This window comes from Rhodococcus koreensis (genome assembly GCF_017068375.1).
Taxonomy (GTDB): Bacteria; Actinomycetota; Actinomycetes; order Mycobacteriales; family Mycobacteriaceae; genus Rhodococcus_F; species Rhodococcus_F koreensis.
Genome location: NZ_CP070609.1, coordinates 7,803,183 through 7,916,226, shown reverse-complemented (window position 1 = coordinate 7,916,226; position 113,044 = coordinate 7,803,183). Strand labels below are relative to the sequence as shown.

The window sequence follows — 113,044 nt, the reverse complement described above, 5'->3', positions numbered from 1 at the left end:
CACCGGGTGCGCACCCGAAGAGCGTCGCGGTCCCGGAGGTCGGCCGGACGAGGCCCGTGAGCATGCGCAGTGTGGTGGTCTTGCCTGCGCCGTTCGGTCCGAGGAACCCGTACACCTCGCCCGCCCGCACGGTCAGGCTGACGGCGTCGACCGCCGCGTGTTCGCCGTAGCGTTTGGTCAACCTGTCGGTGACCACGATGTCGGAAGTCATGGCTCCAGCCTCGGCCCCGCGGACGGCGCGCACATCCGCCTGCGCGCGTCTTCTCGCGTACGTGCCGCGGACGATGACAGCGTCGCCGGATCGGGTCTACGTTCGGGTGGTGCACACCGACCGGAGGGACACGTCGATCGCCCCGCGGGACGTCCTGATCGCCCTGGGCGTCGCAATCGTGCAGGTCGTCGGCAGTGTCGGCGCCAACCACAACCAGTCGTGGGCGACGCCGCTGGACGCGGCGGGCTTCGTGTTGCTGGTGTGCGGTCCGCTCGCACTGCTCTTCCGGCGACGGTCGCCGGTCACGGTCCTGCTCGTCGTCCTCGCCGTCACGGTCCTGTACGTCGTCCGGGGTTACGGGTACGGCCCGGTGTTCCTGTCGCTCGTGGTCGCGTTCCTCGGCGCGGCGACGGCCGGGTCGCGCTGGCGCACGTATCCGATCCTCGCGGTCGGTTACGTGATGATCGTCTTCGCCGTGCCCGCCGTCTCGGCCGCCGAGGCTCCGTCGCTCCTCGCCCTCACCGGCATCGCGGCCTGGCTGCTGGTGCTCCTTGCCGCCGCCGAGATCATCCGTCAGCGCCGCGGGACGCTCGACGCCCACAGGCAACGCGCCGAGGCGGCGCAACGCAGCACCCTGGACGAGCAGCGCCGCCGGGCCAGCGAGGAGCGGCTCGCGATCGCCCGCGAGCTGCACGATGTTCTGGCACACAGTCTTTCGCTCATCAACGTGCAGGCGTCGGTCGCACTCGAGCTGTGGGACAGCAGACCCGAACAGTCACAGGAGGCACTGTCCGCGATCAAGGTCGCGAGCCGTGACGCGATCGGCGACGTCCACGCGCTGCTGGCATCGCTGCGCGGCGAAGACAGCCCGCCCACCGCGCCCACCGCCGGGATCGGGGACCTGGACGGTGTGGTCGAGCGTGCCCGCGCCGCGGGTCTTGCGGTGACGACGATCGTCGAGGGCGCACCGCGGCCGTTGCCCGCCGTGGTCGACGTCGCTGCCGCGCGCATCGTGCAGGAGTCGCTGACCAATGTGGCCCGCCACTCCGGCGGCTCGTCGGCCGATGTCACGGTGACGTACTCGCCCACGTCCGTCCGCGTCCGGATCGACGACGACGGACGGGGCCCGGACGGCGCGTCGGCCGGTGGCGGCGGCAACGGCATCCCCGGCATGCGGGAACGCGCCCGCGCCCTCGGCGGTGAACTGACCGCCGGGAGCGGGCCGGGTGGCGGCTTCCGGGTGCAGGCGACGCTCCCCCTCGGGCACGACATGGTTGACCGGGCATGACGATTCGCGTACTCGTCGCCGACGACCAGGCCCTCGTGCGGGCGGGTTTCGCCGCCCTGCTCGACGCCCAGCCGGACATCACCGTGGCCGGTCAAGCCGAGAACGGCGAGCAAGCGGTGAGCCTGACCCGGACGCTGGTTCCCGACGTCGTCCTCATGGACATCCGGATGCCGGTGCTCGACGGACTGGAGGCGACCCGGCGTATCGCCGCCGATCCCGCGCTGTCCGGCGTGCGGGTGGTGGTGCTCACCACGTTCGAACTGGACGAGTACGTCTTCGAGGCGATGCGCGCGGGGGCGACGGGTTTCCTGGTCAAGCACACCGAACCCGCCGAACTGGTGCGGGCGGTCCGCGTGGTGGCCGACGGGGATGCCCTGCTGTCGCCGTCTGTGACGCGGAAACTGGTCGCGGAGTTCGCGACCCACGCCAAACGGCCGCCGCACTCCGGCCGCCTCGACGACCTCACCGATCGTGAACGCGAGGTGATGCTCCTGATCGCCGAGGGCCTCACCAACGCCGAGATCGGCTCGCGACTGTTCCTGAGCCCGGCCACCGCCCGCACGCACGTCAGCCGGATTCTGCTGAAACTCGGCGCCAGGGACCGCACACAACTGGTGGTCATGGCGTACGAGTGGGGCCTGGTCCGGCCGGGCTGGCAGGACTGACGCCCGGTCCGGCCCCATCACATCGACGCCAGGACCGCCTTCGACCGTCCCGGCATGAGGGCGGCGGCGACGACCGCGACCGCCACGGACCCGGCTCCCACGTACAGCGCCGGCGCGAGGGCGTCGATGTACCCGGTCGGTGTGAGGCTGCCGCCCGCACCGAGGAACACCGCGGTCAGCAGCGCGATCCCCAGCGCGACTCCGATCTCCCGGAGCGTCGCGTTGGTCGAACTGGCCGTGCCGTGGTCGGCCTCGGGCATGTCGGCGAGGACGGCGGTCGCGTTGGGGGCGAACGTCAGACCCATTCCCGCGCCGGCCATCACGAACGCCGGAACCATGCTGCCGTAGGTGGCGCCGGGAACGATGAGCGACGCCATCCAGAGCAGTGACAGTCCCTGTAGCACCAGTCCGGTGACGAGGAGCGTCCGGACGCCCAGCCGAGGCGCGAGCAACCCCGCGATCGGCGCCACCACCATGGGTGCCGCCGTCCACGGCAGCGTCCTCAGGCCGGCCTCGAACGGGGAATACCCCATGACGATCTGGAGGTACTGCGACAGGAGGAAGACGGCACCCATCATTCCCAGCGTGAACGTCAGCCCGATCACGTTGGCCAGGGAGAACTGACGGGACCGGAACAACCGCAGCGGCATCACGGGAAACGGTGTGCGCAACTCGCGCACCACGAACGCCGCGAGCAGCACCACCGCTGCGACGAGGGCACCGAGAACAGTGGCACTGGTCCAGCCGTCGTCGTTGCCGTGCACGATGCCCCAGACTCCGAGGAACACCGCGGCCCCGGCCAGTACGACGCCGAGCGGATCCAGCGATTGCCGCTTCCCCTTCGACTCGCCGAGCGCGTAGAGCGCCAACGGGATCGCGACCGCGGCGACGGGAACGTTGATCCAGAACACGGCCTGCCACGACACCCCGTCGACGACGGCGCCGCCGATCACCGGGCCGAGAGCGATTCCGAGCCCCGAGACGCCGCCCCAGATCCCGATGGCGAGGGCTCGCTTGGCGAGCGGCACGGCCCCGGCGAGCAGGGTGAGCGAGAGCGGCATGATCGCGGCCGCGCCGACACCCTGGACGGCCCGCGCCGCGATCAGCATCTCGGAGGTGGTCGACAGCGCCGAGGCGATCGATGCCAGCGCGAAGAGCACTATGCCCCAGAGGAATACACGCCGGCGCCCGAGCCGGTCGCCCAGCGCCGACAGCGTCAGCATCAAGGTCGCGAAGGCCAGCGTGTAGGCGTTCAGGAACCACTGCAACTGCCCCACCGACGCATTCAGGTCGCGTTGGATCACCGGCAGGGCGCTGGTCATCACGAGGTTGTCGAGGGTGGCCATGAACATCGGGATCGAGGCGGCGGCGATCGCCAGCCACACCGGCACCGTCCGGCCGCGGAGATGCCCCGGGGGCGGCGCCGCCGATTCGTGGTCGAGGCGTTCGGAGAGTGTCGTCATGACGGGACCTCACATCCGAGTCGTGGGTAGAGGAAACCAGAAGTTGTAAGCATCAGATGATTACTTATTTCGGAGACTAGTAATCAACTGATAACATGTCAACATGGCCTCGCCCGTGAAACAGACCCGCATGAGCGCGACGGAACGGCGTGAACTCGTACTGGCCGCCGCCTCCCGCGCGTTCGCCAGGGACGGCTATCACGGCACCAGCACCGACGCCGTCGCACGCGAGGCCGGGGTGTCGCAGCCGTACGTGGTGCGCATGTTCGGTTCGAAATCGCGGCTGTTCGCCGATGTCTTCGACCGCGCGATGTCCCGGATTCTCGAGACCTTCGAACCCTGGTTCGACGGTGTCGCCGCCGACCCCGAGAACGACGAATCGTGGCTCCCGATGGGCGTCGCGTACACCGAATTGCTCGAGGACCGCGACCTCCTGCTCGTGATGATGCACGGCTTCACGTCCGGCGCGAACCCGGAGATCGGCGCACTGGCGCGCGACTGGATGTCCCGGCTCTACACACAGATCCGCACACGCACCGGCTGCAGCCCCGAACGGGCCCGCACCTTCATCGCCAACGGAATGCTGCTCAACACCCTGCTCGCCATGCAGGTACCCGAACATGCCGGGCAGGATCCGGCGCTCGAGGAACTCGCCGTGTGCGCATTCGGCAACACCCTGGACGCCGCAAGCTCCGAGAACTGATCCGTGATCGGCGATTTCCGCTCTTGATCTTGCTCATCGGACACACGGCGGGGCACGATGGAAGCGTGCGGAAGGGGTGTAGCCGTGGACCGAGCCGTTGAGTCTCGACTGAGCTATTCCGACAGGGAGGGTCACCACCACACCGTGGACCTCTCCCCCACTTCCGCGCGCGTCACGATCGGACGGTCGCCCGGCTCCGATCTACTCCTCACGGAGGACGACGAGGTCTCGCGACTCCACGCCGTGCTCGAATGCGTCGGCTCGCACTGGACCATCCTCGACGACGGACTCTCCCGTAACGGCACGTTCGTCAACGGCGAGCGACTCGCGGGCAGGCGCCGGCTCCGGCAGGGCGACAGCATCCGCATCGGCGGAACCAAGATCCGGTACCTGGAATTCGGCGGCGCTCTCGACGAGGCCACCCGGATGGGGACCGACATGCCCGACGTCCGGTCCCTGACCGACACCCAGCGGGCGGTCCTCACGGCGCTGTGCCGGCCGTACAAGCACGGCGCCGCGTTCGCGAATCCCGCGTCGAACCAGCAGATCGCGCAGGAGTTGTTCCTCAGCGTCGACGCGATCAAGACACATCTGCGCGCATTGTTCGCGAAGTTCGGCGTCGGCGATCTCCCGCAGAATCAAAAGCGGGTCAGCCTGGCCGAGCGGGCCATGCGCAGCGGCATCATCAACGAGCGCGATCTCTGATCAGCACGCGGCCATCAGCTCGCGGTGCGCGGCCGTCTCACCGTGGGCGATCCGCTCGACGAGGCCGATGATGGCGAGCGCGACGTCGGCCGCACGTTCGAGGATCACCGAGTGACCGGCCCCGTCGACGCTCACGAGCTCCGAAGCGGGGAGCTTCGAGGCCATCGCGACCGAATGCTGGAGCGGGGTGAGCATGTCCACCGAACCGCACAGGATCAGCGACGGGATGTGAGCTAGCGCGGCGAGGGAGTGCCGCTCGTCGAACCCGAGCAGGGATTCGAGGAAGCTCGACATGGTGACGACGGACGTGGTGTTGGCCATCGCCGCGACCAGTGCGGCCAGGCGAGGGTCGACGACCCGGTTGCGGGCGCCTGCCGCGCGGGCGATCGCCGTGCAGACGGTGCGACCCACCCGCTTCGATCCGTGCACGACCCGCGGTACCCGTCGCACCGCGGTGCGGAACAGCGACACTGCCGGGCTGCGCAGGTGCCGACCGAGACCGGCCTCGGCGAGATCGCACGCCGCGGTGGAGATCAGGGCCATGCCCACGACCCGCGAACCGATGGTGTGCGGGTTCTGCCGCGTGTAGGACAGCGCCGTCATCCCGCCCATCGAGTGCCCGACGAGGACGACCGGACCGTGCGGTGCGACGGCGTCGAGGACGGAACCGAGGTCGCGGCCGAGCTGATCGATCGTGTAGGTGGCGGCCGGCGCCTCCCCCGACTCACCGTGCCCCCGGTGATCGTAGAAGACCATGCGAACATCGTTGCGCCAGAAGCGGACCAGCTGTTCGCGCAGTGCCCACCAGGATTCGGTGCGCAGGCAGTGACCGTGGACGAACACCACCGTGGTGGCCGCGTCGGGCGAACCGAACTCGCGAACCGCGAGCGGGACCCCGTCGTCGGTCCTGACCGTGAGGCGACGACCTTCGTGCTCATGTGCAACCGGGGTGTTCGTCATGATGGCCTCCTCGGTTTCTTCGCTCGCGGCTGGTGAAGCGTTACGTTCTTGCTTGTCCCCTACTTTGCCGCGCACCGTCGGCACCAACCAGGACCCCCAGTGGTGGCCACCGCACCCGGAGGTGTCGCGCATTCCACCCCTGGGGTGGGTGGACACGGGCATGCCGGAGATCCCCCTCGGCGAGGGGGCATCCGGCAACGAGTGCCGGCGCGGAAGAACCCCGGACTCTTCCCCTCGTGAGTTCCGATTCCGGGGTCCTCACCGCGACGAAGCAACCGGTCCGGGTCGCTCGCGACTGGAGGGGTGTTCTCTGCTGCCGATTCAGGATGCGGTGTCCGGACGGGCACCACCAGGCACCCCGGGGTGGGGAACCCGTCACCCCCAGGGAAGGCCCGCGCCGCCCTGTCCGCCGAAGTCGTGGCCGCCGACGCTCGTTCCGCCGGGCCCGGCCTTGATCCCGTCCACCGCGATCGGCCCGACATGGGGGCCGCCGATGTCGACGTTGCCGCCCTGCGCGTTCGGTCCGGGAGCAAGGGTGCTCACGGAGGGATCGTCGGAGGGTGCGTCCGGTGCCGCCGACGCGATGCCCGCGCCCGCCGCGAGGACGAAGAACGCGGCCGCGACGGCGGCACCCGTGCGTGTGAGGACAGTGGAGAAGCCGAAGGAAGTCGACATGGGAAGAACCTTTCGCAGTGCGTGGCAGGGGGCGGGAGTAGTCGGTATGGCATGGCGCCGAGGGGCCGGCACCTGGCGGTGTCGACCCCTCGGGTGTTCAGCGAGATCGAGCGATCACGACTCGGTCAGAAGCAGAAGACGAACCCGCAGTTCTGGGTGTTGTCCGTCGTGGTCGTGTCACCGGCGCCCGCGCCTCCGTTCGCGGAGCCACCGTTCGCATCCCCGGCATTGCCTCCATTGGCGTCCCCGGCGTTCCCGCCGTTTCCTCCGTTGCCACCGTTGCCGGCGTTCTGGGGACCGGTCGTGGTACCCGGGCTGCCGATGACCGGACCGCCCAGCACGACGTTTCCACCGGAGCCGTTGCCGCCGTTGCCGCCGGCACCGCCCTGAGAAGTGCCGCCGTTGCCACCCTGCGAGGTGCCGCCCGGTGCCGTGCCGCCGTTACCACCCGGATCGGCGGAGGCGATTCCCGCTCCGGCCGTGAGGGCGAAGCCCGCGATCGCGAGAGCGGAAAGGGTGCGCTTGAAGGTGTGTGCCATGTGTGGATCTTTCTGTGGGGGTGGGGTTTTGCTTGCCACATAAGAATGCGCTGAGAGCGCCCACCCGGACAGATACCCCAGGGGGCGCAAGCGGCACCCCGAGGGATGACGCCGCCCCACCCCGTGGAGCCGTGCCTACGGCCGCATTTCGTACGCCCCGTCGTACCCTTCCACCTGCGCCCACACCCGCGAGAATCGTTCCGCGTCCACGACGGGCCGGCGGATCGCGCCGAGCGCCCACTCCTGCTGAGCCTCGGTGGCGGACGATTTACCGTGCAGCGCAACGGCATAACCGGAGAAGTCGCGAATCTGGAAGTCGAAGATCTGGTCGATCAAGTCGCGGTCGACGCCGGCGATGCCGGCCTGCTCGAGAATCAGGTGCCCGTAGACCACGAGCGAGAACAGGTGCCCGAGGTCGAGCAGGAAGTCGAGGTCCTTCTGCTGGTCGGCGTCGGGCGGGGCGGTGGTGAGCAGTTCCCGCAGCGCCGTCGCCTGCTCGTGGAACCGGGCCACGTTGGGGACGTCCGAATGCGCCTCGTACACCGTCGTCCAGTCGTGGAACTGGATCTTGCCCGCACCTCGGGTCGGGCCTTGGGCCCAGAAGAAGGCGTCGTCGGCGGCGTCGATCCTGGTGCCGATCTCCGGGTACTCCGCGGGATTGAGCAGGTAGTTCGGCATGAACTTCAGGATCAGACCGACGTTGACGTGCACCGTGCCCTCGAGCTTCGGCAGGGTGCCGATCAGCTGGGCGGCCTCCCGGAAGTAGGTGTTCTTCTCGTAGCCCTTCGCCGCGATCACGTCGTGCAGGAGCGCGATCACCTTCTCCCCCTCGGAGGTGACCTTCGCCTTCGTCATCGGGTTGAACAGCAGGTACCGGCGGTCGTCGAGACTGGCGCTGCGGAAGTAGTCGACGGAGCGGGCGCTGAACAACTTCATCGCGACCAGCCTGCTGTACGCGTCGACGAAGTTGCCGCGCACGTGCGGGAAATCGGTGACGGGGTTTCCGTACAGAATCCTGTTGTGCGCGTGGGTGATCGACTCGTACAACGCGTGCTCGGAGATACCGATGGAACCCGTGCACAGGTTGAACTTGCCGACGTTGACCGTGTTCAGCGCGGCCTCGAACGCGGCGACCCCGGTGTGCAGGATGTCCTCTTCCCGCACCGGATAGTCCTCGAGCCGGAACGTGCTGACATACATCTGGCCGTGCACCACGTTGCCCTGCAGGTGGTACGCCGGGTGGCGGCTGTCCGCGACGAAGAAGACGTAGCCGTCGCTGCCCTCGACATCGGTGCGCCTGCCGAACACCGACACCATGCCCGCGACGTTGCCGTTGCCGATGTAGTACTTGTCGCCGCTCGCGGTGAACGCGAGATCCGGGTCACCCTCGGCGGGAGTCAGCAGCATATCCGTCGAGTAGACGTCCGCACCGTGTTCCCGCTCCGACAGACCGAACGCCAGCACCCCGCCATCGTCGAGGAGCCTCGCAGCGCGATCCTTCGCCGCCCGGTTCCCGCTCATCCAGATGGGGCCGAGACCCAGAACCGTCACCTGCCACGCGTACCAGTACGCCAGCCCGTAGAACCCGAAGATCTCACTGAGCGCGGCGTTGCGTGCGGCATCCCAGCGTTTACCCGGATCGCCGCCCGCCGACTCGGCAGGCGTGAGGAACGTGGCGAACAGCTTCTCCCGTTTCACGAACTCCAGGAAGTCCTCGGGCCAGACCGCCTCGAGATCATCCTCGAGGAGCCGCTTCTTGCCCCGCGACTCGAACCACTCGATCAGCGCCCGCAGCAGTCTGCGCGTCTCCGGATCGAAATGCTCGGGATCGTAGGAGTTCGGATCGAACAGCAGGGAGTTCGTCACAGCAGGCCTTTCGTCCGGACGTGTCAGGCCAAGCTAACAGTCCGGACGAAAGGCGTGGGGCGGTTTGATCAGCCCCTGACGGTCTTGACGATCTCGCTCAGCGCGGACTCGGCGGCCACCTCGCGGCTCTCGCCGGTGAAGCGGTCCCGCACCTCCACCTTGCCCTCGCCCCAGCCGCGGCCGACGACCACGACCAGCGGGACACCGAGCAGTTCGGAGTCCTTGAACTTCACGCCCGGCGACGCCTTGCGATCGTCGAGGATGACCTCGAGACCGGCCTTGTCGAGGTCGGCGGCGAGTCCCTCGGCGCCTTCCCGGGCGGTGTCGTCCTTGTTGGCGATCACCACGTGCACGTCGGCGGGCGACACCTCGGCCGGCCAGCGCAGGCCCTTCTCGTCGTGGTGCTGTTCCGCGATCACGGCGACGAGACGGGAGACGCCGACGCCGTAGGACCCCATGGTGGGCCGGACAGGCTTGCCGTTCTCGCCGAGCACGTCCACGGAGAACACGTCGGTGTACTTGCGACCCAGCTGGAAGACGTGACCGATCTCGATGCCCCGCGCCGCGACGAGTTCACCGGCGCCGTCGGGTGACGGGTCGCCTCCGCGGACCTCGGCGGCCTCGATGGTGCCGTCCGGGACGAAATCGCGGCCCGCGACGAGCCCGACCACGTGCTTGCCCTTCTCGTCGGCACCGGTGATCCAGCTGGTGCCGTCGACGATGCGGGGATCGACGAGGTACCGGACACCGTTGGCCTGCAGCGCCTTCGGTCCGACGTACCCCTTCACCAGGAACGGGTTGGCCTCGAAGTCCGCCTCGGTGAGCAGTGCGAACTCCGCGGGCTCGAGCGAGGCGCCGAGACGCTTGTCGTCGACCTCGCGGTCGCCGGGGACACCGATGGCGAGCAGTTCCCACTTCCCGCCGGGCTGCCGGGTCTTGACGAGGAGGTTCTTCAGCGTGTCCGCGGCAGTGACGGTCCGGCCCAGGTCGGCGTCGTTCGCCCACGCGACGAGCGTCGCGATCGTGGGAGTGTCCGGCGTGTCGTACACCTTCGCGGCGGGCAGTCCGTCGAACGGAATCGGCTCGGGAGCGAGCGTCTTGACGGCCTCCACGTTGGCGGCGTAGCCGGACTCCAGGCAGCGGACGTACGTGTCCTCACCGATCTCGCTCTCCGCGAGGAACTCCTCCGACGCGCTGCCGCCCATCGCCCCGGACGTCGCCGACACGATCACGTACTTGACGCCGAGCCGGGCGAAGATCCGCTCGTACGCGTCGCGGTGCGCCTGATACGACTCGGTGAGCCCCTCGTCGGTGAGGTCGAAGGAGTACGAATCCTTCATGACGAACTCGCGGCCGCGCAGAATGCCGGCCCGCGGGCGCTCCTCGTCGCGGTACTTGGTCTGCACCTGGTACAGGGTGACCGGGAAATCCTTGTACGAGTTGTACTCGCCCTTGACGGTGAGCGCGAACAGTTCCTCGTGGGTGGGTCCGAGCAGGTAGTCGCCGCCCTTGCGGTCCTTCAGGCGGAACAGTCCGTCGCCGTACTCGGTCCAGCGGTTGGACGCCTCGTACGGTTCCCGCGGCAGCAGCGCGGGCAGGGAGATCTCCTGCGCACCGATGCCGTTCATCTCTTCCCGCACCACCCGCTCGACCTCGCGCAGCACGCGCAGACCCAGCGGCAGCCACGAGTAGACACCGGGCGCGATTCGACGCACGTAACCGGCGCGGACCAGCAGCTTGTGGCTGGCGACCTCGGCGTCGGCGGGGTCGTCGCGCAGCGTGCGGAGGAACAGGTGGGACAGGCGGGTAATCACGGGATACCAGAATAGTCGGCTGGGACGAGGCCGGGCGCGTCGGTAGGGTTTCGTGCGTGCTGGTGCTACTTCCTCCCTCCGAAACCAAGTCCGACGGCGGCGCCGACGCGCCCCTCGACCTGGCCGAGCTGTCCATGCCGCAGCTCACCGAAACCCGTGAAATGCTGGTCCAGGCGCTGGTGACGCTCGCCGCGGACGGGGAGGCGTCGCAGCTCGCGCTCGGCCTCGGCCCCACGCAGGCCGACGAGATCGAGCGCAACGCCAAACTGTGGGTCTCCCCCACCCGGCCCGCACTCGAGCGCTACACGGGTGTGCTGTTCGACGCGCTCGACGCGAAGTCGTTCACCAGGGCGCAGAAGTCCAAGGCGCTGTCGCGGCTCGCGATGGGGTCCGCACTGTTCGGCGCGGTGCGCGCCGGTGACCTGATCCCCGCCTACCGGCTGTCGGGCGGGTCGAAGCTGCCCGGGCTGAGCACCCTCCGCGCGTTGTGGAAGCCGGAACTGTCCCGGGCGATCACGGCCGAGGCGGACGGTCTCGTCGTCGACCTGCGCTCGGGGACGTACCAGCAGCTCGGACCGATCCCCGAGGCGGTGATCGCCACGGTTCTCACGGAGAAGCCGGACGGCACCCGCACCGTCGTCAGCCATTTCAACAAGCACCACAAGGGTCTGCTGGCCCGTGCGCTCACCGTGTCCCGTGCCGAACCCCAGGACGTTCGCGGGGTGGCGCGGGTGGCGTCGAAGGCCGGACTGCGCGTCGAGGTGGCGTCAGACCGCGAGCTGATCATCCTCACCGACTGACCGCCACCCGTGAGTACTTGTTAACCGCGGGCGGTTAACAAGTACTCACGGGTGCGTCAGCGCTCGGCGGGCTTGACGGCGAGGACCGGTTTGCGGCAGGACAGCAGCAGCCGCTGGGCGGTGCTTCCCATCAGCAGCTTCCCGACGGGGGTGCGGTCGCGGATGCCGATCACGAGCAGTTCCGCGTTCGGCGCCGTCATCGCCTCGAGGATCACGTCGACGGTTTCGTCCCCGACGATCTGCCGGACCTCGTGGTCGATTCCGCTCGCGGCCAGTTTGCCTTCGAGTTCCTGCAGGTGCGCGTTGTCGGCGAACGACTGATCGGCGAGGGAGTCGCCCTTCGACGAGTTGATCACGAGCAGCGACGTTCCGCGCAGCTGCGCCTCCGCGACGCCGTGTTCGAGGGCCGCCCCTCCGAACTGGTCGGGGGTGTATCCGACGACGATCATGCGTGTGCCTTCTCTCTTGTGTCGGTGGAGTCGCCGCCGGCCGGTCCGTCGGGGAAATCGGGGGCCGCGACGGGGTAGTGCGCGCGGACGACCTTGGCGACGAGGGGTGCGATGAGGAGCACGGCGATCACGATGTAGACGATGATCGCGACGGGCTCGGTGAACAGGCTGCCCCAGTCGCCGCCGCCGAGTTGCAGGCTCTGCCGCAGTTGCCGTTCGATGCGCGGCCCGAGGATGACGCCGATGATCAACGGCAGCACCGGCAGCCCGAACCTCCGCATCATCAGACCCAGCAACCCGAACGTCAGCAGCAGCGCCAGGTCGAGCCATTGGAGGTTGACGGCGAACGCGCCCAGGGCGGCGAAAAACAGGATGCCCGCGTACAGGTAGGGGCGCGGGGTGCGAAGCAGCTTCGCCCACAGCGGCGCGAGCGGAAGGTTGAGCACCAGCAGCAGGAAATTGCCGATGAACAGACTGGCGATCAGTGTCCAGATCAGCAGCGGTTCCTTCTCGAACAGGGTCGGGCCCGGCTGGATTCCGTACGACACGAAGGCCGTCAGCATGACCGCGGCCGTGGCGTTGGTCGGCAGACCCAGCGAGAGCATCGGCACGAGCGTGCCTGCCGCCGACGCGTTGTTGGCGGCCTCGGGGCCTGCGACACCCTCGATGGCGCCCTTGCCGAATTCGTCCTTGTGCTTCGACAGCTTCTTCTCGGTGATGTAGGAGAGGAACGTGGGCAGTTCGGCGCCGCCGGCGGGCAGCGCACCGAACGGGAACCCGTAGGCGGTGCCCCGCAGCCACGGCTTCCAGGAACGCTTCCAGTCGCTCTTGCCCATCCAGGGCCTGCCGACGGGGATGACCTCGGCCGGTTTGCGACGGAGGTGCGCGGCGACCCAGAGGGCCTCGCCGAGCGCGAACACGGCGACCGCGACGACGACGATGTCGATCCCGTCCGACAGCTGCGGGATGCCGAACGTGGCACGCGGCTGGCCGGTGAGGAAGTCGATGCCGACCAACCCGATCGCGAGACCGAGGAGCAGGGAGATGCAGCCGCGGAGCTTGGAGGTTCCGAGGACCGCGGTGACGGCGACGAGAGCGAGCAGCATGATCGCGAGGTACGACGGCGCACCGAGGGTGACCGCGAAACTCGAGACGGCAGGCGCGAAGAGCACCAGGAGCATCGTGCCGATGGACCCGGCGACGAACGACCCGATCGCGGCGGTCGCCAGGGCCTGCGCGGCCCTGCCTGCTCTCGCCATCTTGTTGCCCTCGATCGCCGTGATCACCGAGGAGGACTCGCCCGGCGTGTTCAGCAGGATCGACGTCGTCGACCCGCCGTACATGCCGCCGTAGTAGATGCCGGCGAACATGATGAACGCGGCGCTCGGGCTGACGTTGTAGGTGACGGGAAGCAGGAGGGCGACGGTCATGGCCGGTCCGATGCCCGGGAGCACACCGACCGCCGTGCCGAGCAGGACGCCGATGCAGGCGTAGAGCAGGTTCATGGGGGTGGCCGCCTGCTCGAACCCCTGCAGCAGCCAGTTCAGATTGTCCATGTCAGAGAATTCCGTCCAGAATGCCTGCGGGCAGCGGTATTCCGAGCCCGACGTAGAACGCGTAGAAGCTGCCGAATCCGAGTACGGCCCCGATCGCGATGTTGCGCACCCAGTGCCTGCTGCCCAGAATTGTTGCGGCCCCGGCGAACAGGACGGTGCCGATGATCGCCCAGCCCAGGAAGTCGACGAGCGCGATGGTCACCACGAACAACCCGACGAGCAGACCGACTGTCTTCCAGTCGCCCGGAGAGTCCGGATCGACGTCCTCTCCGCTGTCCGCATCCCCGGTGGAGCCACGCAGGATCGCGACGGCGAACACCACCGACAACACCAGCAGTCCCCCACCGATGACGAGCGGGAACAGTCGCGGGCCCACCGGGTCCACCTTCGCGAAGCCCTCGCTGAGCGACAGCGCGTCGACGACGAGGAACACCCCGATCACGGCCAGCACCGCGCACACGACGAACTGCGCGTGGTCCCTCCGCTTCGGCGCCGTGTCCACGGAGACGGCGGACGGTTCTGCGGGCGCGGTCATGCCAGCCCCAATTCGGCCAGCGTGGACGAGACCCGCTCGTCCTGGTCCCGGAGGAACTGCTCGAACTCCGGTCCCGTCATGAAGGCGTCACTCCAACCGTTCTTCACCAGGGCCTCCTTCCATTCCGGTGTGTCGTGCAACTTCTGAAGCGCCTCGACCATGTCGGCCTTGGCGCCGTCGGACAGCCCGGGCGGCGCCAGGACGCCCCGCCAGTTGGTGAAGGTCAGGTCCACTCCGGCCTCGGTGAGCGTCGGCGCGTCGACACCTTCGACCCGCTCGTTTCCCGACACCGCGAGGACCCGGACCTGGCCGGCCTCGATCTGGTCCACGTACTCGCCGAGGCCCGACGTGCCCGCGGTGATCTTCTTACCGAGAAGGGCAGTCAGCAGGTCGCCTCCGCCGTCGTAGGACACGTAGTTCACCGCGTTCGGGTCCACTCCCACCGCGCGTGCCGTCTCCATCGGGAACAGGTGGTCGGGGCCGCCGGGCGAGGAACCGCCGCCGATGGTGATCGACGCCGGGTCCGCACGCCAGGCCGCCACGAAGTCGTCGATGGTCTGCAGTGGCGAATCCGCGGGCACCAGAATGCCCTCCTGCTCCTCGACCATCTTGGCCAGGGCGGTGGCGTCGGAGACGCGTGCGGTGGAGCCGTTGGTGTATCCGGCGCCGACGACGCCGAGGCCCATCATCATCATGAGGTCGTCGTTGCCGGCCTCGTTCATCAGCCGGGCCATCGCCACCGTTCCACCTGCGCCGATCACGTTGAAGACCTCGACGCGGCCGGTGATGTCCTCGTCTTCCATGATCTTCACCGCGGTCCGCGCCGTGAGGTCGTAGCCGCCGCCCGGACTGTTCGGAACCATCATCCGCACCCTGTGCAGGCCCTCGTCCTCGCCGCGGGTGACCCCGCAGCCGGCCACGAGGAGGCCCACGAGCGCGAGCAGGAGCAGCGCGCGTACCCTGCTCCCGCTACCTGTTCTCGACATCGTTCCCCATTTCGCCATGAATGTGATCTTCCGCAATACTGAACCTCCGGCGTGATGCACGTCACCTATGCGAACGAAACGGAACTTAAGTTCATTGTGGTCACCACTTCATCCCCGCGTTCGTAGCCTCGCGGGCCAGGTCCTGCTCCTCCAGCTCGTCGTCGTCGCCGTCGTGCTGCTCGCGGTGGCCGCGGTGTCGGTCCACCAGTCGACCGTGGAGTTCCGCGACCTCCAGGGACAGCGCATGATCGCGGTGGCCGAGAACGTGGCGTCGACGCCGGTGGTGCGCGACCAGCTGTCGGACCGCTCGGTCGAGCGGGTGCTGGCACCGGAGGTCGATCGCGCCGTCAACCTGTCGGGCGCCACGCTCGCCGAGATCGTCGCGCCGAACGGGGCGGTCACCGTGTCGTCGGATCCGACCCGGCTCGGGGTTCCCGCGGAACTCGGGGCCAGCGACGTGATGACCGGACGCGCCTGGTCGGGCGACGTGGACGTCGACGGGCGCCGCGCCATCGTCGGGCACGTCCCGATCCTGTCCGCGACCGGGGACGTCCTGGCGGTCGTCTCCGTCAGCGACGACTACCCGTCCATCTGGGACCTGCTCAGCAGCGCGGGGGCGCGCCTGCTGCTGTATCTCGGAATCGGCGCCGGTCTGGGGCTTCTCGGCTCGTGGCTGCTGTCCCGCCGGATCAAGACCCACACCCGCGGACTCGAAATCGCCGAGATCGCAAGTCTCGCCGACCATCGCGAGGCCCTGCTGCACAGCATCCGCGAGGGGGTGGTCGCGGTGAACCCCGACGGGGTGATCACCGTGCTCAACGACAGCGCCCAGGAACTGCTCGACCTCACCGGCGACGCCGTCGGCAGGCACGTCGACGACATCGCGCTCGACCCGGCCGTCCGGCAGTACCTCCTCACCGGGGAGGACGGCCGCGACGTGGTGCTGTCGACGTCGTCGCGGATGCTCGCCTTGAGCCGCCGCGCCGCGACCAGCCAGGGCCACGAGATCGGCACCGTCACCACGATGCGCGACAGCACCGAACTGGCGTCGATGCAGAGCCAGCTGTCTTCGCACAAGAGTGTCACCGACACCCTGCGGGCGCAGACGCACGAGTTCGCCAACCAGCTGCACACGATCTCGGGGCTGACACAGCTCGGCGACTACGACGCGGTCACCGAGTTCGTCGGCACCCTCACCCGCCGTCGGGCGGAGATCAGTGATGCTGTCACGCAACGCATCTCGGATCCCGCCGTGGCCGCGCTGCTGATCGCGAAGACGTCGCTCGCCGCCGAGACCGGGGTGTCGCTGACGCTGGAACCGGACTCGCACCTGCACGCCCTCGACCCCGAACTCGCCACCGACGTGATCACCGTGCTCGGCAACCTCATCGACAACGCCGTCGACGTCTCCGAGGGCGGCCGGGACGCGCGGATCTCGATCCGGATCACCGACGACGACGGCATTCTCATCGAGGTCGCCGATTCCGGCCCCGGAGTTCCCGAGACGATGCGGGAGGAGATCTTCTCCCGCGGGGTCACCTCGAAGCCCGGCACGCCCGGCGGCCGCGGAATCGGGCTCGCCCTGGTCCGTCTCGTCAGCTCCCAGCACGGCGGGTCCGCGGCCGTCTCGGACGCACCCGGCACCGGTGGTGCCTTGTTCACCGTCCACGTGCCGCGTAGCTAGACTCTCCGATCATGACGGGACGGCGCGGCGATGTATGAGGTCCTGGTCGTCGACGACGACTTCATGGTCGCGGAGATCCACCGCCGATTCGTCGACAAGACACCGGGGTTCACCACCGTCGGGGTGGCGCGGACCGCCGCGGACGCCCTCGAATCGGTGCGCACCGGCAACCCCGACCTCGTGCTCCTGGACGTGTACCTGCCGGACATGTCCGGCCTCGACGTCCTGCAGCGACTGCGCGCCGAGGGCAACGCCGTGGGCGTCATCATGATCACCGCCGCCCGGGAGATCGACACCGTCAGCCGCGCACTGCACGGCGGCGCCTCCGACTATCTGGTCAAGCCGTTCGACTACACGCAGCTGCAGGAGAAACTCGAGAACTTCCGGCGCCGCGCCCGCGCGCTCGAATCACAGTCCGGCGCAGACCAATCCCTGATCGACTCCCTGTTCGGGGGCAAGGGCAAGAATCCGGACCCGAGCCGGCTACCGAAGGGGCTCAGCGCCGAAACCGGCCGCCTGGTGCTCGACATCCTGCGGTCGAAGGGCGAACTGTCGTCGACCGAGTGCGCCGAACTCGCCGGACTGTCCCGGGTCAGTGTCCGCCGCTACCTCGAGCACTACCTGTCCGAGGGACTGCTGGAGGTCCGGCTGGAGTACGGGGGTGCGGGCAGACCCGTGCGCCGGTACCGGCCGGCACCCCGCTGACCTCAGGCTCCGTCAGGATCGGGTGCAGGTACCGGGCAGTGCGAACGGTGTCGAGTCGCCCGCGCCGCGGCTCTCCGCGCGCTGCAACAGGTCGAGTGTGGCGGCGCCGAAGGCCGGCGAGTAGGACACCGAGTCGGTGCACCCGCCGTGGTCGAGGCCCCCGACGAGGGCGACGACCCGCGGACCCGCCACCCACGGGCCACCACTCGTTCCGTCGCCGAGACCGTCGCAGACCACCGTCGGATAGCTGTCCGTCGACGTGGTCGCGGCTGTGCACGACACCGGACTGTCACCCAGCGTCGGGTAGCCGGTAACCGCCACGGTGGTCTCGGCTGCCGGGGCGGGCGCCAGTTCGAAGCCGCCACCGACCACCGATTCGACGGAGGCGGGCACGGTGGTTCCACTCGGCGCCACCCGGAGGACGGCAAAGTCGTGCTGGGGGTCCTGCGACTCCAGCCAGGCGGGGTCGACGTAGATCTGGGACACCGTCCACAGTCCGAACGGGGCCACGCCGCGGTCGTATCCGGGCGCGAACGACAGGGCACCGCCGGACCCTGCGATGCAGTGCGCGGCGGTGAGCACGAGGTCGCCGTCCGTGCTGTCCAGGACCGATCCGGTGCAGACGTGGATCGGCGTCCCGGCCAGGAACAGCGGACCGACGCGTGGGTCCGGTGCGGCGGGCGCGGCGGTGGCCGGAACCCCGGCCACCCAGGCAGCCAGCAGCATGCCTACTGCGACTGCCCCCATGACGGACGTGCGGGTGGGCGTGAGCACAGGACCATCATGCTCCGCCCGACGTGCGCGGGCGGGCGGATTTCTGCCACCCGCCGCCGGAGTCAGCCGCGTTGCGGAAGCTGCTGCAGCGCCCACTGGTTGCCGTCGGGATCGGCGAAATACACGAAGCGCCCCCATGCCAGATCCTGCACCTCGCTGACGGGCACACCGCGGGCGGACAGTTCCGCGTGGGCGGCATCGGCGTCGTCGATGACGATCTGCAACCCGTGCACCGAGCCGGGCGGGGTGTCGACCAGGCCCTCGCCGACGGCGATCGAGCAGGCCGACCCGGGCGGAGTGAGCTGGACGAACCGCACATTCTCATCCACGCGGTGATCGTGGTCGACGACGAAGCCGACCTGGTCGGCGTAGAACGCCTTGGCCCGGTCCACATCGGACACCGGCAGAATGATCAGCTCGATTTTGTAGTCCATGACCGGATGCTAGCGACGGTCTCCGGCCACCGGGCCGAAACGCTCACGCCTGCTGCGCGGCCTTCTCGGCGGCCTGCGCCTGCGCGACCTGTTGCGGGGTGAAGCGGATGAACAGCGCGGCGAATCCCGCGATGAGGGCGCAGCCGGCGCTGCCGACGAGGGCGAAGGTGTAGCCGTTGCCCAGTGCCTCGAGTTGCGCCGGATTCATGTCCGCGACCTTGCCGGAGATGCCGCCGAGCGAGAGGGTGCGCGACGTGGCCATCGCCCCGATGACGGCGAGGGCGAGGGGGCCGCCCAGGGTCTGCGCCACCTGCGCGATGGCGGCGAGCGGCCCGATCTCGGTTTCCGACACCCCGGCGATGGCGCACAGCGGGAGCGGGACCACGGCGAGTCCGACGCCGAACCCGATGCCGATGACCGGTACGAACAGGTTGGCCAGATAGGTGGCGGAACTGTCGAGGGTCGACCCGTAGAGCAGCCCGACCACCATGATCGTGGCGCCGGCGACCACGAGCCACCGCGGCTGGATCCGCACGGCGAGCTTGGACGCCACCGCGGCCGCGCTGCCGAGGCCGAACGCGAACGGGATGAACGCGAGGCCCGCCTCCAGCGGGCTGTAGCCGAGGATGTCCTGGACGAACAACGCCACGAACGCGGCGACCGTGAACATGACGGCACCGGCGAAGAAGATCGCGACGAGCGTCGCCACCCGGTTCTTGTCGTGGAACAGCGAGAACGGCAGCAGCGGGTTGTCGGCGGTCCGTTCGACGTACAGGAACGCGCCGAACAGCAGCAGCCCGGCGACGAGCGCACCGATCACGTACGGACTCCCCCAGCCGAGTTCCGGGCCCTCGGTGAGCGCGAACACCACGCCCGTCGCCGCGACCGTCGCGAGGACCGCGCCGGGAACGTCGAGGGCCAGGCGCTCGCCCGCCGTCTCCTTCAGCGCCACGAACGCGCACCCCACGATGACGACGCCGATGGGCACGTTGATGAGGAAGATCAGGCGCCACGACACCTCGGTGAGCGCGCCGCCGATGATCAGGCCCGCGATCGACCCGATGCCCGTCATGGCCGCGAAGATCGCGATGGCCTGGTTGCGCGCGGGTCCGGCCGCGAACGTCGTCGCGACCAGGGCCAGTGCCGTCGGCGAGGCCACCGCGGCGCCGACGCCCTGCAGGAACCGGGCCGCGATCAGCATGAACTCGCCCACCGCCAGACCGCACAGCAGCGAGGCGATCGTGAACAGGGCGACACCGCCGACGAACATCTTCTTCCGGCCGAACGCGTCACCGAGCCGTCCGCCCAGCAGCATGAGGCCACCGAACGCAAGCGCGTACGACGTCAGCACCCAGTTGCGGCCGCTGTCGCTCAGACCCAGGTCGGCCTGCAGCGGCGCGAGCGCCAGATTCGCGACGGTGCCGTCGAGGACCACCATCATCTGCAGCCCGCTCAGCACGACGATCGCCAGCCCCATCACGCGGGTGGCGGCGGGCGGATTCACCGTGGCTCTCGCCGCAGACTGGTTCGACGCCGGCGCGCCTTCGGGTACTCGGGATTCAGACACGGGGGTTCACGTTACCCAGCGTCCACAGAAAACCCGGCCACGGGCCCGATGACCACGATGGCGGGGGGACGGATCTGCTCTTCCTTGACCCGCGCGGCCACGGTCTGGAGATCGGCCCGCAGGGTGCGCTGCGTCCGCAGCGTGCCCTCCTGGATCACCGTGACCGGGGTGTCCACGGGACGCCCGCCGTCCATCAGGACGGTCGCGAACGCCTCGATGCGTTCGACGGCCATCAGCAACACGATCGTGCCCTTCAACCGGGCCAGCGCCGACCAGTCGACGAGGGAATCCGGGTGGTCGGGGGCGACGTGACCGCTGACGACGACGAACTCGTGGGTGACGCCCCGGTGGGTGACCGGGATGCCGGCGGCCGACGGCACCGAGATGGCGCTGGTGATCCCGGGGACGACCGTGACGGGCACACCCGCCGCGGCGCACGCCTCCAGTTCCTCGTAGCCGCGCCCGAACACGTACGGGTCGCCGCCCTTGAGCCGCACCACGAACTTGCCGGCCTTCGCGCCGTCGATGAGGGCGGCGTTGATCGCCTCCTGCGCCATCGCGCGGCCGTACGGAATCTTCGCGGCGTCGATGACCTCGACGTCCGAGCCCAGTTCGGCGAGCAGTTCGGGCGGGGCGAGGCGGTCGGCGACCACCACGTCGGCCCGGGCCAGCAGTCGACGGCCGCGCACGGTGATGAGGTCGGGGTCGCCCGGACCGCCGCCCACCAGCGCGACACCGGCTGCCGGATGGTCGGCGGTGTCGGCGACCGCACCCGATTGCAGGCCCTCGACGAGGGCAGTGCGCACGGCGGCGGACCGACGGTGGTCGCCGCCGGCCAGCACGCCGATGCTCATCCCGTCGTAGCTCGCGCTCGCCGGAGTGACGGCGGTGCCGTAGCGGGCGTTGTCGGCGCGGACGCAGAAGACACGGTTCCGCTCTGCCTCCGCGACGATCGCCGCGTTGGTGTCCGGTTCGTCCGTGCACGCGATGGCGTACCAGGCGTCGGCGAGGTCGCCGTCCCGGTACTCGCGAAGTTCCACTGTGATCTGTCCCGCAGTGGCCATTCCCTCGACGGCCGGCGTGACCGCGCGGCTGATCAGGTGGACCCGTGCACCCGATGCGATCAGGAGCCCGAGCCTGCGCTGTGCGACTGTTCCGCCACCGACCACGACCACACGACGATCGGCCAAATTGAGTCCGACCAGGTAGTTGGTCTCGTCTCCGGTGGCAGCAGTCACGCGCTCTCCCCGTTTCTCCAGAAAATCCTGCACGTCTTGTCTCGAACCTACGAAACTTTACGGGCTGCCGCGACGACGACGCCATTCGCGGACCACTTGGTCACGATCAGGGGCCCGCCGCCCGCGCCGAGCACGGCCGCCGCTTCCGCGACGCTCGGCGATCCCGTCGCCGAGTGAACCCGGTCCGACGGGTTCGCCACCTCGACGGCGGCGAGTTCCGCCGCCGCGAATCCGCGGACGGGGACACCCAACGCCGCCGCCGCATCCCGGACAGCCGGGTCCACGGACTTACGGTCGAGGGTGCACAGGCAGTCCAGAGTCCCGTCCGAATCCGGGCCCGCGGACGTCAGCACGTGCCGGACGGCGGCGAGGATGTCCGCGCTGCCCGCGGCCGCGCGGAACCCGACGCCGACGCAGAGATCACCCATGCGCGGCGAAGGTGCGGGCCGCGGCCACGAAACGGGTGATCGCCGCCGGGTGGCCCGCGGGGTGGGTGTGCAGGTACGAGGCGTGCACGCCGTCGCGCACGAAACCCTCGCGCGCAGGGTCACCGTCCCAGGGCCGCCAGCCCCAGGCCGGCGCGAAGCCGTCCGCCTCCGCCGCGGTGAGCGACGTGCGATGGAACTCGTGGCCGACCACCCGCTCACCGGCCGCGAAGAGCGTGGAGTCCGTGACCGCCACCGCCTCGCGGTACCCGAGCGTGAGACGAGACCCGAACGAGGCGTCGACCCCGACCACGGAGGCCATCGCGTGCCCGTCGAGGCTGCGGGCGAGGTAGAGCAGACCGGCGCACTCCGCATGGATCGGTGCCCCCGATGTGGCGAGTGCGCGTATCTGAGACAGGAGCGCAGAGTTTTCCGCGAGCGCGACGGCGTGCTCCTCGGGGAAACCACCGGGCAGCACCACGCCGCTCGTGCCGGTCGGCAACGCGTCGTGCAGGGGGTCGAACGTGATCACGTCCGCACCGGCGGCGTCCAGGAGTTCGCGGTGCTCGGCGTACCCGAACGTGAACGCGCGGCCCCCGGCGATCGCCACGGTCGGGCGCGGGCCGGGCGGAATCGGTCCGACCTCGTCGGCGGGGTCCCACGCCGGCCCGTCGACCGCCGAGGACGCGAGTGCGCGGATGGCGGGGAGGTCGAGGTGGCGGGCTGCCAATCGGGTCATGGCGTCGACGGCGTCCACCGCGTCGGCTCCGTGCTCGGCGGCCGGGATCAGCCCGAGATGGCGGGACGGGACCTCCAGTTCGGCCATCCGCGGCACGGCGCCGAGCACGGGGAGCCCGACGCGCTCGCACGCCTGCCGCAGCACCTGTTCGTGCCGCGGGCTGCCCACCCGGTTGAGGATCACCCCGCCGATGCGAACCCCGGAGTCGTACGTCGAGAAGCCGTGCAGGACGGCGGCCAGGCTCTGACTGTGGCCGCGAGCGTCCACCACGAGCACCACGGGGGCGCCGAGCAGCGCTGCCACCTGGGCCGTCGATCCCTCCGCCGACGGCTCGTGGGACGCGGCGTCGATCTTGCCGTCGAACAGGCCCATGACACCCTCGACGACCGCGACGTCGCACCCCGAACTCCCGTGCCGGTACAGCGGGGCGATCCGCTCCGCGCCGACCATGACCGGGTCGAGATTGCGTCCCGGACGTCCGGCCGCGAGCCCGTGGTACCCGGGGTCGATGTAGTCGGGGCCGACTTTGAACGGTGCCACCGCGTAGCCGGACTCACGCAGCGCCCCCACCAAACCGGTTGCGACGGTGGTCTTTCCACTACCCGATGCGGGGGCGGCGATGACCACCGCGGGCACAGCGGCGAGGGTGGTCACCACTCGATTCCCCGCTGGCCCTTCCGGCCCGCGTCCATCGGATGCTTGATCTTGGTCATCTCCGTCACCAGATCCGCGGCGTCGATCAGCGCCTGCGGGGCGTCGCGGCCCGTGATCACCACGTGCTGGTTGCCCGGCCGGTTCCGCAGGACCTCGACCACCTCGTCGACGTCGACCCATCCCCACTTCAGGGGGTATGTGAATTCGTCGAGCACGTAGAAGCGGTGCTCCTCGGCGCCCAGCCGGCGCGCGATCTCAGCCCACCCCTCAGCGGCCGCGGCGGCGTGGTCCTCCTCGCTGCCGTGCTTACGCGTCCACGACCAGCCCTCGCCCATCTTGTGCCACTGCACCGCCCCGCCGACACCGGTGTCGTCGTACAGTTGGCCGAGGGCACGGAAGGCGGCTTCCTCCCCCACCTTCCACTTGGCGCTCTTGACGAACTGGAACACTCCGACGTCGAATCCCTGATTCCAGGCGCGCAGCGCCATGCCGAACGCGGCCGTCGACTTCCCCTTGCCCGGTCCGGTGTGGACCGCGAGCACGGGAGCGTTGCGCCGTTGACGCGTGGTGAGGCCGTCGTTCGGAACGTTCTCGGGAACACCCTTGGGCATGTGCCTTCTCTCTCCCTACCGAATCCGCGTCCGGGTCACGCCGCGGCGCGGACGACGCCCGCAACCTGCTGCGCGGACAATTCGCCGAGCCGGACGTAACCACCCCGCAGCCGGCGGGACAGCTCCGCGGCAAGCCCGAGCCGGACCATCCCGGTCTCGCAGTCGACGACCACCGACGCGACCGCGCTGTCCGCGAGCAGGCCCGCGGCCACCTTCGCCCGGTGCAGTGCGTCCTTGCCGCCGGTCGCCCGTCCGTCGGTCAGCGCGACGACGAGAGCGCGGCGCTGCGGGTCGCGGAGCCGTTCCCGCAGCACGACCTCGCGCGCACGCAGAAATCCTTCTGCCAGTGGCGATTTGCCACCCGTCTTCATTCCCTGCAGACGACGGACGGCGATGTCGACCGACGAGGTGGGCGGCAGGACGAGTTCCGCGGCCCGACCGCGGACCGTGATCACCGCCACCTTGTCGCGGCGCTGGTAGGCGTCGCGGAGCAGCGAGACGACGGCGCCGGTCACGGCCGACAACCGGTCACGGGCCGCCATCGACCCGGATGCGTCGACGACGAACACCACGAGATTGCCCTCGCGGCCTTCGCGGATCGCTCCGCGCAGATCGACGGAATCGAGGATCATCCGTCCGGCGGTCCGGCCGCGGGCAACCTGCTGCCCGGCTGCGGCGAAGAGCGTGCCGACCAGGTGGAGTCCGTGCCCCGACTCGGCGGTGGAGCGCACCGCGCGACCGCGCGACGAACGGGAACGGGAACGCCGCCCCGGCGCGCCCTCCCCGACCCCGGGTACCTCGAGAAGTTTGGTGGTGAACTGGGTGCCGGTCGGTCCGGCCGGGCGCTCCGGCGGCGCCGGTGCGCCGCCTCCGGGCCCGTCGGGATCGTCGGGTCCCTCCGGGTCGGTATCCGTGCCGTCCGCCGCGGGCGGTGCGCCGGGCGAAGATCCGGGTTCCTGCTCCGGCGGTTCCCCGGCACCGGACCGCGCGTCCTCGTCGGCCTGCCGGAGCGCGTCGTCGAGTTGCTGTTCGTCGAGACCGGGTTCGTCGAACGGATCCCGGCGGCGACGGTGCGGCAGGGTCAGTTCAGCGGCCACCCGCACGTCCTCCGCCTCGACGGCCCCGGCGCCCCGCCATGCGGCGTGCGCGGTCGCGGTGCGGGCGAGGACGAGATCGGCGCGCATGCCGTCCACGTCGAACGACGCACAGAGAGAAGCGATTCGGCGCAACTCGACGTCGTCGAGCACGACGGAGTCGAGCCGGTCGCGGGCCTCGAGGATGGCGGCGGCGAGGGCGGCGTCCTGCGCGGCGTAGCGCTCGACGAACCCTGCGGGATCACGCTCGAAGTCCAGCCGCCGCCGGACCACCTCCATGCGCACGTCCACCTCCCGCGACGCCGCGACGTCGACGGCCAGCCCGAACCGGTCGAGAAGCTGCGGCCGGAGCTCGCCCTCCTCCGGATTCATCGTGCCGACCATGACGAACCGGGCGGCGTGCGAATGCGAGATGCCGTCCCGTTCGACGTGGACGCGGCCCATCGCCGCGGCGTCGAGGAGCACGTCGACCAGATGGTCGTGCAGGAGGTTGACCTCGTCGACGTAGAGCACACCCTGATGAGCAGCCGACAGCAGTCCGGGTTGGAACGCGCGCTCACCGTCGCGCAGCACCTTCTCGAGATCGAGGGAACCGACGACGCGGTCTTCCGTGGCTCCGACCGGCAGTTCGATCAGCCGCGCCGGGCGGGTGCCGTTCTCGTCCTGTACCGCAGGCAGCAGGGCGGTGAGAGCGCGAACGACCGTCGACTTGGCCGTACCCTTCTCACCGCGGACGAGGACGCCGCCGATACCGGGATGGACCGCGCAGAGGACGAGGGCCAGCCGCAACCGGTCCTGACCGACCACCGCACTGAACGGAAATCCCCACGAAAAGTCGGGTCGAACCTGATCCACTTCACGATCCGTACGCACGCTGCATCCCTTCACGTCCCGGTTTCCTCGCCGAGAGCTTTGGCCGGTACGAACGCCGCGGCAATCTGGCTGGGAGACCGGATCGGCAACCAGGGTGGTGGCAGCCGGTCAGAGATCCGTCACAGTGGCGGGACCGCGCCTGATTCGAACAGGACTTCCCCGCGGACATTCACCTGACGACCCTAGTCGGCGCTCACTGCCCGGCGCTCGACGGGGCCGCCTCCGCCACCTCCGACGCCGCGGCACCGCCGCCGGCATCATGGGCGGCACCGCCGCCGGCATCATGGGCGGCACCGCCGCCGCGCCGCATGGGGACGTGCGGGATGCCGTCCTCGACGAACTCTTCGCCGTCCGGCCGGAAACCGTGCTTGGCGTACATGTCCACCAGGTACGTCTGCGCGTTGATCCGGCACGGCGCGTCACCGACCTCGGCGAGCGCGGCGCGCAGCAGACGCGTCGTGTGCCCCTGACCGCGCGCCGGCCGCGCCGTGCACAGCCGGCCGATGCGGAACGACTTGTTGCCGTCGGCGTGCTCCTCGAGGAGGCGGAGCGTGCAGACCACCTGACCGTCCTGCTCCAACCAGAAGTGGCGCGTCTCGGCCAGCAGGTCCCGGCCGTCGAGTTCCGGGTACGGGCACGCCTGCTCGACGACGAAGACCTCTACGCGGAGCTGGAGCAACTCGTAGAGCGTCTTGTTGTCGAGATCGAGTGCCCACGAACGCTTGAGTGCTGCAGTTGCCGTCATGACAGGCAACTATCGCACAGCACCCGTGAGTGCGCGCGCCCGTGGACCCGGGCCGAGCGGTCCGTCAGACCGCGACCGACGCGTCCTCGACCTTGCTGGTGTCGAGCTGGAGCACCTTCGACGTCCAGTCCCACACCTGCGAGAACAGGCCGGTGTCGTCGGAGAGCTTGACGCCGAGCGAGGGCACCATTTCCTGGAGCTTCGGCTTCCACGACTCGTACTGCGTCGGGAAGCAGCGCTGCAGCACGTCGAGCATGGCGGGCACCGCGGTGGACGCACCCGGCGACGCGCCGAGGAGGCCTGCGATGCTGCCGTCGCCGGCGTTGACGACGGCGGTGCCGAATTCGAGGACGCCGCCCTTGCCCTTGGCGCGGCGGATGACCTGGACGCGCTGGCCCGCGGTGATCAGCTCCCAGTCCTTGCCGAGCGCCTTCGGGACGAACTCCCGGAGGGTGTCGATGCGGCCGGCCTCGGACATCGCGAGCTCACTGATCAGGTACTTGACGAGACCCAGTTCGCTGACGCCGACGCCGAGCATCGACAGCAGGTTGTTCGGCTTGACCGAGCTGGGCAGGTCGGTGACCCGGCCCTGCTTGAGGAACTTGGGCGACCAGCCGGCGTACGGACCGAACAGCAGTCCGGGCTTGCTGCCGATCACGCGGGTGTCGAGGTGCGGCACCGACATGGGGGGCGCGCCGACAGCGGCCTTGCCGTAGACCTTGGCGCGGTGCTGGTCGATGAGCTCCGGGTTCGTGCAGCGCAGGAACGCGCCGCTGACGGGGAACCCGCCGAATCCCTTGGCCTCCGCGATCCCGGACTTCTGCAGCAGGTGCAGTGCACCGCCGCCGGCGCCGACGAACACGAACTTGGCGCGCACGACCTTCTTGGCACCGTTGCGGCGGTTGGTGACCTTGACCACCCAGCTGCCGTCGGACTGCTTGGTGAGGTCGGTGACCTCGTGCCCGAAGTGGACGACGCCGCCGGACGCGCCGACGTAGCCGAGGAGCTGCTTGGTGAGGGCGCCGAAGTCGACGTCGGTGCCGTCCTGGGTCCAGTTGAGGGCGATCGGATCGCTGAAGTCGCGGCCCTTCGCCATCAACGGCAGCCGGCGGGTGAACTCGTCGGGGGCGTCGATGTACTCCATGCCCGCGAACAGGGGGTGACCGGCGAGGGCGTCGTAGCGGGCCCGCAGGTACTTCGCGTTGGCCTCGCCGTGCACGAAGCTCACGTGCGGGATGGGGTTGATGAACTCCTTGGGCTGCGTCAGCACACCGCTCTCGACGCCGTGCGCCCAGAACTGCCGCGACACCTGGAACTGTTCGTTCACGTTGACGGCCTTCGTGATGTCCACGGTGCCGTCGGCGTTCTGCGGGGTGTAATTGAGCTCACACAGTGCGGAGTGGCCGGTGCCCGCGTTGTTCCACGGGTCGCTGCTCTCGGCGGCTACTGCGTCGAGCCGCTCGAATGTGGTGATCGACCAATCGGGCTGCACCTGACGCAGGATCGCTCCCAGCGTCGCGCTCATGATGCCCGCGCCAACCAGCACTACATCCGTTTTCGTCTCTACCGCATTCTGATCTGACACTGGAGTATCGACTTCCTTGTCCATAGCCGTACGCGCATACGCCTGCCGTGTTCGCCGGATAGGTTACCCGCGCGTATGAGCGAAAATCACCTGCCCCAATTGTGCGCCTCCCCGCACCCCCGAAACGCACATTAGATTGTGATCTGTGACTACTTGGGTTCCCGACGTTCTCGGCGACGGTTATCAACAGCTGACCATCCCTCTCGGCACCGACCCCGACGGCGAGGGCGAGGTGAAGGCGACGCTGATCCGCTACCAGCCCCCGCAGGAGACGAAGAAGACCGGCCGCGCCGTGCTCTACGTCCACGGATTCACCGATTACTTCTTCCAGAAACACCTGGCCGAGCACTTCGCCGAACAGGGTTACGCGTTCTTCGCACTCGATCTGCGCAAGTGCGGGCGCTCGCTCGAACCGGGGCAGACGCCGCACTTCGTCTCCGACCTGAGCCTGTACGACGCCGAACTGGACGAGGCGTTGCGCCAGGTCCGGGAACAGACCGCCGACGGCGAGGTCCTGCTGGTCGCGCATTCGACGGGCGGCCTGGTGCTGCCGCTGTGGCTGCACCGCCTGCAGCGCAGGACGGGCGGCACCGCAGCCCTCGGCATCAGCGGAGTCATCCTCAACAGCCCGTGGTTCGACCTGCAGGGTCCGTCGTACCTGCGGAACGTCGGGACGGTGGCTGTCGACGCGGTCGGGCGGGTCAAGCGCAAGTCGATCATCCCGAAGACCGGGCTCGACACGTACGGCGTGAGCCTGCATGTCGAGGGCAACGGCATCTGGAACTACAACCTCGACTGGAAGCCGCTGAGCGGTTTCCCCGTGACATTCGGGTGGCTGCGCGCGGTGCGCCGCGGGCACGCGCAGTTGCACCGGGGACTCGACATCGGGGTTCCCGCCCTGGTCTTGCGTTCCAAGGCGTCGTACTTCGCGCCGCGGTACGACCCCCGGGTCGACACCGCGGACGCCGTCCTCGACGTCCGGCAGATCGCACGCTGGGCGGGGTGTCTCGGCGACCGCACCACGATCGTGCCGATCGCGGGCGCCCGGCACGACGTGTTCCTGTCCGCCGACCAGCCCCGCGCCGAGGCGTTCGCCGAGGTGGACCTGTGGCTCGAGTGGCTGCACGGCCACAACGCGGCGGAGGCGAACCGGTGACACATTTCGATCTGGCGATCATCGGTTCGGGGTCCGGCAACTCGCTGCCCGACGAACGGTTCGCGGACAGGAAGATCGCGATCCTGGAGGAGGGCACGTACGGCGGGACGTGCCTGAACGTGGGCTGCATCCCGACGAAGATGTTCGTGTACGCCGCGGAGGTGGCCCGCACGGTCACGGGTTCCGCCAAGTACGGCGTCGACGCCCAACTCGAGGGTGTGCGCTGGCCCGACATCGTCAAACGGGTCTTCGGCCGCATCGACCCGATCTCGGCCGGCGGGGAACGCTACCGCGCCGAGGACAGCCCGAACACGACGCTGTTCCGCGGGCACGCGACGTTCACAGGCCCGCGGACCCTCGACACCGGGACCGGGGAGGTGATCACGGCCGACCAGGTGGTCGTCGCCGCGGGATCGCGGCCGATCATTCCCGACGTCGTCCGGGAGTCGGGCGTGCCGTTCTACACGAACAACGACATCATGCGGCTGCCGGAACTGCCCCAGCGGATGGTGATCATCGGCGCGGGATTCATCGCCGCCGAGTTCGCGCACGTGTTCTCCGCGCTGGGCACCCGGGTGTCGCTGATCGCGCGCAGCACACGCTTGCTGCGCCACCTCGACGAGGATGTCTCCCGCCGATTCACGGATCTCGCCGAGCAGAAGTGGGACGTGCACCGCGGGCACGCCGTGACGGCCGTGCGCCGGGACGGTGACGGCGTCGCCGTCGAACTCGCGGACGGCACCGTCGTCTCGGGCGACGTTCTCCTGGTGGCCACCGGACGGCAGTCGAACGGCGACGCCGTCGGGGCCGCCGCCGGTGGCATCGATCTCGACGACGAGGGACGCGTCGTGGTCGACGACTTCCAACGGACCAGTGCCGAAGGTGTTTACGCGCTCGGCGACGTCTCCTCGCCGTACCAGCTCAAGCACGTCGCCAACCACGAGGCCCGGGTCGTTCAGCACAATCTGCTGCAGGACGCGTGGAAGGACACGTCGGGGCTGCGCGCCTCGGACCACCGGTTCGTTCCCGCCGCCGTGTTCACCGACCCGCAGATCGCGCACGTCGGGCTGACCGAGGCCGAGGCCCGGGAGGCCGGCTGGGACGTCACGGTGAAGGTACAGGCGTACGGCGACGTCGCGTACGGGTGGGCGATGGAGGACGACGAGGGTCTCTGCAAGGTCGTCGCGGAACGGGGCACCGGGCGTCTGCTGGGGGCACACGTGATCGGCGCCCAGGCGCCGACGGTGATCCAGCCGCTGATCCAGGCGATGAGCTTCGGGTTGACGGCGCAGCAGATGGCGCGGGGACAGTACTGGATCCACCCGGCGATGCCCGAGGTGGTCGAGAACGCTCTCCTCGGCCTCGACCTGCCGTTCGAGTGACGGTCGCCAAATCCGTCGCGCTGTTCGCCGTCGCGGCGCTGTTCGAGATCGGCGGCGCGTGGCTGGTGTGGCAGGGCGTCCGCGAACACCGGGGCTGGATCTGGATCGGCGCCGGTGTCGCGGCGCTGGGAGCGTACGGGTTCGTCGCGACGATGCAGCCGGACGCCAACTTCGGCCGCATCCTCGCCGCCTACGGCGGGGTGTTCGTCGCGGGCTCGCTGATCTGGGGCATGGTGGCCGACGGTTTCCGCCCGGACCGCTGGGATGTCTCGGGCGCCCTCATCTGCCTGCTGGGCATGGCCGTCATCATGTACGCCCCACGCTGAGCCCGGCCGGGCTCGGCGTGGGGCCGCAGGTCTACCAGGGGCTGGTGCGGAGCACGATCTCGGTGGCCAGCTCCGCGGCCGCGGCCGCGGGGACGTTGCTGACGCCGTCGAGTTGGACGACGCGGAAGTCGGAGTAGACGAAGCGTCCGCTGGCATCCGCCTCGGCGCGCCGGTCGGGGTCCCCGACCATCACGGTCGTGGGGAGTTCGACCGCCGGACAGTCGGATCCGCGCACCGCACCCGCGGCGTCGGGCGCCGCCGGATGCCCCCGGTCGGCGACGACGAGGCTCGCGAAGCGCCCGAACTGGCGCGCCGCCAGCGACCAGGCCAGTTCGGCCCCTTCCCGGCTGCCGACGAGGTTGACCCACCCGACCTTCAGCTCGTCGAGCAGGCCCATGACCGCCGCTTCGTCGAGACCGGTGATGTCCTCGGGCACGATCGTGCGCAGGTCCGAATTGTGCAGGCGCTCGCAGACGCCGTCGTAGACATCCGGCCCGTCGCCGGCCCCCGGTAGCAGCAGAACGGTGTGTTTGCTCTCCGGTCCGTCGATCCGGACCGTGCAATTTCCATTTCCCACCGCCACGTGCGTCAGTTCCATGGGCTAAAAACTACGCGATCGGGGACCTCTTGCGCTCGAACCGCCCTAGTTCTCTGGTTCCTTACCTGAGTAATGAACCGATCAACCGACGAGGCGGGCGTCGATGATCGACTCGGCAGACCGCTGTTCCGGCAGATCGCGGAATTCATCGAGAACTCGATCATCGACGGAACCCTTCCCGAGGAAGGCCAGGTGCCGTCCATCAACGAACTCGCCGCATTCCACCGGATCAACCGGCGACCGCAGCCAGGGCCTGAATCAGCTCGCCGCCGACGGGATCCTCTACAAAAAGCGGGGAATCGGGATGTTCGTCACCTCCGGCGCCCGGAACGCGCTGCGCTTCAGGCGACGCGAGCGGTTCGCGCAACAGTTCATCGATCCGCTCGTCACCGAGGCGGACAAACTCGGCGTCAGCATCGCCGAACTCGAGACCATGCTCGACCAACGGGAGGGAGCACGATGATCGGCACGGTATCCGACACGAAGACCATCGCCTCGGCGCGGGGCCTCGGCAAGCGATCCGGCAACGTCACCGCACTCGACGATATCGATTTCTCGTTGCAGGAGAACAAGATCTACGGCCTCCTCGGCCGCAACGGCGCAGGCAAGACCACGCTCATGCAGATCCTCACCGGCCAGGAGTTCCCGACCTCGGGCGCGGTCGAGGTCTTCGCACAGGCGCCGCACGAGAATGCTCGGGTGCTCACCGACGTCTGCTACGTCAAGGAGAGCCAGAAGTACCCGGACGACTTCAAAGTCCGGCACGTCCTCGCGAGCGCACGGCACCTCTTCTACGACAGGTTGCTCGCCGACTACGCCCAACACCCGCGCACGGTGGTGCTGTCCACGCATCTCATCGACGAGGTCAGCGACCTGATCGAACACGTGATCCTGATCGACAAGGGGCGGATCGTCCTCGACGAGGACGCCGGCGCACTCCGCGAGGGCGCCGTCGTCGTCTCCGGTCTGGCGCCACTGGTGGCCGCCTTCACCTCGAACAAGACCGTGCTGCACCGGGAATCGCTCGGCAGTCACGAACGGGCGACGGTGCAGACCACGCTGTCGGACGCCGAACGGGACCGGGCGGTGGACGAGGGCCTGTGCTCGTCGATCGTTCACGATCGGTGCGGCCATCTTCGCGATGGTCGGCGACACCGGCAGCGACATCAATTTCAGCGGCGGCGTCTTCTCCCTGTTCGGGTTCGCCCTCGCGTTCTACCTGCAGGCCATGACGCAGACGTTCCCGTTCGCACTGGGGACGAGCGTCACCCGGCGCGACTACTTCGCGGCCACCCTGCTGGTCGCCGCCGTCCAGGTTCTCGTGTTCGGGATACTGCTCTACGGCCTGTCGCTGACCGCGGCGTCGGGACTGTTCCTGGGCGCACTGCATCACCGGTGGCGGGTGGTGGGCCTGTTCACGCTCGGCGTCGGCACTCTCCTCGCCGCAGGCGGCGCCGCATTCGTGATCACGTGGCAGAAGTGGTGGCCGGACATCGGCCACTGGTTCGCCGATGCGCCCCGATCGGCGCCGATGGTGTGGCTGCCCGCGCTGGCCGCCGCGGCGGGCATCCTCGCCGCGTGGACGGTCGTCCGCCGCGCGACGGCCTAGCGCAGCAGGGTCGACGCTATAGCAGGCAGCCCGGTCGGGGCGCCCGCCCCGAGCAGCGCCTCGAGGGCGTGCAGATCGAGATTCTGCTCCACGAGGTCCGCCAGCAGATCGAGTTGAGCGGTCCGGATCGAAGCGACGTCCGTGTCCGGGGCGGTGACGAAACCGGTTCTCCCCGCGTGCTCGGCCACGTCGTCCAGCAGAAGCCGGCGGAACCGGTCGGTCTCGAGCAGACCGTGCCAGTGCGTGCCGTACACGGCGCCGCGGATACTGCCCTCCGCGGCGCCGCTGCTCGCGTGGAGCAGCGGCGGATCGCCGTTGCGGCTCACCCGCCCATGATGGATCTCGTACCCGGACACCGGAACTCCGTGGGCGTCGCCGCGGACCTGCGCGAGCACCTTGTCCGGGGCGAACTCCACCTCGAGGTCGAGCAGTCCCAGCCCGGGTACCGCACCCCGGCCGGATTCGACGTCGTCGACGATGACGGACCCGAGCATCTGGTAGCCGCCGCACACGCCGAGAACCGGGCCGCCGCGTTTCGCATGCACGGCGATCGCGTCCGCGATGCCGGTGCGGCGCAACCACTCCAGATCCGACACGGTCGACTTGCTGCCGGGCAGCACGATCAGGTCGGCGTCCTCGAGCCGCGACGGATCGCCGACCCAGCGCACCGACACGCCCGGTTCGCACGCGAGCGCCTCGACGTCCGTCGAATTGGAGATGCGGGGCAGGCGGATCGCGGCCACGCGTAGCCAGTCGTCGCCGACCGGTGGTGCCGGACGTCCGACCGGGGCGTCCCCCACCACACCCAGCGAATCCTCCGCGTCGAGCCACAGGTCCTCGGCGAAGGGAATCACCCCGAGCGTCGGGCGACCCGTCATCGCCGTCAACTGCTCCAGACCCGGCGCCAGCAACGACACGTCGCCGCGGAACTTGTTGATCACGAAACCCGCGATCAACGCCTGGTCCTCCGGCGCGAGGACCGCCACCGTGCCGAACAGGTGAGCCAGCACCCCACCGCGGTCGATGTCGCCGACGACGAGCACCGGGAGGTCCGCCGCGCGGGCGAGCCCCATGTTCGCGAGGTCCGTGGCCCGCAGGTTGATCTCGGCGGGAGACCCCGCGCCCTCACACAGCACGACGTCGTATTCGGCGCGCAGCGATTCCAGTTCCTCGGCCACGACCGCGCGCAGGTGCTGCCGATGCTCGATGTAGTCGCGGGCCCCGACGGACGTGACGGCACGCCCCCGTACCACCAGTTGTGACGTGCGGTCACTGCCCGGTTTCAGCAGAACCGGGTTGAAGCGGACGCTCGGCTCGAGTCCGCAGGCCGCGGCCTGCAGGGCCTGCGCCCGGCCGATCTCGCCGCCGTCCAGCGTGACGACGGAGTTGTTCGACATGTTCTGCGCCTTGAACGGCGCCACCCGGACACCCCGCCGCGCCAGCATCCGGCACAGTCCGGCCACGAGCACACTCTTGCCCGCGTCGGACGTGGTGCCGGCAACGAGCAGGGCGCCCCTCCACCGGCTCTCGATCAAGGCAGGGTGAGGATCTCGTTGCCGGTCTCGGTGACCACGATGGTGTGCTCGAACTGGGCCGTCCACTTGCGATCCTTGGTGACCACGGTCCAGTCGTCGTCCCACATGTCCCAGCCGATGTCACCGAGGTTGATCATCGGTTCGATCGTGAACACCATGCCGGGTTCGATGACCGTGTCCACGGAAGGCTCGTCGTAGTGGAGGATGACGAGGCCGTTGTGGAACGTGGTGCCGATGCCGTGTCCGGTGAAGTCGCGGACCACGCCGTATCCGAAGCGGTGCGCGTACGACTCGATGACACGGCCGACCACGTTGAGCGCCCGGCCCGGCTTGACGGCCTTGATGGCGCGCATCGTCGCCTCGTGGGTCCGCTCCACCAGCAACCGGTTCTCCTCGGCGACGTCGCCCGCGAGGAACGTGGCGTTGGTGTCTCCGTGCACGCCGCCGATGTAGGCGGTGACGTCGATGTTGACGATGTCACCGTCCTGGATCACCGTCGAGTCGGGGATGCCGTGGCAGATCACCTCGTTCAGCGAGGTGCAGCACGACTTGGGGAATCCCTTGTAGCCGAGCGTCGACGGATAGGCGCCGTGATCGATCATGTACTCGTGCGCAATGCGGTCGAGTTCGTCGGTGGTGACGCCCGGCGCCACCGCCTTACCGGCCTCCTGCAGGGCCTGCGCGGCGATCTTGCTCGCCACCCGCATGGCCTCGATGGTCTCCGGGGTCTGGACCCACGGCTCGTTGCCTTCCTTGGCCGTGGGCTTCCACGCGTACTCGGGACGCTCGATCCCCGCCGGTACGGCGAGGACGGGAGACACGGTTCCGGGGCTCAGTGCTGTGCGGACAGACATGGGTACCAGGTTAGACCCGCACCTGGCCGGGGCGCCTCGGGACCCGCCGCGCGGGTTCTCAGTCCCGCAGGGTCGTGAGGAATGCGATCCGGTCGCCGCGGTAGAGAGAACGCACCCGTTCGATCGGAACACCCGCAGTGTCGAGCGAGAGCCGGTGGAGCAGCAGCATCGGCATGGCGGTGGTCGAGTCGAGCAGCGCGGCCTCCCGCGGCGAGGCCAGCACGGTCTCGATCCGCTCGGTGGCGGACGCGAACACCACTCCCGTCTCGCGGATCGCCGCGTACAGCGAGGTGCCCGGGTCGAATGCGCGCGCCATCTCCCCGAAGCGGCCTGCGGGCAGATGGGTGCTCTCGAGCCCGATCTTCTCGTTGTCCGCGAGCAGGACCCGTTCGAGGTGGATCACCGGCGCGCCGATCGCGAGACCGAGCGCCTCGGCGAGGTCGGCGTCGGCGCCGAGTTCCTCGAACGTGACCAGTTCACGCCCGGGCACCCGCCCCTGGCTGACGGCACCCTCGGTGTAGGACCGCAGCGACAGCGGCTGCACGAGCTTGGGGCTGGCGACGACGGTGCCGCGGCCTCGACGCTCGACGCGTCCCTCGACCAGCAACTCGTGGATGGCCTGCCGCACCGTCTCGCGGGACACCGTGAACCGCAGGGCCAGTTCCCGCTCCGCGGGCACCGCGTCCCCCACCTCGAGTTCGGCGAGGATGGACTCGAGTTCGGTGCGGACGCGGTAGTACTTGGGGACGTTCGGCGTCCGGGTCATCGCGTGACGGTGCCGATCGGCACGGACTCACCGGACGCGTCGCCGTCGTCGTTCATGCGGCCGAGCGTACCCGAAAAATGGTCTATACCAATTGTTCACCTGGCGTTCCCCCAACGGTGGCCCAATGGTCTAGACCAAACGGCAGGCTCCTCGGCACCGACCCCCTCATCGTTAGGAATTCGCCATGCGTCTTCGCCCACGGATCGCCGCCGCCGCCCTGGCCGCGACCGTCCTCACCCTCGGAACCGCTTGCGGCGGAACCGGTACCGCCGCGAACTCGGGCACCGACACCGTCACCGTGTACAGCGCCGACGGACTCTCCGGGTGGTACCAGTCGCGTTTCGACGCCTTCACCGAACGGACCGGGATCGCGGTGAACCTCGTCGAAGCCGGATCCGGCGAAGTCGTCTCCCGCCTCGACAAGGAACAGTCGAACCCGCAGGCCGACGTCGTCGTCACGCTCCCGCCGTTCATCCAGAAGGCGGACGCCCAGGGACTGCTCGTCCCCAGCGGCGTCGACACCTCCGCCGTCCCCGCGGCCGAGACCGACCCGGCCGGCCGCTTCGTTCCCGTCGTCGGGAACTACCTGTCCTTCATCGCCAACCCTGCGGCGTCGCCCGCTCCCCGCACCTGGGACGACCTGCTGTCCGACCGGCTCGAGGGCAGGATCCAGTACTCCACCCCCGGTCAGGCCGGCGACGGCACCGCGGTGCTGCTGCTCCTGCAGCACCTGATAGGCAAGGACGGCGCGCTCGACTACCTCGCGAAGCTCCAGGCCAACAACGTGGGACCGTCGTCCTCGACGGGCAAGCTGCAGTCGAAGGTCAGCAACGGCGAACTGCTCGTGGCCAACGGCGACGTCCAGATGAACCTCACCTCCATCGCCGACGACGGCTCGACATTCGACCTCTTCTTCCCCGCCGCCGCCGACGGCACCCGCACCACCGTCGCCCTGCCGTACGTGATGGGCCTGGCGAAGGGCGCGCCGCGCAGCGAGCAGGGCAGGCAGTTGATGGAGTTCCTGCTGTCCGAGGAGTCACAGAAGACGGTCGCCGACGAGGCGCGCGGCGTGTCGGTCCGCGAGGACGTGCGCGCCGCCGCGAGCGACAGCGCCCCGGCGCGCGCCCTGCAGGGCGTCCAGGTGTGGTCGCCGAACTGGAACGACGTACTCACCGAACTCGATTCGGACGTCGCCGCGTACCAGAAGGCCACCGGGAGCTGATCGTGTCGGGAATTCCCACCGGGCGGACGCACCCGTCCCACACCCCCGCGGTCCGCGGGGCCACCGAGTACTCCGCACCCGCCATTACGTTCGACCGGGTCACCGTCGCCTACGGACGCGGCAGGGGTGTCACCCACGCCCTCGTCGACTTCACCCTCCGCGTCGCCCGCGGTGAAACCGTGGCCCTCCTCGGACCGAGCGGTTCCGGAAAGTCGACCGCGCTGAAGGCCCTCGCCGGATTCGTCCGTCCCACTTCGGGTTCGGTGCGGCTCGGATCACGCGACGTCACCGGGCTTCCGCCTGCGAAACGGGGAATCGGTGTCGTCGTGCAGTCCTACGCGCTGTTCCCGCACATGACGGTCGCCGACAACGTCGCGTTCGGGCTCCGCGCCCGGCGGGTACCGCGCGCGGAGATCGGCGCGCGAGTGACCGAGGCCCTCGAGATGGTCGGCATGGCCGCCTACGGCAAGCGCCTGCCCCGCGAACTGTCCGGCGGACAGCAGCAGCGGATCGCGATCGCCCGGGCTCTGGCGATCCGGCCCGCGGTCCTGCTGCTCGACGAACCACTCGCCGCCCTCGACGCGCAGTTGCGCGAGACCATGCTCGGCGAGCTCACCCGGTTGCGGGCGGCCCTGCCCGACACGGCGATGCTCTACGTCACCCACGACCAGGGCGAGGCGCTGGCGCTGGCCGACCGGATCGCCGTCATGCGCAACTCCCGGCTCGCGGACGTCGACACCGCCGAGAACCTGTGGAAGCGGCCGCCCAGCAGTTTCACCGCGGAATTCCTCGGCGGCGCCAACCTGTTGCCGTGCACCGTCACCCGGGTGATCGGAACGTCGGCGCTCGTGTCCATCGGCGGCGTCCCCGTCACCGCGACGGCCCCGCAACCCGACATCGGGCACGTCGCGTGGGAGTCGGACCTGCCCGCATTCTTGTGCGTCCGCCCGCACGCGGTCACGCTGACGGCGCCCGGCGCGAAGGGATCGTTCGCGGCGCGGATCGTCTCGACGGTGTGGCGCGGGTCGACCACACGGATCACCCTCACCGTCGACGAACTCGAGGGCGTGCAGGTGGACGCGGACGTCGCCGGTCACGACCAGCGCACACCGGGCGCCGTCGTCGGCGTCCAGTTCCCCTCCGACGGCAGCGTCCTGGTGCCGGCGGCATGACCGCGACACTCGAACGTCCGCCCACCGAGGCGGCCCCGCCCCGTCCCGAACCGGTCCGGTGGCGCGCCATCGCCTGGACACTCCCACCCCTGCTGCTCGTCCTCGGATTCGCCGTCTACCCGATGGCGCGGGTGCTCACCGAATCCCTCGACTCCGGCACCGGTTCCGGTCTGGACGCCTGGTCCGGCGTCCTCGGCTCCGAACTGTTCCGCACGGCGCTGTGGCGGACAGTGCAGATCGCCGCCCTCTCGACGCTCGGCTGCCTGGTCCTCGGCACATTCCTCGCGCTGGTCCTGGCGTTCGTCCCATTCGCGGGATCGACCGTCGTGGGCCGGCTGATCGACGCGGTGCTGTCGCTGCCGTCGTTCCTGATCACCCTGGCGTTCACCTTCCTCTACGGCACCGCCGGGGCGGTCAACGCACTGATCACGCGGATCACCGGCGACGCCGACGGGCCGCTGAACTTCGTCGGCACCCCACTCGGAGTGATCGCCGCCGAGATCACGTTCTTCACCCCGTTCGTCGTCCGCCCTCTGCTCGCCGCGTTCACCCAGATCCCCCGCGAACAACTCGACGTCGCCGCCAGTCTCGGGGCGTCGCCGCTGCGGGTGCTGCGGACCGTCGTGATGCCGGAGGCTTGGCCCGCGCTGCTGGCCGGTGGCTCGCTGGTGCTGCTGCTCACCCTCAACGAGTTCGGCATCGTCCTGTTCACGGGCGCCAAGGACGTGGTGACACTGCCCGTCCTGATCTACACACGCGGCATCGTCACGTTCGACCTGCCGGGCGCGGCCGTGATCGCCACGGTCCAGGTGGCGTTGTCGCTGGCCCTGTACTGCACGTACCGATTTCTGTTCGCGACACTGACGGGAGGCAGCCGTGCTGCTGTGGACGACAAGATCTAGGGCGCTGGCCATGAGCCTGTTCGGCCTCGTGGTGACCGTCGTCTTCGCGGCACCGATCGCCACCGTGGTCGCCGCGGGCCTCGCCGGATCCTGGACGGGTCCACTGCCCTCGGACCTCGGTGGCCGGAACTTGGCGGTGGCACTGTCCGACGAGAATGTCGCCAGCCTGACCGTCAGCCTGCAGACGGCGTTCATCGCGGGTGCACTGGCACTCGCGGTCGGGACGTGGGCGGCACTGGCGGCGCGGGAGGCGCCGGCGTGGTTGCGCCGCGTCACCGACGCCGTCTTCCACCTGCCGATCGCGATCCCGTCCGTCGCGATCGGTCTCGGTCTGCTGATCGCGTTCAACTCGCGGCCGCTGCTGCTCGGCGGAACCAAGTGGATCGTGATCCTGGCGCACACCATCCTCGTGCTGGCGTTCACGTTCAGCGCTGTCTCGGCGGCACTGGACCGGCTCGATCCCGCGTACCGGCAGGCCGCCGAGTCCCTCGGCGCCGGCCCTGCCCGCGTCCTGCTGCGGATCACTCTGCCGCTGCTGCTCCCGGCCCTCGGTGCCGCGGCCGGCCTGTCGATCGCACTGTCGATGGGCGAACTGGGCGCGACCGTGATGGTGTACCCGGCGACCTGGAAGACGTTGCCGGTGAGCATCTTCGGTCTCACCGACCGCGGCCGGGTGTTCCTCGCCGCGGCCGACACCACCCTGCTCCTGGCGGTCACCCTGCTCGCCCTGCTGGTCGTCGGCCGCCTCCGCAAGCGCTGACGCACCCGTGCGTGGTTAACGAGTCCTGACACTCCTCAACCGCGCACGGGCAGCGGAGCCACCTACTACTTCTGGCGGAGCAGGTACCGCTGCACCTTGCCGCTGGGGGTCTTCGGCAGGCTCGGGACGAAGTGCACGGTGCGCGGGTAGGCGTGCGCGGCGAACTTCTTCTTCACCAGCGTCTGCAGTTCGACCTCGAGTTCGCCGGTCCCGTCGATGCCGTCGCGCAGGACGACGAACGCCTCGAGCACCTCACCGCGCAGTTCGTCGGGCATCCCGACGACGGCCGCCTCGACGACGTGGTCGTGCATGACGAGCACGCTCTCGACATCGAAGGGCCCGATCCGGTAGCCGGCCATGATGATCACGTCGTCGTCGCGGGCGGAGAAGAAGTAGAAGCCGTCCTCGTCGGTCTGGCCGGCGTCGCCGGTGAGGTACCAGCGACCGTCGGCGGTGAACCGCTGCGCGGTCTTCTCCGGTGCGTCGACGTAGCCGGTGAACCACATCAGCGGGCTGCCCAGGGTGTCGATGGCGACCCGCCCCGGGGTGCGCGGCGGGGCGACGGCGTCGGAATCGTCCTCGAGGACGGCACACGCCCACCCCGGCAGGGGTTTGCCCATGGAGCCTTCGCGCACCTCGTCCTGCAGCTCGTCGGCCCAGGCGTTGGCGATGAACATGCCGTGTTCGGTCTGGCCGTAGTGGTCGCGGACGAACACGTTCAGGTTGGCCTCGGCCCAGGAGATCACGTCGGGGGTGAGGGGTTCGCCCGCGGACGACGCGCGCCGCAGTTTCACCGTCTCGGGGATCGGAGTGGGATCGGCCCGCAGGCTGCGGTAGACCGTGGGCGCGGCGGCGAAGTTGGTGACGCCGAAGCGCTCCATCACCTGCCAGGTGAGGGGCGCGGAGAACCCGGCGTGCAGCAGGATGCTGCGGGTCCCCGCGGCAAGGGGCCCGAGCAGCGCGTAGTAGAGGCCGTACGCCCAGCCGGGGTCGGCGGCGTTCCAGAACACGTCGTCCTTGCGGACGTCGAGGCCGAACTCCTGGTAGGCGTGGAACGACGCGAGTGCGCGCAGGGGCACCGGAACGCCCTTCGGGGTCCCGGTCGTGCCACTGGTGAACAATTGGACGAGGGGTCCCGCGCCGCCGACCGTGACGGCCGCGCCCTTCGCGTCCGCCGCGTCGCGCGATTCCACGAGCGTCGCGAAATCGAGCGCGCCGGAGCCGCCACCCACGACGACGACCTGCCACGGCGCGTCCGCGGGAATGTCCTCCCCCGGGGCCAGCTTGTCGACCTGATTGGCGTCGGAGACGACGACCTTCGCGCCGCTGGCGCCGAGCCGGAACGCGATCGCCGGCGGCGCGAACGCGGTGAACAGGGGGACGTGGACGGCGCCCCGGCGCCAGATCCCGAGCAGCGCGACGACCAGTTCCGCCGACTTGCCCATCAGCGTCGCGACGTGGTCACCCGGCTCCACCCCGAGGTCCGCGAGTGCGGCGGCGAAGCGTGACGACTGCTCGCGCAGGTAGCCGTAGGTGAGGTCCGTCGACGACAGGTCGGCTTCGACGACGGTGAACGCCACGTCGTCGGCGGGGTGTCGATCACACAGCAGTTCCGCGGCGGACGCCGTCGGCGTGTCGTACTGGTCCAGCAGCTCACGCACGCGTGCGGCGGGATCGGTGGTCATGCGGTACTCCTCGTGTTCTCATGGCCAGGTAAAGAGGCCGGGCCGTCGCCCGAACCCACTACGGTTATGATCTAGCTCACAGACCGCTGTGACTACCCCCGGAAAGGGGTGACGACTTGGTTGCTCGTGCACCGTCGCTGCTGCGCCCTCGGGACGGGGACGCACTGCGTGGTGAGCTGCGCGCCATCGCAGCTCACGGCGTTGCGCCGGTCCTGTTCGCCGGCGAGGTCCAGGACGACACACTCCACCTCAGCGAGTTCGTCGGCACCCGCACCAACAACCTCAAGGGGCTCGCCATCCCGGCGCGGTCCGGACTGGGCGGTCGCGTGGTCGCCCAGCGCACACCCGCGTCGGTCAACGACTACGGCAGAGCCTCGACCATCACGCACCACTACGACCGGCCCGTCCTCAGTGAGGGACTCCGGTCCATCCTGGCGGTGCCCGTCATGGTGCACGGCAGTTCGCGCGCGGTGCTGTACGCCGCCATCCGCGATTGCGCGCCGATCGGCGACCGCACCGCGGACATCGTCGTCGCGGCGTCGCGGCGCCTCGGTACCGAGATCGCCATCCGGGACGAGGTCGATCGCCGCCTCGAGATGATGAAGACGCTCGAGGGCAACGGCGCAGGCGGCGCCACCACCGAGGAACTCCGGGACATCCACGCGGAACTGCGGAGTGTCGCGCAGACCGTCACCGACACCTCGCTGCAGGCCCGACTCCGCGGGCTGTCGCAGCGGCTGGCCGGGATCCTGCGGCCGGATGCCGGCGGCGCCGACGAGGACCCCGGCATCCACCTCACCCCGCGTGAGATCGACGTCCTGTCCCACGTCGCCCTGGGGTGCACCAACAGTGAAGCGGCCCAGCGACTCTCGGTCGGGCCCGAGACGGTGAAGAGTTATCTGCGCAGCGCCATGAGCAAGCTCGACGCACGGTCGCGGCACGAGGCGGTGGTCACCGCACGCAGGCTCGGGCTGCTCCCCTAGCGAACGCGTCTCCTCGAACGAGGGACGCAGGCGGTAGTGAAAGGCGGTGGGTGATGGGATCGACAACGGACGCCACGAATTCGAACACCCCGGGTTCGAACTCGCCCGAACAACCGAGCCTCAAGCGGGTCATGGGCCCGGGTCTGCTCCTGTTGTTCATCGTCGGCGACATCCTCGGCACCGGCATCTACGCGCTCACCGGCAAGGTGGCCAATCAGGTCGGGGGCGCGGTGTGGCTGCCGTTCCTGGTGGCGTTCGTCGTCGCGATCATCACCGCGTTCAGTTACCTGGAGTTGGTCACGAAGTACCCGAAGGCCGCCGGCGCCGCGCTGTACACGCACAAGGCGTTCGGGGTGCACTTTCTTACGTACATGGTCGCGTTCGCCGTGATGTGCTCGGGAATCACGTCCGCGTCGACGGCGTCGCGGGCGTTCGCAGCCAATTTCGTCGAGGCGTTCCACCTCGACTTCTCCACCGGGATCGGCATCACCCTGCTCGGTCTCGGATTCATGACGCTGGTGGGTCTCGTCAACTTCCGCGGGGTCAGCGAGAGCGTCAAGACCAACGTCGTGCTCACCTGCGTCGAACTGTCCGGACTCCTGATCATCATCATGATCGGGCTGTGGGCCCTCGGCGTCGGCGACGGCGACTTCTCGCGGGTCACCACGTTCGACACGGGCGACCGATCCGCGCTCGGCGCGGTCGTCGCAGGGACCGCCCTCGCGTTCTTCGCGATGGTCGGGTTCGAGGACTCGGTCAACATGGCCGAGGAATGCAAGGAACCGAGCCGCATCTTCCCGAAGGTCCTGCTGACCGGTCTCATCATCACCGGCTGCATCTACGTGTTCGTGTCGGTCACCGCGATCGCACTGGTGCCGGTGAGCGAACTCGGCGAGGGCGACACTCCGCTGCTGAAGGTCGTTCAGGCCGGGGCGCCCGGCTTCCCGATCGGGATCTTCGCGTTCATCACCATGTTCGCCGTCGCCAACACGGCGCTGATCAACATGCTGATGGCGAGCCGGCTGCTGTACGGCATGAGCCGGGAGGGCGTCCTGCCGCCCCCGCTCGGCCGCGTGCACTCCACGAGGCGCACCCCGTACGTGGCGATCGTCTTCACGACGCTCCTCGCGTTCGGCCTCATCACGTTCGTCGGTGAGGTCCCCGAACTGGGCGGCACGACGGCGCTGCTGCTGCTGGGCGTGTTCACCATCGTCAATGTCACCGTGCTCGTCCTGCGCAGGCAACCGGTGGAGCACAAGCATTTCCGGGTACCGACCGTCCTGCCGATCATCGGCGCCCTCACGTGCGGCTTCCTCGTCACTCCTTTCGCCGACCGCCCCGCGGTGCAGTACCAGATCGCGGGCATCCTCCTCGGAATCGGTGTCGTGCTGTGGGCCGGGACCGTCGTCGTGAACAAGAGGCTCGGCAAGGGCGGGCCCGAGATCGACCCCGAGAAACTCGCCGAGCACGAGTGACACGGCAGTACTGGTTTTCGCTTCCGGCCGTCCGCCGCTCAGTGCAGCGAGAGGAACAGCTCGACCGACCCGTCCGGATGATGCACCTCCAGATCCTCGGTGAACGCGCGTTCGATCCGGCCGCGCGCCGCCGCGTAGTCCGCGACGCTCCACGTCTCGGCGAGCGCGTCCGGTTCCGATTCGTCCTCGCACCGGAATCGGGCGAAATAGCCGGAACGAACGCCGACCAGGACGTCGCCGGGCTCCATCTTGTCGGTCGAATCGCACGGGTATCCGACGACGACCGTGAACGTGCGCGGCGGCGGGGATGCCGCGTAGACGACGAAGATCTCGGAGATCCCCCGATCCCTGATCCGCTCCACGGTGAAGTCGACGAGTTCCCGGCCCGGCCCGGGACGTCCGGGTTTTCCTTCGGGGATGGTCAGGCCCACGAACGATTCGGCCTGCCTCTTGACGATCTCGATCATCACTTCTCACCTGTTGCCTTCGACGGTCCGGCGGACTCGTCCACGCGGATAGGGATGTACAGGTCGACGGCGTAGGCGTGCGGATACGCCTCGAGGTCGCCGGTGTACGTCCGCTCGATGTCGCCGTGCGCCTCCGCCTCGCTGACCTGCGCCCACAGCCGCAACATGACGTCCGGGAACATGCCCCGCGAGGAGAACTTCGCGTACGTGCCGGGCGGGATCCGCGAAATGACGTGGCCCCGCGTGGCGTCGTCCACCGTCGCGCACTCGTACCCGACGATCTGGGTGTAATACGACTCGACGTCGGGCGCGAAGTCGATGTAGGTGGACGCGAGCGGCCCGCCGACCTCGTGGTGGAGCACCCTCGTCCAGGCGCGGTCGAGACGAGGGTCGCTCAGCTGTCCCAACGCCCGCCGGGGGCTGCGCACGGGCAGCCCGGCTACGAGGGTTTCGCCGCGCTCGATGATCTCGAATGACATGTCAGATCGCGTCCTCGAGCACGTGTGCGTCGCGAACGCCGACGCAGGGCACCCCTCGAGCCCGCGCCAGCTGCATCGCCATCGCATCGGATGGCGAACAGAGTCCGTCCAGAACGTCCTCGGTCGCGATCGCGCAGACGACGTCACCCTCACATTCGGTGATCGATTCGACTCCACGGTCGGAAGCCCACTGCCGCAACGCAACCCACCGCGTCAGCTCGGTGCCGGCGCCCGGGCGCCCGACGAACAACACCCGCCGGGTGCGGTTCGCTGTCTCCACGCAATTCACTTCTGCACTGATGGTCATGGTCCGACTTCCTGTCCACGTTGGCTTTTCGATCCCGGCTGTGCGGGTTCTTCCGTCTGCAACCAACTATGGACGGCGCCGACGGTGACGTCTGTCCACCGATCAGCCCCCGAACAGGATGAATTCCGCGTCCCCCGATCGGTGGACAGCCGCCGGGTCAGTACCCCTCGGGCAGGGCGGCGAACATGTCGCGGGTGACGGCGACGGCGTTGTCGGAACTGCCGCCGCGCACCACCAGTGTCGCGAACGCCAGGTCGCCGCGGTATCCGACGAACCAGGCGTGCGAGCCGCCCTCGACCTCGGCCTCACCGGTCTTGCCGTACACCTCGCCCTGATCTTCGATCCGCTCGGCGGTACCGCTCGTCACCACGAGGCGCATCATTCCGCGCAGCCCGTCGACCATCTCCGGGCTGATCGGCGGATGCTCCCCGTCGATCTTGGTTTCCCGCCCCGCGATCAACCGCGGCACCGGCGTCGTGCCGTGCGCGATGGTCGCCGCGGCCAACGCCATCCCGAACGGACTGACCACCACCTTGCCCTGACCGAACCCGTCCTCGGTCCGCTGCACGAGGTCGTCGGCGGGCGGCACCGAACCCGAGTCGGTGGGCAGGCCGACCACGTCGTAGTCGGGCCCGATTCCGTACTGCGATGCCGCGACCGTCAGTGCGTCGGGCCGCATCTCGCTGGCGAGTTTCGCGAACGACGTGTTGCACGAACGGGCGAACGCCGTCGCCATGGGCACGGTGCCGAGCGCGAATTCGTTGTAGTTCGGGACGCTGCGTTCACCGATCTCGATGCGTCCGGGACACGGCACCATCGTGTCGGGTGTCGCGATGCCCGAGGAGATCGCGGCGCCGGCGGTGATGATCTTGAACGTCGAACCGGGCGGATACAGGCCGGTGAGCGCAACCGGTCCGTCCTTGTCCGCCGCCCTGTTCTGCGCGACGGCCAGCACGTCGCCGGTCGACGGCTGGATGACGACCATCATGGTCTGGTCGGTGCGGGCGTTGACGGCGTTCTGCGCGGCGATCTGGATGGGACGGTCCAGGCTGATCGAGAACGACGGGGAGGTCTGCGGCGCCGTCTCGGTGAGCACGTCCGTGTCCACCCCGTTCTGGTTGACCGTGACCACGCTCCAGCCGGCCTTGCCGTCGACTTCGTCGATCACGGTCTTCTTCACCTGGCCGACCAAATCCGGTGCGAAGTTCCGGTCGGTGGCGACGAGGTCCGCCTCGTCGGACACGCTCACCCCGGGAATGGCGCCGAGCACACCGGCGACCTGTTCGTAATCGTCCGACCGCAACCGGGTGACGAGGTAGTCGCCCTTGACCGCCGTCGCCGATTCGGCGATCGACTGCGCGGTGAGCGTGTTGTCGAACGTGACGAGCGCCGACGCGAGGGACTGGGCGCTGCCGATCACGTTGCCCGACTGCGCCGCATCGAACTTCACGCGGTACACCACGCCGGGGACGAGGACGTCCGAACCGGAATGCTCGTTGACTCGCGCCCGGGGAGCTGCGGTGGACCGCAGCGACATCGTCTGCCGGTCCCCCAGCCGGGGATGGACGTTCGTGGAACTCCACCGCACGGCCCAGTCGCCGCCGCGCCGCCCCATCTGCAGTTCACCCGAATACGCCCAGACCCGGTTCTTCGGCAGATGCCATTCGTACGTGTACCCGACGGTGGCCGTGTCACCGCTGACGTCGACGTCCGTCGTCCGGGCGTCGAGCGACTCGGCCTGCAGCGACGTCCACGCGGACTCGAGGGCCTGGCGGGCCACGTCCGGGCGATCCGACAGGTCGGCGGCCTGCTCCGAATCCTGCTCGGCGAACGCCGTCAGAAACGCCTGCGCCGCCGGTTCCGGACCGTCCGGTCTCGGCGTGCACGCGGCGAGACCCGCCGTCAGCACAGCGGCGCCGCAGAGGGCGATCGACTGGACGACGCGGGAGCGAGAGTGTGGCCGCAGGTTCATCGCCGCCCATGCTATGTCGGCGGACACCGCCGACACGGTAGGCGGGCCAGCGCGTCAGTCCAGGAGAATTGTGGCGAACGTCGCGACCTGCCTGAAGCCGATGCGTGCGTACGCACTGCGGGCCACCGTGTTGAAACTGTTGACGTAGAGACTGGCGATGCGGCCCTCCGCGATGACGGCCTCCGCGACCGTCGCGGTGCCCGCCGCGCCGAACCCGTGCCCGCGGTACATCGGGTGCACCCAGACGCCCTGGATCTGCCCGACCCGCGCGGACACCGAACCGACCTCGGCCTTGAACACCACCTGATCGTCCTCGAATCTCGCCCACGCCCGGCCTGCGGCGATGAGATTGGCGACGCGGCGCCGGTATCCTCGACCGCCGTCGTTGGCGCGGGGGTCGATGCCGACCTCCTCGATGAACATCGCGACCGCGGCAGGCAGATACTGCTCGAGTTCGTGCATCCGCACCTGCCGGACCAACGGATCCGGGCGGCATTGCGGCGTACTCGCCAGCGCCAGCAGCGGCTGATCGGGCCGGACCTCGCGGGCGGGCCCCCAATCCAGCTCGAGCATCTCCCACAACGGCAACGTCAACTCGGCCCGCCCGACCAGCGACGAGCACATGCGCGGCGTGCGACAGGCGCGGTCGGCGAACGCCCGCATGTCGTCGATGCTGCCCCGCAGCGGCACGAAATTCGCGCCGGAGAAGCACAACGATTCGAGCGGCCCGCCCCGACTCCACAACTCTCCGTGGATCATCCGGGGATCGATACCGCCCTCTTCCACGCGAGCGGCAACCATGCAGGCGGCGACAGGATCGGCGTCGAGAACGCGGAGCACGTGTGCTGCGTCCCGACTGCTCAACTGTTTGGCACCGAGGAGCTTGAGCATCTACCCAACCTTGTCAGCTAGTGGACCTGCCCACCAGATTGCCACGAACTCGCCGGAAACGGGAGACGTTTCGTCGCCCGCTGCGGGCGCCGGGTCAGCTGACCGTCACGACGGGAGATCCGGACGTCGCGTCGCCCTCCATCTCCTCGGCGATCCGCATCGCTTCCTCGATCAACGTTTCGACGATCTGCGCCTCCGGCACCGTCTTGATGACCTTGCCCTTGACGAAGATCTGTCCCTTGCCGTTGCCGGAGGCGACGCCCAGATCGGCCTCGCGGGCCTCACCGGGACCGTTGACGACGCACCCCATGACGGCCACGCGCAGCGGGATCTCCATGCCCTCGAGTCCGGCGGTCACCTCGTCGGCCAACGTGTACACGTCGACCTGGGCGCGCCCGCACGACGGGCAGGACACGATCTCGAGCTTGCGGGGCCGCAGGTTCAGCGACTGCAGGATCTGCGTGCCGACCTTGATCTCCTCGGCGGGCGGGGCGGACAGCGACACCCGGATGGTGTCGCCGATGCCGTCGGCCAGCAGCGCGCCGAACGCGACCGCCGACTTGATCGTGCCCTGGAACGCGGGACCGGCCTCGGTCACACCCAGGTGCAGCGGGTAGTCGCACTGCGCCGCCAGCTGCCGGTAGGCCTCGACCATGATCACCGGGTCGTTGTGCTTCACCGAGATCTTGATGTCGCCGAACCCGTGTTCCTCGAACAGTCCCGCCTCCCACAGCGCGGACTCGACGAGCGCCTCCGGCGTGGCCTTGCCGTACTTCTGCATCAGCCGCGGGTCGAGGGATCCGGCGTTGACGCCGATCCGGATCGGGATGCCGGCGTCGCCTGCCGCCTTCGCGACCTCCTTGACGCGTCCGTCGAACTCCTTGATGTTGCCGGGGTTCACGCGGACGGCGGCGCAGCCGGCCTCGATCGCGGCGAAGATGTACCGCGGCTGGAAGTGGATGTCGGCGATGACCGGGATCTGGCTCTTCTTCGCGATGGTCGCGAGCGCGTCGGCGTCCTCCTGCCGCGGGCAGGCGACGCGCACGATGTCGCAACCGGATGCCGTGAGTTCGGCGATCTGCTGCAGCGTGGCGTTGACGTCGTGCGTCTTGGTGGTGCACATCGACTGCACGGATACCGGGAAGTCGCTGCCGACACCGACAGATCCGACCTGGAGCTGGCGAGTCTTGCGGCGAGGTGCGAGAACGGCGGCCGGGCCTTCGGGCATACCCAATCCGACAGGGCTGGTCACGTGGGTGCCTTCTTTCGTAGCTTCAAGTCCGAGTTTAGCGTTGACGTCCTCTCGGCCGTGAACGACCGAGATTCTCCTCGGGACTCGCGTCCCGAGGTTCCTGTTTCACCGACAGTCGCCTCCCCACACCTTAGGTGCGGGGTGGTCTCACACCGTCTCCGCAGGCTGCCACCGCCAGTCCGACGGCCAAAATGTTCCTTGCCGCGTTCACATCCCGATCGTGGACGACGCCGCACCGGCATGTCCACTCCCGCACGTTCAGCGGCATCGCCCCGGCGATCTCCCCGCACACCGAGCAGGTCTTCGACGACGGATAGAACCGGTCGACCGCCACCACCCGCCGCCCGTACCAGTCGGCCTTGTACTCGAGCATCGACCGGAACGCGGACCACCCCGCATCCGAGATCGCCCGAGACAACGACCGATTCTTGACCATGTTCCGCACACTCAGATCCTCGATGGCGATCACTTGATTTTCGCGCACCAGCCGAGTGGAAAGTGTGTGCAGATAATCGCGCCGCCGATCGGCGATCCGACCATGAATCTTCGCGACCTTCAGTCGGGCCTTGGCCCGGTTACGCGATCCCTTCTCCTTCCTGGCCAGTGCCCGCTGCGCCTTCACCAACCGCGCACGGTCCGCGCGCTCGTGGCGCGGGTTGGTGATCTTCTCCCCCGTCGACAGCGTGTACAGGCTGGTGATCCCGGCGTCGAGCCCGACCACCCGATCGGCCGGCTCGAGTTCGGTGATCGTGTCCTCGACGAGGATCGAGATGTGGTACTGACCACGAGCATTACGCGACACCGTCACCTGCGACGGCACCGCCCCCTCCGGTAGTGGCCTCGACCACCGAACGTCCAGGGGTTCGGTCTGCTTGGCCAACCGGATCTGCCCGCCGCGGTAGGTGAAGCAGTTCGAATAGTAGGTCGCCGACTCCTTCGACCGCCCCTTCCTCTTGAACTGCGGGTAGCCGGTCTGCGTGCGCCAGAACCTCTCGAACGCGCCCTGCAACTGCCGCAGCGACTCCTGCAACGGCCCCTTCGACGGCTCCGCCAACCACTCCGTCTCGGCATCCCGCTTCCATCCGGTGAGCATCTTCGAGGTATCCGCGTACGTCACCCGACGCTGCTCCTGCGACCACGCCCGCGACCGCTCCGCCAACGCCCGATTGTAAACATACCGGGTGCACCCGAACGTCCGAGCAAGCTGTTCCGCCTGCACCGCAGTCGGATAGAAACGGTACTTGAACGCCCGCCTCACCACCCTCCCCGCCATGCCCCAGACACTAGCCCCACGGTCCGACAAAACCAGATCGGCCATCCCGGACCACAAGGACCGGGATAGCGCCGAAAGGCCCAGCGATCACTGGAAGAGCTTGATCGGGTTGACGATGTCGGCGGTCAGCGTGAGGAGCATGTATGCGCCGCCTATGACGATCACCACATAGGTGACGGGCAGGAGCTTCATGTAGTCGACGGGTCCGCCGCGCGGAAGCCCGCGCCTGCTGCGGAACCAGTCCCGGACCCGTTCGTAGACGGTGACCGCCATGTGCCCGCCGTCGAGCGGCAGCAGCGGAAGCAGGTTGAACATTCCGAGGAAGAAGTTCAGGCTCGCCAGCAGCAGCACGAATGCTTCCCAGATGCCCTGTTCGGCGATCTGACCGCCGATGACGCTCGCGCCGTACACCGAGATCGGGGTCTCCGGGTCCCGTTCGCCGCCGGTGACCGCGTGCCACAGGTCGACGGCCTTGCTCGGCATCTGCACCATCCGCTCGGCGGTCATCACGAACATGTCGCCGGTGAACTCGAACGACGCGGGAACCGCGGAGAGGGCCGAGTGCTCGACGACGCTCGGGGTCGCGCCGATGCCGATCGCACCGACCGTCGCCTCGTGCGGTTCGGTCTCGCCCTTCTCCTGGACCCAGCGCTGCACCTGCTGGACCGGGACGACGATCGTCTGCTCCTCGCCGTCCCGCTCGACCGTGAAGTCGACCGGACCGGACAGCGAACGGGTCGCGGCGGCCACGTCGGCGAACGTCGGCGTGTCCTTGCCGTCGACCGCGGTGATGACGTCGCCGGTCCTGATGCCCGCCTGCTCGGCGGGGCCCGGGCCGGTGCACTCGGACAGGGCGAAGTCGGGGCCGGGCCCCTGGGTCGGCGCCGCACACCCGACCGACCCGACGACCGCGTCGGTGGACCGGTTCAGATCGGGCAGGCCCCAGCCGACGGCGAGGACGTACACCAGCACGAGGCCGAGGACGAAGTTCATGCCGATGCCGCCGGACATCACCGCGAGACGCTTCCAGGTGGGCTTCTTGTACATGGCCCGGTCTTCTTCGTCCGGTTCGAGTTCGTCCAGCGCCGTCATCCCGGCGATGTCGCAGAACCCGCCGAGCGGGAGCGCCTTGAGCCCGTACTCGGTCTCACCGCGGCGGAAGGAGAAGACCTTGGGCCCGAAGCCGATGAAGTACCGGCGGACCTTCATGCCGGTGGCCTGCGCCACCCACATGTGCCCCGCTTCGTGAAGTGCGATCGACAACGCGATCCCGAGGGCGAAGAGAACAACGCCCACTGCGAACACCATGCAGTTCTAGCCTTCCTGCTTCACGAGCTGACGTGCTCGCTCACGTGCCCAGCCGTCGGCGGCCAGTACGTCTTCCACGGTAGCCGGTGGCGCCGACCACTCGTCCGCCTCGGACAGCACGGAGGCGACGGTGCGGACGATGCGCGGGAACCGGATGATCCCGTCCAAGAATGCCTGAGCGGCGACCTCGTTCGCAGCGTTGTAGACGGCGGTGAGGCATCCCCCACCCTTGCCCGCCTCGCGGGCGAGGTCGACGGCGGGAAAAACCTGCGAGTCGAGTGGCTCGAACTCCCAGGTGGACGCGGTGCTGAAGTCGCAGGCCGCGGCGGCGCCCGCCACCCGGTGCGGCCAGCCGAGGGCCAGCGCGATCGGGAGCTTCATGTCCGGTGGGCTGGCCTGCGCGAGCGTCGAGCCGTCGGTGAACGTGACCATCGAGTGCACGATGGACTGCGGGTGCACGGTGACGTCGATCCGGTCGTAGTCGACGCCGAACAGCAGGTGGGTCTCGATCAGTTCGAGCCCCTTGTTGACGAGGGTCGCCGAGTTCAGCGTGTTCATCGGCCCCATCGACCACGTGGGGTGGGCGCCGGCCTGCTCGGGTGTCACCGATTCCAGCCGGTCGGCCGTCCAGCCGCGGAACGGTCCGCCGGAGGCGGTGAGGACCAGGCGGTCCACCTCGTCCGCGCTGCCACCGCGCAGGCACTGGGCCAGCGCCGAATGCTCGGAGTCGACCGGCACGATCTGTCCCGGCGCCCCGGCCGCCGTCACGAGTGGCCCGCCTGCGACGAGCGACTCCTTGTTCGCCAGCGCGAGCCGCGCACCGGACTCGAGCGCGGCCAGGGTCGGCTCCAGGCCCAGCGAACCGACCAGTGCGTTGAGCACGACATCCGCTTCCGTGGTGCGCACGAGTTCGGTGACGGCGCCCGGTCCGCCCAGCACCCCGGGCAGATCCAGCGCTGCGGCCGCGCCCGGATCCGCGACTGCGACGGACGACACACCCGTCTCGCGAATCTGCCGGGCCAGCAGTTCGACGTTTCCGCCACCGGCTGCGAGCCCCACCACCGTGAACTTGTCCGGGTTGGCGGCCACCACCTCCAACGCCTGGGTGCCGATCGAACCGGTGCTGCCGAGCAGCAGGACGCGAGTGGGCCTGTTTTCATCCACCCGCCCATTGTTCCTGATCGAATGCGGACCGCCCGCCATGGATGGCCCCACTACATACGACGGGCAGTCGTATGTCACGATATGTCGAGTAGCGCAACCGAATCTGCAGGAGGATCGATCGTGGCCGGTACCCAGTTGGAGCCCTCGTCCAGCGACCCCATCGTGGCCGCACACATCGACACCGCGGAGGTCCCGTCGGCGGCATGGGGCTGGAGCGGTGAGGCGCCGAAGACGTTCCGGTTCTTCGGATGGTTCTTCGCCGTGTTCCTGCTGCTCATGATCATCGGAAACCACAGGGGTTTCGTCGAGGACCTGTGGCTGATCGGCTGCGCGGCCGTGATGTTCTTCATCCTCATTCGTGACATCGTCCTGCGGCGCAAGCCCCGGTAGCACCGAACCACGAACGAAACCCCTCGCCCCGATCACTCGGGGACGAGGGGTTTCGTCGTATGGGCCTGCGTGACGAAATACTCAGTTCTCGGCGGCGAGCTGGCCGCAGGCGGCGGCGATCTCCTGGCCGCGGGTGTCCCGCACCGTGCAGGACACACCCTGCGCCAGCACGCGCCGGACGAATTCCTTCTCCACCGGCTTCGGGCTCGCGTCCCACTCACTGCCCGGTGTGGGGTTCAGCGGGATCAGATTCACGTGCACCAGCGGTCCGAGCGCCTTGCGCAGTTTCTTGCCCAGCAGGTCGGCGCGCCACGGCTGATCGTTCACGTCCCGGATCAGCGCGTACTCGATGGAGACCCGGCGACCGGACTTGTCCGCGTAGTAGCGGGCCGCGTCGAGGACCTCCGCCACCGACCAGCGGTTGTTCACGGGGACCAGGGTGTCGCGCAGTTCGTCGTCCGGGGTGTGCAGGGACACGGCGAGCGTCACGCTGAGGTCCTCGTCCGCGAGCTTGCGGATCGCGGGCGCCAACCCCACCGTCGACACCGTCACCGAGCGTTGCGACAACCCGAGGCCGTCGGGGGCGGGCGAGGTGATGCGGCGGACGGCGGCGACCACGCGCTTGTAGTTGGCGAGCGGCTCCCCCATGCCCATGAACACGACGTTCGACAACCGGCCCGGACCGCCGTGGACGTCACCGTCGCGCAGGGCGGCCGCGGCGGCACGCACCTGGTCGACGATCTCGGCGGTCGACAGGTTGCGTTGCAGCCCGCCCTGACCGGTCGCGCAGAACGGGCACGCCATTCCGCACCCGGCCTGACTGGAGATGCACAGCGTCGCGCGGTCGGGGTAGCGCATGAGGACGCTTTCCAGCAGCGTCCCGTCGTTCGCCTTCCAGAGCGTCTTGCGGGTGTCGCCCCCGTCGCAGGCCAGGTGCTTGACGGGGGTGAGCAGCGTCGGGAACAGCGCCGCGCCCACCTGCTCGCGCACGGCGGCCGGGAGGTCGGTCATCTTCTCCGGATCCGCCTCGAGCCGCGCGTAGTACTGCCGGGCCAGCTGGTCGGCCCGGAACCCGGGCAGACCCAGCTCCTTGACGGCCTCCCGCCGCTCGGTGGAGTCGAGGTCCGCGAGATGCTTGGGGGGCATCCCACGCCGGGGCGCGGTGAAAACGAGGGGAAGCGAGACAGCCATAGTTTCTCCATTGTCCCATTGATTCGGGGGTCGTTGTCGTGCGGATGCCTGATCGACGTTGTTTCGCCGCCCGATGCGCATGCGGAACCCGCCCAGGTGGGTGAAGATCAACTCATGTCGACAACACCGGACGACCCTTCGAACTTCCCACCGGACGTCCCGGCCGGTCGTGGTCCCGGTACCGGAGCGGCGCCCACGGACCCGACACAGCCCGACACGTCACCGGCAGGCACCGAGCATCCCGACGTCGCCCGCCGCAAGGGCATCAAGCACACGCGGGTGGGTGCCACCTGGACCGGCCTGGTGATCGGAATCGTCGTTCTGGTACTGCTTCTCGTGTTCATTCTGCAGAACCTCGACAGCGTGACCCTCGAACTGTTCGCCTGGGATTTCACGCTCCCGCTGGGCGTCACTCTGCTGTTCGCGGCAATTGCGGGCGCGGTGATCATGGCCCTCGCGGGCGGTGTCCGCATCATCCAGATCCGGCGGGCGGCGAACCGGCAGCGGCGCCTGAACAGTAATTTCTAACTGAACAATAGTTACGCAAGTGGATTGCGCCGCCGCCTTGCGAGCAGAATTACTGTCGTGGATATCACCGGAACGGCACGACTGTGAAGGCCGACATGGAGACGACTGTGGCACCGCGCATCGCGGCTGAACAAGCACGATCCTGGCTGCTGGTTCCCGCCGGCAAACCCGAGGGTTTCGAGGCGGCACACACCAGCGCCGCCGACGCGGTGATCCTCGACCTCGAGGACGCCGTCACTCCCGACCGCAAACCCCGGGCCCGGGCCGACGTGGTCGCCTGGCTCGGCGAGAACCGCCGCGCGTGGGTGCGGATCAACGACGCCACCACGCCCTACTGGGCGGACGACCTGGCAGCCTTGCACGGTGTGCCCGGACTCGAGGGCGTCATGCTCGCCAAGACCGAGAGCGGGATGCAGGTCGACGCGACCGCCGAGCGACTCCCCGAGGGCACGAAGGTGCTCGCTCTCGTCGAATCCGCGATGGGGCTCGAGGCCGCACCCGAGATCGCCCGGACGGAGGCCACCTTCCGCCTGGCGTTCGGCAGCGGCGACTTCCGTCGCGACACCGGCATGGACGACTCACCGCTGGCGATGGCGTATCCCCGCTCCCGGCTGACGGTCGCCAGCCGGGCCGCCCGGATCGCACCGCCGATCGACGGCCCCACCCTCGGCACCGACATCGACGCGCTGATCCGCGCGTCGGCGCTCACCCTGTCGATGGGGATGACCGGGAAGCTGTGCATGACCATCGCGCAGACGGCTCCGGTCAACGACGCACTGAGTCCGTCCCCGGCCGAGGCCGAATGGGCACGCGACGTGATCGCGGACCTCGGCGAGGACGGTTCCCGGGTGCGGGACGGCAGCGACCTCCCCAAGCTGGCGAAGGCCAAGAAGATCAACGCGCTCGCCAAGCTCTTCCACATCGCACCGCGGTAACGACACCGGTCAGAGCAATTCCAGCCCGGCGGGCTTTCGGCGGACGTGCACGCGGTAGCGCACGTCGAGAGCCACGCCGGGGGTCTGCGCGAATGCCGTGGACGCCGTCTTCTTGGTGAACTCGATGCCGAGGACTGCGTGCAGCGCTTCCCGGTTCGGGAAGCGCCATCGTGTCTCCACTCGGGCCAGGTCGAACCCCTGCGCTGCGAAGAAGGCCTCCACGGCCGCCGGGTGGTAGTGCGGCAGGTCGGCTCGCATCCATTCCCCGTAGGGATGGGCCGTCGCGTCGAGATCGACGACGACCAGTGCGCCGCCCGGGCGCAGCACCCGCATCGCCTCACGAATTCCACGGCCGCAGCCCGGTCCGAAGAAATACGCGGTCCGCGCGTGCACGACGTCGACGGACGCATCGCACAGGGGTATGCCCTCCGCGGAGCCGTCGAGCACGCGGACGTTCGGCAGGTGCCCCACGCGGGCGCGGGCCCGTTCCAGCAGCGGCGGATGGGGTTCGATGCCGTAGACCGTGGCCGCGGACTCCGCGAAGACCGGGAGATGGAAACCGGAGCCGCAGCCCACGTCGGCGACGACGCCGCCCGTCCAGTCCACGGCCCCGCGCAGGTGCCGGAAGATCGCACCGTCCACGTCCTGGGCACGGTTCTCCACCTCGTACCACTCCGGCCAGTGCCAGATGTTCGGGCTGGGAATGGTCACGACAGCGCGGTCACACGAGGACCGTGAGCACCAGCCACGTCACGAACGCCGACGGCAGCAGGGAATCGAGACGGTCCATGATCCCACCGTGCCCGGGAAGCAGAGTGCCCATGTCCTTGATCTGCAGCTCGCGCTTGACCTGGGATTCGATGAGATCGCCGAGCGTGGCGGTGACCACCAGCACGACACCGAGGAGCACACCGATCATCGAGTTCTCGTCGAGGATCAGCGTGACCGTCAGCAGGCTTCCGATCACGCAGAACAGCAGCGAGCCGAAGAACCCTTCCCACGACTTCTTGGGGCTGATCGCCGGCACCATCGGATGCTTGCCGAACAGCACACCCGCCGCATAACCACCGACGTCGGAGCAGACCACGCCGATCATCAGGCACAACACTCGCCCGGCGCCGTCGTCCTGCAGCACCATCAGCACGGCGAACGACGCCAGCAACGGAATCCAGGACGCCACGAACACGGTGATCGCGGTGTCCCGGAGGAAGTTCTGCGGTGTCGCCTTCAACCCGTGGTCGAACAGGCGCCAGACCATGCAGACCAGCACCGTGCCCGCGAAGGCGCTGAGCACTCCGACCGGGCCGAACGGCCACCCGAGCCACAGGATCGCCTGCCCTCCGGCGATCAGCGGGATCCGGGGGGCGCTGATGCCGGCCTCGCGGAGCCGCTTCGTGACCTCCCACGTGGCGACGGCCATCGCGACCGCGACCACCCCGATCCACACGAGGGGCACGTAGACGAGGATCAGGATGAGCGCGACGCCGAGCCCGACGCCGACGCCGATCGCCGCGGGGAGGTTACGCCCGGCCTTGGACTTCGCGGCCGTGGCCGGTTCCGGCGCGGGCTTCCCCTCGGAGACCGGTCCCGAGGGGTCGCCCTCGGAGATGGGTCCCCCTGGGGTCCCGTGTTCTGCTGGCACGGTCACTGTCCCCGATCCACTCCTCGTCTCGTGACTAAACTTCCAGTAACTCGGCTTCCTTGTGCTTCACCAGTTCGTCCACCTGCGCGACATACCGGGCGGTCGTCTTGTCGAGTTCCTTCTCGGCCCGCCCCACCTCGTCCTCGCCGGCCTCGCCGTCCTTCTGGATCCGGGACAGCTCGTCCATCGCCTTGCGGCGCACGTTCCGCACGGACACCTTCGCGTCCTCACCCTTGGACTTGGCCTGCTTCACCAGTTCGCGGCGGCGTTCCTCGGTGAGCTGGGGAACAGAGATGCGGATCAGGTTTCCGTCGTTGGACGGGTTCACGCCCAGGTCGGAGTTCCGGATCGCCGTCTCGATGGCATTCAGCTGCGAGGCCTCGTACGGCTTGACGACGACGAGACGCGCTTCCGGCACGTTGATGCTGGCGAGCTGCGTGATCGGGGTGAACGCGCCGTAGTAGTCGATTCCGATGCGGTTGAACATGCCAGGATTCGCGCGGCCCGTACGGATCGATCCGAGATCGTCCTTGGCCACCGTGACAGCCTTCTCCATCTTCTCCTCGGCTTCGAAGAGAGCTTCATCAATCACGGCTGTTCCTCCATGTCGTTCTGCATCGATTCGTCACTGCCTCTGTTTCGAGAAAACCCTGTGTCGAGCGTGGCACGCGCGTCATGACTTGACGAGCGTTCCGATCTTCTCACCGGACACCGCCCGAGCGATATTCCCCTCGGTCAGCAGATTGAACACCATGATCGGCATCTGGTTGTCCATACACAGGCTGAAGGCCGTCGCGTCGGCCACCTTCAGCTCCTGTTCGATGACCTCACGGTGCGTGATCTGCGTGTACATCGTGGCGTTCGGGTCGAGGTTCGGGTCCGCGGTGAACACACCGTCGACGGCCTTGGCCATCAGCACCACCTCGGCGCCGATCTCGAGGGCCCGCTGCGCCGCGGTCGTGTCGGTCGAGAAGTACGGCATGCCCATGCCGGCACCGAAGATCACGACGCGTCCCTTCTCGAGGTGACGCTGGGCGCGCAGCGGAATGTACGGTTCCGCCACCTGACCCATGGTGATCGCCGTCTGCACGCGGCTGTCGATGCCCTCTTTCTCCAGGAAGTCTTGCAGAGCAAGGCAATTCATGACGGTGCCGAGCATGCCCATGTAGTCGGAACGCGCGCGGTCCAAACCTCGCTGCTGCAGTTCCGCACCACGGAAGAAGTTGCCGCCGCCGATGACCACCGCCACCTGCACCCCGGATCGCACGACCTCGGCGATCTGCTCCGCGACCTTGGTCACCACGTCGGGGTCGAGACCGACCTTGCCACCACCGAACATTTCTCCGCCGAGTTTGAGAAGGACTCGATGGAATCCCGTACGTTCGTTGGCTGGTTCGGACATTGCTCTCCTCAGTTCCACAGCACTCGTCGATTTCGACAGCGGCCGAGCGCACCCACGCGGCTACCCGGCCCATTCAGACGGCCATCCTCATCCTGCCTCATCAGGACGGTGGCGGTATACGTAGGCCCCGCCGGGCGAGCGCACTCGTCCGACGGGGCCATACGACTCACACGAGCAGTTACGAAGCACCGACCTCGAAGCGGACGAAGCGCTTGATGGTCACACCGGCCTCGTCGAGGATCGCCTTGACGGACTTCTTGGAGTCCTGGACCGAGGACTGCTCGGTCAGCACGACGTCCTTGAAGTAGCCGTTGACGCGGCCTTCGATGATCTTCGGCAGAGCCTGCTCCGGCTTGCCCTCGGCGCGCGCGGTCTCCTCGGCGATGTGACGCTCGTTGGCGACGATGTCCTCGGGGACCTCGTCGCGCGTGACGTACTTGGCCTTGAGCGCCGCGACCTGCATCGCGGCGCCGCGAGCGGCCTCCGCAGCAGCGTCGCCCTCACCGGTGTACTCGACGAGGACGCCGACGGCGGGCGGCAGGTCGGCACTGCGCTTGTGCAGGTAGACCGCGACCGGTCCGTCGAAGGAGGCGATCTTGCTCAGGACGAGCTTCTCGCCGATCTTCGCGGACTGCTCCTGGATGACGGTGTCGACCGTCTTGCCGTCGAGTTCGAGTGCCTTGAGGGCGTCGACGTCGGCGGGCTTCGCTGCTGCGGCGACCGTGACGATCGACTCCGCGAGCTTCAGGAAGTCCTCGTTCTTCGCGACGAAGTCCGTCTCGCAGTCGAGCTCGAGCAGGACGCCGTCCTTGGAAACGACCAGGCCCTCGGCCGTGGTGCGCTCGGCACGCTTGCCCACGTCCTTGGCGCCCTTGATGCGCAGCTGCTCGACAGCCTTGTCGAAGTCGCCCTCGGCCTCAGCGAGAGCGTTCTTGCAGGCCATCATTCCGGAGCCGGTGAGCTCGCGGAGCCGCTTGACGTCAGCGGCGGTGTAGTTCGCCATGGTGAGCGAGCCTCCTCATATGTCTGTTGGGACGTAAGTCAGGGTAGTACTCGGGGCAGACCGTGAAACGGCCCTGACCAAAGATCTCTTGGTCAGGGCCGTGTGCATCGGATCAGGCCTCGGTGGAGGGAGCCTCTGCTGCGGGGGCCTCGGCAGCCGGAGCCGCCTGTGCCTCAGCTGCGGGAGCGGCCTCCGCTGCGGGAGCGGCCTCTGCTGCGGGCGCTGCCTGCGAGAGCAGTTCCTGCTCCCACTCGGCGAGGGGTTCGCCGGCGCCGGCCTCGGGCTTCGCGTCCTTGTCGGCGCTCAGTCCGGCACGGGCCTGCACGCCCTCGGCCACTGCGGAAGCGACGACCTTGGTGAGCAGGGCGGCGCTGCGGATGGCGTCGTCGTTGCCCGGGATCGGGTAGTCGACGAGGTCGGGGTCGCAGTTGGTGTCCAGGATCGCGATGACCGGGATGTTCAGCTTGCGCGCCTCGGCAACGGCCAGGTGCTCCTTGTTGGTGTCGACGACCCACACCGCGGAGGGGACCTTGGCCATGTCGCGGATACCACCGAGAGTGCGATCCAGCTTGGTCATCTCACGCGTGAGCATGAGGATTTCCTTCTTGGTGCGACCCTCGAAGCCACCGGTCTGCTCCATCGCCTCGAGCTCCTTGAGGCGGAGAAGACGCTTGTGGACGGTGGTGAAGTTGGTGAGCATGCCGCCGAGCCAACGCTGGTTGACGTAGGGCATCCCGACGCGAGTGGCCTCGGCCGCGATGGACTCCTGGGCCTGCTTCTTGGTGCCGACGAAGAGGACGGTGCCGCCGTGGGCAACGGTCTCCTTGACGAATTCGTACGCCTTGTCGATGTACGTCAGCGTCTGCTGCAAGTCGATGATGTAGATGCCGTTGCGGTCGGTGAAGATGAATCGCTTCATCTTCGGGTTCCAGCGACGGGTCTGGTGACCGAAGTGCGTGCCGCTGTCCAGCAGCTGCTTCATTGTTACGACAGCCATGGCTGTGTATCTCTCTTTCATTGCCGGTTGATGCCGAACGTCGGTGACGTTCCGCCCTGGCGCCCGTGAACCGTCGGACTCACATCGAAATGCGAGACCAGCCGACGATCCGTATACTGCGCGGACGCGCGAAGTCGGACTGTGCGAACACAGACCGCTCGATCAGTGTACGGCCTCCACGTTCCACGCCCTAACCGCCCCTGCCACACCCGGTCCACGCGTGCAAGGGTTCTGCGGAATCTGTGGACGGATCGGGATCCATCCACAATGTCACCCGCCGCCCGATATTTGCCCCGGACGTGCGGGATCGTCGAGCCATGACGAAGTTCGGGGCGATCCTGCGGGTCCTGACCGCGACGGTCACGGCGACGACCCTCCTGAGCGCCGCGGTACTCCTCTCCCCGGCCGCCGAAGCTGCGCCGACCGGCGACTTCGACTGGCCGCTGCACCCGCGGCCTCGGGTGGTGCGGGCCTTCGACAATCCCGAGCACGACTGGCTTCCCGGCCATCGCGGCGTGGATCTGGGTGGCGTGCCCGACGAGGCGGTGCTGTCCGCGGGCGCGGGCGTGGTGGTGTTCGCAGGCACGGTCGCGGGTAAACCCGTCGTCTCCGTCGACCACCCGGGAGGTCTGCGCACCACGTACGAACCGGTGACCGCCCGGGTCACCGCCGGGCTGCGCGTCGGCCGCGGCACCGTCCTCGGCACACTCGAACCCGGGCACCCGGGCTGCATCGCCCCCGTCGCCGCGTGCCTGCACTGGGGTCTGCGCCGCGACCGCGAATACCTCGACCCACTCGGACTCGTCCGGGTGGCGCCGGTCCGGCTCCTCCCCGTCGTGCCCCGTGATCGCGGCGGCTAGCGCCACTCAGCGCAAATCGTCGCGGCTAGCGCCACTCAGCGCAGATCGTCGCGGCTAGCGCCACTCAGCGACGGCGTGTCTGCCCGCCGACTCCGGGAAATCGTCCGCGACCATCGCGGCGAGTTCGACGAACGCCTTGCGCGTCTCGGGACGCAGCAGATCCAGATCCACGATCGAGCCCTCGGCGAGGTGCTCGTCGAACGGCACCACCTTCACCGCACGGCACCGGAGCAGGAAATGGTTGGTCAGTTCCGTCATGTCGATCATGCTCGAGCCGGGCCGGGCGGCACTGATCACGACGACGGTGCGGGACACGAGGTGCCCGTAACCGTGGTGCTGCAGCCAGTCCAGCGTGGCGGCGGCGCTGCGGGCGCCGTCGATCGCGGGCGAACTCACCAGCACCAGGGAATTGGCGAGTTGCAGAACGCCGTTCATCGCCGAATGCATGATCCCGGTGCCGCAGTCGGTGAGGATGATGTTGTAGTACACCTGCAGGATGTCGATGGCCCGCCGGTAGTCGTCCTCGCTGAACGCCTCGGAGATCGCCGGGTCCTGCTCGCTCGCGAGCACCTCGAGGCGGCTCGGCGCCTGCGACGTGTGAGCCCGCACGTCCGAATAGCGCCGGATGTCCGCCTCGGCCGCGATGAGGTCGCGGACGGTCGAATGTGTCTGCACTGGAACCCGTTGCGCGAGCGTCCCGAAGTCGGGGTTGGCGTCGACAGCGATCACGCAGTCGCCGCGCAGCGACGCGAACGTCGATCCGAGCCCGATCGTGGTCGTCGTCTTCCCGACGCCGCCCTTCAAGGACAGGAACGCAATTCGATAGTCCCCCTGGATCGGCTGCCGGATCCGGTCGAGGAGTGCGGCGTCACGAGCCTCCCCGGCCGACTCACCCAGGTTCACCGTTCCCCCGGTGAGCCGGTGCAGCCCGCGCCGCCATCCCCGGCTCGGCGCCTTGCGCGCTCGCTCGAGGAGCGCATCCGCAACCAGATCCTGATTGGTCACCTGATGCTGACTCGGCGCAGGAGCGGTGGCATCGCCCACCGGGGTGCCGCCACCGTCGTTCAGCCAGGACGGTTGCGATCGAGTCAAGTCTTCGCGGTCCACTGTTCCCCCGGGATAGTGCAGAAACAACTGCAGATTCGTGGGGCGACGCTACCAAACCGGATCAGGCCCGGGGATGCGCCTGATCGTGCACCGCACCGCAGCCTCGCCACGGACACGTGCGAGTAGAGCTGGGTGGTGGCGAGGCCGGCGTGCCCGAGCAGTTCCTGCACCACGCGCAGGTCGGCGGTGCCCCTCGAGTCGGTGCGTCGCCGCCGTGTGACGCGGCCCGTGCGGGCTCAAGGTTCGGCGCACCGGGGACACTATGAGGCGGTCCCGCAGCGTGATCGGATCGTTCTGCTGCGCGCCCGATTCGGCGGCGTCCATCACGTCGGCCGCCTGCGACTGCCGCAGCACCGGGGGCAGTGCCCGATGGGCCTTCGCGGCGCCCAGCCGGGCGCCGGGATCGGTGGCGATGCGCCGGGTCCGCAGCAGCCAGACTGTGAAGTTGCGCACCGACGACGTCCGCCGGGCGAGTGTGGTCCGGCGATGCCGGCCGCGGACCGGCTCGCCGGCCACGACCGCAGCACCTGGATGTCGAGCTCTCCGAGGTATTCGTCCGGTGCCGTCGACAACCATTGCTGCAGCAGCGACTTCGCGTCCGGGGCGTACGCCTTCACGGTGTGCGGCGATCGACCCCGTTCGAGCCCGAGATGCCGGGTGTACGCCTCGAGTACCAGCTCCAACGGTGCCGGCAGGTCGCTGCTCACAGAGGCAGCAGTCGACTCGGGCGGGACATGAATCAAGCAGCCGCGCCGCTAGAGTTCTTTTGTGCAGCGAACGATCTCCATCCCGATGTTGTGTGTTCTGGCGTTACTGTCCGCGATCGCTCCACTCGCCACCGACATGTATCTCCCCGGTCTCCCCCTGATGACGGAGAGCCTGAACACGTCGGCGCCGAGCGTGCAGCTGACGTTGACCACATTCATGGCCGGGCTCGGGATCGGCCAGCTCGTGGTCGGACCGTTGTCGGACGGCCTCGGTCGCCGTCGCCTGCTGATCGGCGCCACCGTCGTGACGACGCTCGCCGCGATGGCCTGCGCTCTCGCCCCGACCGTCGAAACCCTCATCGCCGCACGACTTTTCCAGGGACTGAGCGGCGGCGCGGCGATCGTGCTCGCCCGCGCCTGCATCGCCGACCGGGCCCGCGGCGACAGCGCCGCCCGGCTCTTCAGCATCATGATGATCATCGGCGGCGTCGCACCGGTGGTCGCGCCGCTGCTGGGCGGGGCCCTGCTCGGGCCGGTCGGCTGGCGAGGGATCTTCTGGGTCCTCACCGCCGCCGGGGTGGCGATGTTCGCGGGCGTGCTGATCCTCGTCCCGGAGACGCTTCCCGAGGAGAACCGGCACGGCGGCGGGCTCACGGCACTCGTCCGGAACCTGCACTACGTCGTCGGCAACCGCGTGTACCTGGGTTACGCGTTCACGTTCATGTTCGGGTTCGTCGCGCTCTTCTCGTACATCTCCGCGTCCCCGTTCGTCGTGCAGAACGTCCTCGGCCTCAGTCCGGGGCAGTTCTCGATGGTGTTCGCCGTGAACGCGGCGGGCATGGTGAGCGCCGCGATCGTGAACACACGGCTCGTCGGCACGTTCCATGCCCGGCAGTTGCTCGGTTTCGGGGTCACGCTGCTCCTGGCGGCGGGCGCCGTACTGCTGCTCGCCGCGACAACGATCGATTCGCCGCCCTGGTGGGCGATCCTGATCCCGCTGTTCGTCTCGGTGTCGAGCATCGGTTTCGTGATGGGCAACGCGACGGCGCTGGCTCAGGGCGAGGTGACCAAGGCGTCCGGCACCGGGTCCGCGCTCCTCGGGGCAGGTCAGTTCGGTCTCGCCGCGGTGGTCTCGCCGCTGGTCGGGATCGCCGGACCCGACAGTGCCGTCCCGATGGCTGTCGCGATCCCGTCGGCGGGCGCCGTGGCCATGCTGTCGCTGCTGGTGCTGACGCGGCGGACGCGCACGTCGTAGCGCGTCCGCCGGGTCAGCGTGTCAGCGGGAGGCACCCTCGCTCGCGGCGAGCTCGGACTTCCACACCCGGAAGCCTTCCTCGGTGCGACCGCGGCGCCAGTATCCGGAGATCGACGCGGAACGAGCGGGGACGCCCCGCTCGTTGCGCACGTAGGAGCGGAGGTTGTGCATCACGGCCTGCGCCTCACCGTGAATGAACACCTGCGCGTCTCCGGGCAGCCATTCGGTGTCGCGGACCGCGGCGACGAGGGGGGCGTTGTCTCCCGACGCCTCGTCCCCGATCCGGTCCGCCGTGTCGCCGCGGTGGATCCACGTGACGTCGACACCCGCGGGCGCGTCGAAGGCGATCTCGTCGTCCGAGCCTGCGACCTCGATGATCACCCTCCCCACCGCCGACGCGTCGAGTTTCTCGACGGATGCCGAGATGGCGGGAATCGCGGTCTCGTCGCCCGCGAACAGGTACCAGTCGGCCGCCGGGTCCGGTGCGAACGCCCCTCCGGGGCCGCGCAGCGTCAGGATGTCACCGGCCGCCGCGGCCGCAGCCCACGGTCCGGCGACGCCGGCGTCGCCGTGGACCACGAAGTCGATCGCGATCTCCCGCGCCGACGGGTCCACCGACCGGATCGTGTAGGTGCGCAGGACCGGCGCTTCGGGGCTTCCGAATTCGAGTTTCGCGTACGCGTCGGTGCAGGCGTTGGGAACGAAGCTGTCGAATCCCGGGTCGCCGAGGATGACCCGCACCATGTGCGGGGTCAGCCATTCGGTCCGGAGCACGGTCAGTGTTGCGGTCGGCTTTGCCACAGGCATCTCTCCAATGAACTCAAGTTGGTTAGTGTTACCTAACTACGGTACAGGAGAGACTGCCGGCAACGGCCGGAGTCGTTTACGAGCCGGAAGCGAACAACAAGCTCAACACGTGCGCGACGAAGTTCCGCCACAAATCCTCGGCTGACCCCATATCTCACTCCTGACGTGACGCTGATCCACCTGTGGGTATCGCATGCGGTTTGCGAGGTGCGTTCCAGAGACGTTTCTACTCCACCTCGTCGCCGATCGGTCGGTTCGACTCACCCTTTGCGCAGGCCGGAGCGTGACGAAGAGTCGAACCGCGCCACACTTCGGTCCTTGCCTATATTGGCGACAACCGATATAAAGGGTGTGTGCATGCGTTCGACGTACTCGGCGACCCCGTTCGGCGGCGGATCATGGAACTCCTGTCCGAGGGCGAACTCTCGGCCGGTCAGGTGACCGAAGTCGCAGCCGCCGAGTTCGGGATCTCACAGCCGACGGTGTCCGGACACCTGCGGGTGCTTCGGGAGAACGGGTTCGCTACGGTCCGGCGCGAAGGCACCAGACGTCTCTACGCGGTCGAGCCTGCACCGCTGCAGGAAGTGGATCGATGGCTCGACGGGTTCCGCCGGTTCTGGAGCCAGCCGCTCGACGCCCTGGCCACCGAACTCGCCCGCGGGAGTCGTCAGGATCCCCGGCCGAGCCGAGCCGCACACCCCGAATCATCGACAGAAGGAGACCGACAGTGAACGAGATCGCCGGTCAGGACACCAGCCTGACGACAGTGCAGCGGAGGATGGGCAACCGGGACATCGCCGAGGGTGCAGCGCGAACGGCGGTGCTCAGGCGACGCTACGACGCGCCGATCGACGACGTCTGGAATGCCATCACGACCCCGGACCGCGTCGACCGCTTCTTCCTCCCGCTCAGCGGCGATCTGCGCGCGGGCGGTTCCTTCGCCCTGCAGGGCCAGGCCAGTGGAGAGATCCTGGCCTGCGACGCCCCACATCTGCTGCGGCTGCAGTGGACTCCGCCCGGCGACCCTGGTTACAGCGACCAGGTCGAGGTCCGGCTGACCGCCGACGGTCCGGACGCGACGTGGTTGGAGTTGGAACACGCCTCCGTCGCCGACGTCTTCCGCAACGACCCGGACACGGGCTGCTACGGCGTCGGAACGGGCTGGGAAGGTCCCCTGCACTATCTCGGCGAGTACCTGCGCGGCGTCCTGCCGGACCGCCCCAGCACCGAGTGGTACACCTTCGACGAAGCCGAGGAACTGCGCCTCGCCAATTACCGCGGCACGGAATGGGCGAAAGTCGAGGCACAGCACGCGCGGAACACCGGCCACGCCTGAGAATGCATTCAGGTCGCCTGCCCCCGAGCCGGCCCCGTCTCACCGCTGCCGCGACCATCCGGTGTCGTCGGAGCCGACGAAGCCCTCCATCTCCAGCAGCGGGAGCACGGCGCGGACCTGCTCCACCGCGACTCCGGACAGTTCGGACAGTTCCCGGACCCCGCGCGGTCCGGCGGTCGGCAACGCCTCGTACACCAGCAGGGCGTCGCCCGACAGCGCGTCGAGATCGCGGACCACCTCGGGGCCGTCCCGCAGCCCGATCGGCCCGGCCTCCTCCACCACGTCACCGGCGTTCGCGACCAACCTCGCCTCACCCTCCCGAATCATCCGATTGCACCCGGTCGACGACGCCGACGTCACCGGACCGGGCACCGCCATCACCGGACGCCCCAGTTTGCGCGCCCAGCTCACGGTGTTCCGGGCGCCGCTGCGCCAGCCGGCCTCCACCACGACCACCCCGTCGGACAGGCTCGCCACCAACCGGTTCCGCGCCAGGAACCGATGTTTCGCCGGAGTCGTGCCCGGCGCGTACTCGCTGATCACCGCACCGTTCTGCGCGATCTGCCGCAGCAAGCGCGCATGCCCCGCCGGGTACGCGCGATCCACACCACACGCCAGCACCGCCACCGTCAGGCCCCCGACACTCAGCGCCGCACGATGCGCGGCGCCGTCGACCCCGAATGCTGCGCCCGACACGATCGTCCACCCGTCGACGGCGAGATCACCCGCAATCTCCGCTGTCACGCGCTCGCCGTACCCGCTCGCCGCCCGTGTCCCCACAATCGAGATTGCCCGATCGGTGAGTTCGGCCACCGGGCGCGAACCGAGCACCCACAGAGCGAGCGGCGGACCCTCGTCCCGCGACCGCGACAGATTCCCGAAACCGAGGAGCCGCCACTGAGGCCACTCGTCGTCGTCCGGCGTCACGATCCGGCCACCCATTCCCGCCACCAGTTCGAGATCGTCCGCGGCCGTGTCCACATGGGCACGGGCCACCGTCCGCTCCCCCAGCATGTCCGACAGATCCCTTACCCGCACGGCCCGCGCAGCCTCCTCCGGCCCCACCTCCTCCACGAGACGGGACAGCGCCGGACACGGCCCCTGCACCACCTTCGACAGATACGCCCACGCCAACCGGCGCGGATCGTGAACTCCACTCGGATCCGTTGCGTCACTTCGAATTTCCACCGTCATTGAAAGCTCCGATCACGAAAACCCAACGCGGTGACCACCTGCTCCGGGCCCGGCATGCCCAGCCCGGCCAGATCGCTCACCGTCCACGCCACCGCTAGTGCACGCGGATAGCGGACTAATGAGATTTGCCGCTGCTTTGCCGAGGCGGGGACTCGAGGACGACACCGTTCCGCTTTCAACTGTCGGACGCCGGGCCTACCCTTTTGCCGACCCCACCACTAGGAGGCCCGTTGTCCACCGTTCCCACATGGCTTGCCGTCACCCAATCGACCGCAACCACACTCGGCGTGTTGATCGCGCTGTATATCGCAGCGTGGCGTGAACCGCGCAAGGCCAGGGCCGAACGCGCCGAGAGTGACCGTAAGGCGCAGATCGAACGTGACCGGCACGACGAACAGATGAGCGCACTGCTACGCGCCGAGAACGACCGGATCGCCGCGCAGGCCCGCAAGGTGGTGCCAACCGCAGTCCCGACCAGCGTGTTCGGAAAGGGCATGTGGTCGGTCAAGGTGTCGAACCTCAGCAATGCACCGATCACCGACCTCGGCGTCCGTGTCGTGGCGATCGACGTGCAGGGCACCGAGATTCCCGATGCGTGCGAACAGGCCAACGGCAAGATCGCAACCGGCGAACTGTTCTCCAATCTGTTGTCGGACGCTATCGGTGCCGCAGTCGGAACGGCGGTGGGCCGGGCCAACCCGTTGGCGGGCATGTTGGGCGGAATGGGTGGAATGAACGGGGCACAGATGGGCGCGTTGGCAGGACCCCAACTTGCGCCACGGATTCAACCGGCATTGCAGGAGGCACTGAACGGCCACCTGGCCGACGAGTGGATGACGACCCTCACCCCGGATCAGAACGCCGTCATGGCGTACTCAGTTTCGGCCGAGGGTGCACGCCTGCGCGTCGAGATCACGTTCACCGACGAGGCCGGTTACCGGTGGACGCGCACCGACAACGGCGGTCCCACCCGCCTCGACGACACCGCGTAGGACGACCCGAGGGCAGGGGCTTCCCTCCCCTGTCCTCGGGTCGTTGGCTGCACGGTAGCCGAGGCCCCGGCGCACGGTCGGCTCGGTGTCGGCCGGACCGTTTAGAGTTCTCGTGGCAGACCGGCCGGTCTGCTATTCGTTCAAGTTAGAAGGGCACGCCCCACATGGCTGTCATCGTCTATTCCAGCAACACCAAGTACTCCATCGAGAAGGGCGCGTTCGCGACCGTTTCCGAAGGCCACCTGTTTGTCTACGAATCCGGCAACGGAATTCCGCGCGACGTCGTGGCCGTGTTTGCGCCGGGCCTGTGGGAGCGGTTCGTCCGTGACGGGTCCGTCGTCCGCTCTAAGAGTGGAAACACCGCGACGCTCACCGGTGACGTGGTGGCGGCAACCAGCTAGCACACAGCAACGGCCCCCGCCTAGCCGAGTAAGGCGGGGGCCGTTGGCCTGTGTGGACGGGTGCGGGTTACGCCTTGGTGGCCAGCTTGACCACGCCGAGGGGCGAGTTGAGGGCGACGCCGAACCGGCCCTCGGTACGCATCTCGACCTCGTTGGTGGAGAACCCCGAGAACCGGTTCCACTCGACGGCCACGCGGCCGTCACCGACGAACGTGACGGCCGAGGTGTCGAGCAACACGCCGGTCTTGGCCGGGAGGTTGTTCGAGATCACCGTCGGCACGCCCCACACGAGACGCTTGGCGCGGTCCACGGGCAGGTTGGCGGGGCCGAGATCGAACCCACCGTCACCGGTGCGCCGGGTGAGTTCCAGGGCCTCCCAGTCCGAGGGCGACAGCACGAGGGCCGTGGCCTCGTGGCCGAGGGTTTCGAGGGCGGTGATGCCCTTGCGGATCACGGTCAACAGGTCGGTGGCGAACGCCTGCGCCTGGATACCCGAGATATTGAGAATGCCCCGAATGTTGTCGACCTTCGGGGGTCCGGCCGCCACTGCGCCGTCACCGACCAAGATCGCCTGCTCGACGGCCAGGTACAGCCCCCGAATCATGCGGTTCTGCAAGTGCTCGGAGAGCACAACCGCGTCCTCGAGAATGTACTTGTCGATCGGTTCCGACAGGTGGGCCACGACGCGCAACTTTTCGTCGACGCGCTCGTACCGGTAGTTCGAGCTCGGCTTGACCTCACCGACAGGCACCACGGCGGCGTTGTCGGTGCGCTCGATTTCCTTCATGTAGGCCCAGTGCGCGCCGACCTTTTGGAACGGCAACAGGTCGAGGATCGACGTCGGCAACTCGGGCCGTTCGTAGATCCCGACCATGGTGATATCACCGACGGCGGTGCCGTCGGGTACCACGGCCTTGACCATCGGATCCGGGCCAGCCATGGCCTTGATCAGCGGTTCGACCGTGGCCTTGCGGCCCTGTCGGGTCGACAGGCCGAGGAAACGTTCGGGACCGTTGTCACCGCTCTTGACGAGTCCGTCGAGGCGGCGCAGGGTGTCCGACGAGTTGTCGGCCGCCTTGATCTTGGTGTCGAGGTCGTCGAGTTCGGCGGCCTTGGCGGTGAGGTCGGCGGTTTCCTCGGCCGTGGCCGCCCGGCTCTCGGCCTTGATCTTGGCGGTGATCGCCTGCGCCGCCTTGATAAGCGCGTTGCGCTGTTCGTGCAGATTCATGGGTGATCCTTAAGGACTCGCGTGCCGATACGGCACGGCGTGATTGGGGAGTCCCTACGACCCGCTATATGGCTGGCGGATTGACCGGCGACGCCGGTATCTCGCGGACCATCCTTCGTATGGCAGGGGCGAAACGGGCAACGGTTCGGCTTGCCTAGAGGGGTTCGGTCTAGAGTCCGCGTGGCATATCCGTTCGCACCCATGACAATACACACGCCAAGGCGCAGCGTTGTCGTAACCCGCTGCGCGGCAATCGGTTCGAGGGGTAGCCCTACCCCTGGGGACTGTGACTCCAATACCGATCGTCCAACCCAACCGCCGCCTCGGCGGACATGTAGACCTCGCCCACGTCGCGCACCGGCACCTCGACCATGGCCGGGGCCGCCGGTTTATCGTCGGCGTCGTCCTGTGGGGCCTCGGAACGGGCCGCACGGCGGGCCGCCTCGGCGTCCACGATGCCGAGTAGGCGGGCCTGTTCGTCGGCGTTGTTCACCGCAGGCCACCGCCCGCGCGTATGGTTTTCGGGGTCGGCGTCATGCCCCGATCGTACTCGGCGCGTGCATATTCGGTGCATGACTATGCACCCATTCGAACATTAGATAACGACACCGTTACCTAATACCCCAGGGGGGGTACCCTGGACGACGGCGCATACCCCACCCCTTCCTCCACTAATCCGGCGTTGTTTGCCGAGACCTGTTTAGTAGGTAACCCTAAGTGCCACGTGAGGGCGCTCGGACCAGCCCCGCAGGGGTGCCGATTCCCGGCCCTCAGGGCCACGCTGAGGCCCTACCTGCACAGTCGACCTCACGCGACGACGGGCCAGGCCCGTTCGTTGTCACATTTTGCTCCCCATCTGTGCACGCGAATGGGGGGCGAGGGAGGGGGGTGAACGAGAGCGACTGCTGCCGTGATTCCGACCCCTACCCGGTACCCCCCTAGGGTATTGGCCCGAATCTCGCATACCCCCCGACCTTAAGAGTCTGCGTGATCTATTCGTTATCAACCGTTCGAACAGATCGTGCATCTTTATTCATCGTCATTCATGGACTGCAACCACGCGATCGTGCCCGCCATGTCTCGGCGGGCCTGTTCGCGGCGTTCGAGCATTCGCCGATCGTTGGCATTCTCGCGCTCGTCACGTCGTCGTTTACTGGGCGACAACTTGAGCCGAGTCCGGCGGCGGTACTGGCGCACCGCCTCGTTGACCTCGATCGTCCACGGATCGTCACGCCCTGGCATCGTCACCGCCCTCGTCGGCCTGTGCCGCTGCCTGTTGATCGGCCGCCGCCTGCGTGACGGCCAACGCCTGCCGTAGTTCGTCCTCGACGTTCTCGTACCCGTTGACCTGGCCGATGATGCCGAGGGCTATCTCGGCCAGTGCGTTCATCGTGCGCGCTATGCGCCGTTCCTCGGGTTGCTCGGCCAGTTCCTCGGTGATCGCCACGAACGGCAACGGGTCGCCCCTGTGGGCGGCAACGAGGGCCAGGGCGTACCGGGTGGCGCGCACGTGGTCGACGGGTGTGGTGGTCAAGTGCTCGGACATGGGTGGATCCCTTCGATTGTGGTTACTGCCAGGACAAATAGTTGGGCGTGACTGTCATGCGGATACTCGCGCCGGGGCCGCCCCCGACGATGCCGGCCAGGACTGTCGAGGACTCACCGGCCGGTAGGGCGGCGAAATCCCACGTCCGCAGGAACGACCACGCCCGGTTCCCCTCGGCGTCGGTGACGTCCATCCCGTTGGGTTCGGTCAGGATCGTGAGGCGTTGGCCGGTGGCCAGGGCCTCGACCTCGGTGACGTGGTCGCCCACCCCGACGGTGGCCGTTGCGGGGCCGGTGATCTCCCACGTCGGATATGCCGGGGCCTCACCGGGATTGAGGACGGTGGCACGGGCCAGCGCGTTGGCCCGTGAGATCACGAACGGCGGCGCGGCGTTGGTCGGCCCGTAGTAGTTGGCCGCGCCGGTGTCCGCGTACGGGAAGTCGAGCACGATCGGCGCACCCTGCCAGAACGGGTGATCGGCCCCGAGAGTGAGTTCATAGTCGGCGCGGCCGTGCACGTCTCGCAGGGGGCCACCGCCCTCGGTGACGTCCTCAAGGGCCTCGAGGCGGCCCCGGAGGGTCCGAGGGCCGTTCGGGGCCGCCACGGTGACGAGGGACGCCGCCAGGGGTGAGAACGCCCCCTTGAACGTGCGGTCGAGGTCGATCCACGCCGCACCCTTGCGGAACCGGCCGTCGGGGCGGCTCAACCACGTGTCGGCAACGGTCACCCGTGCCCGCAGGGTCGACGGATCCCACTTGATGCCGCCGACACGTCGCCCCGGTGCCCGCGCCGTCCTCGTGTCCTGGCGGTCAAACGACGGCAACAGGACACCGCCAAGGCCCGCCGTGAGTACGGCCCCCTCGGTGCCGTTGACGAGATCGAACACGGTGCCGTTGATCCCGGTGACCTTGATCCCGGTGACGGATTCACTCGTCACGATTGGTTCCTCTCGTTGGTGGGGCGCGAAGTGTGGACCCGTGGACCCGTGGACCCTCGACCCCATGGGATTTGGGTCAATCGGTGGCCACGGCCCCCGAACCGCAAAACCCCAGGTAAATGTATGTATTTATATGAATCACGGGTGAGGCAGAATTGACCGCTTTTCAGACAGACCCCCCGTAGGGTCCACGGGTCCACGGGTCCACACTTCGTCACGACTCGGCCCCTCGGTCGGCGTTCCACTGATAGGTGGTTGTCTTCGTGTGCGAGTCGGGGCCGTGGCACACGGCACCCTCGTCGACGAGGACGGCCAGGGCCTCGGCGCAGTAGAGCCGCCGAGGGCTACCGGGCTTGCCCGACGCCTTGATATCGCGCGTCGTGAACACCGTCCCCTTGCGCTTGGACAGGTACCCGTGAATCGACACCGCCGCCGCCTCGATCGCCTTATCCCGTGTCGCCCGTTCGCCCTCGGCGCGGTGCACGTCGGCGGCCCCACGGGCCTCGTGTGCGGCCTTGTGGGCCGTGGTGATCGACTTGCGTACCGCCGCCCGCACCCGGTCGCTGTGCTCAAGCAACAGGCCCGCAAGTTCCCAATCGGGATCGGTCACGTCGGCGCGGCCGTGCAGGACAGCCACCGCCGCCGCCAACTTGAGGCGTACGAGGTTGCGGTGCGCGTCGATCCCGGTGAGGGCACCGGCGGCCTCACGTTGTACCGCCCGACGATCGGCCCGGATCTGTTTCCGCACCGTCTCGGTGACGCCCATGTACACGTACTCGTCGTCGCCCGTGCGCTTCCATGAGGGTGCCGGAACCGGCAACGTGTCCGGCACCCCGTCGTCCTCGTCGGGCACGGCCGGATCGGACGTGGACACCCACACGAGGCGTTGCGGCAGTCCGCCGTCCTCACCCGCAAGCAACGGTTCGGCCCGCTCGGGCTGTACGCCGAACGTCACCGCCGCCCGGTAGGTGAACGCGGCCACCTCGGACCGGCGTTCGACCGACTTGGTGTGTACCCCAAGGGCTTTGCCGTCCCACAGCTTGCGCAGTTCGCTACTCAACGTCGACGATTCACGGCGCATGAGGGCCGTCACTTGGTCGATTTCCGAGAAATCCACCCACGCCGCCCGCCGGATCGTGACGAGTTTCAACCGCTCGGTGACCTTGCCGGTGTCCTCGTCGGTGTGCGGAACCTTGCGCCAGTCTCGAAACAACGTGGCCAGGGCCTCACCGGAACCGACCGTGATCGGCGTGAGGGCGTCGTCGACGGTTTGCCCGGCGTCGATTAGGCCGTCGTCCACGGTGGGGTCACGGTGCCAGGACAGGATCGGCACACCCCCGCCCCCGGCACTGATCCCCTTACCCGCACCCGAACCGCCGACGAGGGCCACCAACGAGTTGATCGACGCGTCACCGCCCACGATGGCGGGCAGGCGCACCCACCACGGCGTCAACACGGTGGCGTGGGCCAGGGCCACCAGCAGGGCCGACCACGGGCCGACGAGGCGGATCCGGGCCTGTTCGAGAAGGTGCGCCGTCACCGGTGAGAACCCGAATACCTGGCGCATCAACTCGGGGTCGTGCGGGTCGGTCGAGGCCACCGGCACGTCGAGGACCGCCTCGGCCACGTCCCATATCGCCCCCGCCTCGTCCGAGTACGGGATACCGAGTGCGGTGCACGCGGCGTCGAGGTCACCGGCGTGGTCGGTCCACGCGATGTACTGCACTTTCGACAGAGTGCGGGTGTTGAACTTGCGCACGTAGGCGGCGATACCGTCCGGCGGGTTGTCCGTCCACACGTGCAGTGGCGCGTGACCGTTGGCCCCGTCGTACCGGCCGTCGGTGCACCCGAGATCGTGCGCCGTGGCCGACTTGTGGGAGTCGTGTGGTCCCGGTGCCGTCCACTCGGGGCACCCGCAGTTGGACACCCGCCCCGAGTCGACCCACCCGCGCGGTTCGAGGACGTCGGCCCACGGTGTCGCCGCCGACCACGTGTCGATCGGTGAGTCACCCATGGTGGCCATGCGTTCGGCGGCCTTGGCGGTGCGTACGTCGGCCTGTGCGGTGATCCTGGCGTGCAGCCACGTCGGCAGGGGACGGATACCCCCGCGCCACGTGTACGGACCCTCGGGGCGTTCCGAGGGGGCGATCAACAGTTGGCGGTCGGCGTAGTACGCCGTCCACCCGTCGACGGTGTACGCGCCGGTGCCCTCGGGCAACTCGACGCCCTCGGGCACGGTGAACCAAAAGTGCCCGCCGTCCTTGTGCACCCACGTTCCCGAGGCGTCACGCTTGCCCGGCGTGTCCACCGTCGGGGTGATCGTCTCCCCGGCCTCGGCGGCGTGAGCGGATTGGAACGCCTCGACGTCGGCACCGTTGTCGGCGTCGACGATCACGAGGCGGGACCGGCCGACCTCGACACCGAGGTTCACCGTGTCGACGCCGTACCGCTTGCCTGCGGCGGCCACGTAGGCGTCGAGGCGGTCGGTGTCCGTCGTGGCCAGGTGAACGCCTGCGGACGACCGCACGTTGGCCCACCGGGGGTTACCGGCGGCCTTGGCGGCGGCCTGTGCCACCTCGTCGTCCTCGCGGCGTGCCGCAGGTGAGCGCATATCCAACGGGGCCTTGGCGTTCGGCTCGACGAGCACGATGTGCAAACCGGCCTCGGCCAGTGCCCGCACGTACGCCCCGAGGTCCGCCTTGTCGCCGGGTTTGCGGGATCCGAGAACCTGTTCGGCGTTCACTCGGTCACCGCCTTGGTGCAGGTGGCGGCGTGGCGCAAGACGAACACCCACGCCCCGAGGGGCAGATCGGCGGTAGCGACGGGGCCGACCTCGCACACGATCGACTGTGACCGGCACTCACGGCACGGCGGCAGGTAATGCCACGCGGTTTCGGTATCATGGGACACGTTGAGATTCCTGTTCGCTAGGCCGTTGCCGCCGGGTTGGTCCCCTGGCGGCATTGGCGTTTTACGGGGGCGTAGCCCCCTCGTGGCGGGCGGAACAGGTGTGCGCTGGCGGGTCACTGCGGTCTGGTGTGGCCGTACGAGGCGACGTAGCCCCACCACGCGGCCACGATGCCGAGGACGGCGTACGCGGCAATCACGCGGCGGCCCTCACCGGTCGAGGCGGCGTCGAGGTGCCGACGACGATGCGCAGGCGGTCACGTTGCGCCAGGGTGAGGGGCGGGGCCTTGTCGACGACGGCGCGAACGACGGCGGCCATTTCGGGGGTCACGACGGGTCACCGAGGCCGAACACGCGGTCGACCTCGTCGAGATCAATACGCACCGTGCGGGGGCCGAACCGAATCTCGGACAAGGTGCGATCTTCGAGGCGTCGGCGAATGGTGGTCTTGCTGACGCCTGTATAACGCGCTGTGGCCGCGATAGACGCCAGGCGGCGTGTTGGGGCGGTGGTCGCCATTGCTACTCCAAACGAGTCACGGACAGGTGGGGCGTTTCCGTGACTCGTTTGGAGGAATTGAACCTCGCGCCGCCGGGGTGTCAGCCGACTAGCGCCGTGTCCAAGAGACTACGTGCGGCGCGCATGGTCCGCAAGTACCGAAATCCCTTGTGTCACTTGATTATGCATCAACGTTGTGCCAATCAATCCCAATCGTGGCGGCGAACGACTCGGCCGTAAACGAGTGACGGCCACGGCCCAACGGGTGCAACGTGACGGTGACCAGGGCGTCAATCACGGCCCGCTTGCGCGGGGTCGACAGGGCCGCCCACGCCGCCGCCACGTCGCCACTCGTGACGAGCGGGGCCACGAGGTCGGCGGCCCCGGCGCTGGCCATGTCGGACTCGAGTTCCGCCAAGCGCGTGCGCACGCGGTCGTTGACGGCGCGAAACTGTTCACGGGTCATTGCGTCGTCGGCGTAGTCGATCGCCAGGGCCTTGAGGCGGCGGCGCAGGGTGTCGGCCTCGGCGGACAGGTCACGGGTCGATTCCTCGACCTCGGGGGCGAACACCTCGAGGGCGTCGGGACGAGACAACCGCTCGACGATCACGGCCTCGACGTATTCCTCGATCGGATCCGCCTTGCGCGCGAGGTGGCCGGGACGCTGGCGGCACCGGTACGTCCGATAGTGACGCCGTGCTCCCCCGGTGTGGACCGAGGCCCCGTCGTCGCACGCACCGCACCGGGCCACGCCGGTGAGTAGGGCCTGTGCGTTGAGCGGTTCCCGCCGCCGGTCGGGTGAGACGAGGACGCGTACCGCCGCCCGCCAGGTGTCCTCGTCGACGATGCCGGGCCACTCGGCCTTGCCCACGACGAACGCCTCGGGATCCTTGCGAAACGTGCCGTTCGCCCCCTCGGGGCGGTGGCGGCGCAGGCCCGCGTTGCGGGGGTTGAGTAGGACGTCTCGGGCACCCTCACGCGCCCACGTGTTCGGCGTGCCGTCCCGTTTGTTCTGCGTGGACGACAGGCCCGCCGCGTTCCACGCGCGCACCACCGCCGTGACCGGTTCGCCCGCCAGGACGGCGGCGTAACCCTCGCGAATGGCGGCGGCCTCGTCGGGGCGGATCGTCACCCCGTCGGCCTCGTAACCAAACGCCCGGCGGCCGCCCACCCACCGGCCCTGTGTGGCCGCCTGCGCCACCGCCGACCGTTGGCGGGCGGACTTACGCTCGACCTCACCTTGGCCCACCGAGGCCAGGATCCGGGCCACGAGGCGGCCCCCGTCGGTCGAGGTGTCCACGCCGTCGGACGTCGTCACGACGGTGACGCCGTGAGGCTGGCACCGGTTCATCACGTGTTCGAGTTCGGCCAGCTTGCGCAGTAGCCGGTCCATGTGGCGGGCCACGATGACGTCGACGCCGCCCTCGTCGACGAGGCGCAACATGTCCTCGAACCGGGGCCTCGGCTTGCGGGACGTGGCCGACACGTCGTTGTCGACGAACCACTCAACAATCGTCCACCCCCGTTGTGCCGCAAAGGTTTCGACGTCACCGCGTTGACGGTCGACGCCGTACTCGTTGCCGTCTCGGTCCATGGATTGCCGCAGGTACGCCGCTACTCTCATAACCGCTAGATTACTGCTCTAGCCACTCGTAATGCGCGATCGGCCCCCCGGGCCGTGATCAGCCCCTTGCGCAGCGCTCGCTCCACCGGCGCCAGCGCCGGGCGCGCCAACCGGAACTTCTGCCGCAGGGCCGGGCCCGGCACCTCCGCGTTGGTGCGCCACCCGTAGTCGCTCCACCGCTCGCCGGCGGCGGCGCGCGCCTCGGCCACCCGCTGCCGGACGTCCTCGGTGCTCTCGCCGACGTCGTCGATGAACGCTCCGGTCGCGACGGCCTGCATTCGCACACGCAGGTCAACGCGGCCATCAGTGGTCCCGACAACTTTCCGAGATAGCGTCGCCGGGCGGTCGGCGCGCACACGCAGTCCGCCTCCCGCGGCGGCGCGCACGGGCACGGATTGGCCGCGAGGATCAGCTGGAAACGCGCCGGGTAGCGGGCGACCCCATCCCGTCGCGCGATCCGCACCTCCCCGTCCTCGAGTGGGGTCCGCAGAGCCTCGAGCACCTTGGTTCCGATCTCGGCGCACTCGTCGAGGAACAGCACCCCGCGGTGGGCGCGACTGACCGCACCGGGTTTCGCGACACCGCTGCCGCCGCCGACGAGTGCACTCACCGACGCGGTGTGGTGTGGTGCGATGAACGGCGGCACGTCGATGAGGGGGCGCTCGGGCGGCAGAAGCCCCGCCACCGAGTGGATTGCCGTCACCTCGAGCGATTCACTCTCGGTGAGCGGCGGCAGAACTCCCGGAAGACGTTGCGCGAGCATCGTCTTCCCGACGCCGGGTGGGCCGGTGAGCATGAGGTGGTGCGCTCCGGCCGCCGCGACCTCGATGGCCCAGCGCGCCTCCGTCTGACCCACCACCTCGCTCAGATCGGCACGCACCGGTTGCGCGACCCACTGCGCCGGCTCTGGGTACTCGAGTTCACGCTCCTCTCGCAGCCACGCGATCGCCGCCCTCAGATCGTGCGCGCCGAGCACCTCGACACCACCGACCAGCCCCGCCTCGGGCAGGGACTGCACCGGGACCACCACCGTCGCCCATCCCGCGTTCTTCGCTGCCAGCACCGCGGGCAGGATCCCGCGCACCGACCGGAGCCGCCCGTCCAGCGCCAGTTCGCCGAGCAGAACGGTCTCGCGCAGCCGCTGCCGCTTCACCTGCTTGGCCGCATCGAGCACGGCGGCGACGAGCGCGAGATCGTAGACCGACCCGACCTTCGGCAGGGTCGCCGGCGACAACGCGAGAATCACCTTCGAATCCGGCCACTCCTCACCCGAATTCGCGACCGCGGCCCTGATCCGGTCACGCGCCTCCGACAGCGCGGTGTCCGGCAGCCCGACCAGATGCACTGCGGGAAGCCCACGGCCGATGTCGGCCTCGATCTCGACGAGCTGACCGTCCACCCCGGTCACCGCCACCGAATGCGCGCGCCCCAATGCCATCAGAACGCGTCCCGGACGTGCTCGATCTGGGGTTGCGGACCGTGCCCGATCATGATCGCGACGACGTCGAACCGCACCCGCGACCAGTGCCGGCTCGACTCCCGCAACCATTCCACCGCCAGCAAACGGATGCGTCGCTGCTTGGAGAACGTCACCGCCTCGGCCGGAGTGCCGTATCCCAGACCGCGCCGTGTCTTCACTTCGACGAAGACGAGCCAGTCCCCCTCCGTCGCAATGAGATCGACCTCACCGTACCGGGATCGCCAGTTGCGCTCGACGATCTCCATGCCCGCCTCGGTGAGGTACCGGGCGGCCAGATCCTCCCCATGTGCACCAAGCGCGAGATTGTGCGCCACAGCAGCCTCCACCCCGTCCCGCGGCGGCCCACCGATGCGAACCGCGCCTCTCGCACCACCGTGGCCGACCCGGATTCCGGAAGAAGTGCTCGAACTGGGCGAACACTTTGGGCTGTGGATGGATCACACGTTGTGGACAACTCGGCATTCCGCGACGGCCGTGCGCGAGGAAACGCCAGGCCAGGGCTGTCAAGACGGTCAGCCGACGGCCGGCATCCAGCGGCGTGCGAGACCGGCCACCCACTCGGCGGCCTCACCCGGATCCTCGGGTGGTGATTCGACCAGGACGAGTTCGTCGACTCCCGCACCGGCCAGGGCGCCGACGTCGGACGGGTCCACTTCGCGCAGGGCAACGGCCAGGCGCAAGCCGGCGGGATCGCGCCCCGCGTCGCGGCACAGTGCGTGGATCGTGCGGATCCGTTCGGCGACGGCGTCGACGCCGTCCAGGTTGAAGCCGTACCAGCCGTCGCCCCACGCCGCGACCCGACGAAGAGCGGCATCGGTGTTGCCGCCGAGCACGACCGGAATCCGGCGCTCGCGGACGGGTTTCGGGTTGACCCGAATCGAGTCGAAGTGGACGAACTCGCCGTCGAACGTCGCAACGTCGTCACTCCACAGGGTGCGCATCGCCGCGACGTATTCGGCGGCGCGCTCGCCGCGGCGCTCGAACGGAATGCCGAGCGCAGCGAATTCTTCCCTGGACCAGCCGATGCCGACGCCGAGCGTCAGCCTGCCACCGCTCATCAGATCCAGCGTCGCCGCCTGCTTGGCCATGAGCACGGGATTGTGTTCGGGCAGCAGCACTATCCCGGTGGCGACGCCGATCGTCCGGGTGGCTGCCGCGGCGAAGCTCAGCCCGATCATCGGGTCGAGCCAGTCCGCGACAGCGGGGACGGCGATCTTTCCGTCGTCCGCGTACGGGTACCGCGACGCCGATCGGTCCACCATCACGACGTGTTCGCCGGCCCACAGCGTGGCGAATCCGCTGTTCTCGGCGGCTACCGCGACCGCGTCGATCACGGCGCGGCGAGCGCCGGTGCCGATTCCGAGGGCGTGCAACCCGAGGCGCATCGGCCGATCGTCTCACAGTTGCCCGGCCGACGTGCCCGGTTCCGGGACGCACCTATCCGCGCACGTCGAGGCTCCTGGCGTAGTGCTCCTTGAACACCTCGAGGTGCGTCCAGGTCTCCAGCGCCACCACCCGTCGATCGTCCGGATTTGCTCGGCGAGGGAGTAGAGATCGCCCGACGAATCGGCGGCGACGGTGCCGATCAGGTCGAATCTGCCGAGCGATCGCATCAGGAATTCGATACCCGGCAGGGCCTCGATCTGCGCGCACGCTTCCCGGTCCCGCGATCCGGGGTTCACACCGATGCAAATGGTGCCGGCGCGCTCTTCGGTGGACTGTCGCCGTTGGTCTCGACACTCATGTACCAGGCCACCGGCAGCGTGTGGCCGGTGATCGGACTCCTGATCGGGATGTGCGCCGTCAGCATCCTCTGCCTGCTCGTGGCTCCGCAGCACGTCGATCACGCCGACGACGAGTCCGTGGGTGACCTCGGCGCCGCGCGGGCGCGGGCCACCAGCTGACACCCCCGTGACGGGAAGGGTCGGTGCTGCGAAGCACCGGCCCTTCCGCCGTCAGCCGGGCTCGCCGTCCGAATCGGCCGGAGACGCGGCGACCGTCGTCGAGGTGAGTCCGGCGTCGTCGAGCGCGCGCCCGGTGAGCACCCGGCCCAGTTCGATCATCTCGGCGGCCCGATGGAAGTCGAGGCTGCGGCACGCGTTCCGGGGAACCCGGACCTGCACGTCCGGTGGGTACGCGGCGAGCTGGTACCGGGCCAACGTCGCCTGCATCACGTCGAGCGAGCGGTTCATCACCGCGAACCGGCTGAACTTCGGGACGGCCACCGCGTCGCCCTCGACCACGGGCTGATCACCGATCAGGGGGCCGTCCGGCTCCTCCGACGGATCCGGGTCGGTGTGCGCGGCGCCGAACCGTCCGACCACCGACCGCACGATGTCCAGGTCACGCAGCTGCGCGGCGCTGCGACGGAAGCGGGCCATCCACTCGTCCACCGGCCGCGAGTCCGCGCTGACGTTCTCCGGGGCCAGCGAACGACCGTCCCGATCCTCCGCGCCCAGGCTGATCCCGACGGTCAGGTCGGCGCTCACCGACACCAGCGGCGCCATCGGCAGCGGGTCGAGCACCCCACCGTCCGCGAGGACCCTGCCGTTGAGCACATACGGCGTGATGACGCCGGGGATGGCGATCGACGCGCGGATCGCCGCGTCGACGGGGCCGCGCTGGAACCACACCGACCGGCCCGCAGCGAGATCGGTGGCCACGGCGGTATACGGAATGGGAAGGTCTTCGATACGGATCTCGCCGAGGATCTCCCGAACCCGGTGCAGGATCTTCTCGGCGTGGATGGCGCCAGGTGCCGACACCGACAGGTCGAGAAGCCGCACGACGTCCAGCTGGGTCAGACCGATCGCCCACCGGGTGAAGTCGTCGAGCTTCCCCGCGGCGTGGAGGCCACCCACGAGGGCGCCCATCGACGATCCTGCGACTCCGACGATCTCGAATCCGCGCTCCTCGAGTACCTGAATCGCGCCGATGTGGGCGTATCCCCTGGCGCCGCCACTCCCCAGAGCCAGCGCGACGCGCCTCGGTCCGGTCATCGGATGATCGTACGCGGCCGGGAACTTCGGATCGTCAGGACAGACCGTTGTCCGGGAGCCGCAGGTCCGGCTTGTCGAGTTCCTCGATGTTCACGTCCTTGAACGTGATGACGCGGACGTACTTCACGAACCGCGCGGGACGGTACATGTCCCACACCCAGGCATCGGACATGCGCAGCTCGAAGTAGATCTCGCCGTCTGCGTTGTGCGGCAGCAACTCCACCGAGTTGGCCAGATAGAACCGGCGCTCGGTCTCCACGACATAGGAGAACTGACCGACGATGTCCCGATACTCGCGGTAGAGCGACAGCTCCATCTCGGTTTCGTACTTCTCGAGATCCTCGGCACTCATCGGTCTCGGAGTCCTCCTGCTCTGGTGTGAATTGTCATCATCTCGCACTTCCGGAACTGTTATCCACTCGGTGTAGCAGCGCCGCGACATTCGACCACGAGCGGCGGTGCTCCGGGCACGGGCCCAGCTCCTCGAGCGCCGCCAGGTGGGCGGGCGTGTTGTACCCCTTGTGGATCGCGAAACCGTAACCCGGGTGCGTCTCGTCCATCGCGACCATCACCCGGTCCCGCGACACCTTGGCCAGGACGCTCGCCGCCGCGATGCATGCCGCCGCGGCGTCGCCGCCGATCACCGGCAGCGACGGGGCCGGGAGCCCCGGGACGCGGAAACCGTCGGTGAGAACGTAACCGGGGGTCATCGAGAGCCCGGCGACCGCACGCCGCATGCCCTCGATGTTGGCGACGTGGACGCCCATGCGGTCGACTTCCTCCGCCGGGAAGGACACGACGCTCCACGCCACTGCCAGCCGGGTGATGGCCGGGAACAGCTCCTCGCGCGTGCGTTCGGTGAGCTTCTTCGAATCGTCGAGCCGCGCCAGCGCCGGATACGGCTTCGGTGCGAGCACACACGCCGCCACGACGAGCGGGCCCGCGCACGCACCCCGCCCGGCCTCGTCGACACCGGCCACCGGCCCGAGTCCGCTGCGGACCAGGGCCGACTCCATCGTCCGCAGACCGGACGACCTGCGAATGACGATGCGTGGAGGCCAGGAAGTCACTTGCCCTGGATATCGGGTGAACTGATCGTGCCCATCCGCGACGGCGGCAACGCGATGAAGACCGCTTTTCCGATCACGTTGTCGAGCGGGATGGTGCCTTGCATGTCGTCGCCCACGTGGTACCGCGAGTCCGCGGAGTTGCTGCGGTTGTCGCCCATCATCCACAGGTGCCCCTCGGGGACGGTGACGGGACCGAAGCAGCGCGCCGACTTCAGCGCGGTGTCGCAGGTCTGGGAGCCGGGGACGAACGGGAAGTCCATGACGACGTAGGGCTCGTCGAGTGGCTGACCGTCCACCAGGATGCGACCCTGGTCGTCGCAGCATTCGACGGTCTGACCGCCGGTGGCGATCACACGCTTGACGAGGTCGTTCTCGTCCGGCGGGACGAGTCCGACGAGGGAACCGACTTCCTGCGCACCGCGGATCACCACGTTGGAGGAGCGGGTGGAGACGAAATCCTGTGACCACGAATCGGGGCCGCGGAACACGATCACGTCACCCGGTTTCGGATCACCGAAGCGGTAACCGATCTTCTCGACCACGATGCGGTCGCCGGTGCAGCCTGCGCAGCCGTGCAGCGTCGGTTCCATCGATTCCGACGGAATGAGATAGACCCGCGCGACGAACGTCTGCAGCAGAAAACTCAGGACGAGCGCGACCAGAATCAGGATCGGCAACTCGCGGAGGAAGGAGCGGGGCTTCTTCTCGGGCTCCGCCGCACCGCCGTTCGCTGCGGAGGTGGCGGCCGAATCGCCGGTGGTCTCGGATTCCGACGACAATGCCCGCTCCTTCGAAGAATCTGTCACGAAATCAGATTAGCCCGGCACTGCGCGTACGCAGTGCCGGGCTCATCGGAAAGGTCAGCGCTTTTCCTTGATCTTGGCGGCCTTGCCACGCAGATCGCGGAGGTAGTACAGCTTGGCGCGACGGACGTCACCGCGGGTGACGACCTCGATCTGCGCCAGGTTGGGGCTGTGAACCGGGAAGGTGCGCTCGACGCCGACACCGAAGGAGACCTTGCGGACGGTGAAGGTCTCGCGGACGCCGCCGCCCTGACGGCGGATCACGACGCCCTTGAAGACCTGCACGCGCTCCTTGGAGCCTTCGATGACCTTGACGTGCACGTTGAGGGTGTCGCCGGGACGGAACTCGGGAATGTCGTCGCGGAGGGACTTCTTGTCCAGGAAATCGAGAGTGTTCATCGGTGTTCCATCCTTGCGTTTTCGCAGGAGCAGAGGAACCGAGCGGCACCCGGACGTTCGGAGAACACCGGTGCTCGTCTGGTTCGTGCCCAGATCAAGTACTGCTGCCTGGTCCAGGCAACCCGTCCATTGTGCCAGACGCCACGGGGTGAAGCGAAATCGGCGGTGGCGCCGCATGCACCACGTGGTCGAGTTCCACCTCGGCCGCCACCTTGGCATGCTCCGCGGCTTCCTTCACGTGCACCGCGCTGGGAGTGCCGGCGATGAAGTCCTGCACGAAGATCTTGGCCCTGATGACCGGACGCCGCCACTTGCGCTCCCGTTCGAGCGCCCGCAGCATCCGCTTCGGCTTGGACGTGTAGCGCCACCGTGCCCACGGCGCGCTCGGCCTGCTCAGCCGGAGCGCCCCGATCAGCAGGATCGGGAAGACGAACAATCCGAGCAGTCCGGTCCAGATCTTCCCCTTCAGCAGCACCACCGCCGCGATGAGCAGGTTGATCACCGAAGACAGCGCGATCGCTACCCGTACCCAGGGATCCGGGGAGTCCCGGAAGTCGGTGACGTTGATCAGTTCGAGCGGACGGAGCCCGAGGAGCAGCAGACCGGTGACGGCGATCGCGACGAACACGGCATCGACGGACGTCCGGCCCTCGTCCGCCCAGTACACGTCCTGCAGGTAGAAGATCAGCGCGAACTCGTCCAGCACCAGCGCGGCGCCGATCCCGAAGAACGTGGCGAGGACGGCGCCGGTGGTCTGGGTGCCGTCCTCGTACACGGCGATGAGGGCGACACCGGACATGAGCATCGTCACGACGCCGAACACCACGTGGTGGACGTGGTGCCCGCCGGGTTTCACGTTGCCCGGCCACCACGAGACCTCGGCGCGGATCATCCGCACGCTCAGCCGGATGAAGAGGAATGCCGCGAGAAACCCGAGCAGGAAAAAGAGCAGAGGCAGGCGCCCGTGCCCGACGATTTCCCTATCCAGCCATTCGTACATCGGCATCCACTATCCCAGTAAAGAACTGGTCACTCCACGGGAAAGTGGTCGCTCGTGTCGGGATGGTGACCTCCTACTTGCCGAACCCCGCCTTTCGCAGCGCGTCGGCCATCGACCCGCCGGGCGCCGGGCGATTGTCCCGCCCGCGGTCGCGTCCACCCTGCTGCTGCGGCTTGCCTCCGCCGCGCCGGTCCTGCGGCTGCCCGCCTCCCCGCCGGTCCTGCCGCTGCCCGCCACCGCGGGGCCCGTCGTTCTTGCGGCCGCCCGCCCCGACCTCGTCGTCGAGTCGCAGCGTCAACCCGATGCGCTGACGCGCCTCGTCGACCTCGAGGACCTTCACCGTCACCACGTCACCGGACTTCACGACGTCCCGCGGGTCCTTGACGAAGTTGTGGGACATCGCCGACACGTGGACGAGGCCGTCCTGGTGGACACCGATGTCGACGAACGCGCCGAACGCCGCCACGTTGGTGACGACGCCCTCGAGGGTCATTCCGGGCTTCAGGTGCGACACCTTCTCGATGCCTGCCGCGAACGTGGCCGTCTTGAATTCCGGGCGGGGGTCACGGCCGGGCTTCTCGAGTTCACCGATGATGTCGGTGACGGTCGGGAGTCCGAACCGGTCGTCGACGAAGTCGGCAGGGTTCAGACTGCGCAGCGCGGACGTGTTGCCGATGATCTCGCGCACGCCGGTGCCGCTGGATTCGACGATCTTGCGCACCACCGGGTAGGCCTCGGGGTGGACGCTGGACGCGTCGAGTGGGTCGTCGCCGTTGGGGATGCGCAGGAAGCCGGCGCACTGCTCGAACGCCTTCGGCCCGAGTCGCGCGACGTCCTTGAGACCCTTGCGGCTGCGGAACGGGCCGTTCTGGTCGCGGTGCGCGACGATGCTCTCGGCCAGGGACCCGGCGATGCCGGACACGCGGGACAGCAGCGGCACGGACGCGGTGTTGACGTCGACGCCGACCGCATTCACCGCGTCCTCGACGACGGCGCCGAGCGAACGTGCGAGCAGTGTCTCCGACACGTCGTGCTGGTACTGGCCGACGCCGATCGACTTCGGGTCGATCTTCACGAGTTCGGCGAGGGGATCCTGCAGACGCCGGGCGATGGAGACGGCGCCGCGGATCGACACGTCGAGGTTCGGCAGTTCCGCCGAGGCGTACGCGGACGCCGAATACACGGATGCGCCGGCCTCGGACACGACGATCTTCGTCAGGTTGGTGGCGCCGGACTTGGCGATCAGCTCGCTCGCGAGCGCGTCCGTCTCCCGGGAGGCGGTGCCGTTCCCGATGGCGATCAGCTCCACGCCGTGCTTGGCGACGAGGCCGGCGAGTGTGGCCAGGGAGGCGTCCCACTTGTTCTGCGGCTGATGCGGGTAGATCGTCTCGTGGGCCACCACCTTGCCGGTGGCGTCCACGACCGCGACCTTGGTGCCGGTCCGGAAACCGGGGTCCAGGCCCATCGTGGCGCGGGTGCCTGCCGGCGCCGCCAGAAGCAGGTCGCGCAGGTTGGTGGCGAACACGTCGACGGCGTCCTTCTCCGCCGACTGCCGCAGCCGCATCCGGGTGTCGATGCCCAGGGTGACGATCATCTTGGTGCGCCACGCCCACCGCACGGTGTCGAGGAGCCACCGGTCGGCCGGTCGGCCGCGGTCGGCGATGCCGAACCGTCCGGCGATCCGGCCCTCGTAGACGGTGGGCTCGCCCGGGACGGCTTCTTCCGTGTCGGGTGCCAGGGTGAGCGAGAGCACCTCTTCCTTCTCGCCGCGCAGAACCGCGAGGATCCGGTGTGAGGGGAGCTTGCCGAACGGTTCGGAGAACTCGAAGTAGTCGGCGAACTTCGCGCCCTCGGTTTCCTTGCCCTTACGGACTGCGGACACCAGTTGCCCGCGGGTCCACATCAGCTCACGGAGCTCGCCCACCAGGTCGGCGTCCTCGGCGAAGCGTTCGACGAGGATCGCGCGCGCACCCTCGAGCTGTTCCGCCGTGTAGGACGCCGGATCGGCCCTGGGATCGGTGATCAGCGCGTCGGCGACGGGCTCGTGACCGGCTTCGCGTGCGATCTGCGCCTTGGTGCGCCGCTTCGGCTTGAACGGCAGGTAGATGTCCTCGAGGCGCGCCTTCGTGTCGGCGGTCATGATCTGCCCGCGGAGCTGATCGTCGAGCTTGCCCTGCGAGTCGATCGACTCGAGCACGGCGTCCCGGCGCTCGTCCAGTTCCCGCAGGTACCGCAGTCGTTCCTCGAGCTGGCGGAGCTGAGCGTCGTCGAGCGTTCCGGTGACTTCCTTGCGGTACCGGGCGATGAAGGGCACGGTCGCTCCGCCGTCGAGGAGGTCCACGGCGGCCGCGACCTGTCCCTCCCGGACGTCGAGCTCCTCGGCAATGCGCTGGTTCACGGTCTTGAGAGTCACGGAAATGGACCCTACCGCTACTCTGGGACAATATCGTCGGCGGTGAGGCCGTCACGGAAATCTCGGGAGAATTTCATGTCCAGGCTGATCCGCTGCCTGACGGTCATGGTCCTCCTGCTGGGTGCGACGCAGGCCTGCACCATCCCGACCGAGACGAACTCCGTGGTCGACATCCCGGTGACCTCACCGGCGGTCGCCACCCCCGACGTTCTCCCCGCCGAGGAACCCGCCGGTGACGGCGTGACCGTGAGCCCCGAGCCGTTCCCCTCCGCGCGGGTTCCCGTCTCCGCACCCCTCGCCGAACGCATCTCGGCGGCAGTCGCGACGGCGGCCGCCGAGCGCGGCGCCGACGTGTCGATTGCCGTCCTGGACCGTGCCACCGGCAGCTATCTGGAGGACGCCGCCACCGAACCGGTCGAAACGGCGTCGCTGGCCAAGCTCTTCGTCGCCGCCCAGATGTATCACCTCGACGCGCTCGGTGAGCGGCCGTTGTCCGACTTCGACCGTCTCCTCCTGAAGCGGATGCTCGAATCCTCCGACGACGACGCGGCCAACACCCTCTGGGACGATCTCGGCGGCTCGGACCTGGTCGTCGACATCGCGCGGCGATACGGACTCGCCGCCACCGCACCGCCCGGGGACGGGTTGTGGTGGAACACCGAGACGACGGCCGCTGACCTCGTGACGTTCTACACCGGGCTCCTCGACGACCGTGACGGCCTCGGCCCCGGGCGCATCGCCGAGTTCGTGGGCTACCTGCGCGCGTCGACACCCGAGGGCATCGACGGCTACGACCAGCGGTTCGGCATCCCCGACGGGTTGCCGGGCGAGAACGTCGTCGGGGTGAAGCAGGGCTGGATGTGCTGTGTGGGTGACCGGTGGATCCACGCGTCGACCGGGGTGATCGGGGAGGACAACCGCTACATCGTGGCGGTCGCGTCGCGGGAGGACATCCGGTACGAGGACGACGAGGAGTCGTATCCGGACACCGCGATCACCGATGTCACCGAGGATTCGAGTGCGCAGCACGCACGGGACACGATGACCGGGATCGTGAAGTCCCTGTTCCCCACCGGGGTCGTCGACGACTGGACGCAGCCCCAGGGTTAGCCCCCGGTCCCGGAAAACGTTTCAGGGCAACAGGTCCGGACGACGCTCGGCGGTGCGGTGCAGCGACTGCTCGCGTCGCCACGCCGCCACCTTCGCATGATCGCCCGACAGGAGGACGGGCGGGACGTCGAGTCCGCGCCACGTGGCGGGCCGGGTGTAGCTGGGACCTTCGAGGAGGCCGTCGGAAAACGAATCCTCTTGGTGCGATTGCTGATTGCCGAGGACTCCGGGAATCAGGCGCACGAACGCCTCCGTCATCACCAGCACGGCCGCCTCCCCGCCGATGAGGACGTAGTCGCCGATGCTCACTTCTTCGACGCGCACCCGGCGGGCGGCGTCGTCGAACACCCGCTGATCGATGCCTTCGTAACGCCCGCAGGCGAAGACGATGTGCTTCTCCCCCGCCCAGCGCTCGGCGGTGGCCTGCGTGAAGGGGACACCGGCGGGTGTGGGGACGACGAGCAGCGTGTCGGTGTTCTCGCCGCCGGCGGTGAGGACATCGTCCAGCGCGGGCCCCCACACGGTGGGTTTCATGACCATCCCCGGCCCGCCGCCGTACGGCGAATCGTCGACCGCCTTGTGGACGTCGTGCGTCCAATCCCGCAGATCGTGCACCTCGACCGAGATGAGGCCCTTGTCGATGGCCTTGCCGAGCAACGCCGCGCGAAGCGGTTCGAGGTATTCGGGAAAGATGGTGACCACGTCGAGGCGCATGCCTACCGACTCACTTCCCGTCGGCGGATTCACCGAAGTCGGGATCGAGCAGCCCTTCCGGCGGATCGATCAGGACGACGCCGTCGGCCACGGACACCGACGTGACGATCGCGGCCACGAACGGGACCAGAAGTTCGCCGGACTGTTCACCGGATCGACGGATCGAGAGCAATTCGCCTGCCGCGGAATGCAATACCTCGATGACGGTACCCACCTCGGTGCCGTCCGCGAGGCGCACCGACAGTCCCTCGAGTTCGTGATCGTAGAACTCGTCGGGGTCGTCGGAGGGCACGAGTTCGGCGCTGTCGATGACGAACAACGTGCCCCGCAGGGCATCCGCGGCGGTGCGATCCGGGACGCCCTCGAGGCGCAGCAGAAGCCGCCCGGAATGCTCCCGGGCGGCTTCCACCGTGTACGTGTTCACAGTCTGCTCGCGCGGCTTGTGTCCCCGCAGCACGGCACCCACGGCGAATCGATCCTCGGGTTCGTCGGTGCGAACCTCGACCACGATCTCACCCTTGATGCCGTGCGACTTGGCGACACGGCCGATCACGAGCTCCACTGTTGTAAGGCCTCTACTGGTCGGTGTCGACGACGTCGACACGGATCCCGCGGCCACCGATACCGGAGACCAGCGTGCGCAGAGCCGTCGCGGTGCGACCACCGCGGCCGATGACCTTGCCGAGATCGTCAGGGTTGACGTGCACCTCGACAGTGCGCCCCCGACGCCCGGTGATCAGCTCGACACGAACGTCGTCGGGGTTGGCGACGATGCCACGAACGAGGTGCTCCACGGCATCGGCGACGACGGCACTCACTTGTCAGCAGCCTCGGACTCTGCAGCTGCCTCGGCGGGAGCGTCGGCGTCCTCGGCCTTCGCCTTCTTCTTCTTGGGCGTGATGGCCTCGCCGACGGGCTCGTTCTCGGCCTGCGCGAGCGCAGCCTGGAACAGCTCCAGCTTGGACGGCTTGGCTTCCTTGACGCGGAGGGTGCCCTCGGCGCCCGGCAGGCCCTTGAACTTCTGCCAGTCACCGGTGATCTTGAGGATGGCCTCGACGGGCTCGGTGGGCTGGGCGCCGACGCCGAGCCAGTACTGCGCGCGCTCGGAATCGACCTCGATCAGCGAGGGCTCTTCCTTGGGGTGGTACTTGCCGATGGTCTCGATTGCACGGCCGTTGCGGCGGGTGCGGGAGTCGGCGACGACGATGCGGTACTGCGGGTTCCGGATCTTGCCGAGGCGGGTGAGCTTGATCTTGACAGCCACTGCTGTACTTCTCCTTCAGTGCGCACACGAATGTGCCCACGTGTCACGTGCAATTCGGCGACGCGCAGGAATAGCGCGCCCGGTTTTGCCTCTAATCTGTGACCGCCGCGCGGTGCGTAACCGGATGCGACGAACAGCGGTTCATTCTGCCAGACGAACCCCGTCCGGGGGAAACCAGGTCACCGGGTCTTGACGACGACGCCCCGCAACACCACTACGTCGGGCGCGGCGAGGGTGTCGCTGCTCGCGCGCGGGTCGTTCCGGAAGACCAGCAGATCCGCGGGCGCACCCGCTTCGACACCCGGATGCCCCAACCACGCGCGCGCATCCCAGCACGCGGCGCCGAGCGCTTCGGACGGGGTCAGCCCGACCGCCTTCAGTTCCTCGACTTCGTCGGCGATGCGTCCGTGGACGATGGATCCGCCCGCGTCGGTGCCTGCGTAGATCGGGATCCCCGCGTCGTGCGCGGCGCCGACCGTGTCCTTCACCCGTGAGTGCAGGTCGCGCATGTGCGCGGCGTAGACCGGGAACCGCGAGGCGGACTCGGCGATCTCCGGGAACGTCGCGATGTTGATCAGCGTCGGGACGAGCGCGGTCCCGTGCGAAACCATCAGCTCGATCGTCTCGTCGGTCAGCCCGGTGCCGTGCTCGATGCAGTCGATCCCGGCGTTGATCAGACCCGGGAGCGCATCCTCCGCGAAGACGTGCGCGGTGACGCGAGCCCCTTCGCGGTGCGCCGCCGCAATCGCCTCGACCAGGATGTCGTCGCTCCACAACGGCGCCAGGTCGCCCGCGGCGCGGTCGATCCAGTCGCCGACGAGCTTGACCCACCCGTCGCCGGCCCGGGCCTGGCGCACCACCTCGTCCGGCAGCTGCGACTCGTCCTCGAGATCGACCGGCAGTCCGCGGATGTATCGCTTGGGGGCGGCGATGTGCTGCCCGGCGCGGACGATCCTCGGCAGGTCGGGGCGGTCGTCGACGAAGCGGGTGTCGACCGGCGAACCGGCGTCGCGAATCAGCAGGACACCGCAGTCGCGCTCGGTCTCCGCCTGCGTGATCAACCCCTCGACGCTCTCACCACCACCGCCGCCGAACCGGATGCCGACGTGGCAGTGGGCGTCGACGAGACCGGGAACGATCCACCCAGACTCGCAGACAGTCTCGGCGCCGGGAATCGGCTCCGTCGAGATCACACCGCCGTCGACCCAGAACTCGACCGGCTGTTCGTCGGGCAGACCGGTGCCCCGGAAATGCAGTGCAGCCATCGGCTACTTCTTCGGCAGCTTCAGCTGGGACAGGTCGATGCCCTCCAGTCCGGGCGGCAACTCGTCGAGGCCCTTCGGCATGTTCGACAGGTCGGGCATCCCCGCGGGGAGACCTCCGGGCGGCATACCCGGGAACCCGCCGGGCAGGCCACCGGGGAATCCTCCGCGCACCTTCGGCGGCGTCGGCCCCTTGCCGCCCTTCTTGCCCTTCTTGCCCTTCTTGCTGCGCTGCGGCTTGCGGGCACCCGGCATGCCCATGCGCCCGGCCATCGCGGCCATCATCTTGCGGGCCTCGAAGAAGCGGTCCACGAGCTGATTGACGTCGGAGACCTTCACGCCGGAACCGTTGGCGATCCGCAGGCGGCGGGACGCGTTGATGATCTTCGGGTCGTCGCGCTCGGCGGGAGTCATACCGCGGATGATCGCCTGCACCCGGTCGAGTTGCTTCTCGTCGACGTTCGCCAGAGCGTCCTTCATCTGCCCCGCACCCGGGAGCATGCCCAGGAGGTTGCCGATGGGACCCATCTTGCGGACCGCCATCATCTGCTCGAGGAAGTCTTCGAGGGTCAGCTGGCCGGAGCCGATCTTCTGCGCGGTGGCCTCGGCCTGCTTCTGGTCGAAGACCTGCTCCGCCTGCTCGATGAGGCTGAGCACGTCACCCATGCCGAGGATGCGGCTGGCCATGCGGTCGGGGTGGAAGACGTCGAAGTCTTCGAGCTTCTCACCCGTGGACGCGAACAGGATGGGCTGCCCGGTGACCTCGCGGACGCTGAGCGCGGCGCCACCGCGGGCGTCGCCGTCGAGCTTCGTGAGCACGACACCGGTGAATCCGACACCTTCGCGGAACGCCTCGGCGGTGCTGACCGCGTCCTGACCGATCATTGCGTCGAGAACGAAGATCGTCTCGTCGGGGTTCACGGCGTCGCGGATCCCCGCGGCCTGCGCCATCAGGTCGGCGTCGATACCCAGGCGACCCGCGGTGTCGACGATGACCACGTCGAACTGCTTGGTGCGGGCTTCCTCGACACCGGCCCGGGCCACCTCGACCGGGTCGGCCGCAGTGATGCCCAGCTCGTTGTCGCCGCCGCCGATGGACGTGCCGGGGTGCGGCGCGAACACCGTGGCGCCCGCGCGCTCACCGACGATCTGGAGCTGGGTGACGGCGCCGGGACGCTGCAGGTCGCAGGCGACGAGCAGCGGGGTGTGCCCCTGGTCGCGCAGCCACTTCGCGAGCTTGCCCGCGAGGGTGGTCTTACCGGAACCCTGCAGACCGGCGAGCATGATGACCGTCGGCGGTGTCTTGGCGAACACCAGCCGGCGGGTCTCGCCACCGAGGATCCCGACGAGTTCCTCGTTGACGATCTTGACGACCTGCTGCGCCGGGTTCAGCGCCGCCGAGACCTCGACGCCCTTGGCGCGTTCCTTGATCTTGGCGATGAACGAGCGGACGACGGGCAGCGCGACGTCTGCCTCGAGCAGGGCCAACCGGATCTCACGGCAGGTGGCATCGATGTCGGCTCCGGAAAGGCGACCCTTGCCACGCAGATCCTTGAGGGCTCCGGTCAACCTGTCGGAAAGGGATTCGAACACCGAGTGCGCTCCTGAAGTCATACGAGTGTGCGGTGGATATTCTCGGGCACCAGCCTAGCCGCTCACGTCCGGTCGTTCATTCTCCCCCGCTGCCCTCCCGTTTCTTCGGCTTGGTGAGCGGGACGACGCCGAGGATCGCGCTCTCGACCTGTTCCCGGCTCGCCCGGGTGTCCCCGCCGCCGACATCGAGGCAGAACGAGTCGATCACCGACGAACCCAGAGTGGTCACCCGCGCCCACCGGACGTCCGCGCCGCACGTGTCGAACGCGTCGGCCAGCCTGCACAGCAGCCCCAGCCGGTCCTCGGCCCTGAGCTCGAGGATCACCTCGCCGGGCGACGCCGTGTCGAACCAGATGACCCGCGGCGGCGCCTGCGCGTACTGCACCGGAACCGCGGCCTCGCCCCGTTCCTCGACGGCGGCCACGCGCTGGCTCTCGCGGGCCTCCTCCTCCTTGGCGGTCAGCATCTCCAAGAGGTTCAGCTCCCCCGCCAGTGCGCGGATCAGCTCCTGCCGCAGCAGTCCCGCCTGCGGCGGCGCCCCGAACCGCGGGGACACGACGAACGAGTTGACCGCCGAACCCTCGGCACCGCCCAGCGAGGCGGAATAGACCCGCAGGGAATGCAGCGCGAGCACGCCCGCCGCCTTCGACAGCAGACCGCGCTGGTCGGGCGCGATGACCGTGACCACAAACGTGTGCGGACTGTCGGCGGGGACCAGTGCGACGTGCACGCCCCCCGTCGCCGCCAGAGCGACGTGCTCCGGATCGAGCGGATCGGGTGCGGGAAGCACCTCCCCCGCCATGACCAGACGGCAGCGGCGCACGAGTTCCCCGATGAGCGAGGACTTCCAGTCGCCCCACACCCCGGGACCGGTCGCCAGCGAATCCGCCTCCGCCAGCGCGTGCAGCAGTTCCAGCAGAACGCCGTCACCGCCGAGCGCCTCCACCACCCTCTCGACAGTCTCGGGATCGTCGAGGTCCCGCCGCGTCGCGGTGTGCGGCAGCAGAAGATGGTGGCGCACGATCGCCGTCAGCAGCGCGACGTCGGACGGCCACAAACCGAGCCGCTTGCCGATCTGGGTGGCCAGTTCCGCGCCGACCACACTGTGGTCGCCGCCGCGGCCCTTGCCGATGTCGTGCAGCAGCGCGCCGAGCATCAGCAGATCCGGGCGGGCGACGCGGGTGGTGAACCCACTGGCGTAGGCCGCGGTCTCGACGAGGTGGCGATCCACCGTCCACGTGTGCACCGCGTCCCGCGGCGGCAGGTCCCGGACGGCACCCCACTCGGGAAGCAGCCTGCCCCACAGTCCGGTGCGATCGAGGGCCTCGATCGCGGCGACGGCACGGCTACCGGAACCGAGCATCACCAGCAGGTCGTTCAGGGCCTCCTTCGGCCACGGCTCACGCAGCTCGGGGGCGTTGTCGGCCAGGCGATTCAGAGTGGACGCCGACATCGGCATCCCCGTCGTCGCCGACGCGGACGCGACCCGCAGCACGAGGCCGGGGTCCTTCGCGGGCCGGGCGTCGCGGGCGAGCACCACTTCACCGGCGTGCTCGACGACTCCCTCGTCGAGGGGCCGCCGCACCGGTGGTCGGCGCAACCGCGCCAGTCCGCGCCGCGGCAGTGCATGGCCTGCCGTCCGCACCCCGACGTCGACGGAGTAGCTGATGGTGCGCGCGGCGTCGCTGAGCATGCGCGCGAGGTCGAACCGATCGCCGATCCGGAGTGCGGCGCCGATCTCGTCGGCGTCCTGCGCCCGCAACTGATCGCGCGAGCGTCCTGCCACCCGGTGCAGTTCGGTGCGGACGTCGAGGAGCCGCCGATGCGCGAGCGCCAGTCCCCCGCCGGGCGACTCCGGACCGAGTCCGGGCATGCCGTCGGTGAGCTGCGCGATGGACAGCGCGTTGAGCAACTGCACGTCCCGCAGTCCACCGCGACCGCTCTTGAGGTCGGGCTCGGCGCGGTGGGCGATCTGGCCGCTGCGTTCCCAGCGGGCCTGCGTCTGTTCGATGAGGCCGTCGAAGCGGTTGCGGATGTCGGTGCGCCACTGCCTGCGCACGCCGCTGATGAGCAGATTGGTCAGCTCGACGTCGCCGACGATGTGGCGCGCCTCGAGCATTCCCAGGGCCGCGGTGATGTCCGTGTCCGCCACCTGCAGTGCCTGAGGGATGGTGCGGACGCTGTGGTCGAGCTTGATGTGCGCGTCCCACAACGGATACCAGAGCTGGTCGGCCACCTGCGAGACCACCGCCGGATCCATGTCGTCGTGGAGCAGGAGGAGGTCGAGGTCCGAGTACGGCAGCATCTCCCGCCTGCCGAGCCCTCCGACCGCGACGAGCGCGAACCCGCTGTCCGGTTTGATGCCGAGTTCGGCACCCTTTGTGGTCAACCAGAACTCGTGCAGGTCGACGAGCGCATGACGCAGCGCAGCCGCGTCGAGCCGACGTCCGTGACCTGCCGGATTCCTTGTGCCGGGGCCGGTCTCGGGGCCGCCGGTGAGCAGTTGCCTGCGTGCGCGGGCCAGGTCCGCCGCTTCGTCCGATCCGCCTGACGCAACCGGCCCTGGTTCCGTCGCCTTGGCGACGGGACCAGGGCCGGTCTTACCGGACCCGTTGGGGTCAGAGCGCATCCGCGCCGCGTTCCCCGGTGCGTACCCGGATGACCGACTCGACCGGTGAGACCCACACCTTGCCGTCACCGATCTTGCCGGTGCGTGCCGCCTCGACGATCACCTCGACGACCTTGTCCACAGCAGCGTCGTCCACGACGACCTCGACCCGGACCTTCGGTACGAAATCGACCGAGTACTCGGCGCCTCGGTAGACCTCGGTGTGGCCCTTCTGCCGGCCGTACCCCTGAACCTCACTGACAGTCATGCCGAGGACGCCCGCCTGCTCGAGTCCCGTCTTGACGTCCTCCAGAGTGAACGGCTTGACAATTGCTGTGATCAGCTTCATTTCCTCATCCCTCCTTGCCGGATACACGAGCGGCTGCCGAGTTTCCGCCGAGAGCGGCGAAATCGTAGGCGGTTTCTGCGTGTTCCGACTCGTCCACTCCAAGTGATTCACCCTCGTCGCTGAGCCGCAGCCCGATCGTGAACTTCACGATCAATGCGACGACGGCCGTACCGACGAGCGAGTAAAGCAGTACTGCTCCGGCGCCCACTGCCTGACGCCAGAGTTGGTCGAGGCCTCCACCATAGAACAGTCCGACAACACCCGCGGGCGCCTCGGCCGTCGCGACCAGGCCGACCATCAGCGTTCCGACGATGCCACCGACCAGGTGAACACCGACGACATCGAGCGAGTCGTCGAACCCGAAGCGGAACTTGAGTCCGACGGCGAGAGCGCAGAGTGCGCCGGCCACGACGCCGATCGCGAGTGCACCGAGGACGTTCACCGAGGAGCAGGAAGGCGTGATGGCAACCAGGCCGGCCACGATTCCGGAAGCCGCGCCGAGCGTGGTGGCGTGGCCGTCGCGAATCCGCTCGACCAGGAGCCAGGCGAGCATCGCCGCGCACGTTGCGATCACCGTCGTGATGAAGGTTGCGCCCGCGATTCCGTTGGAACCGACGGCTGAACCGGCGTTGAAGCCGAACCAGCCGAACCACAGCAGGCCTGCGCCGAGCATCACGAAGGGCAGGTTGTGCGGACGGAACGGGGTTCCCGGCCATCCCTTGCGCTTGCCGAGGATGATCGCGAGAACGAGGCCTGCGGCGCCGGCGTTGATGTGGACAGCGGTACCACCCGCGAAGTCGACCGCGGCGAGTTTGTTGGCGATCCACCCGCCGTTCTCGGCGGTGACGCCGTCGAAGGCGAAGACCCAGTGCGCCACGGGGAAGTACACGACCGTCGCCCAGAGCCCGGCGAACAGCAGCCAGGAACCGAACCGCAGGCGATCTGCGACGGCACCCGAGATGAGGGCGACTGTGATGATCGCGAACATGGCCTGGAACGCGACGAACACCGTCGCGGGGATGGTGCCGACGAGCGGGATCGCGGAATCGGCGATGACCGAACCGGCGTCGTCGGTCTCGGCGAGGTAGGACCCGCCGATCAATCCTTTGAGGCCGAAGTACTGGAACGGATCACCGACAAGGTTCCCCTTGTCCTCTCCGAACGCCATGGAGTAGCCGTAGAGAACCCACAGGATGCCGACGACACCCATCGCGCTGATGCTCATCATGAGCATGTTCAGCACGCTCTTGGCCCGCACCATGCCGCCGTAGAAGAACGCAAGACCCGGAGTCATGAGCAACACGAGCGCGGCGCTGGTCAGCATCCACGCTGTGTCCCCGGTGTCCGGTGCACCGATAGTGGGGAAATCCACCTTGAGCCTCCTCCTTCTCTGCCCAGCCGGTTGCGGCTGACGACCTGAGAAGAAGGGTGCTCAGTTGGTGTTTCGGCTGTGCCACTGCACTGTTTCGCGCGCGTGAACGCATTGGCCTATTTTGTTGCGTACACGTTTCGCCAGGCGATTTGCAGTCGGTTTCAGGTCCCCGGAGCCGTCCGGGACCCCGAGAAGACCGCGGGATCCCCGCTAACCGAGCAACGCGTCGACGAAGGCTCCCGGCTCGAACGGCGCCAGATCGTCGGCACCCTCACCGAGTCCGACGAGCTTCACCGGGACCCCGAGTTCGTGCTGAACCTGGAACACGATGCCGCCCTTGGCGGTGCCGTCGAGCTTGGTGAGCACGACACCGGTGATGTCGACGACCTCGGCGAACACCCGCGCCTGCGCCAGGCCGTTCTGGCCGATGGTCGCGTCGAGGACCAGGAGGACGTCGTCGACCGACGCCTTCTTCTCGATGACCCGCTTGACCTTGCCGAGCTCGTCCATCAGGCCCGTCTTGGTGTGCAGCCTGCCCGCGGTGTCGATCAACACGACATCGACGCCGTTGTCGATCCCCTTGGCCACCGCGTCGAACGCGACGGCCGCCGGATCCGCGGCTTCCTTCCCGCGCACCACTTCGGCGCCGACCCGTTCGGCCCACGTCTGCAACTGGTCCGCGGCGGCCGCACGGAACGTGTCGGCGGCGCCCAGCAGGACGCGCCTGCCGTCGGCCACGAGAACACGTGCGAGCTTGCCCGTGGTGGTGGTCTTGCCGGTGCCGTTCACGCCGACGACGAGCAGGACCGCCGGGTGGTCGTCGTGTGGAAGGGCGCGGATGGAGCGGTCGAGTTCCGGACGGAGTTCGGAGACCAGGACCTCGCGAAGCAGTGCGCGAGCGTCGGCCTCGGTGCGAACGCTGCGCGACGCCATCTGCTCACGCAGCGAAGTGACGATCTTCGTGGTGGTCGCCGAGCCGAGGTCGGCGATGAGGAGCGTGTCCTCCACCTCTTCCCAGGAGTCCTCGTCGAGGTCACCGCCGCCGAGCAGTCCCAGGAGGCTCTTGCCCACCGCGGACTGCGAACGGGACAGACGCCCACGCAGACGGTCGAGGCGGCCTTCGGTGGGAGCGATGACGTCGAGCGCGGGTGCCGCGGGAGCCGGTTCGGGCTCGGGCGTGGGCGCGACCTCGGGTTCCGGTTCGACCTCCGGGGAGACCACCGGTTCGTACGTGACCGGCTCCGGCGGGGCAGTCGGCTTCTGGGGTTCCTTTTCGGGTGCCTTCTCCGGTGCGGGGGCCTTCTCCGGCTCCGGAGGCGCCACGACCTCCGGTTCGGGGGTGATCGTGGGTTCCGGCACCGGTTCGGGCAGCACCGGCTCCGGCACCACCTCGCGGGGCGGCGCCGTCGCCGTCGACCCTTGGCTGAAGTTGAAGCCGCCGTCGGCGCGGTAACTGCCCGAACGGTCCTTCTCCGCCGTGGTGACCTGTGGGGTGTCCGGCGCCTTGAGGGAGATCCGGCGACGCCGATACAGCAGGGACCCGACGACGAGAACGACGAGAAGTACGGCCAGTGCGGCCGCGATGGCAATCCAAGCTCCGGTAGTCACGCCGCCCATTGTTTCAGGCTCCGGATTCCGTCGCGCACTGCCTCGCCGGGCGCAGGGTCCCCGTCGGTGCCGGAATCAGGCGTCTGCAGCCACCATGTCCTGGCCACGGAGCCGCTGGGAGATGACGGTGGTGATGCCGTCGCCGCGCATACTGACGCCGTACAGCGCGTCGGCCACCTCCATCGTCGGCTTCTGGTGGGTGATGACGATCAGCTGGGACTTCTCCCGCAGCTGCTCGAACAATCCGATGAGGCGACGCAGGTTGGTGTCGTCCAGCGCGGCTTCCACCTCGTCCATCACATAGAAGGGAGACGGCCTGGCGCGGAAGATCGCCACGAGCATCGCCACGGCCGTGAGCGATTTCTCACCGCCGGAGAGCAACGACAGCCGCTTGACCTTCTTGCCGGGCGGCCGGGCCTCCACCTCGATGCCGGTCGTCAGCATGTCGGACGGGTCGGTGAGCACCAGCCTGCCCTCGCCGCCGGGGAACAGTTTCGCGAAGACCTGGACGAATTCGCGTTCGACGTCCGCATAGGCCTCGGTGAACACCTGCAGAATGCGGGCATCGACGTCGGCGACGACACCGAGGAGGTCCTTGCGGGCGGTCTTCACGTCCTCGAGCTGTGTCGAGAGGAAGTTGTAGCGCTCCTCGAGCGCGGCGAACTCCTCGAGCGCCAGCGGGTTGACCTTCCCGAGCGTCGCCAGGTCCTTCTCGGCACGTTTGGCGCGACGTTCCTGCGTGGTTCGGTCGTACGGAACCGGTGCGGGCATCGTGACCTGTTCGCCGCGCTCCTTCGCCTGCTCGTACTCCTCCATCTCGAGTGCGGACGGCGGCAGCGCGACATCGGGACCGTATTCGGCGATCAGATCGTCCAGGCCGATCCCGTGCTGGTCGAGGATCGCCTCCTCGAGTTGTTCGATGCGCAGTGCGGCCTGGGCGCGGGCCACCTCGTCGCGGTGCACGGCGTCGGTGAGCGACGCCAGCTGTCCGGCCAGCTGACGCACCCTCTCCTTCACCTGTTCGAGTTGGGTCGTCCGCTCGGTGCGGGCCCGGGCGAGTTCGTCCCGGTGTGCCATCGCCGAGTCGACGACCTCTCCGAGGTGCTCGGCGACCCGCTGTCCGGACTCGGCGACCGCCGCTGCGACGGCGGCGGCGTTCTGCCGGGCCTTCATCGCGCGTTCCGCGCGGGCACGCGCGTCGCGTTCCACCTGGGCGGCGCGGCGCAGCGAATCGGCCTTGCCGCGCACGGACTCGGCCCGTTCCTCGGCCGTGCGCACGGACAGCCGCGCCTCGACCTCCACGGCCCGCACTTCCGCCAGGGCCGCGGCCGCCATCTCGCGATCGATGCTCGTCGAATCGGAACCACCCGTGTCGGCGCCGGCGGGCGAGGCGTCCTGTTCCGCCATCCGCAACCGTTCCTCGAGTTCGGCCAGCGCGGTGAGCGTGTCCTCGCGACCGCTCTCGGCCTTGTCCCGCTGCGCCATGAGTCGATCGGATTCGGCGTGCGCGGCGCGGGCGGCCTGGCCGAGGCGGCCGAGGCGTTCGTAGATGGCCGACATCGCGGCGTCGGACTCGTTCAGCGCGGCCAGTGCCTGCTCGGCGTTCTCCTGGCGGTCGGCCTGTTCCGCGACGGCACCGGACAGTGCCGCGGACAATTCCTCGGCGCGACGTTCGGCGCGGGCGAGGTCCTGCACCGAGTTGTCGATGGCGGCCTGGACCTCGAGGGTGCTCGGCTGGCGGTCCGAGCCGCCGCTCATCCAGCCCGCCCCGAGGAGATCACCGTCGCGGGTGACGGCACGCACGTCGGGTCTGCGCCGGACGTGTGCGACGGCGTCGTCGAGGGAATCGACCACGACCACTCCGCCCAGAAGAGCCGCGAGCCCGGTCCGCAGTTCGGCGGGGCAGTCGATGACGTCGACGGCCCACCGGGCGCCGGAATCCAGGTGCCCGCCGTCCGGCACGGCCTGATCGGTACCGATGACCAGGGACGCCCGACCGCTGTCCGTCTCCTTCAGCGCACCGACCGCGCGGCGGGCGGCATCGAGGGATTCGGCGACGACGGCGTCCGCGGCGGGGCCCATCGCTGCCGCGACGGCACCCTCGTACCCCTTCTCGACGGTGATGAGGCCACCGATCGGTCCCCGGATGCCGTGCGCGCCCCGGTTCTCGACGAGCCAGCCGGCGCCGTCCTTGCGTTCGAGGCCCATCGACAGCGCGTCGATCCGGGCGCGCAGCGACGCCACTTCCTGCCCGGCGGCGCGTTCTTCGGCCTGGAGTTCGGTGACGCGTTCGGTGATCAGACGCAGCGCCTCGACGGCACGCTCGTGGTGGGAGTCGAGCCCGAGTTCACCGGCGTCGAGGTCGCCGATCTCGTCCTGGACGACCTCGAACTCGGACTGCGCGGCGTCGCCGCGCTGCCGGGCCTCGTCGATCGCGACGGTCAGCCGGGACACTTCGGCGTCGACGGAGTCGGCGCGGGTGCGCAGCGTGTCGACCTGCCCGGACAGCCGGGCCAGGCCTTCCCGGCGGTCGGCGATCGCCCGCACCGCCGCCATGTGGGCCCGTTCCGCGTCGGCAGCGGTCTCCTCCCCCAGCGCCAGTTGCTCCTTGGCCGCGTCCAGCGCCTCGCGGGCCATTTCGACGGCTTCGACGAGTTCCATTTCCTCCGCGGCGATCCGGTCGGCGCGGGTCTCCATCTCGTCCGGATCCTGACCGCGGTTCGCGGACGGCTCGGAGTCGAGGTGGCGCGCCCGCTCGCGGGCGATGCGGATGGTCGCGTTGACGCGCTCCGCGAGCGCCGACAGCTGGAACCACGTCTGCGCGGCCGCTTCGGCACCCGGTGTGAGCCTCGACAGTTCCTGCTCGTGCCGTCCCAACTCGAGATTGGCCTCGTCGAGCGCCTCGGTGACCTGGTCGTGCTGTTCGCGGGCGACCTTCTCGTCCTGCGCCTGGTCGGCCAGCTCCTCACGCCGCGTCACCAGGTCGTCGGCCGCGAGCCGCAGCTTCGCATCGCGCAGGTCGGCCTGCACGGTCTGCGCGCGGCGCGCCACCTCGGCCTGCCGCCCGAGTGGTTTGAGCTGGCGCCGCAGTTCCGCCGTGAGGTCGTTCAGGCGCGCCAGGTTGGCCTGCATCGCGTCGAGTTTGCGGACCGCTTTTTCCTTGCGTTTGCGGTGCTTGAGCACCCCGGCGGCCTCCTCGATGAACGCGCGCCGGTCTTCCGGGCGCGATTCGAGGATGGCGGCGAGGCGCCCCTGCCCGACGATCACGTGCATCTCCCGGCCGATACCGGAGTCGCTGAGCAGTTCCTGCACGTCCATCAGCCGGCACGAGCTGCCGTTGATCTCGTATTCGCCGGCGCCGTCACGGAACATGCGCCGGGTGATCGATACCTCGGAGTAGTCGATCGGCAGGGCGCCGTCGGAGTTGTCGATGGTCAGCGTCACCTCGGCGCGCCCGAGGGGCGCCCGCCCGGCGGTGCCGGCGAAGATGACGTCTTCCATCTTGCCACCGCGCAGCGCCTTCGCCCCCTGCTCACCCATGACCCAGGTGAGGGCGTCGACGACGTTGGACTTACCCGACCCGTTCGGCCCTACGACACAGGTGATTCCCGGCTCGAATCGCAGAGTCGTTGCGGACGCAAAGGATTTGAATCCCTTCAGCGTCAGACTCTTCAGATGCATGACGGAGAACTTTACCTTCGGTTCACCGTTCGACGAACCCGGTGAGGTCGCCGCGGGGGGAATCCCATTGCTCCACGACGAGATCCACCGCGCCCGGCGTGTCTCCCGACCGCAACAGCGTCAGCAGGGTGTCCAGCTTGTCCCGGGGTCCCTCGGCGATGACGAGTACCCGGCCGTCCTTCTGGTTGGCCGCGTATCCGACGAGGCCGAGCTCGAGTGCGCGGGCGCGGGTCCACCACCGGAATCCGACGCCCTGCACGTACCCGTGCACCCATGCGGTCATTCTCTCCATGTCCGTCACGACCGTTCGAGCTTGTAGATCTTCCCCGTGAAGCTGGTGGCGTAGAGCGCGTCCGGGTCCCAGCCCGGTCCGGCGCCGAAGCGCACCGAGGACACGAGGGGCAGTCCGGACGCCAGCGCGCAGCTCTCCCCCGTCGCCGGATCGACGCGGACCACCTTGCCGCCGCCGTTGTACGCGACGTACACGATCCCGTCCGGTCCGACGGTGAGGTCGTCGGCCGCGTTGAGTGGCCCGGAGCCGGGCAACTCGACGGACACGACGGGACCGCGCAGGTCGTCCTCGCGGAGGATGCGCAGCGTGGTCGTGGTGTCGAACGTCGTGACCGTGTACACGTTGCCGTCGTGCACGGCGAGTCCGTCGACCGTTCCCAGATCGGTGCGCACGACCTCCGGTGTGTGGGGATCCTCGGCCGGGACGCGGGTCAGTCCGGCGCCGGAGCCGAGATTCCGCGCGGTGAGGATGTCGCCGTTGCTCAGCCGGACGAGCCCGTTCGGCATGACGAGCCCCTCGGCCACGGTGCTGGTGTCACCGGTGTCGATGTTCACGACGTCGACGGTGCCGGTCGTCGAACCCGTGACCCCGGAGGCGAAGGAATTCCCCGTGGCGAAGTACGCGTCGGCGCCGTCCACGGCGATCCCGCCCGGCGACTCGACCTCGGGCACGATCGGGGTGACGGTGCCGTCGGGGCTGACGCCGTCCAGGGCTCCGCCGCCCACCAGGCCCGTCCGCGACACCAGCATGGTGCCCGCGCCGTCGAAGGCCAGGTTCTCGAGCACGCCCGCGCCGGACGTCACCTCCGACACCGACCACGGGGTGCAGGCGCCGCCGGGGGGCGAGAACGCGGGCCCGGCCGCAGCAGGCGCGACCACGAGCAGACCGGCGCAGAGGGCAGACCCGCCCGCGAGTGCGGCGAGCTCACGCCGCATCATTGTTCCTTCTCGACGGTCAACGTCACTTTCGTCCCGGCCTTCAGTGTCCGCCCGACCGTGCACACCTTGTCGACCGACCGTTCCACGAGCGTGACCAGACGCTCCTGCGCGTCGGCGTCGAGTTCGCTGAGATCGAGCTCGAGCACCTCGTCGAGCTGCGGGTACACCTCGTTCTCCCGGTCGGCGGCGCCGGACACCCGGATGGTGGCCTCGTAGTTGTCGCCCAGGCGCCGCGACAGCGGGAAGTCCGAGCTCATTCCGCTGCACGCGGCGAGCGCGATCTTCAGGAGTTCCCCGGGAGTGAACACGCCCTCCACGCCCTCGGAGCCGATCAGGACCTCGGCGCCGCGGGAGCTGCGGCCGGTGTACAGCCGGGTGCCCGTTCGCTCGACCCACAGTGAGGTGGGCGCCGTCGTGTCGGAAGTCTGTTCTGCCATGCGCTCAATCCTGCCACCGACGGGCACAACGCCAGGTAGGCGGGTGGGCGGCAGCGGTTTCCACTGATTTGTGAACGCCGATTCTCGGCAGTGGGAACCGGTGGGCCGTAGGGTGAACCGACCAATGACGCCGAGACGTAGCGGGGAATGCAGATGGGCCAGATCGGTAGTGCGGGAGAACGCCGACTCCAATCCGAGTACGGCACCGGGGATCGGGCCGCCAAGTTCTACTCGGATCAGATGCTGGACCATCTCAATCCGACGATGATCGAGTTCGTCGGACGCCAGGAGATCGCGTTCATCGCCACCGCCGACGCGTCCGGCGAGTGCGACAACAGCCTGCGTGCCGGGACACCGGGATTCATGCACGTCATCGACTCGAAAACCCTCGCGTACCCGGAGTACCGTGGCAACGGCGTCATGGCGAGCCTCGGCAACATCCTGGAAAACCCGCACGTCGGAATCATTCTCGTGGACTTCGTGCAGGACCTCATCGGACTGCACGTGAACGGTTCGGCCCGGATCGTCGACGACGAGGTCCTTCGCTCCGAGATCGCGGACCTGCCGGTGGACCACTCCGGCGGGCGGATCCCCGAACGCTGGGTGGTGGTGGACGTGGAGGAGGCATACATCCACTGCCGCAAGCACATTCCGAGGATGGCACCGGTTCCCCGCCACCGCGAATGGGGAACCGACGACGTGAAACGCAAGGGCGGCGACTACTTCGACGCCAAGGCGACGCCGCGCCACGACTCCGACGGACAGGTCGTCGAGGAACCCGCGCCCGCCGAACTCACCCAGGTCATCGCGCCGGGCTTCTCCGTGGCGCCGGCTGGCACTTCGGGCAACTGAACGACGAGCGGTTCATGAACTTCTCCCGCCGGATCGCGGTGCCGCAGCGAGGGCACGGGCGATCCTCCTGACCGTAGGCGGACAGGGAGCGGTCGAAGTAGCCCGACTCGCCGTTGACGTTCACGTATAACGCGTCGAAGGACGTGCCGCCCTGGGTGAGTGCCTCGCGCATGACCTGCTGGGCGGCGGTGAGCACAGCACGAATCCGGGGACCGGTCAGCCTGTCGGTGAGCCGATTTCCGTGGATCTGCGCGCGCCACAACGCCTCGTCCGCGTAGATGTTGCCGATGCCGGAGACGACGGTCTGGTCCAGCAGCACACGTTTGATCTCGGTGTGCTTGCCGCGCACCACCTTCACGGTGGCCGCGAGGTCGAAACGCGGATCCAGTGGGTCGCGGGCGATGTGCGCCACCGAGTCCGGCACGAGTGAGCCGTCGACCTCAACGAGGGGCGCGAGCGCCCAGCCTCCGAACGTCCGTTGGTCCACGAACCGGAGGTCGAGACCGGAATCGAGCCGGGCCCGGATGCGCAGATGCTTCTCGGTCGGCAATTCCGGTGGCTGCACGAGCATTTGACCACTCATACCCAGATGGACCACGAGTGCGACCGTGCTGGGTTCGAGGACCAGCCACAGATACTTTCCGCGGCGGTCGGCGCCCGCAATACGTTCGCCGGTGAGCTGTCCGGCGAGGTCGGCCGCGCCGGGCAGGTGACGCCGGATCGCCCGCGGGTGCAGGATGTCCACGGAATCGATCGACGCCCCCACGATGTGGCGTTCGAGTCCGCGCCGGACCACCTCGACTTCGGGTAGTTCAGGCACTGACGTCGTCGGTCGCTACGTCGGGGCCCGCGTCGGACAACGCGTTCCACGCCGTGCTCGCGGCCTTCTGCTCGGCCTCTTTCTTGGAGCGGCCGATACCGACGCCGAGGGGCTTGCCGCCGACGATCACGGTGGCGGTGAACTCCTTGTCGTGATCCGGACCCGTCGCGGTGATCTCGTACGCCGGAACTCCGACGCCACGCTCCGCGGTCAGCTCCTGCAGGCTCGTCTTCCAGTCCAGGCCCGCGCCGAGGCGGGGGGCTCGCTGGAGGAGGTCGCTGAAGAGATCGAGTACGACGCGTCGCGCCGTCTCGATTCCGTGCTCGAGGTGGATGGCGCCGAGAATCGACTCCATGCCGTCGGCCAGGATGCTCGGCTTGTCGCGGCCGCCGGTCATCTCCTCGCCCTTCCCGAGTAGGAGATGGGCACCGAGACCGCCCTCACCGAGGCTGCGCGCCACTTCCGCGAGCGCGTGCATGTTCACGATGCTCGCCCGGATCTTCGCGAGGTCGCCCTCGGATTTATCGGGGTGCGCGAGGTAGAGCTTCTCCGTGACGGTGACTCCGAGTACGGAGTCACCGAGAAACTCGAGACGCTCGTTGGTGGGCAGACCACCGTTCTCGTACGCATACGAGCGGTGCGTCAGCGCCAGGGTGAGCAGTGAAGGCTCGATTTCTACGCCGAGGGCGGCGAGGAGGGATGCGTGATCCTCCTCGCCGCCGGCGGGTGTATTACTGATGTCGCTCGTCACAACGCCTCTCCGTGGAGAATTAGACGGCGGCAGTGACCTGGCGGCCCTTGTATGTGCCACACGACGGGCACGCGACGTGGGGCAGCGTCTTCTCGCCGCAGCCACGGTTGGGGCAGGTGACGAGGGTAGGCACAGTGGTCTTCCACTGGCTGCGACGCGACCTCGTGTTGGATCGCGACATTCTGCGCTTGGGGACAGCCACTTCTACTTCTCCTCGGCTTCGTTGTTCACAAGATTCTTGCTGGGTTCCGAATCCACGCCAAATTTGGCTGCAAGACCAGCCCAGCGAGGATCAAGTATGTCATGCCCGTGGCCAGATTCGGCAATCGCCAGGCGAACGCCACATTCTGGGCACAATCCTTGGCAGTCGTCACTGCAGAGCGGCTGCAATGGCAGTGCAAGGCCGACGGCGTCGATCACGACGGGTTCGAGGTCGATCTCGTCGTCGACGACGTGATAGACCTCCCCCTCCTCCGTGGTCTCTTCCGTGGTGCTGTCCGGGTACGCGAACAGTTCCGTGAGGGTCAGGTCCACCGTGCCGGAGAACGGCTCGAGACATCTCGAGCACTCCCCGACGGTGTCGGCTCGCAAGGAACCGGTGACCAGGACCCCCTCGGATACGGCCTCCAACCGGAGATCCAGATCGATCTCCGATCCTTCCTCGATGGCGATCAGGTCGAGACCGATGCGCTGTGGCGCCGTCACCACCCGGTCCACGGTGCGCATCGAACCGGGACGACGGCCGAGTTTGACCGTGTCCAGCACGAAGTCCGCGTCCCGACGGGAACGCGATGAGCTGTGGCGATGGGATGACAACAGGCTTCACTTTCGAGAAAAGGAAAACGACAAAGGGCAACCACTCCACGATACGCAATGAGCGCGGTGGAGCCAAATTCGATCGAGGGTTCCGCCGCTCAGCGTCGACGCTCGGCGCGGCGGTCGTCGACGTCGTAGTCGGATGCGTAGTCGGGAACACCCGAACCCGTCCGCAACTGCTGACGCCCCCGCCCCACGGACCGGACCGTGCCGTTGAGGAAGTCCTCGAACTCCGCGAGCTTCGTGTCGACGTACAGGTCGCAGTCCGAGCGGAGACGATCCGATTCGGCGTGCGCGGAGTCGATCACCCGGGCCGACTCGGCGTGGGCGGCCTGGACGACCTCCGTCTGCGAGACGAGCCTCGCCTGCTCGGCCGTGCCCTCCGCGACGGACCTCTCGTAGGACGCCTTGCCCGACTCGATCATGCGATCGGCCTCGGACCGCGCCCGACCCGTGAGCGTGTCGTACTCGCGCTGGCCTTCGGCGACGGAGGACTCGGCCTCGGCACGCGCGTCGGCGACCAACTGCTCGGCGTGCGCGCGGGCCTCGGCGACCATCCGGTCGGCCTGCGCCTTCGCATCCGCCAGGATGCGGTCGGCGTCGTCGCGGGCGTTCTCGATGGTGGAGTTCGCTTCGGCGTTGGCGCTGGAGACGGTCTTCTCCGCGTTGGCGCGGGCGTCCCCCACCAGTTTGTCCTTGTGGTCCAGGACGTCCTGGGCGTCGTCGAGTTCACCGGGAATCGCATCGCGCACGTCGTCCAGCAGTTCGAGGACGTCGCCGCGGGGAACCACGCAGCCGGCGGTCATCGGTACGCCGCGTGCCTCTTCGACAATCGCGACAAGTTCGTCGAGCGCCTCGAAAACCCGGTACACAAGCAACCCCAATCGTCCGTGACCCTCAGCAGGTCGGCGCAGCCTTCCTCGTGCAAGTCTGCACGACCGGACGCCGCGGGCGGGTCCTGGCAGCCGGTGTGTCGGGTATCAGCTGCTCTCGGCGGCGCGCTCGGCGATCCTCGTGAGAAGGCGGGCGTGCACCTTCTCCGGGAGCATGTCGGAGACGTCGCCACCGAAGGTGGCCACTTCCTTCACGAGCGAACTCGACAGGTAGCTGTAAGTGGGGTTGGTCGGGATGAAGAGGGTGTCGACACCACTGAGCTTCTGGTTCATTTGCGCCATCTGCAGCTCGTAGTCGAAGTCGTTGGCACCGCGCAGGCCCTTGACGATCGCCGTGATCCCTTGCTGCTTGGCGTAATCCACCAGCAGGCCGTGCCAGGAGGAGACCCGCACGTTGGGCAGATCGGCGGTCGAGTCTTCGAGCATCTCGATGCGTTCCTCGACGGTGAAAAGGCCACGCTTGTTCTTGTTGACCATGACCGTCACGATGACCTCGTCGAACTGCGCGGCAGCTCTGCCGATCACGTCAAGGTGGCCATTGGTCACGGGGTCGAAGGATCCGGGGCAGACAGCGCCAGTCATGAGTCCAGACCGTAGCAGGTCGCCAATTCGATTCTCGCCTCACCGTACTTCTTCGCCTTGACGGGCGCGAAGCCGTCGGGCCAGGCCGTCTCGGGTGACCTCGACGACCGCTCGAGCACCACGATCGAGCCGTCGCCGACCCAGCCGTTCACCCGCAGGTGACCGAGGACCGTCTGCACCGCCGCATCGTCGACGGCGTATGGCGGATCCGCCATCACCAGGTCGTACGGCCGGTCGGCGGTGCCCGCGAGCACCGCGGCCACCGGGGCGCCGCGGACTTCCGCGCCGGGCAGGCCGACCGTCGTCACGTTGTGTTTGATGATGCCTGTCGCCTTCGAGTCGGACTCGACGAGGACGACGCGATCCGCACCCCGGGACAGCGCCTCGAGGCCGAGCGCCCCCGATCCCGCGTAGAGATCGAGGACGGACGCGCCCTCGAGGTCCATCCTGCTGTGCAGGGCGCTGAACAATGCCTCGCGGACCCGGTCCGAGGTGGGCCGGGTCCCGCTCGGCGGGACCCGCAGGCGTCGACCGCCTGCGAGTCCCGCGATGATCCGAGTCACTCGCTCGCGGACTCCCCCGTCGCCACGACGGCGAGGAGGTCGCCGCCCTCCACCTGCTGAACCGAACCGATGGCCAGCCGGGAGACGGTGCCACCGCGGGGTGCGGTGATGGCCGCTTCCATCTTCATGGCCTCGATGGTGGCGATCGTGTCGCCGGCGGCGACATGCTGGCCCTCGGTGACGGCGAGGGTCACCACACCGGCGAACGGCGCAGGCACGTGGCCGGGGTTGTTCTTGTCGGCCTTCTCCGCGGCGGGGATCTCACTGGAGATCGACCGGTCACGCACCGACACCGGACGCAACTGCCCGTTGAGGATGGCCATGACGGTGCGGTATCCACGCTCGTCGGGTTCGGAAATGGCCTCGAGCCCGATGAGCAGCTCGACACCCTGCGCGAGGCGGACCCGGTGCTCGTCGCCGCGGCGCAGTCCGTAGAAGAACTGGTTCGCCGACAGCTGCGAGGTGTCGCCGTACTTGTCCCGGTGCTCGAGGAATTCCTTCGTCGGGCCGGGGAACAGCAGCCGGTTCAGCGTCGCGCGGCGCTCCGCGGACGTGCCGGCGAGGGCCTTCTCGTCCTCCGCGGACAGCGGCACCTCGGGCTTGGCGTCGCCACGGCCTTCGAGTGCCCGGGTGCGGAACGGTTCCGGCCAGCCACCGGGCGGGGTGCCCAGTTCGCCGCGCAGGAACCCGACCACCGAGTCGGGGATGTCGAACTTCGCGGGGTTCTCCTTGAACTCCTCGGTGGAGGCACCGGAGCCGACGAGGTGCAGGGCGAGGTCGCCGACCACCTTCGACGACGGGGTGACCTTCACGAGGCGGCCGAGCATCCGGTCGGCGGCCGCGTACTTGGCCTCGACCTCCTCGAACTTGTCGCCGAGCCCGAGGGCCACTGCCTGTGTGCGCAGGTTCGACAGCTGACCGCCCGGGATCTCGTGCGTGTAGACACGCCCGGTGGGGGCGGGCAGCCCGGACTCGAACGGCTTGTAGACCTTGCGGAGCGCCTCCCA

At 68.6% G+C, this 113,044-nt stretch carries 115 protein-coding genes and 6 pseudogenes (2 of these 121 only partly in view); 31 read left to right on the top strand and 90 right to left on the bottom strand.

Features of this window, described 5'->3' with window-relative positions; genetic code table 11:
• A protein-coding gene (locus JWS14_RS35915; protein WP_095861054.1) for an ABC transporter ATP-binding protein crosses the window boundary here: on the bottom strand, positions 1–211 show its start. 728 nt of this gene lie to the left of the window's left edge; only the first 211 of its 939 coding nucleotides appear in the window; the start codon lies at positions 209–211; the stop codon falls past the left edge of the window.
• Here JWS14_RS35915 and JWS14_RS35910 point away from each other — a divergent pair.
• Together JWS14_RS35910 and JWS14_RS35905 are read left to right on the top strand one after the other, a co-directional pair.
• On the top strand, positions 210–1,499 hold the full coding sequence (locus tag JWS14_RS35910) for a sensor histidine kinase (RefSeq protein WP_241031554.1): 1,290 nt from the start codon (positions 210–212) through the stop codon (positions 1,497–1,499). The genes JWS14_RS35915 and JWS14_RS35910 overlap by 2 nt on opposite strands.
• Positions 1,496–2,164, top strand: a complete 669-nt coding sequence (locus tag JWS14_RS35905) for a response regulator transcription factor (protein ID WP_206015303.1) — start codon at positions 1,496–1,498, stop codon at positions 2,162–2,164. Before JWS14_RS35910 ends, JWS14_RS35905 begins: the two co-directional genes overlap by 4 nt.
• 17 nt (positions 2,165–2,181) lie before the next feature.
• Here the strand turns inward: JWS14_RS35905 and JWS14_RS35900 are convergent, their stop codons facing one another.
• Positions 2,182–3,627, bottom strand: a complete 1,446-nt coding sequence (locus JWS14_RS35900) for an MFS transporter (RefSeq protein ID WP_072937868.1) — start codon at positions 3,625–3,627, stop codon at positions 2,182–2,184.
• A 103-nt stretch (positions 3,628–3,730) separates the two neighbouring features.
• On the opposite strand from JWS14_RS35900, the gene JWS14_RS35895 reads away from it, so the two are divergent.
• Both JWS14_RS35895 and JWS14_RS35890 read left to right on the top strand, forming a co-directional pair.
• The gene (locus tag JWS14_RS35895) at positions 3,731–4,330 is read left to right on the top strand and encodes a TetR/AcrR family transcriptional regulator (RefSeq protein ID WP_072937867.1); all 600 of its coding nucleotides are present in this window, start codon (positions 3,731–3,733) and stop codon (positions 4,328–4,330) included.
• 57 nt (positions 4,331–4,387) lie between these two features.
• Positions 4,388–5,035: an FHA domain-containing protein gene (locus JWS14_RS35890; RefSeq protein WP_072937866.1), complete on the top strand. Its 648-nt coding sequence runs from the start codon at positions 4,388–4,390 to the stop codon at positions 5,033–5,035.
• Here the strand turns inward: JWS14_RS35890 and JWS14_RS35885 are convergent, their stop codons facing one another.
• The 5 genes from JWS14_RS35885 to JWS14_RS35865 all read right to left on the bottom strand — a co-directional run bounded on the left by JWS14_RS35885 (position 5,036) and on the right by JWS14_RS35865 (position 10,889).
• Complete coding sequence (locus JWS14_RS35885) at positions 5,036–5,995, bottom strand: alpha/beta fold hydrolase (protein ID WP_095860744.1); 960 nt, start codon at positions 5,993–5,995, stop codon at positions 5,036–5,038.
• A 375-nt stretch (positions 5,996–6,370) separates the two neighbouring features.
• Complete coding sequence (locus JWS14_RS35880) at positions 6,371–6,670, bottom strand: hypothetical protein (protein ID WP_072937864.1); 300 nt, start codon at positions 6,668–6,670, stop codon at positions 6,371–6,373.
• A gap of 125 nt (positions 6,671–6,795) precedes the next feature.
• Positions 6,796–7,209, bottom strand: a complete 414-nt coding sequence (locus JWS14_RS35875) for a hypothetical protein (RefSeq protein WP_174705457.1) — start codon at positions 7,207–7,209, stop codon at positions 6,796–6,798.
• Between the two features lie 135 nt (positions 7,210–7,344).
• Entirely contained in the window at positions 7,345–9,075 is a 1,731-nt protein-coding gene (locus JWS14_RS35870) for an acyl-CoA dehydrogenase family protein (RefSeq protein WP_206015302.1), read from the bottom strand.
• Positions 9,076–9,143: 68 nt separating this feature from the next.
• Positions 9,144–10,889, bottom strand: a complete 1,746-nt coding sequence (locus JWS14_RS35865) for a proline--tRNA ligase (protein WP_095860746.1) — start codon at positions 10,887–10,889, stop codon at positions 9,144–9,146.
• A gap of 56 nt (positions 10,890–10,945) precedes the next feature.
• On the opposite strand from JWS14_RS35865, the gene yaaA reads away from it, so the two are divergent.
• Positions 10,946–11,689 (top strand): peroxide stress protein YaaA, encoded by a 744-nt coding sequence (gene yaaA, locus JWS14_RS35860; protein WP_095860747.1) that lies wholly within the window; start codon positions 10,946–10,948, stop codon positions 11,687–11,689.
• Positions 11,690–11,745: 56 nt separating this feature from the next.
• On the opposite strand, the gene JWS14_RS35855 is transcribed toward yaaA, so the two are convergent.
• The 4 genes from JWS14_RS35855 to JWS14_RS35840 are packed head-to-tail and all read right to left on the bottom strand — an operon-like array spanning position 11,746 to position 15,215.
• Positions 11,746–12,138, bottom strand: coding sequence for a universal stress protein (locus tag JWS14_RS35855; protein ID WP_072937859.1), 393 nt, complete (start codon positions 12,136–12,138; stop codon positions 11,746–11,748).
• Positions 12,135–13,694, bottom strand: coding sequence for a tripartite tricarboxylate transporter permease (locus JWS14_RS35850; protein ID WP_072937858.1), 1,560 nt, complete (start codon positions 13,692–13,694; stop codon positions 12,135–12,137). Before JWS14_RS35850 ends, JWS14_RS35855 begins: the two co-directional genes overlap by 4 nt.
• A gap of 1 nt (position 13,695) precedes the next feature.
• The gene (locus JWS14_RS35845) at positions 13,696–14,229 is read right to left on the bottom strand and encodes a tripartite tricarboxylate transporter TctB family protein (protein WP_206015301.1); all 534 of its coding nucleotides are present in this window, start codon (positions 14,227–14,229) and stop codon (positions 13,696–13,698) included.
• Positions 14,226–15,215, bottom strand: coding sequence for a Bug family tripartite tricarboxylate transporter substrate binding protein (locus JWS14_RS35840; RefSeq protein ID WP_072937987.1), 990 nt, complete (start codon positions 15,213–15,215; stop codon positions 14,226–14,228). The genes JWS14_RS35845 and JWS14_RS35840 overlap by 4 nt, the downstream gene beginning before the upstream one ends.
• Before the next feature lie 67 nt (positions 15,216–15,282).
• Here JWS14_RS35840 and JWS14_RS35835 point away from each other — a divergent pair, with 67 nt between their 5' ends.
• Together JWS14_RS35835 and JWS14_RS35830 are read left to right on the top strand one after the other, a co-directional pair.
• Positions 15,283–16,899, top strand: coding sequence for a sensor histidine kinase (locus JWS14_RS35835; protein WP_095860748.1), 1,617 nt, complete (start codon positions 15,283–15,285; stop codon positions 16,897–16,899).
• Positions 16,900–16,929: 30 nt separating this feature from the next.
• The gene (locus tag JWS14_RS35830; RefSeq protein ID WP_072937855.1) at positions 16,930–17,604 is read left to right on the top strand and encodes a response regulator; all 675 of its coding nucleotides are present in this window, start codon (positions 16,930–16,932) and stop codon (positions 17,602–17,604) included.
• A 12-nt stretch (positions 17,605–17,616) separates the two neighbouring features.
• Here the strand turns inward: JWS14_RS35830 and JWS14_RS35825 are convergent, their stop codons facing one another.
• The 10 genes from JWS14_RS35825 to mqo form a co-directional block, all read right to left on the bottom strand.
• Positions 17,617–18,378, bottom strand: coding sequence for a trypsin-like serine peptidase (locus JWS14_RS35825; protein ID WP_206015300.1), 762 nt, complete (start codon positions 18,376–18,378; stop codon positions 17,617–17,619).
• A gap of 62 nt (positions 18,379–18,440) precedes the next feature.
• Positions 18,441–18,812, bottom strand: coding sequence for a glyoxalase superfamily protein (locus JWS14_RS35820; protein WP_072937853.1), 372 nt, complete (start codon positions 18,810–18,812; stop codon positions 18,441–18,443).
• Between the two features lie 43 nt (positions 18,813–18,855).
• On the bottom strand, positions 18,856–20,289 hold the full coding sequence (locus tag JWS14_RS35815) for an MFS transporter (RefSeq protein WP_072937986.1): 1,434 nt from the start codon (positions 20,287–20,289) through the stop codon (positions 18,856–18,858).
• A gap of 101 nt (positions 20,290–20,390) precedes the next feature.
• The gene (cobA, locus tag JWS14_RS35810; protein WP_072937984.1) at positions 20,391–21,617 is read right to left on the bottom strand and encodes a uroporphyrinogen-III C-methyltransferase; all 1,227 of its coding nucleotides are present in this window, start codon (positions 21,615–21,617) and stop codon (positions 20,391–20,393) included.
• 47 nt (positions 21,618–21,664) lie between these two features.
• On the bottom strand, positions 21,665–22,045 hold the full coding sequence (locus JWS14_RS35805) for a cobalamin biosynthesis protein (protein ID WP_072937852.1): 381 nt from the start codon (positions 22,043–22,045) through the stop codon (positions 21,665–21,667).
• Positions 22,038–23,438, bottom strand: coding sequence for a cobyrinic acid a,c-diamide synthase CobB (locus tag JWS14_RS35800; protein WP_072937851.1), 1,401 nt, complete (start codon positions 23,436–23,438; stop codon positions 22,038–22,040). Before JWS14_RS35800 ends, JWS14_RS35805 begins: the two co-directional genes overlap by 8 nt.
• Positions 23,432–24,046, bottom strand: coding sequence for a cob(I)yrinic acid a,c-diamide adenosyltransferase (gene cobO / locus JWS14_RS35795; protein WP_206015299.1), 615 nt, complete (start codon positions 24,044–24,046; stop codon positions 23,432–23,434). The genes JWS14_RS35800 and cobO overlap by 7 nt, the downstream gene beginning before the upstream one ends.
• A 35-nt stretch (positions 24,047–24,081) precedes the next feature.
• Positions 24,082–25,995 carry a magnesium chelatase subunit D family protein gene (locus JWS14_RS35790; RefSeq protein ID WP_095860751.1) on the bottom strand — a complete coding sequence of 638 codons (1,914 nt, stop codon included), beginning with the start codon at positions 25,993–25,995 and terminating at the stop codon, positions 24,082–24,084.
• Between the two features lie 211 nt (positions 25,996–26,206).
• Positions 26,207–26,758, bottom strand: coding sequence for a GNAT family N-acetyltransferase (locus JWS14_RS35785; protein ID WP_206015298.1), 552 nt, complete (start codon positions 26,756–26,758; stop codon positions 26,207–26,209).
• Positions 26,759–26,822: 64 nt separating this feature from the next.
• The gene (gene mqo, locus JWS14_RS35780; protein WP_072937847.1) at positions 26,823–28,367 is read right to left on the bottom strand and encodes a malate dehydrogenase (quinone); all 1,545 of its coding nucleotides are present in this window, start codon (positions 28,365–28,367) and stop codon (positions 26,823–26,825) included.
• Positions 28,368–28,488: 121 nt separating this feature from the next.
• Between mqo and JWS14_RS35775 the strand changes: the two genes are divergently transcribed.
• The 3 genes from JWS14_RS35775 to JWS14_RS35765 are packed head-to-tail and all read left to right on the top strand — an operon-like array spanning position 28,489 to position 31,207.
• The gene (locus JWS14_RS35775) at positions 28,489–29,499 is read left to right on the top strand and encodes an alpha/beta hydrolase (protein WP_206015297.1); all 1,011 of its coding nucleotides are present in this window, start codon (positions 28,489–28,491) and stop codon (positions 29,497–29,499) included.
• A complete protein-coding gene (gene mtr, locus JWS14_RS35770; RefSeq protein ID WP_206015296.1) occupies positions 29,496–30,881 on the top strand; it encodes a mycothione reductase in 1,386 nt (461 codons plus the stop codon). Before JWS14_RS35775 ends, mtr begins: the two co-directional genes overlap by 4 nt.
• On the top strand, positions 30,878–31,207 hold the full coding sequence (locus JWS14_RS35765) for a YnfA family protein (RefSeq protein ID WP_015890329.1): 330 nt from the start codon (positions 30,878–30,880) through the stop codon (positions 31,205–31,207). Before mtr ends, JWS14_RS35765 begins: the two co-directional genes overlap by 4 nt.
• Positions 31,208–31,238: 31 nt before the next feature.
• On the opposite strand, the gene JWS14_RS35760 is transcribed toward JWS14_RS35765, so the two are convergent.
• Complete coding sequence (locus JWS14_RS35760; protein WP_095860754.1) at positions 31,239–31,805, bottom strand: alpha/beta fold hydrolase; 567 nt, start codon at positions 31,803–31,805, stop codon at positions 31,239–31,241.
• A 72-nt stretch (positions 31,806–31,877) separates the two neighbouring features.
• Here JWS14_RS35760 and JWS14_RS50315 point away from each other — a divergent pair.
• The 3 genes and pseudogenes from JWS14_RS50315 to JWS14_RS35750 all read left to right on the top strand — a co-directional run bounded on the left by JWS14_RS50315 (position 31,878) and on the right by JWS14_RS35750 (position 33,414).
• Positions 31,878–32,268, top strand: a pseudogene (locus JWS14_RS50315) (GntR family transcriptional regulator).
• Positions 32,265–32,906 (top strand): annotated as a pseudogene (locus JWS14_RS35755) (ATP-binding cassette domain-containing protein); the annotation flags it as partial. The pseudogenes JWS14_RS50315 and JWS14_RS35755, both read left to right, overlap by 4 nt.
• Before the next feature lie 40 nt (positions 32,907–32,946).
• Positions 32,947–33,414, top strand: coding sequence for a hypothetical protein (locus JWS14_RS35750; RefSeq protein ID WP_241031553.1), 468 nt, complete (start codon positions 32,947–32,949; stop codon positions 33,412–33,414).
• Here JWS14_RS35750 and JWS14_RS35745 read toward each other — a convergent pair.
• The 3 genes from JWS14_RS35745 to JWS14_RS35735 are packed head-to-tail and all read right to left on the bottom strand — an operon-like array spanning position 33,411 to position 36,569.
• Positions 33,411–34,949, bottom strand: coding sequence for a cobyric acid synthase (locus JWS14_RS35745; RefSeq protein WP_072937842.1), 1,539 nt, complete (start codon positions 34,947–34,949; stop codon positions 33,411–33,413). The two genes, JWS14_RS35750 and JWS14_RS35745, sit on opposite strands and share 4 nt — an antisense overlap.
• Positions 34,946–35,803 (bottom strand): type I methionyl aminopeptidase, encoded by an 858-nt coding sequence (map, locus tag JWS14_RS35740; protein WP_072937841.1) that lies wholly within the window; start codon positions 35,801–35,803, stop codon positions 34,946–34,948. The genes JWS14_RS35745 and map overlap by 4 nt, the downstream gene beginning before the upstream one ends.
• Positions 35,804–35,861: 58 nt before the next feature.
• On the bottom strand, positions 35,862–36,569 hold the full coding sequence (locus JWS14_RS35735) for a GntR family transcriptional regulator (protein ID WP_072937840.1): 708 nt from the start codon (positions 36,567–36,569) through the stop codon (positions 35,862–35,864).
• Positions 36,570–36,753: 184 nt separating this feature from the next.
• Here JWS14_RS35735 and JWS14_RS35730 point away from each other — a divergent pair, with 184 nt between their 5' ends.
• From JWS14_RS35730 to JWS14_RS35715, 4 genes are read left to right on the top strand one after another with little or no spacing between them, the layout of a single operon-like run.
• Positions 36,754–37,791, top strand: coding sequence for a 2-aminoethylphosphonate ABC transporter substrate-binding protein (locus JWS14_RS35730; protein WP_072937839.1), 1,038 nt, complete (start codon positions 36,754–36,756; stop codon positions 37,789–37,791).
• Positions 37,792–37,793: 2 nt separating this feature from the next.
• Positions 37,794–38,963, top strand: coding sequence for an ABC transporter ATP-binding protein (locus JWS14_RS35725; protein WP_206015295.1), 1,170 nt, complete (start codon positions 37,794–37,796; stop codon positions 38,961–38,963).
• Positions 38,960–39,865, top strand: coding sequence for a 2-aminoethylphosphonate ABC transporter permease subunit (locus JWS14_RS35720; protein ID WP_206015294.1), 906 nt, complete (start codon positions 38,960–38,962; stop codon positions 39,863–39,865). Before JWS14_RS35725 ends, JWS14_RS35720 begins: the two co-directional genes overlap by 4 nt.
• Positions 39,840–40,625: an ABC transporter permease gene (locus tag JWS14_RS35715; protein WP_206015293.1), complete on the top strand. Its 786-nt coding sequence runs from the start codon at positions 39,840–39,842 to the stop codon at positions 40,623–40,625. Before JWS14_RS35720 ends, JWS14_RS35715 begins: the two co-directional genes overlap by 26 nt.
• 65 nt (positions 40,626–40,690) lie before the next feature.
• Here JWS14_RS35715 and JWS14_RS35710 read toward each other — a convergent pair whose 3' ends face one another.
• The gene (locus JWS14_RS35710) at positions 40,691–42,310 is read right to left on the bottom strand and encodes an AMP-binding protein (protein ID WP_206015292.1); all 1,620 of its coding nucleotides are present in this window, start codon (positions 42,308–42,310) and stop codon (positions 40,691–40,693) included.
• A gap of 116 nt (positions 42,311–42,426) precedes the next feature.
• Between JWS14_RS35710 and JWS14_RS35705 the strand changes: the two genes are divergently transcribed.
• Positions 42,427–43,293, top strand: coding sequence for a helix-turn-helix transcriptional regulator (locus JWS14_RS35705; protein WP_206015291.1), 867 nt, complete (start codon positions 42,427–42,429; stop codon positions 43,291–43,293).
• A gap of 53 nt (positions 43,294–43,346) precedes the next feature.
• Positions 43,347–44,768, top strand: coding sequence for an APC family permease (locus JWS14_RS35700; RefSeq protein WP_206015290.1), 1,422 nt, complete (start codon positions 43,347–43,349; stop codon positions 44,766–44,768).
• Positions 44,769–44,806: 38 nt separating this feature from the next.
• Here JWS14_RS35700 and JWS14_RS35695 read toward each other — a convergent pair whose 3' ends face one another.
• The 9 genes from JWS14_RS35695 to dxr form a co-directional block, all read right to left on the bottom strand.
• A complete protein-coding gene (locus JWS14_RS35695; RefSeq protein ID WP_206015289.1) occupies positions 44,807–45,235 on the bottom strand; it encodes a GyrI-like domain-containing protein in 429 nt (142 codons plus the stop codon).
• Positions 45,235–45,714, bottom strand: coding sequence for a GyrI-like domain-containing protein (locus JWS14_RS35690; protein WP_206015288.1), 480 nt, complete (start codon positions 45,712–45,714; stop codon positions 45,235–45,237). Before JWS14_RS35690 ends, JWS14_RS35695 begins: the two co-directional genes overlap by 1 nt.
• Before the next feature lies 1 nt (position 45,715).
• Entirely contained in the window at positions 45,716–46,021 is a 306-nt protein-coding gene (locus JWS14_RS35685) for a hypothetical protein (protein ID WP_072937830.1), read from the bottom strand.
• A 157-nt stretch (positions 46,022–46,178) separates the two neighbouring features.
• Positions 46,179–47,993, bottom strand: a complete 1,815-nt coding sequence (locus JWS14_RS35680; protein WP_179377534.1) for a penicillin-binding transpeptidase domain-containing protein — start codon at positions 47,991–47,993, stop codon at positions 46,179–46,181.
• 54 nt (positions 47,994–48,047) lie between these two features.
• Positions 48,048–48,884: a GNAT family N-acetyltransferase gene (locus tag JWS14_RS35675; protein ID WP_015890310.1), complete on the bottom strand. Its 837-nt coding sequence runs from the start codon at positions 48,882–48,884 to the stop codon at positions 48,048–48,050.
• A gap of 94 nt (positions 48,885–48,978) precedes the next feature.
• Entirely contained in the window at positions 48,979–50,136 is a 1,158-nt protein-coding gene (gene ispG / locus JWS14_RS35670) for a flavodoxin-dependent (E)-4-hydroxy-3-methylbut-2-enyl-diphosphate synthase (protein ID WP_072937829.1), read from the bottom strand.
• Between the two features lie 130 nt (positions 50,137–50,266).
• Positions 50,267–51,409: an RNA-guided endonuclease InsQ/TnpB family protein gene (locus tag JWS14_RS35665; protein WP_206015287.1), complete on the bottom strand. Its 1,143-nt coding sequence runs from the start codon at positions 51,407–51,409 to the stop codon at positions 50,267–50,269.
• 87 nt (positions 51,410–51,496) lie between these two features.
• Positions 51,497–52,717, bottom strand: coding sequence for a M50 family metallopeptidase (locus tag JWS14_RS35660; RefSeq protein ID WP_095860762.1), 1,221 nt, complete (start codon positions 52,715–52,717; stop codon positions 51,497–51,499).
• 6 nt (positions 52,718–52,723) lie between these two features.
• Positions 52,724–53,920 (bottom strand): 1-deoxy-D-xylulose-5-phosphate reductoisomerase, encoded by a 1,197-nt coding sequence (dxr, locus tag JWS14_RS35655; protein ID WP_420855150.1) that lies wholly within the window; start codon positions 53,918–53,920, stop codon positions 52,724–52,726.
• Positions 53,921–54,001: 81 nt separating this feature from the next.
• Between dxr and JWS14_RS35650 the strand changes: the two genes are divergently transcribed.
• Complete coding sequence (locus JWS14_RS35650; protein WP_072937825.1) at positions 54,002–54,271, top strand: DUF2631 domain-containing protein; 270 nt, start codon at positions 54,002–54,004, stop codon at positions 54,269–54,271.
• A gap of 81 nt (positions 54,272–54,352) precedes the next feature.
• On the opposite strand, the gene rlmN is transcribed toward JWS14_RS35650, so the two are convergent.
• Complete coding sequence (gene rlmN / locus JWS14_RS35645; protein WP_095860763.1) at positions 54,353–55,462, bottom strand: dual-specificity RNA methyltransferase RlmN; 1,110 nt, start codon at positions 55,460–55,462, stop codon at positions 54,353–54,355.
• Positions 55,463–55,576: 114 nt separating this feature from the next.
• On the opposite strand from rlmN, the gene JWS14_RS35640 reads away from it, so the two are divergent.
• Both JWS14_RS35640 and JWS14_RS35635 read left to right on the top strand, forming a co-directional pair.
• Positions 55,577–55,990: a LapA family protein gene (locus tag JWS14_RS35640; RefSeq protein ID WP_160098907.1), complete on the top strand. Its 414-nt coding sequence runs from the start codon at positions 55,577–55,579 to the stop codon at positions 55,988–55,990.
• An 83-nt stretch (positions 55,991–56,073) separates the two neighbouring features.
• Positions 56,074–56,925, top strand: coding sequence for an HpcH/HpaI aldolase/citrate lyase family protein (locus JWS14_RS35635; protein WP_206015285.1), 852 nt, complete (start codon positions 56,074–56,076; stop codon positions 56,923–56,925).
• A 9-nt stretch (positions 56,926–56,934) separates the two neighbouring features.
• Here JWS14_RS35635 and JWS14_RS35630 read toward each other — a convergent pair whose 3' ends face one another.
• The 6 genes from JWS14_RS35630 to rpsB form a co-directional block, all read right to left on the bottom strand.
• Positions 56,935–57,636, bottom strand: coding sequence for a class I SAM-dependent methyltransferase (locus tag JWS14_RS35630; protein WP_206015284.1), 702 nt, complete (start codon positions 57,634–57,636; stop codon positions 56,935–56,937).
• A gap of 10 nt (positions 57,637–57,646) precedes the next feature.
• On the bottom strand, positions 57,647–58,573 hold the full coding sequence (locus JWS14_RS35625) for a phosphatidate cytidylyltransferase (RefSeq protein WP_095860764.1): 927 nt from the start codon (positions 58,571–58,573) through the stop codon (positions 57,647–57,649).
• Between the two features lie 28 nt (positions 58,574–58,601).
• The gene (frr, locus tag JWS14_RS35620) at positions 58,602–59,159 is read right to left on the bottom strand and encodes a ribosome recycling factor (protein ID WP_015890301.1); all 558 of its coding nucleotides are present in this window, start codon (positions 59,157–59,159) and stop codon (positions 58,602–58,604) included.
• A gap of 81 nt (positions 59,160–59,240) precedes the next feature.
• Entirely contained in the window at positions 59,241–59,969 is a 729-nt protein-coding gene (pyrH, locus tag JWS14_RS35615; protein ID WP_015890300.1) for a UMP kinase, read from the bottom strand.
• Positions 59,970–60,147: 178 nt separating this feature from the next.
• Positions 60,148–60,972, bottom strand: a complete 825-nt coding sequence (gene tsf / locus JWS14_RS35610; protein ID WP_072937822.1) for a translation elongation factor Ts — start codon at positions 60,970–60,972, stop codon at positions 60,148–60,150.
• A gap of 112 nt (positions 60,973–61,084) precedes the next feature.
• Entirely contained in the window at positions 61,085–61,969 is an 885-nt protein-coding gene (gene rpsB / locus JWS14_RS35605) for a 30S ribosomal protein S2 (protein ID WP_005259344.1), read from the bottom strand.
• A 242-nt stretch (positions 61,970–62,211) separates the two neighbouring features.
• Between rpsB and JWS14_RS35600 the strand changes: the two genes are divergently transcribed.
• The gene (locus JWS14_RS35600; protein WP_373560121.1) at positions 62,212–62,829 is read left to right on the top strand and encodes a M23 family metallopeptidase; all 618 of its coding nucleotides are present in this window, start codon (positions 62,212–62,214) and stop codon (positions 62,827–62,829) included.
• A 54-nt stretch (positions 62,830–62,883) separates the two neighbouring features.
• Here JWS14_RS35600 and JWS14_RS35595 read toward each other — a convergent pair whose 3' ends face one another.
• Together JWS14_RS35595 and JWS14_RS35590 are read right to left on the bottom strand one after the other, a co-directional pair.
• Positions 62,884–63,921 (bottom strand): MinD/ParA family ATP-binding protein, encoded by a 1,038-nt coding sequence (locus tag JWS14_RS35595; RefSeq protein ID WP_373560122.1) that lies wholly within the window; start codon positions 63,919–63,921, stop codon positions 62,884–62,886.
• Between the two features lie 76 nt (positions 63,922–63,997).
• A pseudogene (locus tag JWS14_RS35590) lies at positions 63,998–64,619 on the bottom strand (site-specific integrase).
• A gap of 109 nt (positions 64,620–64,728) precedes the next feature.
• On the opposite strand from JWS14_RS35590, the gene JWS14_RS35585 reads away from it, so the two are divergent.
• Positions 64,729–65,898, top strand: a complete 1,170-nt coding sequence (locus JWS14_RS35585; protein WP_095860767.1) for a multidrug effflux MFS transporter — start codon at positions 64,729–64,731, stop codon at positions 65,896–65,898.
• Positions 65,899–65,919: 21 nt separating this feature from the next.
• Here JWS14_RS35585 and JWS14_RS35580 read toward each other — a convergent pair whose 3' ends face one another.
• On the bottom strand, positions 65,920–66,699 hold the full coding sequence (locus tag JWS14_RS35580) for a siderophore-interacting protein (RefSeq protein ID WP_206015283.1): 780 nt from the start codon (positions 66,697–66,699) through the stop codon (positions 65,920–65,922).
• Between the two features lie 359 nt (positions 66,700–67,058).
• Between JWS14_RS35580 and JWS14_RS35575 the strand changes: the two genes are divergently transcribed.
• A complete protein-coding gene (locus JWS14_RS35575) occupies positions 67,059–67,436 on the top strand; it encodes an ArsR/SmtB family transcription factor (protein ID WP_072937817.1) in 378 nt (125 codons plus the stop codon).
• Positions 67,433–68,041, top strand: a complete 609-nt coding sequence (locus tag JWS14_RS35570) for an SRPBCC family protein (RefSeq protein WP_083395555.1) — start codon at positions 67,433–67,435, stop codon at positions 68,039–68,041. The genes JWS14_RS35575 and JWS14_RS35570 overlap by 4 nt, the downstream gene beginning before the upstream one ends.
• A gap of 39 nt (positions 68,042–68,080) precedes the next feature.
• Here the strand turns inward: JWS14_RS35570 and dprA are convergent, their stop codons facing one another.
• Together dprA and JWS14_RS51250 are read right to left on the bottom strand one after the other, a co-directional pair.
• Positions 68,081–69,235: a DNA-processing protein DprA gene (gene dprA / locus JWS14_RS35565; RefSeq protein WP_206015282.1), complete on the bottom strand. Its 1,155-nt coding sequence runs from the start codon at positions 69,233–69,235 to the stop codon at positions 68,081–68,083.
• On the bottom strand, positions 69,232–69,414 hold the full coding sequence (locus JWS14_RS51250; RefSeq protein WP_259375976.1) for a magnesium chelatase subunit ChlI family protein: 183 nt from the start codon (positions 69,412–69,414) through the stop codon (positions 69,232–69,234). The genes dprA and JWS14_RS51250 overlap by 4 nt, the downstream gene beginning before the upstream one ends.
• Before the next feature lie 51 nt (positions 69,415–69,465).
• On the opposite strand from JWS14_RS51250, the gene JWS14_RS35555 reads away from it, so the two are divergent.
• Both JWS14_RS35555 and JWS14_RS35550 read left to right on the top strand, forming a co-directional pair.
• On the top strand, positions 69,466–70,227 hold the full coding sequence (locus tag JWS14_RS35555) for a hypothetical protein (RefSeq protein ID WP_206015281.1): 762 nt from the start codon (positions 69,466–69,468) through the stop codon (positions 70,225–70,227).
• 164 nt (positions 70,228–70,391) lie between these two features.
• Positions 70,392–70,628 carry a hypothetical protein gene (locus tag JWS14_RS35550; protein ID WP_206015280.1) on the top strand — a complete coding sequence of 79 codons (237 nt, stop codon included), beginning with the start codon at positions 70,392–70,394 and terminating at the stop codon, positions 70,626–70,628.
• A 67-nt stretch (positions 70,629–70,695) separates the two neighbouring features.
• Here the strand turns inward: JWS14_RS35550 and JWS14_RS35545 are convergent, their stop codons facing one another.
• The 14 genes and pseudogenes from JWS14_RS35545 to JWS14_RS51525 all read right to left on the bottom strand — a co-directional run.
• The gene (locus JWS14_RS35545; protein WP_206015279.1) at positions 70,696–71,856 is read right to left on the bottom strand and encodes a phage major capsid protein; all 1,161 of its coding nucleotides are present in this window, start codon (positions 71,854–71,856) and stop codon (positions 70,696–70,698) included.
• A 271-nt stretch (positions 71,857–72,127) separates the two neighbouring features.
• Positions 72,128–72,349 (bottom strand): hypothetical protein, encoded by a 222-nt coding sequence (locus JWS14_RS35540; protein WP_206015278.1) that lies wholly within the window; start codon positions 72,347–72,349, stop codon positions 72,128–72,130.
• Positions 72,350–72,885: 536 nt separating this feature from the next.
• Positions 72,886–73,098: a hypothetical protein gene (locus JWS14_RS35535; RefSeq protein WP_206015277.1), complete on the bottom strand. Its 213-nt coding sequence runs from the start codon at positions 73,096–73,098 to the stop codon at positions 72,886–72,888.
• Complete coding sequence (locus tag JWS14_RS35530) at positions 73,085–73,402, bottom strand: hypothetical protein (protein ID WP_206015276.1); 318 nt, start codon at positions 73,400–73,402, stop codon at positions 73,085–73,087. The genes JWS14_RS35535 and JWS14_RS35530 overlap by 14 nt, the downstream gene beginning before the upstream one ends.
• Positions 73,403–73,424: 22 nt before the next feature.
• The gene (locus JWS14_RS35525) at positions 73,425–74,339 is read right to left on the bottom strand and encodes a hypothetical protein (RefSeq protein WP_206015275.1); all 915 of its coding nucleotides are present in this window, start codon (positions 74,337–74,339) and stop codon (positions 73,425–73,427) included.
• Positions 74,340–74,553: 214 nt separating this feature from the next.
• Positions 74,554–77,082 carry a bifunctional DNA primase/polymerase gene (locus tag JWS14_RS35520; protein WP_206015274.1) on the bottom strand — a complete coding sequence of 843 codons (2,529 nt, stop codon included), beginning with the start codon at positions 77,080–77,082 and terminating at the stop codon, positions 74,554–74,556.
• Positions 77,079–77,249, bottom strand: coding sequence for a hypothetical protein (locus JWS14_RS35515; RefSeq protein ID WP_206015273.1), 171 nt, complete (start codon positions 77,247–77,249; stop codon positions 77,079–77,081). Before JWS14_RS35515 ends, JWS14_RS35520 begins: the two co-directional genes overlap by 4 nt.
• A 193-nt stretch (positions 77,250–77,442) precedes the next feature.
• On the bottom strand, positions 77,443–77,577 hold the full coding sequence (locus JWS14_RS51245; RefSeq protein WP_259375975.1) for a hypothetical protein: 135 nt from the start codon (positions 77,575–77,577) through the stop codon (positions 77,443–77,445).
• Positions 77,574–77,765, bottom strand: coding sequence for a helix-turn-helix transcriptional regulator (locus JWS14_RS35510; RefSeq protein WP_206015272.1), 192 nt, complete (start codon positions 77,763–77,765; stop codon positions 77,574–77,576). The genes JWS14_RS51245 and JWS14_RS35510 overlap by 4 nt, the downstream gene beginning before the upstream one ends.
• Before the next feature lie 160 nt (positions 77,766–77,925).
• Complete coding sequence (locus JWS14_RS35505; RefSeq protein WP_206015271.1) at positions 77,926–79,368, bottom strand: recombinase family protein; 1,443 nt, start codon at positions 79,366–79,368, stop codon at positions 77,926–77,928.
• Between the two features lie 20 nt (positions 79,369–79,388).
• Positions 79,389–80,806, bottom strand: a pseudogene (locus JWS14_RS35500) (YifB family Mg chelatase-like AAA ATPase); the annotation flags it as partial.
• Positions 80,806–81,162, bottom strand: coding sequence for a YraN family protein (locus JWS14_RS35495; RefSeq protein WP_072937814.1), 357 nt, complete (start codon positions 81,160–81,162; stop codon positions 80,806–80,808). The gene JWS14_RS35495 and the pseudogene JWS14_RS35500, both read right to left, overlap by 1 nt.
• A 198-nt stretch (positions 81,163–81,360) precedes the next feature.
• On the bottom strand, positions 81,361–82,233 hold the full coding sequence (locus tag JWS14_RS35490; protein ID WP_072937813.1) for an LLM class F420-dependent oxidoreductase: 873 nt from the start codon (positions 82,231–82,233) through the stop codon (positions 81,361–81,363).
• A gap of 52 nt (positions 82,234–82,285) precedes the next feature.
• Positions 82,286–82,536: pseudogene (locus tag JWS14_RS51525) on the bottom strand (Lrp/AsnC family transcriptional regulator); the annotation flags it as partial.
• Positions 82,537–82,542: 6 nt separating this feature from the next.
• Between JWS14_RS51525 and JWS14_RS51520 the strand changes: the two are divergent.
• Positions 82,543–82,752, top strand: a pseudogene (locus JWS14_RS51520) (MFS transporter); the annotation flags it as partial.
• Between the two features lie 51 nt (positions 82,753–82,803).
• On the opposite strand, the gene JWS14_RS35480 reads toward JWS14_RS51520, so the two are convergent.
• The 7 genes from JWS14_RS35480 to JWS14_RS35450 form a co-directional block, all read right to left on the bottom strand.
• Complete coding sequence (locus JWS14_RS35480) at positions 82,804–83,847, bottom strand: patatin-like phospholipase family protein (RefSeq protein WP_072937812.1); 1,044 nt, start codon at positions 83,845–83,847, stop codon at positions 82,804–82,806.
• 34 nt (positions 83,848–83,881) lie between these two features.
• A complete protein-coding gene (locus JWS14_RS35475; RefSeq protein ID WP_005240496.1) occupies positions 83,882–84,199 on the bottom strand; it encodes a DUF2469 domain-containing protein in 318 nt (105 codons plus the stop codon).
• Positions 84,200–84,236: 37 nt separating this feature from the next.
• Positions 84,237–84,917: a ribonuclease HII gene (locus JWS14_RS35470; RefSeq protein WP_072937811.1), complete on the bottom strand. Its 681-nt coding sequence runs from the start codon at positions 84,915–84,917 to the stop codon at positions 84,237–84,239.
• Positions 84,914–85,696: a signal peptidase I gene (lepB, locus tag JWS14_RS35465; RefSeq protein WP_072937810.1), complete on the bottom strand. Its 783-nt coding sequence runs from the start codon at positions 85,694–85,696 to the stop codon at positions 84,914–84,916. The genes JWS14_RS35470 and lepB overlap by 4 nt, the downstream gene beginning before the upstream one ends.
• A gap of 81 nt (positions 85,697–85,777) precedes the next feature.
• Positions 85,778–86,119 (bottom strand): 50S ribosomal protein L19, encoded by a 342-nt coding sequence (gene rplS, locus JWS14_RS35460; protein ID WP_005240490.1) that lies wholly within the window; start codon positions 86,117–86,119, stop codon positions 85,778–85,780.
• Positions 86,120–86,213: 94 nt separating this feature from the next.
• Positions 86,214–87,119 (bottom strand): hypothetical protein, encoded by a 906-nt coding sequence (locus JWS14_RS35455; protein ID WP_072937973.1) that lies wholly within the window; start codon positions 87,117–87,119, stop codon positions 86,214–86,216.
• A 73-nt stretch (positions 87,120–87,192) separates the two neighbouring features.
• On the bottom strand, positions 87,193–89,532 hold the full coding sequence (locus tag JWS14_RS35450) for a Tex family protein (RefSeq protein WP_179377526.1): 2,340 nt from the start codon (positions 89,530–89,532) through the stop codon (positions 87,193–87,195).
• Positions 89,533–89,607: 75 nt separating this feature from the next.
• Here JWS14_RS35450 and JWS14_RS35445 point away from each other — a divergent pair, with 75 nt between their 5' ends.
• On the top strand, positions 89,608–90,642 hold the full coding sequence (locus JWS14_RS35445) for a class A beta-lactamase-related serine hydrolase (protein WP_241031550.1): 1,035 nt from the start codon (positions 89,608–89,610) through the stop codon (positions 90,640–90,642).
• A 21-nt stretch (positions 90,643–90,663) separates the two neighbouring features.
• Here the strand turns inward: JWS14_RS35445 and trmD are convergent, their stop codons facing one another.
• The 14 genes from trmD to JWS14_RS35375 all read right to left on the bottom strand — a co-directional run bounded on the left by trmD (position 90,664) and on the right by JWS14_RS35375 (position 106,760).
• Complete coding sequence (trmD, locus tag JWS14_RS35440; RefSeq protein ID WP_072937808.1) at positions 90,664–91,356, bottom strand: tRNA (guanosine(37)-N1)-methyltransferase TrmD; 693 nt, start codon at positions 91,354–91,356, stop codon at positions 90,664–90,666.
• A gap of 10 nt (positions 91,357–91,366) precedes the next feature.
• Positions 91,367–91,918 carry a ribosome maturation factor RimM gene (gene rimM, locus JWS14_RS35435; RefSeq protein WP_072937807.1) on the bottom strand — a complete coding sequence of 184 codons (552 nt, stop codon included), beginning with the start codon at positions 91,916–91,918 and terminating at the stop codon, positions 91,367–91,369.
• 13 nt (positions 91,919–91,931) lie between these two features.
• Complete coding sequence (locus tag JWS14_RS35430) at positions 91,932–92,174, bottom strand: RNA-binding protein (RefSeq protein WP_005240479.1); 243 nt, start codon at positions 92,172–92,174, stop codon at positions 91,932–91,934.
• Complete coding sequence (gene rpsP, locus JWS14_RS35425; protein WP_072937806.1) at positions 92,171–92,620, bottom strand: 30S ribosomal protein S16; 450 nt, start codon at positions 92,618–92,620, stop codon at positions 92,171–92,173. Before rpsP ends, JWS14_RS35430 begins: the two co-directional genes overlap by 4 nt.
• A gap of 179 nt (positions 92,621–92,799) precedes the next feature.
• On the bottom strand, positions 92,800–93,885 hold the full coding sequence (locus JWS14_RS35420; RefSeq protein ID WP_206015270.1) for an amidohydrolase family protein: 1,086 nt from the start codon (positions 93,883–93,885) through the stop codon (positions 92,800–92,802).
• A gap of 3 nt (positions 93,886–93,888) precedes the next feature.
• Positions 93,889–95,475: a signal recognition particle protein gene (gene ffh, locus JWS14_RS35415; RefSeq protein WP_072937804.1), complete on the bottom strand. Its 1,587-nt coding sequence runs from the start codon at positions 95,473–95,475 to the stop codon at positions 93,889–93,891.
• Between the two features lie 76 nt (positions 95,476–95,551).
• Positions 95,552–98,104 carry a [protein-PII] uridylyltransferase gene (locus tag JWS14_RS35410; protein ID WP_095860775.1) on the bottom strand — a complete coding sequence of 851 codons (2,553 nt, stop codon included), beginning with the start codon at positions 98,102–98,104 and terminating at the stop codon, positions 95,552–95,554.
• Positions 98,094–98,432, bottom strand: a complete 339-nt coding sequence (locus JWS14_RS35405; protein ID WP_005240467.1) for a P-II family nitrogen regulator — start codon at positions 98,430–98,432, stop codon at positions 98,094–98,096. The genes JWS14_RS35410 and JWS14_RS35405 overlap by 11 nt, the downstream gene beginning before the upstream one ends.
• A 4-nt stretch (positions 98,433–98,436) precedes the next feature.
• Complete coding sequence (locus tag JWS14_RS35400; protein WP_371851535.1) at positions 98,437–99,756, bottom strand: ammonium transporter; 1,320 nt, start codon at positions 99,754–99,756, stop codon at positions 98,437–98,439.
• 258 nt (positions 99,757–100,014) lie between these two features.
• On the bottom strand, positions 100,015–101,421 hold the full coding sequence (gene ftsY / locus JWS14_RS35395; protein WP_174705453.1) for a signal recognition particle-docking protein FtsY: 1,407 nt from the start codon (positions 101,419–101,421) through the stop codon (positions 100,015–100,017).
• A 66-nt stretch (positions 101,422–101,487) separates the two neighbouring features.
• Entirely contained in the window at positions 101,488–105,093 is a 3,606-nt protein-coding gene (gene smc, locus JWS14_RS35390) for a chromosome segregation protein SMC (RefSeq protein ID WP_206015269.1), read from the bottom strand.
• A 22-nt stretch (positions 105,094–105,115) separates the two neighbouring features.
• Positions 105,116–105,385 carry an acylphosphatase gene (locus JWS14_RS35385; RefSeq protein WP_255314957.1) on the bottom strand — a complete coding sequence of 90 codons (270 nt, stop codon included), beginning with the start codon at positions 105,383–105,385 and terminating at the stop codon, positions 105,116–105,118.
• A 5-nt stretch (positions 105,386–105,390) separates the two neighbouring features.
• Positions 105,391–106,320, bottom strand: a complete 930-nt coding sequence (locus tag JWS14_RS35380; protein ID WP_083395557.1) for an NHL repeat-containing protein — start codon at positions 106,318–106,320, stop codon at positions 105,391–105,393.
• A complete protein-coding gene (locus JWS14_RS35375; RefSeq protein WP_072937781.1) occupies positions 106,320–106,760 on the bottom strand; it encodes an OsmC family protein in 441 nt (146 codons plus the stop codon). The genes JWS14_RS35380 and JWS14_RS35375 overlap by 1 nt, the downstream gene beginning before the upstream one ends.
• Before the next feature lie 147 nt (positions 106,761–106,907).
• Between JWS14_RS35375 and JWS14_RS35370 the strand changes: the two genes are divergently transcribed.
• Positions 106,908–107,612 carry a pyridoxamine 5'-phosphate oxidase family protein gene (locus JWS14_RS35370; RefSeq protein WP_072937780.1) on the top strand — a complete coding sequence of 235 codons (705 nt, stop codon included), beginning with the start codon at positions 106,908–106,910 and terminating at the stop codon, positions 107,610–107,612.
• On the opposite strand, the gene mutM is transcribed toward JWS14_RS35370, so the two are convergent.
• From mutM to JWS14_RS35330, 8 genes are all read right to left on the bottom strand, one after another.
• The gene (gene mutM, locus JWS14_RS35365; RefSeq protein WP_072937779.1) at positions 107,563–108,432 is read right to left on the bottom strand and encodes a bifunctional DNA-formamidopyrimidine glycosylase/DNA-(apurinic or apyrimidinic site) lyase; all 870 of its coding nucleotides are present in this window, start codon (positions 108,430–108,432) and stop codon (positions 107,563–107,565) included. The genes JWS14_RS35370 and mutM overlap by 50 nt on opposite strands.
• Positions 108,425–109,183, bottom strand: coding sequence for a ribonuclease III (gene rnc, locus JWS14_RS35360; RefSeq protein ID WP_072937778.1), 759 nt, complete (start codon positions 109,181–109,183; stop codon positions 108,425–108,427). The genes mutM and rnc overlap by 8 nt, the downstream gene beginning before the upstream one ends.
• A gap of 19 nt (positions 109,184–109,202) precedes the next feature.
• On the bottom strand, positions 109,203–109,385 hold the full coding sequence (gene rpmF / locus JWS14_RS35355) for a 50S ribosomal protein L32 (RefSeq protein ID WP_005240446.1): 183 nt from the start codon (positions 109,383–109,385) through the stop codon (positions 109,203–109,205).
• A gap of 2 nt (positions 109,386–109,387) precedes the next feature.
• Positions 109,388–109,948: a YceD family protein gene (locus JWS14_RS35350; RefSeq protein ID WP_072937777.1), complete on the bottom strand. Its 561-nt coding sequence runs from the start codon at positions 109,946–109,948 to the stop codon at positions 109,388–109,390.
• 149 nt (positions 109,949–110,097) lie between these two features.
• Positions 110,098–110,871, bottom strand: a complete 774-nt coding sequence (locus JWS14_RS35345) for a DivIVA domain-containing protein (protein WP_072937776.1) — start codon at positions 110,869–110,871, stop codon at positions 110,098–110,100.
• 108 nt (positions 110,872–110,979) lie between these two features.
• Positions 110,980–111,474 (bottom strand): pantetheine-phosphate adenylyltransferase, encoded by a 495-nt coding sequence (coaD, locus tag JWS14_RS35340; protein ID WP_015890262.1) that lies wholly within the window; start codon positions 111,472–111,474, stop codon positions 110,980–110,982.
• Positions 111,471–112,037, bottom strand: coding sequence for a 16S rRNA (guanine(966)-N(2))-methyltransferase RsmD (rsmD, locus tag JWS14_RS35335; RefSeq protein ID WP_072937775.1), 567 nt, complete (start codon positions 112,035–112,037; stop codon positions 111,471–111,473). Before rsmD ends, coaD begins: the two co-directional genes overlap by 4 nt.
• Positions 112,034–113,044: the 3' end of a pyruvate carboxylase gene (locus JWS14_RS35330; RefSeq protein WP_072937774.1), read on the bottom strand. It continues 2,394 nt past the right edge of the window; the window shows 1,011 of its 3,405 coding nt (coding positions 2,395–3,405); its start codon lies beyond the right edge, outside the window; it ends in the stop codon at positions 112,034–112,036. The genes rsmD and JWS14_RS35330 overlap by 4 nt, the downstream gene beginning before the upstream one ends.

Coding starts and splice junctions, on each gene's coding strand:
- JWS14_RS35910 (WP_241031554.1), top strand. CDS start 210: ATGGCTCCAGCCTCGGCCCCGCGGACGGCGCGCACATCCGCCTGCGCG.
- JWS14_RS35905 (WP_206015303.1), top strand. CDS start 1,496: ATGACGATTCGCGTACTCGTCGCCGACGACCAGGCCCTCGTGCGGGCG.
- JWS14_RS35900 (WP_072937868.1), bottom strand. CDS start 3,627: ATGACGACACTCTCCGAACGCCTCGACCACGAATCGGCGGCGCCGCCC.
- JWS14_RS35895 (WP_072937867.1), top strand. CDS start 3,731: ATGGCCTCGCCCGTGAAACAGACCCGCATGAGCGCGACGGAACGGCGT.
- JWS14_RS35890 (WP_072937866.1), top strand. CDS start 4,388: ATGGAAGCGTGCGGAAGGGGTGTAGCCGTGGACCGAGCCGTTGAGTCT.
- JWS14_RS35885 (WP_095860744.1), bottom strand. CDS start 5,995: ATGACGAACACCCCGGTTGCACATGAGCACGAAGGTCGTCGCCTCACG.
- JWS14_RS35880 (WP_072937864.1), bottom strand. CDS start 6,670: ATGTCGACTTCCTTCGGCTTCTCCACTGTCCTCACACGCACGGGTGCC.
- JWS14_RS35875 (WP_174705457.1), bottom strand. CDS start 7,209: ATGGCACACACCTTCAAGCGCACCCTTTCCGCTCTCGCGATCGCGGGC.
- JWS14_RS35855 (WP_072937859.1), bottom strand. CDS start 12,138: ATGATCGTCGTCGGATACACCCCCGACCAGTTCGGAGGGGCGGCCCTC.
- JWS14_RS35850 (WP_072937858.1), bottom strand. CDS start 13,694: ATGGACAATCTGAACTGGCTGCTGCAGGGGTTCGAGCAGGCGGCCACC.
- JWS14_RS35845 (WP_206015301.1), bottom strand. CDS start 14,229: ATGACCGCGCCCGCAGAACCGTCCGCCGTCTCCGTGGACACGGCGCCG.
- JWS14_RS35840 (WP_072937987.1), bottom strand. CDS start 15,215: ATGTCGAGAACAGGTAGCGGGAGCAGGGTACGCGCGCTGCTCCTGCTC.
- JWS14_RS35835 (WP_095860748.1), top strand. CDS start 15,283: ATGCGAACGAAACGGAACTTAAGTTCATTGTGGTCACCACTTCATCCC.
- JWS14_RS35830 (WP_072937855.1), top strand. CDS start 16,930: ATGTATGAGGTCCTGGTCGTCGACGACGACTTCATGGTCGCGGAGATC.
- JWS14_RS35820 (WP_072937853.1), bottom strand. CDS start 18,812: ATGGACTACAAAATCGAGCTGATCATTCTGCCGGTGTCCGATGTGGAC.
- JWS14_RS35815 (WP_072937986.1), bottom strand. CDS start 20,289: ATGGGGCTGGCGATCGTCGTGCTGAGCGGGCTGCAGATGATGGTGGTC.
- JWS14_RS35805 (WP_072937852.1), bottom strand. CDS start 22,045: ATGGGTGATCTCTGCGTCGGCGTCGGGTTCCGCGCGGCCGCGGGCAGC.
- cobO (WP_206015299.1), bottom strand. CDS start 24,046: ATGCCCAAGGGTGTTCCCGAGAACGTTCCGAACGACGGCCTCACCACG.
- JWS14_RS35785 (WP_206015298.1), bottom strand. CDS start 26,758: ATGACGGCAACTGCAGCACTCAAGCGTTCGTGGGCACTCGATCTCGAC.
- mqo (WP_072937847.1), bottom strand. CDS start 28,367: ATGGACAAGGAAGTCGATACTCCAGTGTCAGATCAGAATGCGGTAGAG.
- JWS14_RS35760 (WP_095860754.1), bottom strand. CDS start 31,805: ATGGAACTGACGCACGTGGCGGTGGGAAATGGAAATTGCACGGTCCGG.
- JWS14_RS35750 (WP_241031553.1), top strand. CDS start 32,947: ATGGTCGGCGACACCGGCAGCGACATCAATTTCAGCGGCGGCGTCTTC.
- map (WP_072937841.1), bottom strand. CDS start 35,803: ATGTCTGTCCGCACAGCACTGAGCCCCGGAACCGTGTCTCCCGTCCTC.
- JWS14_RS35735 (WP_072937840.1), bottom strand. CDS start 36,569: ATGACCCGGACGCCGAACGTCCCCAAGTACTACCGCGTCCGCACCGAA.
- JWS14_RS35730 (WP_072937839.1), top strand. CDS start 36,754: ATGCGTCTTCGCCCACGGATCGCCGCCGCCGCCCTGGCCGCGACCGTC.
- JWS14_RS35720 (WP_206015294.1), top strand. CDS start 38,960: ATGACCGCGACACTCGAACGTCCGCCCACCGAGGCGGCCCCGCCCCGT.
- JWS14_RS35710 (WP_206015292.1), bottom strand. CDS start 42,310: ATGACCACCGATCCCGCCGCACGCGTGCGTGAGCTGCTGGACCAGTAC.
- JWS14_RS35700 (WP_206015290.1), top strand. CDS start 43,347: ATGGGATCGACAACGGACGCCACGAATTCGAACACCCCGGGTTCGAAC.
- JWS14_RS35695 (WP_206015289.1), bottom strand. CDS start 45,235: ATGATCGAGATCGTCAAGAGGCAGGCCGAATCGTTCGTGGGCCTGACC.
- JWS14_RS35690 (WP_206015288.1), bottom strand. CDS start 45,714: ATGTCATTCGAGATCATCGAGCGCGGCGAAACCCTCGTAGCCGGGCTG.
- JWS14_RS35685 (WP_072937830.1), bottom strand. CDS start 46,021: ATGACCATCAGTGCAGAAGTGAATTGCGTGGAGACAGCGAACCGCACC.
- JWS14_RS35680 (WP_179377534.1), bottom strand. CDS start 47,993: ATGAACCTGCGGCCACACTCTCGCTCCCGCGTCGTCCAGTCGATCGCC.
- JWS14_RS35675 (WP_015890310.1), bottom strand. CDS start 48,884: ATGCTCAAGCTCCTCGGTGCCAAACAGTTGAGCAGTCGGGACGCAGCA.
- JWS14_RS35665 (WP_206015287.1), bottom strand. CDS start 51,409: ATGGCGGGGAGGGTGGTGAGGCGGGCGTTCAAGTACCGTTTCTATCCG.
- JWS14_RS35660 (WP_095860762.1), bottom strand. CDS start 52,717: ATGGTGTTCGCAGTGGGCGTTGTTCTCTTCGCCCTCGGGATCGCGTTG.
- dxr (WP_420855150.1), bottom strand. CDS start 53,920: ATGGCGGGCGGTCCGCATTCGATCAGGAACAATGGGCGGGTGGATGAA.
- rlmN (WP_095860763.1), bottom strand. CDS start 55,462: ATGGCTGTCTCGCTTCCCCTCGTTTTCACCGCGCCCCGGCGTGGGATG.
- JWS14_RS35640 (WP_160098907.1), top strand. CDS start 55,577: ATGTCGACAACACCGGACGACCCTTCGAACTTCCCACCGGACGTCCCG.
- pyrH (WP_015890300.1), bottom strand. CDS start 59,969: ATGTCCGAACCAGCCAACGAACGTACGGGATTCCATCGAGTCCTTCTC.
- tsf (WP_072937822.1), bottom strand. CDS start 60,972: ATGGCGAACTACACCGCCGCTGACGTCAAGCGGCTCCGCGAGCTCACC.
- rpsB (WP_005259344.1), bottom strand. CDS start 61,969: ATGGCTGTCGTAACAATGAAGCAGCTGCTGGACAGCGGCACGCACTTC.
- JWS14_RS35585 (WP_095860767.1), top strand. CDS start 64,729: ATGTTGTGTGTTCTGGCGTTACTGTCCGCGATCGCTCCACTCGCCACC.
- dprA (WP_206015282.1), bottom strand. CDS start 69,235: ATGACGGTGGAAATTCGAAGTGACGCAACGGATCCGAGTGGAGTTCAC.
- JWS14_RS35550 (WP_206015280.1), top strand. CDS start 70,392: ATGGCTGTCATCGTCTATTCCAGCAACACCAAGTACTCCATCGAGAAG.
- JWS14_RS35545 (WP_206015279.1), bottom strand. CDS start 71,856: ATGAATCTGCACGAACAGCGCAACGCGCTTATCAAGGCGGCGCAGGCG.
- JWS14_RS35535 (WP_206015277.1), bottom strand. CDS start 73,098: ATGCCAGGGCGTGACGATCCGTGGACGATCGAGGTCAACGAGGCGGTG.
- JWS14_RS35530 (WP_206015276.1), bottom strand. CDS start 73,402: ATGTCCGAGCACTTGACCACCACACCCGTCGACCACGTGCGCGCCACC.
- JWS14_RS35510 (WP_206015272.1), bottom strand. CDS start 77,765: ATGGCGACCACCGCCCCAACACGCCGCCTGGCGTCTATCGCGGCCACA.
- JWS14_RS35505 (WP_206015271.1), bottom strand. CDS start 79,368: ATGAGAGTAGCGGCGTACCTGCGGCAATCCATGGACCGAGACGGCAAC.
- JWS14_RS35490 (WP_072937813.1), bottom strand. CDS start 82,233: ATGCGCCTCGGGTTGCACGCCCTCGGAATCGGCACCGGCGCTCGCCGC.
- JWS14_RS35480 (WP_072937812.1), bottom strand. CDS start 83,847: ATGACCGGACCGAGGCGCGTCGCGCTGGCTCTGGGGAGTGGCGGCGCC.
- JWS14_RS35475 (WP_005240496.1), bottom strand. CDS start 84,199: ATGAGTGCCGAGGATCTCGAGAAGTACGAAACCGAGATGGAGCTGTCG.
- rplS (WP_005240490.1), bottom strand. CDS start 86,119: ATGAACACTCTCGATTTCCTGGACAAGAAGTCCCTCCGCGACGACATT.
- JWS14_RS35455 (WP_072937973.1), bottom strand. CDS start 87,119: ATGTACGAATGGCTGGATAGGGAAATCGTCGGGCACGGGCGCCTGCCT.
- JWS14_RS35445 (WP_241031550.1), top strand. CDS start 89,608: ATGTCCAGGCTGATCCGCTGCCTGACGGTCATGGTCCTCCTGCTGGGT.
- trmD (WP_072937808.1), bottom strand. CDS start 91,356: ATGCGCCTCGACGTGGTCACCATCTTTCCCGAATACCTCGAACCGCTT.
- JWS14_RS35420 (WP_206015270.1), bottom strand. CDS start 93,885: ATGGCTGCACTGCATTTCCGGGGCACCGGTCTGCCCGACGAACAGCCG.
- JWS14_RS35410 (WP_095860775.1), bottom strand. CDS start 98,104: ATGCGCTCTGACCCCAACGGGTCCGGTAAGACCGGCCCTGGTCCCGTC.
- JWS14_RS35405 (WP_005240467.1), bottom strand. CDS start 98,432: ATGAAGCTGATCACAGCAATTGTCAAGCCGTTCACTCTGGAGGACGTC.
- JWS14_RS35400 (WP_371851535.1), bottom strand. CDS start 99,756: ATGCTGACCAGCGCCGCGCTCGTGTTGCTCATGACTCCGGGTCTTGCG.
- ftsY (WP_174705453.1), bottom strand. CDS start 101,421: ATGGGCGGCGTGACTACCGGAGCTTGGATTGCCATCGCGGCCGCACTG.
- smc (WP_206015269.1), bottom strand. CDS start 105,093: ATGCATCTGAAGAGTCTGACGCTGAAGGGATTCAAATCCTTTGCGTCC.
- JWS14_RS35385 (WP_255314957.1), bottom strand. CDS start 105,385: ATGGAGAGAATGACCGCATGGGTGCACGGGTACGTGCAGGGCGTCGGA.
- JWS14_RS35380 (WP_083395557.1), bottom strand. CDS start 106,320: ATGCGGCGTGAGCTCGCCGCACTCGCGGGCGGGTCTGCCCTCTGCGCC.
- JWS14_RS35375 (WP_072937781.1), bottom strand. CDS start 106,760: ATGGCAGAACAGACTTCCGACACGACGGCGCCCACCTCACTGTGGGTC.
- JWS14_RS35370 (WP_072937780.1), top strand. CDS start 106,908: ATGCAGATGGGCCAGATCGGTAGTGCGGGAGAACGCCGACTCCAATCC.
- coaD (WP_015890262.1), bottom strand. CDS start 111,474: ATGACTGGCGCTGTCTGCCCCGGATCCTTCGACCCCGTGACCAATGGC.